Origin of the sequence: Thioalkalivibrio sp. ARh3 (assembly GCF_000377265.1) — a bacterium.
GTDB lineage: Bacteria > Pseudomonadota > Gammaproteobacteria > Ectothiorhodospirales > Ectothiorhodospiraceae > Thioalkalivibrio > Thioalkalivibrio thiocyanoxidans.
Map to the genome: position 1 here is coordinate 57,672 of NZ_KB897948.1, position 115,343 is coordinate 173,014.

107 protein-coding genes, 1 tRNA gene and 4 pseudogenes (2 of these 112 cut by a window edge) are annotated in these 115,343 nt (G+C 64.4%); 50 read left to right on the plus strand and 62 right to left on the minus strand.

Translation table 11 applies throughout. The features are described 5' to 3' along the window. The 5 genes from C995_RS0105070 to C995_RS0105090 all read left to right on the plus strand — a co-directional run. On the plus strand, window positions 1-1,123 hold the 3' portion of the coding sequence (locus tag C995_RS0105070) for a diguanylate cyclase (protein ID WP_018863909.1). Its footprint begins 188 nt before the window's first position; only the last 1,123 of its 1,311 coding nucleotides appear in the window; its start codon lies beyond the left edge, outside the window; the stop codon is at window positions 1,121-1,123. Between the two features lie 143 nt (window positions 1,124-1,266). Next, window positions 1,267-2,016 carry a bifunctional 2-polyprenyl-6-hydroxyphenol methylase/3-demethylubiquinol 3-O-methyltransferase UbiG gene (locus C995_RS0105075; protein WP_026278956.1) on the plus strand — a complete coding sequence of 250 codons (750 nt, stop codon included), beginning with the start codon at window positions 1,267-1,269 and terminating at the stop codon, window positions 2,014-2,016. A 92-nt stretch (window positions 2,017-2,108) separates the two neighbouring features. Then, window positions 2,109-2,426 (plus strand): hypothetical protein, encoded by a 318-nt coding sequence (locus C995_RS0105080; RefSeq protein WP_018863911.1) that lies wholly within the window; start codon window positions 2,109-2,111, stop codon window positions 2,424-2,426. Between the two features lie 25 nt (window positions 2,427-2,451). Next, entirely contained in the window at window positions 2,452-3,711 is a 1,260-nt protein-coding gene (locus C995_RS0105085) for a GspE/PulE family protein (protein ID WP_018863912.1), read from the plus strand. Window positions 3,712-3,747: 36 nt separating this feature from the next. Beyond that, on the plus strand, window positions 3,748-4,755 hold the full coding sequence (locus C995_RS0105090) for an MDR family oxidoreductase (RefSeq protein WP_018863913.1): 1,008 nt from the start codon (window positions 3,748-3,750) through the stop codon (window positions 4,753-4,755). A gap of 9 nt (window positions 4,756-4,764) precedes the next feature. Here the strand turns inward: C995_RS0105090 and thiI are convergent, their stop codons facing one another. After that, window positions 4,765-6,246 (minus strand): tRNA uracil 4-sulfurtransferase ThiI, encoded by a 1,482-nt coding sequence (gene thiI / locus C995_RS0105095; protein WP_018863914.1) that lies wholly within the window; start codon window positions 6,244-6,246, stop codon window positions 4,765-4,767. After that, the gene (locus C995_RS0105100; RefSeq protein WP_018863915.1) at window positions 6,239-7,177 is read right to left on the minus strand and encodes a DUF523 and DUF1722 domain-containing protein; all 939 of its coding nucleotides are present in this window, start codon (window positions 7,175-7,177) and stop codon (window positions 6,239-6,241) included. The genes thiI and C995_RS0105100 overlap by 8 nt, the downstream gene beginning before the upstream one ends. A 97-nt stretch (window positions 7,178-7,274) precedes the next feature. Here C995_RS0105100 and C995_RS0105105 point away from each other — a divergent pair, with 97 nt between their 5' ends. From C995_RS0105105 to C995_RS0105115, 3 genes are all read left to right on the plus strand, one after another. Next, window positions 7,275-8,264: a patatin-like phospholipase family protein gene (locus tag C995_RS0105105; protein WP_018863916.1), complete on the plus strand. Its 990-nt coding sequence runs from the start codon at window positions 7,275-7,277 to the stop codon at window positions 8,262-8,264. Then, window positions 8,261-9,244 carry a pentapeptide repeat-containing protein gene (locus tag C995_RS0105110; protein ID WP_018863917.1) on the plus strand — a complete coding sequence of 328 codons (984 nt, stop codon included), beginning with the start codon at window positions 8,261-8,263 and terminating at the stop codon, window positions 9,242-9,244. Before C995_RS0105105 ends, C995_RS0105110 begins: the two co-directional genes overlap by 4 nt. Before the next feature lie 203 nt (window positions 9,245-9,447). After that, window positions 9,448-9,849 carry a hypothetical protein gene (locus C995_RS0105115; protein WP_018863918.1) on the plus strand — a complete coding sequence of 134 codons (402 nt, stop codon included), beginning with the start codon at window positions 9,448-9,450 and terminating at the stop codon, window positions 9,847-9,849. Here C995_RS0105115 and C995_RS14385 read toward each other — a convergent pair. Continuing rightward, the gene (locus tag C995_RS14385) at window positions 9,846-10,040 is read right to left on the minus strand and encodes a hypothetical protein (RefSeq protein ID WP_018863919.1); all 195 of its coding nucleotides are present in this window, start codon (window positions 10,038-10,040) and stop codon (window positions 9,846-9,848) included. The two genes, C995_RS0105115 and C995_RS14385, sit on opposite strands and share 4 nt — an antisense overlap. Before the next feature lie 120 nt (window positions 10,041-10,160). On the opposite strand from C995_RS14385, the gene C995_RS0105125 reads away from it, so the two are divergent. Both C995_RS0105125 and C995_RS0105130 read left to right on the plus strand, forming a co-directional pair. Beyond that, window positions 10,161-11,729 (plus strand): EAL domain-containing protein, encoded by a 1,569-nt coding sequence (locus tag C995_RS0105125; RefSeq protein WP_018863920.1) that lies wholly within the window; start codon window positions 10,161-10,163, stop codon window positions 11,727-11,729. Continuing rightward, window positions 11,726-12,445, plus strand: a complete 720-nt coding sequence (locus C995_RS0105130; RefSeq protein ID WP_018863921.1) for an OmpA family protein — start codon at window positions 11,726-11,728, stop codon at window positions 12,443-12,445. Before C995_RS0105125 ends, C995_RS0105130 begins: the two co-directional genes overlap by 4 nt. Before the next feature lies 1 nt (window position 12,446). On the opposite strand, the gene C995_RS0105135 is transcribed toward C995_RS0105130, so the two are convergent. Beyond that, window positions 12,447-13,148: a GGDEF domain-containing protein gene (locus tag C995_RS0105135; RefSeq protein ID WP_018863922.1), complete on the minus strand. Its 702-nt coding sequence runs from the start codon at window positions 13,146-13,148 to the stop codon at window positions 12,447-12,449. A gap of 629 nt (window positions 13,149-13,777) precedes the next feature. Between C995_RS0105135 and C995_RS0105140 the strand changes: the two genes are divergently transcribed. Further along, window positions 13,778-14,224, plus strand: coding sequence for a PRC-barrel domain-containing protein (locus C995_RS0105140; RefSeq protein WP_018863923.1), 447 nt, complete (start codon window positions 13,778-13,780; stop codon window positions 14,222-14,224). A gap of 183 nt (window positions 14,225-14,407) precedes the next feature. Next, complete coding sequence (locus tag C995_RS0105145; RefSeq protein WP_018863924.1) at window positions 14,408-15,217, plus strand: helix-turn-helix domain-containing protein; 810 nt, start codon at window positions 14,408-14,410, stop codon at window positions 15,215-15,217. A gap of 35 nt (window positions 15,218-15,252) precedes the next feature. Here the strand turns inward: C995_RS0105145 and C995_RS0105150 are convergent, their stop codons facing one another. Continuing rightward, a complete protein-coding gene (locus tag C995_RS0105150) occupies window positions 15,253-15,465 on the minus strand; it encodes a CsbD family protein (RefSeq protein WP_018863925.1) in 213 nt (70 codons plus the stop codon). Between the two features lie 370 nt (window positions 15,466-15,835). On the opposite strand from C995_RS0105150, the gene C995_RS0105155 reads away from it, so the two are divergent. Beyond that, complete coding sequence (locus tag C995_RS0105155; RefSeq protein ID WP_018861525.1) at window positions 15,836-16,384, plus strand: hypothetical protein; 549 nt, start codon at window positions 15,836-15,838, stop codon at window positions 16,382-16,384. A 35-nt stretch (window positions 16,385-16,419) separates the two neighbouring features. On the opposite strand, the gene C995_RS0105160 is transcribed toward C995_RS0105155, so the two are convergent. Next, complete coding sequence (locus tag C995_RS0105160; RefSeq protein WP_018863926.1) at window positions 16,420-17,955, minus strand: L-lactate permease; 1,536 nt, start codon at window positions 17,953-17,955, stop codon at window positions 16,420-16,422. A 72-nt stretch (window positions 17,956-18,027) separates the two neighbouring features. After that, window positions 18,028-18,651 (minus strand): hypothetical protein, encoded by a 624-nt coding sequence (locus tag C995_RS0105165; protein ID WP_018863927.1) that lies wholly within the window; start codon window positions 18,649-18,651, stop codon window positions 18,028-18,030. Between the two features lie 131 nt (window positions 18,652-18,782). Between C995_RS0105165 and C995_RS0105170 the strand changes: the two genes are divergently transcribed. Next, on the plus strand, window positions 18,783-19,169 hold the full coding sequence (locus tag C995_RS0105170) for an MliC family protein (RefSeq protein WP_026278958.1): 387 nt from the start codon (window positions 18,783-18,785) through the stop codon (window positions 19,167-19,169). Here C995_RS0105170 and C995_RS0105175 read toward each other — a convergent pair. Then, on the minus strand, window positions 19,102-19,788 hold the full coding sequence (locus C995_RS0105175) for a hypothetical protein (RefSeq protein ID WP_018863928.1): 687 nt from the start codon (window positions 19,786-19,788) through the stop codon (window positions 19,102-19,104). The genes C995_RS0105170 and C995_RS0105175 overlap by 68 nt on opposite strands. 123 nt (window positions 19,789-19,911) lie before the next feature. On the opposite strand from C995_RS0105175, the pseudogene C995_RS14190 reads away from it, so the two are divergent. Further along, window positions 19,912-20,572, plus strand: a pseudogene (locus C995_RS14190) (flagellin); the annotation flags it as partial. A gap of 20 nt (window positions 20,573-20,592) precedes the next feature. Here C995_RS14190 and C995_RS0105190 read toward each other — a convergent pair. Further along, a complete protein-coding gene (locus C995_RS0105190; protein WP_026278959.1) occupies window positions 20,593-21,351 on the minus strand; it encodes a hypothetical protein in 759 nt (252 codons plus the stop codon). Window positions 21,352-21,691: 340 nt separating this feature from the next. Here C995_RS0105190 and C995_RS0105195 point away from each other — a divergent pair, with 340 nt between their 5' ends. From C995_RS0105195 to C995_RS0105205, 3 genes are all read left to right on the plus strand, one after another. Continuing rightward, window positions 21,692-22,009, plus strand: a complete 318-nt coding sequence (locus C995_RS0105195; protein ID WP_018863932.1) for a hypothetical protein — start codon at window positions 21,692-21,694, stop codon at window positions 22,007-22,009. 185 nt (window positions 22,010-22,194) lie between these two features. Then, the gene (locus tag C995_RS0105200; RefSeq protein WP_018863933.1) at window positions 22,195-22,872 is read left to right on the plus strand and encodes a DUF3047 domain-containing protein; all 678 of its coding nucleotides are present in this window, start codon (window positions 22,195-22,197) and stop codon (window positions 22,870-22,872) included. Between the two features lie 278 nt (window positions 22,873-23,150). Further along, window positions 23,151-24,434 carry an EAL domain-containing protein gene (locus C995_RS0105205; protein ID WP_018863934.1) on the plus strand — a complete coding sequence of 428 codons (1,284 nt, stop codon included), beginning with the start codon at window positions 23,151-23,153 and terminating at the stop codon, window positions 24,432-24,434. A 21-nt stretch (window positions 24,435-24,455) separates the two neighbouring features. Here the strand turns inward: C995_RS0105205 and C995_RS0105210 are convergent, their stop codons facing one another. After that, window positions 24,456-24,851 carry a DUF4168 domain-containing protein gene (locus tag C995_RS0105210; RefSeq protein WP_018863935.1) on the minus strand — a complete coding sequence of 132 codons (396 nt, stop codon included), beginning with the start codon at window positions 24,849-24,851 and terminating at the stop codon, window positions 24,456-24,458. A 286-nt stretch (window positions 24,852-25,137) separates the two neighbouring features. Further along, entirely contained in the window at window positions 25,138-25,839 is a 702-nt protein-coding gene (locus C995_RS0105215; protein ID WP_018863936.1) for a DUF4197 domain-containing protein, read from the minus strand. Window positions 25,840-25,947: 108 nt separating this feature from the next. On the opposite strand from C995_RS0105215, the gene C995_RS0105220 reads away from it, so the two are divergent. Further along, window positions 25,948-27,141, plus strand: a complete 1,194-nt coding sequence (locus tag C995_RS0105220) for an alpha/beta fold hydrolase (RefSeq protein ID WP_018863937.1) — start codon at window positions 25,948-25,950, stop codon at window positions 27,139-27,141. Here the strand turns inward: C995_RS0105220 and C995_RS13885 are convergent. Then, on the minus strand, window positions 27,055-27,753 hold the full coding sequence (locus tag C995_RS13885; RefSeq protein WP_196800150.1) for an ABC transporter substrate-binding protein: 699 nt from the start codon (window positions 27,751-27,753) through the stop codon (window positions 27,055-27,057). The genes C995_RS0105220 and C995_RS13885 overlap by 87 nt on opposite strands. A 104-nt stretch (window positions 27,754-27,857) precedes the next feature. Continuing rightward, complete coding sequence (locus C995_RS0105230) at window positions 27,858-29,381, minus strand: NAD(P)H-dependent oxidoreductase (RefSeq protein ID WP_018863939.1); 1,524 nt, start codon at window positions 29,379-29,381, stop codon at window positions 27,858-27,860. Window positions 29,382-29,495: 114 nt separating this feature from the next. Here C995_RS0105230 and C995_RS0105235 point away from each other — a divergent pair, with 114 nt between their 5' ends. Next, window positions 29,496-29,987: an SRPBCC family protein gene (locus C995_RS0105235; protein ID WP_018863940.1), complete on the plus strand. Its 492-nt coding sequence runs from the start codon at window positions 29,496-29,498 to the stop codon at window positions 29,985-29,987. On the opposite strand, the gene C995_RS0105240 is transcribed toward C995_RS0105235, so the two are convergent. Beyond that, complete coding sequence (locus C995_RS0105240) at window positions 29,954-30,502, minus strand: cyclin-dependent kinase inhibitor 3 family protein (RefSeq protein ID WP_018863941.1); 549 nt, start codon at window positions 30,500-30,502, stop codon at window positions 29,954-29,956. The genes C995_RS0105235 and C995_RS0105240 overlap by 34 nt on opposite strands. 102 nt (window positions 30,503-30,604) lie before the next feature. Here C995_RS0105240 and C995_RS14320 point away from each other — a divergent pair, with 102 nt between their 5' ends. From C995_RS14320 to C995_RS0105260, 4 genes are all read left to right on the plus strand, one after another. Next, complete coding sequence (locus C995_RS14320) at window positions 30,605-30,748, plus strand: hypothetical protein (RefSeq protein ID WP_018863942.1); 144 nt, start codon at window positions 30,605-30,607, stop codon at window positions 30,746-30,748. Window positions 30,749-30,783: 35 nt separating this feature from the next. After that, window positions 30,784-31,404 (plus strand): phosphoribosyltransferase, encoded by a 621-nt coding sequence (locus tag C995_RS0105250; protein ID WP_018863943.1) that lies wholly within the window; start codon window positions 30,784-30,786, stop codon window positions 31,402-31,404. Between the two features lie 89 nt (window positions 31,405-31,493). Then, window positions 31,494-32,147: a phosphoribosyltransferase gene (locus C995_RS0105255; RefSeq protein WP_018863944.1), complete on the plus strand. Its 654-nt coding sequence runs from the start codon at window positions 31,494-31,496 to the stop codon at window positions 32,145-32,147. Then, window positions 32,134-32,781 carry a dienelactone hydrolase family protein gene (locus C995_RS0105260; protein ID WP_026278960.1) on the plus strand — a complete coding sequence of 216 codons (648 nt, stop codon included), beginning with the start codon at window positions 32,134-32,136 and terminating at the stop codon, window positions 32,779-32,781. Before C995_RS0105255 ends, C995_RS0105260 begins: the two co-directional genes overlap by 14 nt. 36 nt (window positions 32,782-32,817) lie before the next feature. Here C995_RS0105260 and C995_RS0105265 read toward each other — a convergent pair whose 3' ends face one another. Continuing rightward, window positions 32,818-33,006: a hypothetical protein gene (locus C995_RS0105265; RefSeq protein ID WP_018863946.1), complete on the minus strand. Its 189-nt coding sequence runs from the start codon at window positions 33,004-33,006 to the stop codon at window positions 32,818-32,820. Window positions 33,007-33,055: 49 nt separating this feature from the next. Next, complete coding sequence (locus C995_RS0105270; protein ID WP_018863947.1) at window positions 33,056-35,113, minus strand: sodium-translocating pyrophosphatase; 2,058 nt, start codon at window positions 35,111-35,113, stop codon at window positions 33,056-33,058. A gap of 492 nt (window positions 35,114-35,605) precedes the next feature. Between C995_RS0105270 and C995_RS0105275 the strand changes: the two genes are divergently transcribed. Further along, window positions 35,606-36,151: an HIT family protein gene (locus tag C995_RS0105275; protein WP_018863948.1), complete on the plus strand. Its 546-nt coding sequence runs from the start codon at window positions 35,606-35,608 to the stop codon at window positions 36,149-36,151. 122 nt (window positions 36,152-36,273) lie between these two features. Beyond that, window positions 36,274-36,942, plus strand: a complete 669-nt coding sequence (locus tag C995_RS0105280; protein ID WP_026278961.1) for a c-type cytochrome — start codon at window positions 36,274-36,276, stop codon at window positions 36,940-36,942. A gap of 251 nt (window positions 36,943-37,193) precedes the next feature. Here C995_RS0105280 and C995_RS0105285 read toward each other — a convergent pair whose 3' ends face one another. From C995_RS0105285 to C995_RS0105320, 8 genes are all read right to left on the minus strand, one after another. Continuing rightward, window positions 37,194-38,099 carry a sulfite exporter TauE/SafE family protein gene (locus tag C995_RS0105285; RefSeq protein ID WP_018863950.1) on the minus strand — a complete coding sequence of 302 codons (906 nt, stop codon included), beginning with the start codon at window positions 38,097-38,099 and terminating at the stop codon, window positions 37,194-37,196. 188 nt (window positions 38,100-38,287) lie between these two features. Continuing rightward, on the minus strand, window positions 38,288-39,787 hold the full coding sequence (locus tag C995_RS0105290; protein ID WP_018863951.1) for an SLC13 family permease: 1,500 nt from the start codon (window positions 39,785-39,787) through the stop codon (window positions 38,288-38,290). Then, the gene (locus tag C995_RS0105295; RefSeq protein ID WP_018863952.1) at window positions 39,771-40,340 is read right to left on the minus strand and encodes a CBS domain-containing protein; all 570 of its coding nucleotides are present in this window, start codon (window positions 40,338-40,340) and stop codon (window positions 39,771-39,773) included. The genes C995_RS0105290 and C995_RS0105295 overlap by 17 nt, the downstream gene beginning before the upstream one ends. A 253-nt stretch (window positions 40,341-40,593) precedes the next feature. Continuing rightward, window positions 40,594-41,379 carry a molecular chaperone gene (locus C995_RS0105300; RefSeq protein ID WP_018863953.1) on the minus strand — a complete coding sequence of 262 codons (786 nt, stop codon included), beginning with the start codon at window positions 41,377-41,379 and terminating at the stop codon, window positions 40,594-40,596. A 4-nt stretch (window positions 41,380-41,383) separates the two neighbouring features. Continuing rightward, window positions 41,384-42,223, minus strand: a complete 840-nt coding sequence (locus tag C995_RS0105305) for an ethylbenzene dehydrogenase-related protein (protein WP_018863954.1) — start codon at window positions 42,221-42,223, stop codon at window positions 41,384-41,386. A 14-nt stretch (window positions 42,224-42,237) separates the two neighbouring features. Continuing rightward, the gene (locus C995_RS0105310; protein WP_018863955.1) at window positions 42,238-43,365 is read right to left on the minus strand and encodes a 4Fe-4S dicluster domain-containing protein; all 1,128 of its coding nucleotides are present in this window, start codon (window positions 43,363-43,365) and stop codon (window positions 42,238-42,240) included. A gap of 19 nt (window positions 43,366-43,384) precedes the next feature. Next, complete coding sequence (locus C995_RS0105315; RefSeq protein WP_018863956.1) at window positions 43,385-46,867, minus strand: molybdopterin-dependent oxidoreductase; 3,483 nt, start codon at window positions 46,865-46,867, stop codon at window positions 43,385-43,387. A 153-nt stretch (window positions 46,868-47,020) separates the two neighbouring features. After that, complete coding sequence (locus C995_RS0105320) at window positions 47,021-47,797, minus strand: hypothetical protein (RefSeq protein WP_369771647.1); 777 nt, start codon at window positions 47,795-47,797, stop codon at window positions 47,021-47,023. Between the two features lie 203 nt (window positions 47,798-48,000). Between C995_RS0105320 and C995_RS0105325 the strand changes: the two genes are divergently transcribed. Next, on the plus strand, window positions 48,001-49,269 hold the full coding sequence (locus C995_RS0105325; protein ID WP_018863958.1) for a hypothetical protein: 1,269 nt from the start codon (window positions 48,001-48,003) through the stop codon (window positions 49,267-49,269). Between the two features lie 77 nt (window positions 49,270-49,346). On the opposite strand, the gene C995_RS0105330 is transcribed toward C995_RS0105325, so the two are convergent. Next, complete coding sequence (locus C995_RS0105330; RefSeq protein WP_018863959.1) at window positions 49,347-49,766, minus strand: CBS domain-containing protein; 420 nt, start codon at window positions 49,764-49,766, stop codon at window positions 49,347-49,349. Window positions 49,767-50,211: 445 nt separating this feature from the next. Between C995_RS0105330 and C995_RS0105335 the strand changes: the two genes are divergently transcribed. After that, on the plus strand, window positions 50,212-51,450 hold the full coding sequence (locus C995_RS0105335; protein ID WP_018863960.1) for an MFS transporter: 1,239 nt from the start codon (window positions 50,212-50,214) through the stop codon (window positions 51,448-51,450). Window positions 51,451-51,633: 183 nt separating this feature from the next. Then, a complete protein-coding gene (locus C995_RS0105340) occupies window positions 51,634-52,572 on the plus strand; it encodes a hypothetical protein (protein ID WP_026278962.1) in 939 nt (312 codons plus the stop codon). Window positions 52,573-52,626: 54 nt separating this feature from the next. Here C995_RS0105340 and C995_RS0105345 read toward each other — a convergent pair whose 3' ends face one another. Beyond that, window positions 52,627-53,751, minus strand: coding sequence for a site-2 protease family protein (locus C995_RS0105345; protein WP_018863962.1), 1,125 nt, complete (start codon window positions 53,749-53,751; stop codon window positions 52,627-52,629). A 224-nt stretch (window positions 53,752-53,975) separates the two neighbouring features. After that, complete coding sequence (locus C995_RS0105350; RefSeq protein WP_018863963.1) at window positions 53,976-55,508, minus strand: AAA family ATPase; 1,533 nt, start codon at window positions 55,506-55,508, stop codon at window positions 53,976-53,978. Between the two features lie 228 nt (window positions 55,509-55,736). On the opposite strand from C995_RS0105350, the gene C995_RS0105355 reads away from it, so the two are divergent. Further along, on the plus strand, window positions 55,737-57,179 hold the full coding sequence (locus C995_RS0105355; protein ID WP_018863964.1) for a diguanylate cyclase: 1,443 nt from the start codon (window positions 55,737-55,739) through the stop codon (window positions 57,177-57,179). 105 nt (window positions 57,180-57,284) lie between these two features. On the opposite strand, the gene C995_RS0105360 is transcribed toward C995_RS0105355, so the two are convergent. From C995_RS0105360 to C995_RS0105375, 4 genes are all read right to left on the minus strand, one after another. Then, window positions 57,285-59,957: an AMP-binding protein gene (locus tag C995_RS0105360; RefSeq protein WP_018863965.1), complete on the minus strand. Its 2,673-nt coding sequence runs from the start codon at window positions 59,955-59,957 to the stop codon at window positions 57,285-57,287. 342 nt (window positions 59,958-60,299) lie between these two features. Next, window positions 60,300-60,632, minus strand: coding sequence for an antibiotic biosynthesis monooxygenase (locus tag C995_RS0105365; RefSeq protein WP_018863966.1), 333 nt, complete (start codon window positions 60,630-60,632; stop codon window positions 60,300-60,302). 56 nt (window positions 60,633-60,688) lie between these two features. After that, window positions 60,689-61,009: a hypothetical protein gene (locus C995_RS0105370; RefSeq protein ID WP_018863967.1), complete on the minus strand. Its 321-nt coding sequence runs from the start codon at window positions 61,007-61,009 to the stop codon at window positions 60,689-60,691. 233 nt (window positions 61,010-61,242) lie between these two features. Beyond that, a complete protein-coding gene (locus tag C995_RS0105375) occupies window positions 61,243-62,022 on the minus strand; it encodes an NERD domain-containing protein (protein WP_018863968.1) in 780 nt (259 codons plus the stop codon). A gap of 151 nt (window positions 62,023-62,173) precedes the next feature. Between C995_RS0105375 and C995_RS0105380 the strand changes: the two genes are divergently transcribed. Further along, entirely contained in the window at window positions 62,174-63,301 is a 1,128-nt protein-coding gene (locus tag C995_RS0105380; RefSeq protein ID WP_018863969.1) for a hypothetical protein, read from the plus strand. Between the two features lie 47 nt (window positions 63,302-63,348). Here the strand turns inward: C995_RS0105380 and ftsH are convergent, their stop codons facing one another. Then, a complete protein-coding gene (ftsH, locus tag C995_RS0105385; protein WP_026278963.1) occupies window positions 63,349-65,472 on the minus strand; it encodes an ATP-dependent zinc metalloprotease FtsH in 2,124 nt (707 codons plus the stop codon). Between the two features lie 55 nt (window positions 65,473-65,527). Beyond that, on the minus strand, window positions 65,528-67,264 hold the full coding sequence (locus C995_RS0105390; protein ID WP_018863971.1) for an HAD hydrolase family protein: 1,737 nt from the start codon (window positions 67,262-67,264) through the stop codon (window positions 65,528-65,530). Between the two features lie 626 nt (window positions 67,265-67,890). Between C995_RS0105390 and C995_RS0105395 the strand changes: the two genes are divergently transcribed. Beyond that, a complete protein-coding gene (locus tag C995_RS0105395; protein ID WP_018863972.1) occupies window positions 67,891-68,097 on the plus strand; it encodes a cold-shock protein in 207 nt (68 codons plus the stop codon). A 316-nt stretch (window positions 68,098-68,413) separates the two neighbouring features. Here the strand turns inward: C995_RS0105395 and C995_RS0105400 are convergent, their stop codons facing one another. Beyond that, on the minus strand, window positions 68,414-69,130 hold the full coding sequence (locus C995_RS0105400) for a nuclease-related domain-containing protein (RefSeq protein ID WP_018863973.1): 717 nt from the start codon (window positions 69,128-69,130) through the stop codon (window positions 68,414-68,416). Window positions 69,131-69,154: 24 nt separating this feature from the next. Further along, window positions 69,155-69,238, minus strand: a pseudogene (locus tag C995_RS14200) (DUF2442 domain-containing protein); the annotation flags it as partial. A 50-nt stretch (window positions 69,239-69,288) separates the two neighbouring features. On the opposite strand from C995_RS14200, the gene C995_RS0105405 reads away from it, so the two are divergent. Then, window positions 69,289-70,158, plus strand: a complete 870-nt coding sequence (locus tag C995_RS0105405) for an NAD(P)/FAD-dependent oxidoreductase (protein WP_018863974.1) — start codon at window positions 69,289-69,291, stop codon at window positions 70,156-70,158. A 429-nt stretch (window positions 70,159-70,587) separates the two neighbouring features. On the opposite strand, the pseudogene C995_RS14390 reads toward C995_RS0105405, so the two are convergent. The 3 genes and pseudogenes from C995_RS14390 to C995_RS0105425 form a co-directional block, all read right to left on the minus strand. Continuing rightward, window positions 70,588-70,725, minus strand: a pseudogene (locus C995_RS14390) (PilZ domain-containing protein); the annotation flags it as partial. 490 nt (window positions 70,726-71,215) lie between these two features. Then, window positions 71,216-71,386, minus strand: coding sequence for a hypothetical protein (locus C995_RS14325; RefSeq protein ID WP_018863976.1), 171 nt, complete (start codon window positions 71,384-71,386; stop codon window positions 71,216-71,218). Between the two features lie 41 nt (window positions 71,387-71,427). Then, the gene (locus C995_RS0105425; RefSeq protein ID WP_018863977.1) at window positions 71,428-72,579 is read right to left on the minus strand and encodes a serine hydrolase; all 1,152 of its coding nucleotides are present in this window, start codon (window positions 72,577-72,579) and stop codon (window positions 71,428-71,430) included. Between the two features lie 311 nt (window positions 72,580-72,890). Between C995_RS0105425 and C995_RS0105430 the strand changes: the two genes are divergently transcribed. After that, window positions 72,891-74,183, plus strand: a complete 1,293-nt coding sequence (locus C995_RS0105430; RefSeq protein WP_018863978.1) for an MFS transporter — start codon at window positions 72,891-72,893, stop codon at window positions 74,181-74,183. Between the two features lie 127 nt (window positions 74,184-74,310). On the opposite strand, the gene C995_RS0105435 is transcribed toward C995_RS0105430, so the two are convergent. From C995_RS0105435 to C995_RS0105505, 17 genes and pseudogenes are all read right to left on the minus strand, one after another. Continuing rightward, window positions 74,311-75,081: a CPBP family intramembrane glutamic endopeptidase gene (locus C995_RS0105435; protein ID WP_196800070.1), complete on the minus strand. Its 771-nt coding sequence runs from the start codon at window positions 75,079-75,081 to the stop codon at window positions 74,311-74,313. Between the two features lie 104 nt (window positions 75,082-75,185). After that, window positions 75,186-76,064: a phosphatase PAP2 family protein gene (locus C995_RS0105440; RefSeq protein ID WP_018863980.1), complete on the minus strand. Its 879-nt coding sequence runs from the start codon at window positions 76,062-76,064 to the stop codon at window positions 75,186-75,188. Between the two features lie 270 nt (window positions 76,065-76,334). Then, window positions 76,335-77,021 (minus strand): BON domain-containing protein, encoded by a 687-nt coding sequence (locus C995_RS0105445; RefSeq protein WP_231362407.1) that lies wholly within the window; start codon window positions 77,019-77,021, stop codon window positions 76,335-76,337. A gap of 574 nt (window positions 77,022-77,595) precedes the next feature. Continuing rightward, a complete protein-coding gene (locus tag C995_RS0105450) occupies window positions 77,596-78,225 on the minus strand; it encodes a hypothetical protein (RefSeq protein WP_026278966.1) in 630 nt (209 codons plus the stop codon). Between the two features lie 93 nt (window positions 78,226-78,318). Next, window positions 78,319-78,594, minus strand: coding sequence for a BrnA antitoxin family protein (locus C995_RS0105455; protein ID WP_018863983.1), 276 nt, complete (start codon window positions 78,592-78,594; stop codon window positions 78,319-78,321). 7 nt (window positions 78,595-78,601) lie between these two features. Then, entirely contained in the window at window positions 78,602-78,859 is a 258-nt protein-coding gene (locus tag C995_RS0105460) for a DUF2442 domain-containing protein (RefSeq protein ID WP_018863984.1), read from the minus strand. Continuing rightward, window positions 78,831-79,004 carry a DUF4160 domain-containing protein gene (locus C995_RS14395; protein ID WP_369771644.1) on the minus strand — a complete coding sequence of 58 codons (174 nt, stop codon included), beginning with the start codon at window positions 79,002-79,004 and terminating at the stop codon, window positions 78,831-78,833. The genes C995_RS0105460 and C995_RS14395 overlap by 29 nt, the downstream gene beginning before the upstream one ends. Before the next feature lie 99 nt (window positions 79,005-79,103). Next, a complete protein-coding gene (locus C995_RS0105465) occupies window positions 79,104-80,129 on the minus strand; it encodes a transposase (RefSeq protein ID WP_018863985.1) in 1,026 nt (341 codons plus the stop codon). Window positions 80,130-80,243: 114 nt separating this feature from the next. Continuing rightward, a complete protein-coding gene (locus C995_RS0105470; protein WP_018863986.1) occupies window positions 80,244-80,567 on the minus strand; it encodes a transposase in 324 nt (107 codons plus the stop codon). Window positions 80,568-80,619: 52 nt separating this feature from the next. Further along, window positions 80,620-80,928 carry a transposase gene (locus C995_RS0105475; protein ID WP_018863987.1) on the minus strand — a complete coding sequence of 103 codons (309 nt, stop codon included), beginning with the start codon at window positions 80,926-80,928 and terminating at the stop codon, window positions 80,620-80,622. Then, complete coding sequence (locus tag C995_RS0105480; protein WP_018863988.1) at window positions 80,928-81,218, minus strand: IS3 family transposase; 291 nt, start codon at window positions 81,216-81,218, stop codon at window positions 80,928-80,930. Before C995_RS0105480 ends, C995_RS0105475 begins: the two co-directional genes overlap by 1 nt. 102 nt (window positions 81,219-81,320) lie before the next feature. After that, entirely contained in the window at window positions 81,321-81,869 is a 549-nt protein-coding gene (locus C995_RS13670) for a hypothetical protein (RefSeq protein WP_018863989.1), read from the minus strand. Between the two features lie 524 nt (window positions 81,870-82,393). After that, a pseudogene (locus tag C995_RS14480) lies at window positions 82,394-82,489 on the minus strand (transposase); the annotation flags it as partial. A 68-nt stretch (window positions 82,490-82,557) separates the two neighbouring features. Next, window positions 82,558-83,133 (minus strand): hypothetical protein, encoded by a 576-nt coding sequence (locus C995_RS14210; RefSeq protein WP_156015479.1) that lies wholly within the window; start codon window positions 83,131-83,133, stop codon window positions 82,558-82,560. A 153-nt stretch (window positions 83,134-83,286) separates the two neighbouring features. Next, on the minus strand, window positions 83,287-83,964 hold the full coding sequence (locus C995_RS0105490) for a hypothetical protein (RefSeq protein ID WP_018863990.1): 678 nt from the start codon (window positions 83,962-83,964) through the stop codon (window positions 83,287-83,289). 1,210 nt (window positions 83,965-85,174) lie between these two features. Then, window positions 85,175-86,413, minus strand: a complete 1,239-nt coding sequence (locus C995_RS0105500) for a ribonucleotide-diphosphate reductase subunit beta (RefSeq protein WP_018863993.1) — start codon at window positions 86,411-86,413, stop codon at window positions 85,175-85,177. Window positions 86,414-86,521: 108 nt separating this feature from the next. After that, window positions 86,522-89,416 carry a ribonucleoside-diphosphate reductase subunit alpha gene (locus C995_RS0105505; RefSeq protein ID WP_018863994.1) on the minus strand — a complete coding sequence of 965 codons (2,895 nt, stop codon included), beginning with the start codon at window positions 89,414-89,416 and terminating at the stop codon, window positions 86,522-86,524. Between the two features lie 439 nt (window positions 89,417-89,855). Here C995_RS0105505 and trxB point away from each other — a divergent pair, with 439 nt between their 5' ends. From trxB to C995_RS0105535, 6 genes are all read left to right on the plus strand, one after another. After that, window positions 89,856-90,971 (plus strand): thioredoxin-disulfide reductase, encoded by a 1,116-nt coding sequence (trxB, locus tag C995_RS0105510; RefSeq protein ID WP_018863995.1) that lies wholly within the window; start codon window positions 89,856-89,858, stop codon window positions 90,969-90,971. Between the two features lie 3 nt (window positions 90,972-90,974). Further along, complete coding sequence (locus C995_RS0105515; RefSeq protein ID WP_018863996.1) at window positions 90,975-92,198, plus strand: GNAT family N-acetyltransferase; 1,224 nt, start codon at window positions 90,975-90,977, stop codon at window positions 92,196-92,198. A 135-nt stretch (window positions 92,199-92,333) separates the two neighbouring features. Next, complete coding sequence (aat, locus tag C995_RS0105520) at window positions 92,334-93,089, plus strand: leucyl/phenylalanyl-tRNA--protein transferase (RefSeq protein WP_018863997.1); 756 nt, start codon at window positions 92,334-92,336, stop codon at window positions 93,087-93,089. A gap of 240 nt (window positions 93,090-93,329) precedes the next feature. Continuing rightward, entirely contained in the window at window positions 93,330-94,004 is a 675-nt protein-coding gene (locus C995_RS0105525; protein WP_018863998.1) for a hypothetical protein, read from the plus strand. 228 nt (window positions 94,005-94,232) lie between these two features. Continuing rightward, entirely contained in the window at window positions 94,233-94,733 is a 501-nt protein-coding gene (gene gloA / locus C995_RS0105530) for a lactoylglutathione lyase (protein ID WP_018863999.1), read from the plus strand. Between the two features lie 162 nt (window positions 94,734-94,895). Further along, window positions 94,896-96,779, plus strand: coding sequence for a DEAD/DEAH box helicase (locus C995_RS0105535; protein ID WP_018864000.1), 1,884 nt, complete (start codon window positions 94,896-94,898; stop codon window positions 96,777-96,779). A 49-nt stretch (window positions 96,780-96,828) separates the two neighbouring features. Here the strand turns inward: C995_RS0105535 and C995_RS0105540 are convergent, their stop codons facing one another. Both C995_RS0105540 and C995_RS0105545 read right to left on the minus strand, forming a co-directional pair. Further along, window positions 96,829-97,590, minus strand: a complete 762-nt coding sequence (locus tag C995_RS0105540) for a TIGR01458 family HAD-type hydrolase (RefSeq protein ID WP_018864001.1) — start codon at window positions 97,588-97,590, stop codon at window positions 96,829-96,831. A 114-nt stretch (window positions 97,591-97,704) separates the two neighbouring features. Further along, complete coding sequence (locus tag C995_RS0105545; RefSeq protein WP_018864002.1) at window positions 97,705-98,325, minus strand: methyltransferase domain-containing protein; 621 nt, start codon at window positions 98,323-98,325, stop codon at window positions 97,705-97,707. Between the two features lie 345 nt (window positions 98,326-98,670). Here C995_RS0105545 and C995_RS0105550 point away from each other — a divergent pair, with 345 nt between their 5' ends. Together C995_RS0105550 and C995_RS0105555 are read left to right on the plus strand one after the other, a co-directional pair. Beyond that, window positions 98,671-99,378 carry an MBL fold metallo-hydrolase gene (locus C995_RS0105550; RefSeq protein ID WP_026278967.1) on the plus strand — a complete coding sequence of 236 codons (708 nt, stop codon included), beginning with the start codon at window positions 98,671-98,673 and terminating at the stop codon, window positions 99,376-99,378. Window positions 99,379-99,443: 65 nt separating this feature from the next. After that, window positions 99,444-99,520: transfer RNA gene (locus C995_RS0105555), tRNA-Arg, on the plus strand. A gap of 211 nt (window positions 99,521-99,731) precedes the next feature. Here C995_RS0105555 and C995_RS0105560 read toward each other — a convergent pair. Further along, complete coding sequence (locus C995_RS0105560) at window positions 99,732-99,977, minus strand: helix-turn-helix transcriptional regulator (RefSeq protein WP_018649427.1); 246 nt, start codon at window positions 99,975-99,977, stop codon at window positions 99,732-99,734. A 119-nt stretch (window positions 99,978-100,096) separates the two neighbouring features. On the opposite strand from C995_RS0105560, the gene C995_RS0105565 reads away from it, so the two are divergent. From C995_RS0105565 to C995_RS0105575, 3 genes are read left to right on the plus strand one after another with little or no spacing between them, the layout of a single operon-like run. Then, on the plus strand, window positions 100,097-100,330 hold the full coding sequence (locus C995_RS0105565) for a hypothetical protein (RefSeq protein ID WP_018174062.1): 234 nt from the start codon (window positions 100,097-100,099) through the stop codon (window positions 100,328-100,330). Then, window positions 100,323-101,540 carry a site-specific integrase gene (locus C995_RS0105570; protein WP_018649426.1) on the plus strand — a complete coding sequence of 406 codons (1,218 nt, stop codon included), beginning with the start codon at window positions 100,323-100,325 and terminating at the stop codon, window positions 101,538-101,540. Before C995_RS0105565 ends, C995_RS0105570 begins: the two co-directional genes overlap by 8 nt. After that, window positions 101,530-102,507 carry a TraI domain-containing protein gene (locus C995_RS0105575; RefSeq protein ID WP_018864004.1) on the plus strand — a complete coding sequence of 326 codons (978 nt, stop codon included), beginning with the start codon at window positions 101,530-101,532 and terminating at the stop codon, window positions 102,505-102,507. Before C995_RS0105570 ends, C995_RS0105575 begins: the two co-directional genes overlap by 11 nt. A 580-nt stretch (window positions 102,508-103,087) precedes the next feature. On the opposite strand, the gene C995_RS0105580 is transcribed toward C995_RS0105575, so the two are convergent. Further along, window positions 103,088-104,038, minus strand: coding sequence for a LysR family transcriptional regulator (locus C995_RS0105580; RefSeq protein WP_018862965.1), 951 nt, complete (start codon window positions 104,036-104,038; stop codon window positions 103,088-103,090). Window positions 104,039-105,024: 986 nt separating this feature from the next. On the opposite strand from C995_RS0105580, the gene C995_RS0105590 reads away from it, so the two are divergent. From C995_RS0105590 to C995_RS0105605, 4 genes are all read left to right on the plus strand, one after another. Beyond that, window positions 105,025-105,492 carry a DoxX family protein gene (locus C995_RS0105590; protein ID WP_018649422.1) on the plus strand — a complete coding sequence of 156 codons (468 nt, stop codon included), beginning with the start codon at window positions 105,025-105,027 and terminating at the stop codon, window positions 105,490-105,492. 109 nt (window positions 105,493-105,601) lie between these two features. Further along, window positions 105,602-106,381, plus strand: a complete 780-nt coding sequence (locus tag C995_RS0105595; RefSeq protein WP_018864005.1) for an acetoin reductase — start codon at window positions 105,602-105,604, stop codon at window positions 106,379-106,381. Window positions 106,382-106,488: 107 nt separating this feature from the next. Continuing rightward, window positions 106,489-107,079: an NADPH-dependent FMN reductase gene (locus C995_RS0105600; protein ID WP_018649420.1), complete on the plus strand. Its 591-nt coding sequence runs from the start codon at window positions 106,489-106,491 to the stop codon at window positions 107,077-107,079. Then, window positions 107,061-107,576, plus strand: coding sequence for a VOC family protein (locus tag C995_RS0105605; RefSeq protein WP_018649419.1), 516 nt, complete (start codon window positions 107,061-107,063; stop codon window positions 107,574-107,576). The genes C995_RS0105600 and C995_RS0105605 overlap by 19 nt, the downstream gene beginning before the upstream one ends. A gap of 514 nt (window positions 107,577-108,090) precedes the next feature. Here C995_RS0105605 and C995_RS13560 read toward each other — a convergent pair. After that, on the minus strand, window positions 108,091-109,299 hold the full coding sequence (locus C995_RS13560; protein ID WP_231362409.1) for a hypothetical protein: 1,209 nt from the start codon (window positions 109,297-109,299) through the stop codon (window positions 108,091-108,093). A 1,392-nt stretch (window positions 109,300-110,691) separates the two neighbouring features. Here C995_RS13560 and C995_RS13910 point away from each other — a divergent pair. Beyond that, complete coding sequence (locus tag C995_RS13910) at window positions 110,692-111,189, plus strand: cytochrome c (RefSeq protein WP_231362410.1); 498 nt, start codon at window positions 110,692-110,694, stop codon at window positions 111,187-111,189. 45 nt (window positions 111,190-111,234) lie between these two features. Here the strand turns inward: C995_RS13910 and C995_RS0105625 are convergent, their stop codons facing one another. Further along, window positions 111,235-112,635 (minus strand): sigma-54 dependent transcriptional regulator, encoded by a 1,401-nt coding sequence (locus C995_RS0105625; RefSeq protein WP_018864007.1) that lies wholly within the window; start codon window positions 112,633-112,635, stop codon window positions 111,235-111,237. Next, on the minus strand, window positions 112,625-115,343 hold the 3' portion of the coding sequence (locus C995_RS0105630) for an ATP-binding protein (RefSeq protein WP_231362411.1). Its footprint extends 338 nt past the window's final position; 2,719 of the gene's 3,057 nt are visible here — the last part of the coding sequence; its start codon lies off the right edge, out of view; it ends in the stop codon at window positions 112,625-112,627. Before C995_RS0105630 ends, C995_RS0105625 begins: the two co-directional genes overlap by 11 nt.

Genomic DNA, 115,343 nt, shown 5'->3' on the forward strand with positions numbered 1-115,343 from the left:
CCGCGAGGCGCGCAAGAAGCGCTACGGCCAGGGTCTCCCCCTGATCATCCTCACGTCCAACCCGGACAGACGTATTCGTGAACGCGCTTTCGCCGTGGGGGCGACCGACGTCCACGACCGGACCAACATTGGCGACCTCTTCCAGCAGGCCGAACGCTACGCGCAGCCTCTGGAACACCTCCACAGCGCCCGCATTCTGTACGTGGAGGACAGCCCTACCGCCGCGCGTTATCTGCACCGCGCACTGGAGCCCATGGGGCTCGATATCGTCCACTACACCAGCGCCGCCGCGGCCCTCGCGGCATTCGAGCCGTCGCAGTTCGACCTGGTCCTGACCGATATCCTGGTCGAGGGCGACCTGAGCGGGATGGGGCTCGTGGGGCACATTCGTCAGCAATGCCCGGACATGACCGCCATGCCGATCGTCGCCATGTCCGGGCTGGATGACCAGCATCGTCGCGCGGAGCTGTTTCGCCTGGGGGTGAATGACTTCATCACCAAGCCTTTCCAGGGGGATGAACTTCGAGCGCGCCTGTGCAACCTGCTAAACAACAAGCGCCTGGTGGAAGAGGTACGCCTCCAGCGCCAGAAACACTACGAACTGGCCATGGTCGACCCGCTGACCGGCCTCAGCAATCGCAATGCCCTGACCGACTTCGCCAGCCGTTATGTCGACGATCCGTGCAGCCGCGAGCAACCACTGGCCCTGATCCTGATGGACCTCGACCACTTCAAGGCCATCAACGACCGTCACGGTCATCTGATCGGCGACGAGGTCCTCGCAGCCATTGGCGAGCTCCTGCGGGCGGTCGCCGCCCCCGGCGAGGTCCCCATCCGCTTTGGCGGCGAGGAGCTGCTGATGCTGATGCCGGGCAGCGACCTGTTCGATGCCCATACCCGTGCCGAGGACCTGCGCCAGCGGATCCAGGATCTGCGCCCGGCGGGCCTGCCGCTCACCGCATCCTTCGGCGTCACCAGCCGAGAGCCCGGCAGCAATGCCGAACTCAATGACCTGTTCCGTGCGGCCGACGAGGCCGTCTACAACGCCAAGGCCCGGGGACGAAACTGCGTGGTCTCGGTCCCCGCACAGCCAGATGAGTCTGCGGAACAGCAGTTCGGCTGACTGGCATCTCTCCAGACCAGCGCGCCCTCCCGGGGCCGGAACCCGGAACCTCTTCACAGCTTCCCGCATGCGTCCCCCGGTATCCGCCATGGGGCTGTGCAGAATGCCTATACTCATCACACATTCGCTTCCCGGAAGTCTGCGTGCCTGAGCCCGCCTCCCCGCACATGGCCGACCACGATCGGCTCCTCGACACCAACCGTCGTTTCTACAATGACTTGTGGAAGGACTCGCAGCTGGTGTCGCCCGATCAGTTCAATACCTGGCCCCTGGTCTGCCGACTCAATCGGGAAGGCTGCGAGCGCCTCGAAGTCGGGCCCGGCATGCGTCCACGGCTGCCCCTGGCCGGCACTCACTTCGCCGACATCAGCGACCCCGCCCTGCGCACGCTGCGAGCCGAGGGCGGGCATGCGGAGTCCGCGGTCATCGGCGACCTCCCCTACGAAGACGGGCGCTTCGACCTGATCTGTGCGCTCGATATCATCGAGCACGTGGAGGATGACGAGCAGGCCCTGCGCGAACTGACGCGAGTCGCGGCACCGGGCGCGCGCATCCTGCTGTCGACGCCACTCCATCCGCAGTACTGGACCCGCTTCGACGAAATCGTGGGGCACTATCGGCGCTACACACCCAACAGGCTGTTCGCCTTGCTGGAACGTCATGGTCTGGTCATCGACCAAAGCGCTGTCTTCGGCATGAAGCCCCGCTCGTCGCTGCTCACCCGGCTGGGTATGTGGTTCCTGCAGCATCATCGCGATACGGCCATGCATTACTACAACCGTTACTTCATGCCGATGGCCCTGAAGCGGCAAAAGACGCTGCAGCTCTATCCGGGCATGATCCCGACGGAGGATGTTGGGGAGGTCTTTCTGGTCTGCCGCCGGGTTGCCTGAGACAGACACTCGCCAGGCAATCGTGGTTGCTTGAATGAACCCGCTCCCGCGGGTATTGTCCATGGATCAAGACTCTGACTCAGGCTGCATCGATGTTCGATACGCGTCCCCTGCATACGGCCCAACAACAGCACCCGTTCATCCTGTCGCTGCTCGTGCTGGCGACCGGCTTCGTGCTGACGATGCAGAATCCGCAGGCCCAGGACGCCACCGCCGAGTTGGTGTCCAAAGTCGAGCTGCCCACCCTCGCCCAGGTCATGGAGATGCGTCCTCAAAGCCCGCCACCCGGGGTTGAAGGCGACCAGCTGATGAGCGAGGAGGCCGAGGAAACTCAGGCCCTGCTCATGCTGGACCGCGAGGCACAGGTCACGCGCTCCGCGAGCGAGCTGCGCGAACGCCCGCAACGGTAAGTCCTGTCGTTCGACCGGGGGCTGAATGCCGGAACCCCTCCGCCAGACGCCCGGTGACGGACGCGCGCTGAAACCCCACCTTGTCCCCGGCCTGCGCGAATACCTCGACGAGGACGAACACGCGCAGGGCCGGCTCGAGGCCCATGCCCTGATCGAGGACGCCGTGGCCGTACGCGCCTCGGATATCCACCTCGACCCGGAACCCCACGGCTATCGTATTCGCCTGCGCATCGACGGCCTGATGGTAGATGCCATCACCCTCGAGCCCGGGCTGGGCGAGCTCTTGGCCAACCAGCTCAAGACACTGGCCGGACTGGACCCCATGCCAACCCTGAACTCCGCCGAAGGCAGCTTCGCTTGGCGCGGTGAAGACACGGGGCGCCTGGATCTTCGTGTCACCACCGTGCCCTGCGTCAACGGCGACAAGCTCTCCGTGCGCATCCTGGCCGAGCCGGACGCCTTTCAGGACCTGGGGGACCTGGGCCTGCCGGGGCGCGAGGTCGACGCGATCCGCCAATGGACACAAACGGCCGGCGGTGTGCTGCTGGTCACCGGCCCCACCGGCAGCGGCAAGACGACGACGCTCTACGCCCTGCTGCACGAGATTGGTCGGACGCCGCAGCAGATCATTACCCTCGAGGACCCGGTGGAGTACGCCATCCCCGGGATCAACCAGATCCAGATCAACAGCGAACAGGGGCTCGATTTCGAACAGGGTACCCAGACACTGCTCCGACTCGATCCGGACTACGTGCTCGTGGGCGAGGTCCGCGATGGCGGTTCTGCGCGGGGGGCGATCAACATCGCCACCAGCGGGCGCTCCCTGATGGCCACCCTCCACAGTCGCGATGCGGTCGGTACTGTCGCCTCCCTGCGCAATATGGGCCTGGAGGACTTCGAGATTGCACCGACGCTCGAACTGGTGATCGCGCAGCGCCTCGTCCGACGTCTGTGCCCCCATTGCCACGAACGCCGGGCACCGGACGACAGGGAGCGACAGTGGCTCGGTATCGGTGGGCGCGAAGCCCCCGAGACGATCTGGACCGCGCGCGGCTGCTCCGCATGCAACAATCTCGGCTACCATGGCCGAATCGGCATCTTCGAGGTCTGGCACCTGGACGACGATGACGCCGCGGCGATCCTCGATCACCGCGACGACCGCGGACTGCGCCAGCGCCTGTCCGACAAGGGCCGGCGCATGCTCCTCGATGACGGCATGGACAAGGCCGAACAAGGCCTGACGACCTACGACGAACTCTTTCGCGCCGGCCTGCTGTCCCCGTAGCGGGCCATGCGGCCCATACCCGAATACAGACCCGCCATGACCTCGACAGACACTTTCAGCGCACTGCGGCTGCAGACCGGCGAGCCGCGACCGATCCCCGAGGTATGCACCCTGAACCGGAGCGACCTCCCCGCCGGCGAGGTGCTGGTCGCCGTTGAACACTCCGGGCTGAACTACAAGGATGCGATGATCATCAACGGTCTCGGCCGCCTGGTGCGGGAATACCCCCATGTGCCGGGGATCGACCTGGCCGGCACGGTGCGAGAGTCCACCGATGACCGCTACCGGCCGGGGGATCGCGTCCTGCTGACGGGCTGGCATGTCGGCGAGCGCCACTGGGGCGGCTTTTCACAGTACGCCCGCGTCCAGGGCGACTGGCTGACCCCGATCCCGGACACGCTGGATGCGCGTAGCGCGATGATCGTGGGCACGGCCGGGTTTACCGCCATGCTGGCGGTCGAGGCGCTGGAACAGGGCGGTATCACCCCCGAGAGCGGCGAGATCCTGGTCACGGGCGCCTCCGGCGGCGTGGGCAACCTGGCGATCGCACTCCTTGCTGCGTTGGGCTATCGCGTCGCGGCCGCCACTGGACGGCCGGAGAACACCGCCCATCTGGAGGCCCTGGGCGCCTGCTCGATCGTGCCCCGAACCGAGCTTGCCGAGCGACCCGACCGCCCGCTGCTGTCCGAACGCTGGGCGGGCGTGATCGACAGCGTAGGTGGCGATACCCTCGCCCACGCCCTCGCCGAGACGCAGGCGCGCGGCGTGGTGGCGGCCTGCGGGCTCGCGGGCGGTGCGGAGCTGACCACCACGGTCATCCCGTTTCTGCTGCGCGGCATTCGCCTGCAGGGCATCGACTCGGTTCAATATCCGGCGAACGACCGCGAACGGGTCTGGCAACGCATCGGCGAACTCCTGTCAGCGCAGACGCTGGAGCGTTGCCTGGCGGAAGAGACCGGTCTGTCCCGGCTTCCACAGCGTGCCGACGCGTTGCTGGCCGGCCAGATCTGCGGACGCGTACTGGTCACCCCCGGGAGCCCCTGACGGGGAATGTCACACACCCGCATCGGCAGTCGGGCGTCCTTCCCATTGCCGGCGCAGTTTCGCCACGTTGCCCGCGAAGGCCCGCGCATCATAGCCCGCGGCCCGCATGCGTTCGGCCAGCACCGCGGACTGCGTCCCGCGAAAGCAGTAAAGAACATACGAGCGGTCACGCGGCAGTCGCTCGAAGCTCGCGGCCAGTTCATCCGCCGGGTGGTTCACCGCGCCTGGAACATGCCAGTCGCGGTACAGATCCGGCGGCTGACAGTCGATTATCTCCGCCCTGTCGGGAATCCGGTCCACCAGTAGCGACCCCGTACGCTCGGTCGTTGCCGGCACCGCGCCCAGATCATGCATCCGGGCCTCGGCGACGGCGTGCTCCAGACAAGCGTCACTGAGTGCCGCTTCCAGCCGTTCGATCTGCGCACGCTCGCTTGTGACCATCGGCCGCTGGTCCGCGATCGCGCAGAACTCGGGGACCTTTTCGCACAGCTCGAATGTGCCGATGGCCCGGGCACGGTTCATGATCTCGGCCTTGTCGAATCCGATCAGCGGTCTCAGTACGGGAAGGCCGGCCACCGCATCGATTGTTTCCAGGTTCGACAGCGTCTGCGAAGAGACCTGACTGAGCGCCTCGCCGGTGACCAGCGCCTCCGCGCCCCGCTTGCGCGCGATCGGCTCGGCCGCCCGATACATCAGCCGTTTCAGCACGATCTGCCAGGCATCGCCGGGCACCTTCTCCCGCAGATCCTCGACCACGCCGGAAAAGTCGACGCTGAACATCCTGGGCCGGATGCCGGCGCCCCAGTCGCTGACCAGGCGGCGACAGACTGCGAGCACCATCTCCTCGTGCACGGAACCACCGAGGTTGCAGAAGACGAAGTCCACGGCCGTCCCACGGCGCATGATGTACCAGGCGGCGACCGCGGAATCGAACCCGCCCGAGATCAGCACCATGGCGCGCCCCTGCACACCCAGTGGCAATCCCCCTCCCCCCTGCTCGCGTCTGGAATAGATCCAGGCCTGCTCGCGATCCAGATCGATGCGGACGACCACTTCCGGGTTGTCCAGGTCGACGCGACCGGGCCCGTCCAGCACCGCGCCTACCCGCCGCTCGACCTCGGTCGCCGAGAGATCCTTGCGGCCATGGCGCTTGCAGCGAACGGCATACCGGCGCCCGCGCACCGCCTCCGTGAAATGCGCGCCCACGACCTCGCAAAGGCGTTTTACCGAGACCTCCTTGAGCACCACCTCGACCGGCGAAAAGGTACTGACCCCGAAGGCCTTGCGCAGGACCGACTGTGCCGCCTCCGGCTTCGGTGTATAGAGCACCAGCCGGCCCTGCTGGGTGCGCAGCTCATGCGGGATGCCGGTCAGCCCCCGCTTGAGGTTCCGCCGCAGGACCCGCGTGAAGTGCCTCCGGGTGCTGGGCGACTTCAGGTGAATCTCCGGGGCCAGGCGTACGATGATCGGTGTGGCGGCGACGTCAGTCATGAGTCTCTTCGGTCAGGAGTTCCTGGGGAAACGGGGTCAGGATGCTTTGCTCGCGCACCCACTGGATATCCAGCCCTTCTGCCAGGGCACGGATTTGCGCGTAGACATGCGGTCGCGGGCACTCGTCCCGGCGACAGGCGTCGATCGCACGATGCAGGTCCGCGAGGCGGGAGCGGTCGAGGTAATCGCGAAAGTGCCCCGCCAAATGCTGTAGCACGTTCACATGCTGGCCGACCGAAGCGGGCTTTGCCAGCACCCGCATAAACCGCTGCGTGTATCCCCGCGTGACCTCGTCGCGAGGTCGCGCGGATGCCTGTGCGACCAGGCGCCCCAGCTGGTCATAACCGACACGGTCATGGGCAAGCAGAAGCATCTTCTCGCGCGTATGGAAACGCACCAGGTCTTGCGGGGTCCAGCGCGCGGCGAACAACCCTCGGATCCGCGCATGGGCAAAAACGCGCTCGAGAAAGGCCTCGCGGGTATCCCGACCGACGAGCCCGGCCTCCTCGATCACGGGAAGATCGGGTAGCGCATCGGTCAGTGCGGCGGCGAACAAGCCCCCAGAGGGCTCGGCCTCGTTCGCCACACGAACCTGCAGCCCGCAACTGGGCGATCGTGCCTTGAATACATAGCCATCCAGGCCGGCATCCGCGAGGGCCGGCACGCGCGCTTGAACAAAGCCCTGCACGGGCCCCGTGCAGTCCCCACCCGACTCGTTCCCGCGCAGCGCCAGGCGTGCCCCTTCCCGCACCAGATGCATCGGCTCGCGCGGCGTGCCCAGCACCGCCTCCGGACAAACGGGTACCCACGCGACATGGCGTGCCAGCCGGTCGACCAGAAAGGCATCCCGCCGGTGACCACCGTCATAGCGCACCGGCTCGCCCAGCAGGCACTGCGACACGCCCAGGTTGGGGGTTGCTTGCGGATTCATCTGTGATGCGGATCGGTATGCAGGGGATTCAGGGTAGCAAGCCACGCCAAGCCAGACCGACCGCTATACTGCGGACAGTACCTGCCGGAGCATCCACGTGTTCGCGATCAAGCCCCTCCAGCGCCAAACCTCGACGGCCCGTCCCGGGGCGGGGCTGCTGATCGCCGTGCTCCTGGCATTCCTGGCGATGCCCGCGACCGGCGACGATGCGGAACCGGCCACCGATCGGGGCCCGACGATTGGCCTGGCCCTGGGCTCCGGTGGCGCGGGTGGTCTGGCGCACATCGCGATACTGCAGGCCTTCGACGACCTCGGTCTGCAGCCGGACCATATCGCAGGCACCAGCATCGGCGCGATAATCGGCGGCCTGTATGCCGCCGGGCTCAGCGCGGAGGAAATCCTCGACATCTTCGACGATTTCGCCGGCTCGGAGATGGACGCCCTGTCCCGCCTGGCGCGTTCGGATCTCGAACTGTTCGAGCTGATACCCCTGCGCCTGGGCCGCAACGCCCTGCTGGATGCGGACACCTTTCTGCGGTTTCTGGCCGCGCACACCCCTGCCCGCAGCTTCGACGAGCTGCGCATCCCGCTGACCGTGGTAGCAACCGACTACTGGACCAGCCAGACGGTCGCCCTCCAGGAGGGCGAGCTCTTTCCGGCGATCGCGGCAAGCATGGCGGTCCCTGGTCTGTTCGAACCCGTGCCTGCCGATGACGGACGCCTGCTGATCGACGGCGGAGCCTCCAATCCGCTGCCCTACGACCTGCTGCAGGACAAGGCAGACATCGTCATCGCCGTCGACGTATCGGGTGCCTGGAATGCCAGCGACCGGCCGCAGCCCGGACTCACCGATCTGCTGTTCAAGACCTTCAGCATCATGCAGAAATCGCTGATCCGGGAGATGATCAAACGTGAACGTCCGGATCTCTACCTGACACCGGACACGGGAGGCGCACAACTATTACATTTCAACCGCATACACCTGATTCTGGATGCGGCCCAGCCAAGCGCCGACGAGCTGCGCCACTACCTGAAGGACCGGCGACCGGACCATTCCGGCACGAGTGAACAAGGGGCGAGTCGGTGACCACACGACCGTCCGATCCATCCGACTCGACCGACGAGGTGGTGGCCCCATCGCCCTCTTCGTCGGAGGCCGTACGACATGAGCGCTGGTTCCTGCGGCGGCCGGACGGGGTCTGCGGGCCCTACCCCGCGCGCCAGATCGGCCGTTTCCTGATCCTGGGGCGCCTGACCGAACAGGACGAGGTCAGCCAGGACCGACAGTTCTGGGTTCGCATCGCCGAGCGCCCTCACCTGATCCCCGAGGAGGTCCGCCTGGCCGACACCCCCGGAGGCCGGGAACGTCTGGAACGCGCCCGGCTGCGCGAGGACGAACGCCTGCGGGAACGCCGTTCCCAAGCTTCGGAACCGATCTACCGCGAACAGCGCAAGGGGGACCGCCGCTGTCCCGAGAATCTGGAGACCTTGAGCCATCGCCAGCTATGGGCGGATCTCCTCGATCGCACGCCCTTTCCGTGGCGCCGATGGGTGCAGGGCCCGCGTCCCTGGGTCATATCCGGGGTTGCGCTGTTTCTGGTCGCCGGCCTGCTCGCCTGGTTCGCGCTGCATCAGGAGGCCACACCCACACCGGATTGCGATGCGCCCCCCGGGCCCTCGGTGAACTGGAACTACTGCAACAAGGCCGGGGCCGCGCTGCGAGGGGCCGACCTGACCGGGGCCAGCCTGTATGACGCCCGCCTGAGCAACGCGCGGCTGGAGCGCGCGCAGCTCATGGATGCCGATCTGCGCTACACAGACCTCGACGGGGCCCGCCTGGAAGGCGCTGATCTCTCGGACGCGCTGCTGACCGGCGCGAACCTGCGCGGAACCCGACTCCGCGGCGCCCGGCTCATGGGCGCGGACCTGCGCCACGCCGACCTCACCGGTGCAGACGTGGCCGGGGTACAACTCGAGGGGGTCCGTCTGGACCGCGCCATCTGGATCGACGGGCGCATCTGTGCAGCCGACTCCATCGGCCATTGCGCCTCCAGCACGGCCGACTGAACCCGCCAAGCCATAGTTTGATCGCAGTCCGGTTCCTGGCTCCCCCCAGGTGAAGCTGTTCGCACCTTTCCTGCGGCACCCTTTCGTTCGCCTGGCAGCGCACGCTAGACGTGTACACGCAGACCGGCACAAGCCGATGCCCGGCCGGTCGGTCATGACGCACGGAAGTAACGTTCACGAATCCGAAGCAGGAGGTTGTACTGATGTTTAGCTATCGCAAGACTGCAATTGCCTTTGCCCTCGCCTCGATGTTTGCGCTGGGTGGTCTCGCCACCGCACAGGCGCAAAACCTGGGCGCGGCCGCCGAAGGTGCCGCCGAGACCGGTGCCGAAGCCAGCGGCGGTTCCGAAATGGGTGGCGAAGCCAGCGGCGGGACGGCCGGTGGCGCGGCGGCCGAAGGCCAGGCCCCGGGTGCCGAAGGCGGTGCTGGCGCCAGCGGCGATGCCGGAGCCAGCGGTGATGTCCGTCAGGACGACGATGCCCGTGGCGGCGCTGGCGCCGACGCAGGTGCCGGCGCTGGCGCTGGCGGTGAAGCCGGTGGTAGCGGTGCCGAAGCCGGTGCCGAAGGCGAAGGCGAGGCCGAGGGCTCCGTCGAGGTTGACTAACCTAGTTCCGGCCGGGTGGCCTGTGCCGCCCGGTCCGGTTTCTCGGACTCCGGATCGATCCCCATCTCTGCGGCAACACCCCACCAGTAAGGCTCCGCCTCGCACGAACAGCAGTCACACGCCACCGATACCCCATCATGCTGGCTCAGCGACTGCGGCGACTTCTCCTGAAGCTCCCGCCTGGTATCCATCGTCTCACTCCCGATGTGCAGCACAACTATACGTTCGGACCAGAATGCATGGGACCGCAATAACCCCGTGCTACACTCCTGAAATCTTCCCTATCGGATCCCTTCGGAGGGCTGCCCGCGATGGCCTCCCGGCGCGACAAAGTGCTGTTTGCCGTCTTCGGCGTAACGGTCCTGGGCTTGCTGTTCCCGCTGTTTTTGCTGGGCTGGTACCTGTGGCAGGGGTCAGTGGTCGCCGAGGAACAGCGCCTGGATGAACTGGCGCAGCGCCTTGGCAAGCAGACCGAATGGGCCATCATCGACGCACGCGACCTTCTGGACGAATTGAATGCGCTCGACGCAACACCCTGCTCCACGGAACACCTGAACAAACTCCAGGACGCTGCGATGTCGCGACCCTATATTCGCGCCGTCGGCTACTGGCGGGCCGTCGAGCGCGTGTGTGGCGCCGGCTTCGTGCAGGGCGACGCCCTGACGCCACCCAAGGCCAGCCGGATCTACGACAGTGGTCTGGTTGCATGGTGGCCGAGCCCCAGCACGGCCGTGGGCGGCGTGGAGCTGTTCCTGATGCGCTATGGTCAGCACGATATCGCGATCGACCCCCGCCTGCTGGTCACGCCAGGCTTGCTGGAGGACCAGAAAGTGGGGCTGTGGGTCGAATCCATGCCCATGGTCACGCATCCCCCCGCGGCGATCCTGCCCGATCTCCACTCCTTCGAACCTGGCCTGACCGTAGACCGTGACGCACAGCGGATGGTGAGTCGCTCGTCACTGGGCACGATCTTTCCAATTGACATCATCGCCGTGCAACCGATGGCGCAGTTCTGGCAACGCTATCTCCCGACACTGGCTGGTGCCGGGGCCTTGGGGCTGCTACTGATCGGTATGTGGCTGTTCCTGATTCTGCGCTATTTCCGCCACCATCTGAGCCTGGCTTCGGAACTGCGCGAGGCTATCGCGCATGACCAGTTGCAGGTGGTCTTCCAGCCCATCGTTGATCTGGAAACGGGCACCTGTCAGGGTGCCGAGGCTCTGGCGCGCTGGCGCCGGGAGAACCAGGAGACCATCGGCCCGGATGTCTTCGTGCCACTGGCCGAGGACACGGGACAGGGCACGAACCTGACGCTCGCCGTCCTGCGTTGCGTTCTCCGTGAACTGGGGCCGCAACTCCGTGCCCGGCCGGATTGCCCGATCAATCTGAACATCACCGGCCAGGACCTCGCCTCCACCCACTTCAGCGAGGCGCTGGAGCGCGAGCTGGAGAAAGCCAGGGTCCCGGCCCGCGCCATCAAGCTCGAGATCACAGAGCGCTCGCTGCTCAACACGGATGACGTTCGCGCACGCATCACGGCCCTTCGCGCGCGCGGCCACCGTATCGCCATTGACGACTTTGGTACCGGCTACTCCAGCCTGGCGTATCTCGAGAGCTTCGAACTGGATACACTCAAGATCGACAAGACGTTCGCCGACGCCATCGGCCATGAAGCGGTGACCAGTAACATCATCAGCCATATCATCATCATGGCGCGCTCGCTGAAACTGGATGTCGTGGCCGAAGGCATCGAGTCCCGACATCAGGTGGAATGGCTGCGCCAGCAAGGGGTCAGGTTTGGGCAGGGGTACCATTTCAGTCGCCCGATCACTGGGCCCGCGTTTCGCGACTGGTGCCATGACTCCGAGGAATCGAAGTGAGTACGATCTTTCGCCGCAATAGCCTTGCCGTGATCGTCGCGACGCTGCTACTGACCGGCTGCGAGCTCATGCCCACCCGCGATGCCGACACCGCCAGCGAGCCATCGGCAGAGCCGAGTCGGGAACGGGCTGCCGACAGCGATGATGGGGCCTCGCAGGATCAGTCTTACGGATACACCCGTAACGGACTCTATCTGGCGCGCAATGACCAGGACATCTCGGAACGCCGCCAGCGCTTGCTGGACGAGGGCCACGAATCCGTGGCCACGGACCGTGTGGGCTTCTATATGGACGTTCTGACCGCCCGATTGCGTCAGGATCTGGCCAACCAGGGCGTGGAGCTCTCCCGCGAGGACCGCACGATCACCCTGACTTTCGCGGGTGACCTCGCCTTCGAGACCAACAGTGCAACGATTCACCCGGACATGGTGCCGATCCTCGACGCGCTGGGACAGGTCCTGGAGGAGTATCACGCGAGCATCATCACGGTTGCCGGCCACACGGACTCCGCCGGCGCGCGCCAATTCAATCAACACCTGTCGGAGCAACGGGCCCTGTCCGTCGCACAGCACCTCCATGCCAAAGGCATCGGGGACGCCCGCATCATGGCCATCGGTCATGGACCGGACCGCCCGATTGCGGACAATGACCACGGACAGGGGCGGGCCCTGAACCGGCGTGTCGAACTGCGAATCGAGCCGCTGACCGCCTCCTGACTCAAGGCAGGCCAGACTGGTCGCCGGGATGGTAAACCTCCACGCGGTTCCGGCCGCGGGACTTGGCCCGGTACAGCGCCACGTCGGCCTTGCGCACAAGATCCTCCAGGGTGTCCCCGCTTTCGCGGGACACGACCCCAAGGCTAACGGACATGGGCTGTCCATGGGCGGCCGGGACATCGGCCACAGCGTGGCGCAGCTTCTCCGCCAGCAGCGTCGCACGGTCCAGATCCGCGTGGGGCACCAGAATCAGGAATTCCTCGCCGCCCCAGCGGCACAGATGGTCCGAGTCCCGCAGGCTGTCCTTTACCCGTTCGCACATCTCGCGCAGGATGGCATCCCCCATCGCGTGCCCATAGCGGTCATTGACCTCCTTGAAGTGGTCAAGGTCCAGAAAGATCAGCGAAAGGGACAGATCGTAACGTTCGGCCCGGGCAACCTCGTGCTTGGCCTCGCCCTCGAACTTCAAGCGATTCCAGACCCCGGTCAACGGGTCCGTGTTGGCCAGGCGCACAAGCTCGTCCTGCTGCTTGCGCAACACCGTCTCGACCTCCTGGTGCAGCCTGGCCTCGTGCCGCAGCCGACGGTTGAGCCAAATGTAGTGAGCCAGAAGCAGGCTGACCAGCAGCAACGTACCCACCGCAATCATCGCAATGAGGTACCACCAGGTCTGGTCCGGTTCTCCGCGTCCTTCGTAGACCATGGCTTGAGCTCCGTGAGCGACCTCTCGGCTCAATCCGCAATGCACAACGTTCTCGCCCATGCACAGGCGACGGGACAACCCATTCGACGGTCCGAGCGAAGGGGATTCCTGGACAGACCCGTCTTTCCGCTCCTGTGATCCAGAATCCCGTCGGATCGTCTGCATGCCATGCACGATCCCGTCCTGGCTCAGGGCGGCTACGTCCTGCTGATCCAGTGTCGAGAAGACGGGCCCCGGAAAAAACAGAAACAACAGCGCCACCAGGCCAAGCCGAGGGCATTGGCTGACTACGCCCCTGAACTGGACAAACGTCATCGGCGCCCCTTGCATCACCAGGCAATTGAGTGCCGGTCTTCGTCCTGAGACTAGCACTGCATTGCGAAAAAGATGTGAACAGGGATCGATCCTGTGGGAAAGGGTCGCGGAACACGCGCCCAGGTGGTCTCCACAGCGACACATAGGGGTCCTCGCACCACGCGTGCGAGCGTTTGTGGTTCAGCGTACAGACGCCGGTTGTCGGTGCACCCAGGATCAGCGATACGACTGCATCGTGCGGTATGCGCGCCCGTGCGATCAGCGTGACCTGTCGACCGCCGGCCCCAGGCCGGACACTTTTAAGGAGACAAGCCATGAACAGATTCACTTCACTGAAACTCGCCGCGGCCATGATCCCCGTGCTCGCCTTTGGCATCGGCGGCGCAATGGCGGACGAGCACGAGATGGACACCAATGACGGCAATGCGATGGAGGAACAGGATGCCAATGACCGTGACGATGCACCCCATATCGACCGGATGCCTGCGCAGGGACTGCATGCCTCCGACCTGATGGACAAGAAGGTCCATAGTCGAGACAGCGATGAAGAAGTCGGGGAGATCAGCGACCTGGTCATCGACCAGGACGGCCGTATTATCGCGGTTGTGATCGGCACCGGAGGCGTCCTCGGCATGGGCGAGAAGGACGTGGCCATCGCCTGGGACCGGATCGACCGCTCCACCGAGAACGAGGAGGTCAAGCTCTACATTGACATGGATGAAGACACGCTCAAGGAGGCGCCGGAATACGAACGCGACTAGGCAGGACCCTGCGTCCAGTCCCGAGGGGGCTTTCTCCCCTCGGGATTGCTTCCCACTCCGCATCGGGGCACGCCGGTTGCCACGACCGGACGCGGCTGAGCCAATCGGCTTAACAGAACAATGGTGCCGGCGTCTGGAAGATTTCAGTCGCCACCGCGGGGGTTTGGCATTGCTCGAGCGGGTATGCTGAAGCCATGCATCATCCGAAGCTTTCGGATCTTCGACTTCCCCGGAAACCAAACGGACCTGCCGGTGCCCTTGCCCCAATCGATCGGCCTGTCGCCCCGCGACAATGGATTGCTCGCGGCCTTGCCCGACAGCGAATACGACTACCTGCGCCCTCACCTCAAAGCAATCCTGCTACAGCAAGGGACCAGCCTCTACGAATCCCCCACGGAAACCCATTACGTCTATTTCCCCACCGAGGCCATTGTCGCTCTGATGTGCGTAATGGAAGACGGAAAGTGTGGCGAGATTGCGGTGGCCGGCCGTGAGGGGGTCGTCGGAATTTCCTTGCTGATGGGCGGCTATACGACCCCCACCCGGGCCACGGTGCGCATGCCGGGCCATGCCTACCGCATTCGCAGCGCCATCGTAAAAGAGGCATTTTCGCACGCTGGCGAACTGCAACGCCTGACATTGCACTACACACAGGCGCTGCTCACACAAATGGCGCAGACCTCCGCCTGCAACCGCCATCATTCGGTAGAGCGACAGCTTTGCCGATGGCTGTTGCTAAGTGATGACCGCGCGCCGCATCGCGAGCTCAGCATGACTCACGAACTCATCGCGAACATGCTGGGGGTTCGGCGCGAAGGCGTCACCGAGGCCGCGGGCAGACTGCAAAAGGCCGGCTTGATCACCTACCATCGTGGGCGCCTGATCATCCTGGATCGTCCGGGACTCGAGGCGCGCAGCTGCGAGTGCTATCGGGTGATTGCCCGCGAGTACAGCCGCCTCCTGGGTGAACCCGCGACTACGCAACCTTACTGAACCGGGAGGGCGCGTTGCCCGCGCACTCTGGCTGTTCAGTGCTTCTCCCGATCCACCTTCTTCTCGAACTCCTTGATCTGCTTTTCTGCCTCGTCCTTGGTGACACCGTATTGTTCCTGGATTCGTCCTGACAGTTCATCGCGTTTGCCCGCCACAGATTCGAGCTCGTCATCGGTAAACCTGCCCCAACGGGCCTTGACCTTGCCCTTGAACTGCTTCCAGTTGCCTTGAACCCTGTTCCAGTCCATGTCCTGCCCTCCCAAGTGGATAATCGGCGGGATTGCCGGTCGTATTTCGAGTATAGGCATTCGCTACCGATGCAGTCGCACTCGCCCCTCCCTGAGTAGCGCCCCGGCCTCCATTCCCGGAATCAGGCCCTTTCTGATGTTGAACAACATCATCTGGCTCGTCGGTTTTAGTCTGATTGCGCGGGGCATACGGACCTTCTTCGGTTTGGGGCAAGCACTGGGGCGCGTTCTGTGTACGCCACCGTACAGAACCGCCCTCCCCCGCACTTGCAATCTGGCCTCAGGAGCTGGAGTCGGCATAGCCGAGCCTGGTCCTGGAACATGACCCCGATCCATCCTGGACCCGGGTCTAACAAAGAGGCCCTGCAACATGAAAAAACTACTGGCGCTGACACTTTGTCTGGCCGGAGCCCTTCCCCTGGCCGCACAGGCTCAGCAAGGGTCCGCAGCCAATTTCGGTCCTTCCCAGGGCGACCGCGAATTCTCGCTGTCCGGCACCGGCAGCAGTGACCGAAAGTTCGACAATACGAGCTTTGGCATCTCCGGCGAGATGGGATGGTATCTGCGTGACCACTTCATTCTGGGGATTCGCCAAAGCGTCAACTACGCCAACATCGAGGGCGAGAGGCTGCGCGATGACTTCTGGAACGGATCGACCCGCGGTTATGCCAACCTGCAAACGCGGGACGGACGGCTGCGCCCGTTCGGTGGCGGCAGCCTGGGCGTCATCTACGGCGATGGCGTTCGTGACAGCGGCTTTGCCGGTCTGGAGGGTGGCCTGAAGTACTACGTTCTGGAAAACACCTACGTACTGGGCCGGGTGGAGTATCAGTGGTTCTTCCGGCGTTCGAGCGACGCGGAAGAAGCCTTCCGCGATGGCGCCTTTGCCTACACCGTGGGGCTTGGCTACAACTTCTAGCCACAATCGGGCAAATGATGTTCGGGGCCGGGTTCCTACCAGACGAACGCCAGCAGGCCGGCCCCGAGACACACTACAACGACCGGCACGATCGTCTCCCGCACCACCTGGCCTTCACGTGCCTTCAGGCCGCAGGCCGCGGCCGCCATGGCAATGTTGTGCAGCGAGATCATGTTGCCCACGCCTGATCCGATCAGCTGCAGGGCGAGAATCGACGGCAGCGACAATGCCACCGCCTCCGCGGTATCGGCCTGCAGGCGGGCAAAGAGGAGATTGGAGACCGTGGCGCTTCCGGTCATGAACGACCCCAGCGCGCCCAGGAATCCGCTGAACAGCACGAACGTACCGCCCAGCCAGTCGGCCAGCCCCTGCCCCAGCACCTGCGGCATCGAGGGCAGCCCCGCCGCGTTCAGCTCGGACATCAGCAGGATCTGGGTGAGCGCGATGATGAAGATCAGCACAATCGCGGCCACGCGCAGCTTGCGTCCGGTGGCCACCACGGCCTCGCCGAGCGTGGTGCGCCCCACGCGAAACAGGATCAGCGCGGTCACCAGCGCCAGGGCGAAATAGAAATACGGCGTGTACAGCGGGGCCAGGCTCTGCCCCAGTTCCACCCCCCGGAACTCCCCCGGCGACCAGCGAACCGACTGCAGGGCCTCGCGCAGGGGCATCACCGTGCGCGAGGCAATCAAGGCCAAAGACATCACGGCGAACGGCATGAAGGCGATCAGCACGCGCCTGATCGGGGCCGATTCGGTCTCGGTGTTGCGCAGGCTCGCCGGAAGCAGAAAACCCTTGTGCGCAGCCAGCGCGATGACCACCATCGCGACGACGCCGCCGACGATCGAGGGCAGTTCCGGCCCGATCAGCCACGCGACCAGCGCATACGGAATACCGAACGCGAGTGCGGAGAGCACCGCGAACGGCACAAACTCGCGAAAGCGCCCCTTCTCTTCCCCCAGGGTCGCGACCCAGGTCATGAATATGGTGATAAACACGGCCAGCAGCGCGAGGATGAACGCCGTGCGTACCACCGCCTCCTGTACCACCGCATCGTCCAGCCCCAGCCCCGCGAAGCCGATCACCACAGGGGTGCCCGCCGCACCAAACGGGACGGCCGTGCTGTTGCCGATCAGGGCAATCGCCACGGCCTTGAGCGGCTTCATGCCGAAGTAGACGAGCAGCGGCGCCGCCAGCACGGCCGGGGTCCCGAACCCGGCGATGCCCTCCACGAACCCGACCAGGCCCCACCCCAGCAGCATCGCCAGCACGCGCTGGTCGCGCGACACGCTCGCGATCACCGACTGAATCGCATCCATGTGACCGGTCGCGATCATCACGTTCAGCACCAGCAGCGCGACGGCCACAATCAACATGACCTCGACAAACACCACGCCCGCATCCAGCAGACTCGCGCCCAGCACGGCCCCCGGCATCTGCCAGACCCAAAGGGCAATGATCAGTGTTGCCAGATAGGCCAGTGGCGCCGCCTCGTAGGCCGGCCGACGCAGTGGAACCAGCCAGACAAACAGCACCACGAACGGCACCAGGGCCACCCAGAAAAGCGTCATGCGCGCGCGCTCCTCGAAAAAGCGTTCCCGGGAGAGTATCGCCTGTCCCGGGCCGGGGCCCACTGCGTCAGATCAACCGCGCTCGCCTTCCCGGCGCGGATGAACGTGCCCGAAGCGACCCATGCCCCACCACAGCATGCGATGACTCAGCCACCAGACCAGGGCACAGCCGGCCATCAGGGCTGCGAGCCACACATAGGGATGCACCAGCTCCTGAGGGCGCGCCAACGGCCCCAGCACCCAGTTCACGTTCGCCTCGGGTGTCGACAGCACATACGACAACAAGAGCACGGCCCAGCCCGCCAGCACCCACAAGCGGCCCGCCAGAGGGTCGTATCCCAGGCGCCAGACCATCCACAACAGCACAAACGGTAGCGGCAGGTGGTAGAGGGAGAACAGCCGCAGGTAGAGCGGGAGCTCCGGATCGAACATGTAGGCGACAAAGCCGAATGGCGGATTGCCCAGCAGCATCAGGCCCAGCAGGAAGTCGATCACCCACCCCATTTCCAGCAGGACCACGCCCACAGCCAGCATGCTGGCCAGGCGCCGGCTCTCCAGCCAGGCCGCCGCACACCCGGCGATCAGCGCAAGATTGGACAGCCAGAGGAAGTTGAGCCAGCCGTAATGGACCGCATAGACCGGTACCAGGACGCAGACAAACAGCAGGTAAGCAACCAGAAACCACCGCGGAAACAAAACGTAATCGCCTTTCGTGTCTTGGCTCCCACTATAACGGCTCGAACCCCAGGTCACAGGGCTGCCTTCACGTGCAACACCCGGCTACGCGTATCATGGATGGTCCACTTGAACCGCAGGAGAACCGGCGCGTGCGGACCTGGACTGTCATCGGCGCAACACTGGCCCTCGCCGCCTGCGGCACCCTGCCCCCGACCGCCGAGCAGGCACGCGATGTGCCCTACAACTGTGATCGCGGCCCGAACCTGATGGCAAGCTTCAGTGGCAACGAGGCCGAACTGCGCTTTGGGCGCTCCAGGGCCGTCTTGCAGGCGACCGACGTCGCCTCCGGGGCCCGCTACGCCAACCCCGACGAGCAGATCGTCTTCTGGACCAAGGGCGACGCCGCCATGCTCGAATTCCACGGCATCTACTGGACCTGCCGGGTGCGCCCGTCCAATGCCGATGCGGCTACTCCGGTTCCACCAGCTCGACCGGTGCCACGGCACTGGAGTGCCTCGGCTGGTGTTCCTGAATAAATGCCTCCAGGCGGCCCAGCACCTCCCCGGCACTGGAAAAGCCTTCCAGATCACACTCGACCGAGCTATCCAGATACGGTCGCATGCCCTCGCTGATACTCGGCGTGTAGCCCACGCCCGTGGTCGCCAGCAATTCGGGGTCCAGTCGCCCGTCGGCACGAATGCGCTGGATCTGCAGGACCGCGATCTCTTCCGGGGTCAGTCGGTCCTTACGCACCAGTAGCGTCTCGCCGTTGTCGCATTCGATTATCTGCCGGGCCCCTTCCCGTGCCGTTTGTGCCATCTGGTGTTCATAGCTCCGTGCCTCGGGATCCTGCAGCATCACGCGAACACCCTCGAAGACCAGCGCCACCAGCAGCAACAGCCCGGCCAGCCCGAACAACGCAGCCGCCAGCCGCGCCCGCCCCAGCGCAAACCCGACGGCCCCGCCGAGCAGCAGGAGCGGCGTGCCCCACTCGAAGGTCCGGGCCAGCGGCACGGGCATGAAATCGATCCCGCCTCCAAGCCCGAGCAGGGCGGTCACATAAAGCCAGACGATCCCCAGCCCGACCCCTAGCAGGATCGCGATCACTATGCGCCAGAACCGCGAATACCGGTGTCCGGGTTGCGTATCGGCCATGGCCCCCTCCCAATCCAGTCCAATTGGCGCAGCCTAAGGAAACATGCGCCGATGTGCACGCCTGCGCATCACCCCCTGCCCTGTGATCAGTATTCCCACGGGCCTCAAGTTCGCCCAACAGTGGCCGCGCAGACTCTCGCCATCGAGCTCGGCAACAGCCTTCGCAACCGCTTCGTGGGTGCCATTGCCAGCGCCTCTTCCGGCGAACTGGAGCCCCACTTCGAGGCCGAGCCGCTGGAGGTGGAGCAGGATTTCTTCATCCGTGTGGGCGAGCGCGAGCCGGTGGAGGTCCCTGCAGGCCGCTATCGCACGCCGCAGGAGCTGGCGACCGCGATCGACCGCGCCCTGGGATCAACCGGGCGCGCTCCTGACCGACGACGGCCGGCTGAACCTGATCGCCCGCGAGACCCTGACGATCTTGGGTGAGACCGCCATCGACACACTCGGGCTGCCGGCCACCACCCAGCCCGGGGGGAGCCTGAACGATGTCGACCTGACCTCGCGCCAGGGGGCCAGCGACGCCCTTTGACGGCTGGATGCCGCGCTGGATGCGGTCAACGCGCGGCGCAGCCAGTTCGGGGCCATCCAGAACCGCTTCGAGTCGACCATTGCCCACCTGGGCATTACCAGCGACAACCTGGCAGCGGCCCGCAGCCGCATCCTGGACACCGATTACGCGGCCGAGGTCACCCGCCTGGTGCGCGCCCGGATCCTGCAACAGGCCGGAGTCGCCGTACTCGTTCAGGCCAACGCGCTACCACAGACCTTCCTGCGGCTGCTCCAGTGGTCAAGCAAGCGTCGCGCCTATTCTCCGGCCGGCCGCGCGGCCGCCCCGGTGAACTCCGGCCCCCGGACATCGTCGTCGGTCCAGCCACGATCCTGGTCACGACCGGTCACCCACCACTCGTGCACGAACAGGCGGATCGGCCCGAGCACGCGCTCCTCGAAGCGCGAAGGAAGCGTGTACGGGCCGACGTCCTCGTAATCCAGGAAGGTTGTGTCGACGTGCGCATTCCGGGTCGGTTCGAAGCCTGTCAGGGTGATGTGCACCCGGTAGAGCCGATCGGTTTCGGGGTGGATCCACATCACCACCTGATCTTCGTCCGCCTTGCCGAAGCCGGGCTGGATCGTCGCCAGCACACGACGATAGTCCACGCCATCCTCGCGGCGATCTTCCAGCCGCGTCATTGATGTCGCGCGGTGCTTCACGAAGGACGGTCCGTAGTGGAACAGCTTGCCGGCATCGGTGGTCATCGCAGTTGCGCGGATCCGATCCTCGTCATCGCTGCGCTCGCCGTTGTAGTACACGCGAATGTCGTCGCGCTGGCGGACTACCGTCTTGGTGCCCTCCGGACCCGTGTAATGGACCGCATAGAGCCCGTCCGCGGGGCGGTAGCGCTCCTCGCCCTGGCCGCGGTATCCACCATCCGCCACCAGTGGCTGCACCCGCTGCACCATCCGTCCCCACTCGCCATCAGTGGACTGGTTCAGGTCACCGTCGTACTCGCGAAGATCCCCTCCATGGGCTGCCATGGCCCGGGCAAAGAGCTCCTCCGCTGTCAGCCCGTCAGCAAACTGCTTGGCGGGATCCGGGTCCGGGAAGGGCGTTGCACAACCCGCCAGCAGCGCAAGCGATGCCGCCAGGAACCACGGCCCCCGGCAGCAGATCCCGAACACCCGGAAAATCCGGTTGCTGGACGTTTTCATGGTTCGGTCCTCGCGACTTCTGCATATCCTTTCTTATAGGGTGTCTGCATGGCGCATTCAACGCAGTCCGCATTGGCAATCCCTGGCGTGCACGTATTTGACGCGCCCCGGGGCAAGTTTCCTAGCCTGGGTGTGTAGTGGTCAGGGAAGAAGCTGCACTTCCGAATCCACAGGGAAGGCAACAGGAGCACGCCCAATGCACCATTACGACAACGTCCCCACAGTGAACTGGGATGACGGACAGCACGCGATGCAGGCCAAAATGCAGGTCCTGAAAAAAGAACCCGTGGTACTCAATATGCCCGATGGCATGGACTGGACCGTCGACGACACCGCGTTCCATTGCCGCCAGGACGGCGAGGTGCTGGTCGACTGCCAGGGCAGCGAACTGCTGCGCCACCTTGCCCGGCGGAATGACCTGCCCGGACTGGAGCAGGTTGCGGAAGCCTGCGCCGAATCCAGGTCCCGCGTGGACCTGCACCCCACCCGCCAACGCATCGTGGTTCACGAGTAATCCCTTTCGCGCCCGAGGCCGTCACCGCGCTTCGGGCGCTTCCACACCACCTGCTCGGACGGCCTCCATGCCTCCCTTGAACGTGTCAGCGTGCTGGCCGGGCGGCCCCGCCCCCGCGCTCGGGCTTCCCGTCGGGTCAGCCGTCACCTATGCTTGAAGATTCATGAGGCAGGAAAGGGTGGGCCATGGCCATCAGCAACCCGTTCCGCTACCCGCCAACCGACAACCGGCTTCCACGGCTCCTGCTTGCCGTTATTCTCGCCTGCCCCCCTGGGCTTGCCCTTGCCTCGGAACCGCGATTCACCCCCACCGACATCCTGAATTGGGAGAAAGAGGTGTTCGAGGGCGAGACGCAGTACGAGCCCGTCGAGATCGACGGGCGCGAGGCGCTCCACGCGAGTTGCGACAACAGTGCGTCCGGGCTGTACCTGAAGAAGACGATCGACCTCGAACGCACCCCTATCCTCGAGTGGAGCTGGCGCGTGGACGAGACATTCAGTGGCATTGACGAGACCACACGTGCCGGTGACGACTACCCGGCGCGCGTATACGTCGTGAAGGATGGCGGCCTCCTGCGCTGGCGCACCCGCGCGATCAACTACGTGTGGGCCAGCGAGAAACCGGAGGGTGCCGACTGGCCGAATGCCTACGCGAGCCAGGCCCGCATGCTCGCCGTGCGTTCCGGCGCGCCCGACGAAACCGGGCAATGGGTCACCGAGCGGCGCAATGTGCGCGAGGATTTCCGGCAGTTGCACGACCGCGAGATCGACACCATCGATGCCGTCGCGATCATGACCGACTGCGACGACACCGAACGCACCATCGAGGCCTGGTACGGCAAGATTCGCTTCCTCCCGGAATAGCCTCGCCCGCGATGGCGCCGGCCCAGCAGATCGCCCGCATCCTGCAGACTCCGCGCCCCTGCCACGCCCACGTTCACAGCTCGGGACAGGCACGTCCCCACCACGTGATTAACAGGGCCCACCCGGCACAGGAACGCATGGCTCGCACTTGCTGTGGGCTGTACTAAACTCCAGACAACTCCGAGCGCGACATTATTTCATAACCTCTGACTTCCCGAAGCCGCCGAGGCGGGCACCGCACCATGGATGGGCCGGCGGCAACCAGCAAGGAGCTCCCGATGTCCAGGTCCGACTCGGCACCTCTCCAGGCAAACGGGTCCTGGTATTCCGAATACCTGGCGCGCACCACGCTCCGCTCCTGGGTCGAGATGTCCTTTGTCTCCGCGACGCTCATTATTGTCGGGGGCCTCCTGCTTTCCTGGCTGATCCCCTACCTGGCGGGCGGTGCCGACCGCATCGTGCCGCACCTCTACTACGTGCCGATCCTGTTTGCCGCCGCGCGCTTTGGCCCAGGCGCCGCCCTGATCGTTGCGCTGGTGGCCGGTGTGCTGGCCGGCCCCCTGACCTACGTGGATGTCGCAACGGCCACCGCCCAGGAGACCGAACGCTGGCTGACGCGCACGGCATTCTTCGTTGGGATCGGGCAATTGATGGCCTGGCTGGTCATTCCCGCGCTGCGCCCGGTCACCGAGGAGCTGCGGCGCATGCGCCAGGAGTTCGACATTCGGCGAGGTCTGAAGCACAACGAGTTCTTTCTGCGCTACCAGCCGATCTACTCGATCCGCCAGCGCCGTTTTGTCGGAGTCGAGGCACTGATCCGCTGGCAACACCCGGTACACGGGGAGCTCACCCCGGCGGACTTCCTCGACGTGGCTGAGGATTCTTCTCTGATACACGATATCGGGGAGTTGGTAGTCGCCGAGGCCTGTCGACAGACCGAAGAGTGGAAGAACCACGCTCAGGCGCAGGGCCGCGAGCCCTGGTATACCGCGATCAATCTCTCCGCCCGGGACCTGATCCGCCCCGAACTCGCATACGATGTCGCTCGCGCGCTCAAGCGACACCACTTGCCGCCCGACCTCCTGACCATCGAACTCACCGAGACCGTGCTCGTGCTCGAGGACGCCAAACCCGCCCTCTCGGCCCTGAAGCATCTGGGAGTGCATCTCGCCATCGACGACTTCGGCACCGGGTATTCATCCCTCGCCTACCTCAACCGGTTTCCGATCGACACGCTCAAGCTCGACCGTCAGCTTGTTTCCAACCTTGGCCACGATCCCTCGGCCGCTGATCTCGCGCGAGGCATCGCACTGCTGGCCGGCTCACTTGGCCTGACGACCGTGGCCGAGGGCATCGAGACACGGCACCAGATCGAACTGAGCCGGGAACTCGGGTTCGACCGCATCCAGGGGTTTTACTTCGCCCGACCCCTGCAAGCGGACGAGGTCCCATCCCTGCTGCTGCTCGAGGCGGTTGACCCTGATAACCCCCCGACGCCGCGCAGCAGCCCTCACACAATGAACCCCAGCGGGCAAAGCCTCCGCCGGGGTCCTGGGAGATAGCAGGCGTAGTGCTTGTGCAGGTTACGAACCCTTCGCAATCTCGGCGAATTGCTCCCCGAGATCGCTGTCGTTGTCGATCAGGTAGGCAATATCCTGGTATTCCTCGACCGTCAGGTCCTCATCCTCAATCGCTGCCACCATTTCGTCGTTGGCTTCGTCACGCAGTTCCTGGGCGTCCTCGCCCTCCGCCTCCGCGATGTCGTCCGCGTATTCAGCGCGGATGTCCTGAGCGGCATGCGCCGCAGCCAGGAAGCTCTCCAGATCGCTTTCACTGACATCGTCGGCGGACATTTCGGGATCATCCGTCCATTCCTGCTCGAACACCGTCGGGTCCTCTGCGGCCGCCGTGCTCGCACCGCCCAGGGCAAGGCCCAGGGCCAGCGCGATCGAATATGCGGTACCGGTCTTGTGTCCCATCGTGCGCCTCCTGCTGCTTCAGATCGGTTGGCTTTTGATGGCCCGTCGCGATTGCTCGGGCCTTGGTCCAAAGCAAAGCAGGCTCCGTGCCAAAACGACCTGATCTCGGAAACTCGCGCCAGCAGGCGCTTTCAGCCTTAGGGCACCGCGGGCAAGTTGAACACCATCACACTTGCAGATGCGTCATTTCGACACATGCATCGCCTCGACCCGTGTCGCCACGACCCAGACACGAGGCGCTTTCGATACCGGTCTCATGGCGTCACAAACGCCGGTCATGCACGTGTCATGAGCCGAAATAGTCCCGCAGGAGTTGCGTCGTACGTGCAGCCGGGTCCTCGCGGACGCGGCGTTCTTCGTCCGCCAGGATGGTAAACAGGCCATCCAGCGCGTGATCCGTCACATAGCGGTCGAGATCCACATCCAGATCGGCCAGGCCGGGGATACGGCTGGCTGCATCGCGCAGCGGCTGGTACACCCGGTACACCCCGGCACCTTCCATGTGCTCGCGCACCACGGGCGCATAGCGCTCGCGCAGATCCGACTCGGACGCACCGCGCAGGTACTGGGTCGCGGCATCGTCATCACCGCGCAGAACCGCGTGAACGTCGGACGGGTGCATGTCGCGAATCGCATTCACGAACACCGGAGTCGCCTCGCGTGCGGCGGCCTCTGCGGCCCGGTTCATGCGCCGTTCGAGATCATCGACCTGGTTGCCCAGTCCGGCGCTGCGCAGCACATCCCCTGCCTGCCGCAACTCCTGCGGCAGACCGATCCGTATGGCCTGGTTGCCCCAATAGCCGTCCTCCCGCCCCGTGCGTTCCACGGTTCGTTCGGTGCCGACTCGAAGGGCCTCGCGGATCGCCTCTTCCGCCCGGTCTCCTCCACTCCCCTCGCCATTCAAGCCGAAGTCGCGGACATCCAGGCCTGCGCAGGCCGAGAGGAGAAACGGCAGGCACAGCAACAACAAGAGCGGCGAATGACGCATGCGGAAGCTCCGGGAAAAGGGTACGGACATGATACACCTCGCCCCACGCACACTCCGTGGCCGGTCCACCACATCCGGCACCGGGCGGCCCTTGCGATCCGCGCGCGCATGCCCAATCGTTACAATATGACCCGCCAATCGCGCCGCCGAACACGCTCCCGCAAGCGGCTGTACGCAGCCGCCCTGGTGATCGGCTTGCCGGTACTCGCGTTCCTCGCCTGGGTCACCTGGACCGAACAGCATCCGGAACAGGAGCGCGAACTGCGCCTGGAGGTCCAGGACCGCCTGCATGAATGGTTTCCGGAGATCATGGCGCTGCCCGATGACCTCCGCGGCTTTGTCCCGCGATCCTCGGTCTTCGATGATGACGTCCACCCCGAGGTCGTCATGCTGCACGGCCTCGACGAGCCCGGGGATATCTGGGACACGCTTGCACCTGCCCTCGACACGGCCGGCATCAATGGCTGGGAGTTTCGGTATCCGAACGATCAGGCGATTGATCGCAGTGCCGACCTCCTGGCCGAATACTGGGACACGCTGGATACCAACCAGCCGGTCATTCTGGTGGGGCACAGCATGGGCGGCCTGGTGATCCGCGACTTTGTCACCCGCTGGAGACACCCGGTCGACGAAGCCCCACGTGTCGAAGGACCGCCCATTGCGGGCGTGATCCTGGTCGCCACACCCAACCAGGGCTCTGACTGGGCACGCCTGCGGGTCTGGCTCGAGGTCCGCGAATGGCTCGCCGACATACGTGAGCAGCGCTTTTCGCTTTTCGCCGGGCTGCGCGACGGCACGGGAGCGGCCAAGATCGATCTGCGGCCCGACAGCGAATTTCTGGCGGATCTGAATCGGCGCCCCTGGCCGGAGGGTATCCCGGTACAGATCATCGGCGGCCTCGTGCCGGAACCGACACCGGCGATGGAGGCCAGCCTGCAGGCCCTGAGCGAGCAGTTCGGCATCGAAGACCTGCCCGAACGCATCGAAGACTGGTGGGAAGACACCAGCGAAGGCCTGGGCGACGGGGTCGTGCCGATCGAGTCCCTGTCACTGGAGGGCCACCCCGAACCCCTGATCCTGGAGGCCTCGCACCGCGGCCTGCTGGTGCCCGGTCCGCTGACGGAATACCCCCCGGCGATCGAACCGATCCTGCATATCCTGTTCGACTGGCGGGGCGAAGAACCGCCAGTCGCACCCGTCTTCCCTGAGCGGACGTCAGATGCCCAGCTCCCGCAGGACCTGGTCGATCCGCGGCACCAGATGCACATGCGGCGAGTCCTTGCGCACCAGAAGATGCATTGATGTCACATCCAGCACGTTCGACGAGGCCACCAGTCGCTCCAGCGAATCCGCCTCGTGGGGATAGGCCCGCTTCAGTTCCCGGATGGTGTGCTCGGTCACCTCGCTCATGTTGATCAGCACGTCGCCTTCGCCGGCCGCCAGACGCCGCAGGGTTTCCGAAAGCGTACCTTCGCGCTGCACGTCCAGGCCCTCCAGGTTGGCCTTGCCCCAGCCGTTGCCGGCGTAGTCCAGCACGCGGTATCCGGCAAAGTCCTCCAGGCGTTCCTTGGCCAGCAACGCATCGCGCTCGGGATGGTCCTCACGCACGAAGGCCACCCATTCCGGCTCGGCCAGCGCAACCTCGCTCGCCACCAGATACTCCTCGCGCTCCGGCGTCATGGTGGTGATGATCGCGTCGGCCTTGCCCTCCTTCACCAGACGCTGCGCCTCTTCCCATTCGTGGGGCTCGTGGCGCAGCGGAACCCATAGATGGGCAAAGGCCTCCTGCATCAACTGGACATAGTGCCCGACGAAGCGTCCGTCGCGGTCAATCCAGCTATACGGCGCCTCATCCCGATCGCCTGCGATATAAAACGCCTCACGGTCTTCCGCCAGGGCCGGCGTCGCCAACATCCCCAGCAGAACGAAACTCGACATCAGCCTTCCAAACATCTTCCGTCCCTCCCCAGCACGAACACCCGTCTGCGCATCGGCCATGGCGCCGGCCTTCTGCTCAATCAACCCGCCGCGAGATTCACCAGCGGCACCAGGCCAAACCACAGCACATAGGCTAGCGATACCGCCATCAGTCCGTCGATGCGTCCGTCGGGCGCACCGCGCTGCCGCTCGCGCCACAGGAGCCACATCAGCCACGCCGCATGCGGAACCACGAAATAGGCAATGCCTTCATAGGCCCCCTGAGCCCAACCGGTCAGGTGGAATGTCGTTCCCGCAACCGCCGCCAGAACGGTGAACCCCATTGCCACACCGAGGGCACCACCATTCCCCAGCCGCACCGCCAGGGTACGTTTGGCCACGGCCGCGTCCGCCTCGCGATCGGGAATACCGGAAAGCGTAATCGACGGGATGATCGCCAGAAACAGCGGCAGACTCAGCCACCAGGGCAGGGGGTCCGTCCAGTCACCGCCCAGGAATACATAGCCACACAGCAGCACACCCAGGCTGTGGGTCAGCGCGACATCCATCTCCCCAAGCCCGCGGTAACTGAGCTTCAGGGGCGGCGCCGTGTAGCCGATCGCGAGCACCGCCAGCACGCCGGCCACCCACAGCATGGGACCGGCATCGCCGGGCGCCACCGCGAGCAGCGCGGCAAACGCTGCCGCGAAGCCCCCCAGCGCCACCACCGTACCGGTATTGATCTCGCGCAGGGACAGCCGACCCTCCACCAGCACCCGCGAGCCGCCGGTAAACGGACTGTAGAACCGGTTCTGGCGATCGGAGCCGTAATCCACTCGCTCATTGACCAGGACCGTCGCCACCTCGAGCAGGAACAGGCACAGATAGCCAAGCCAGAACACCGGGTTGCGCAGTACACCGTCGTCCGGGGCCGCTGCCAGGGCCCCTGCGGTGTAGGCGACGAAGGTCATCGGATAGAACTGCAGACGCAGCGCCTGCAGCCAGCCCCCCAGCTTGAAGCCGGCCCGTTCGCGCAGACTCTCGCGCCCATGCTGCAGGCGCAGCCCTTCCTCGCGTGCGCGTTCGAGCCATACCTCGCGCTTTCGGTCGTCGGCCTCGCGCACCGAACCCAGCATCAACGACCGCACCGGGCGGATGCCGCAAAAACCCAGGGTCGCCCGCGCCATCGCGTTGATCCCCGGCTGGCGATACAGCAGCCGATGGATCAGTACCGGGGTATCCATCGTGGTGATCAGTTGTGCGGAGCGGCCCTGCAGCAGCCCCTCGTATCCGGTGCCGCCCTCACAACTGCGAAAGGCGAACTCGGGCGTCATCACCCGATCGAGAAAACCCTTGAGCAGCGCCGGCATGGTGCCCCACCAGGTGGGAAAGACGAATACGAGGTGATCGGCCCAGGCGACCAGTTCGCGCGCCGCGTCCAGGTCGTGTTCCAGCGCCTGCTGATTCGGCGAAGGCGTATGGACGTGGGGGTCGAATTCCAGGTGTGCCAGCTCCAGGGAGCGCACTTCCGCCCCGGCGGACCGGGCCCCGTCACGGTAGGCCTCGGCCAGCGCGCCGCACAGGCTGTCGGTACGCGGGTGACCCAGGATCACGAGCACCTTCATCCACCGTCGCTCCCGTAAAGGGTGACGCGGCCGCTACATCCCGGAGCGGGGGGTGTGATGCACACCGGGTTGCCTCCCTGCATACTCGAAGTCCTCCGAACCGCGTCGCTGAACATGCCCACGATCGAACACCAGGCCCACATCCGCGCGGCCCGAGCCGATGTATTCGCCCTGATCACGCGCGTCGAGGATTTCGTCCATTACAGCGAGGCCATCGAAACGATAACGCGCGTCGGGGAGGCCCGCTACCGATGGGTCGTCCGCATCGCCGGCATACCGCTGAATTTCGATGTCGAGATCACAGAATCGGACCCACCGGAGCGCTTTTCCTGGCAATCGCTGGCCGGCGTGCAGAATCATGGCACCTACCACCTGACACCCGTGAAAGACGGCACGACGATCCACCTGCGTCTAGAGTACGAGCTCGACAATCCTGTGCTTGAAGAGACCGTCCGCCAGGCGGCCAAACCGCTGATCCAGACCCTGAGCCGGGAGATCATCGGCAACGTGGAGGCGGAGCTGCAGAAGGCGCCGGGAGAAGGCGCAGACCACGAGGCTCCGGACCCGGATGCTCAGGCGCCGTTTACGGACAGGCCCAACAAGTAGCGCTGCTGATCCGGGCTCTCGATCGCGCCGGGGCGCGCCTTGCGCACCGTTGCGATGGCCTCCTCCGGGGCGAGGCCCCGTTCGATCAGCGTCAGGGCCGCAATCGTCCCCGCACGGCCAAACCCGCCACCGCAATGAAAAATCACCCCTTCGCCCGCACGCAGCCGCCGGTGCACCTCGGGGCGGACTTCGCGCCATCGCGACTCCCATGGGCGATCCGGTGCCGCCATGTCACCGATCGGCAGGTGCAGCCACGCCAGCCCCGCCGCACGCACGGCCTCGCCCAGCTCGGGCACACCGAGCGCGTCCAGTTCATGCCCCTGGTTCAGCGTGACCACGGCCGTCGCCCCCCAGCCCCGGACCGCAGCCAGATCCGCCGCCAGGTCCCGCTGACCACCGGGCACACCCGGCTCGCACTTGCCGGGGCAAAGCGTCATCCCGATGGCTCCGCCCTCGGGCAGGCGCACCGTGCCGATCTCCAGGGGGCAGGCCGGAATGTCGTTATTCTGCGTCATCAAGCCTCTCCCCATCGACGGGCGCGACGCCCCATCGTTCCGATCCCGGGTCCACAAAGGCCCGGTCTGCGAACCAACGGCGCATCCCCCAATCCTACCGGTATGGACATCCCGCTACTCATCCTCGGCCTGCTGCTGGTCGCCAGCCTGGCCGCATTCTTCACCGGCGTACTGCCCTATCCCATCGGATGGATCATCCTGACCATCGCCTTCATCGCACGCTTGCTCTTTCTGGCCGGCCGATAACATCCTTGATGCAGTAGCGATGGAGAGCGCCAGCGATGTCTGAAGCCCACAAGATGCCGGTACAGCTAATCAGTGTGAACGAGGTGGTCGACGCCTCAGACACCCTTGCCCGCCAGATTTTGGACAGCGACTTCCGGCCCGACACGATCGTCGCCATTGCCCGTGGCGGCTTCATGCCGGCGCGATTCCTGTGCGACTTCCTGCAGGTGCACAAGCTGCTGAGCGTCAAAGTGGAGCACTACACCTCCGGCGCGCGCGAGAAACAGTCCGCGGCCGTGACGGTTCCCCTGAGTGGCGAGGTCCGCGGTGAGCGTGTGCTGGTGGTGGACGATGTCAACGACAGCGGCGATACCCTGGCCGCGGCACGCCCGCATCTGGAGACCTTGTCGCCCGAGGCGGTGCGTACCGCCGTTCTGCACGAAAAGACCACGACCACCTGTCCGGCGGACTTCCGCAGCCATACCGTTCGCGAATGGCGCTGGCTGCTCTACCCCTGGGCGGTCGTCGAGGACGTCGGCCAGTTCATCCAGCAGATGGACCCGTGCCCCCATCACCGTGCGGACCTGATCGAACGCCTGCGCCTGGATTACAGCCTGGAGCTGCACCCCGGCGAGCTCGACCGCGTGATCCGCTACCACAATCTCGAGATCCGCTAACTCCGATTTTGCCCAGCCCTTCGGTGTTTTCCGCTCCATACGGGCCTACACTCCAGGTCAGTTCAACTGCGTATCGCTCGGAGAGCCCCATGCGTTTCCAGGACCGCACCGACGCCGGCCGACGACTCGCGCAAGCGCTGGACCGCTTCCGTGGCCAGCCCGGCGTGGTGTATGCCCTGCCGCGCGGCGGCGTCCCGCTCGGGGCCGTGGTCGCACGTCACCTGGATATGCCGCTGGATTTGCTGATCCCCCGCAAGATTGGCCACCCGTTTCACCCCGAATACGCGATCTGCGCGGTCCCGGAACAGGGCGAGCGCGTTTGCAACCCCCGCGAGGAAGAACGCGTCGACCCCGAATGGCTGGAACAGGCCGAGGCACGCGAACGCGCCGAGGCCCGTCGGCGGCGCGACTTGTACTGCACCACGCCCGCCCCGGACGTCGCCGGCAAACTGGCCATCATCGTCGATGACGGCATTGCCACCGGCCTGACCATGCGCGCCGCCATCCGCGACGCCCGTCAACGCCGCCCCAGCCAGATCATCGTCGCGATCCCCGTGGCCCCGGCCGAAACGGCGGAACTGCTCGAGGCCGAGGTCGACCAGGTGGTGACCCTGGACAGCCCGGTGTACTACCTGGGTTCGGTCGGGTCCTACTACGAATCATTCGAGCAGACCTCCGACGACGAGGTGATCCACCTGCTGGCGAGCGCCCATCATTCGTCCAAACCCGATGTCTCGCGCTGAACAACAGGATGTGACCCTCGCCCTGGACGGGCACCCCCATCAGGGGATACTCGGCCTGCCGGAAGTGCCCGCCGGTCTGGTCGTGTTCGCACATGGAAGCGGCAGCAGCCGCCTCAGCCCGCGCAACCACCAGGTGGCCCACGTGCTGCAGGCCGCCGGTCTCGCCACGCTGATGTTCGACCTCCTGACCGAGACGGAGGATCGCACCTACGAGAACCGGTTCGACATCCCGCTACTGGCCCGGCGGCTCGTACAGGCCTGCGAATGGGCCGCCTCCGAACGACGGCTCGACAGGTTGCCGATAGGCCTGTTTGGCGCCAGCACTGGAGCCGCAGCCGCATTACAGGCGGCAGCGGCGGCTCCCGATACCATCCGCGCCGTCGTCTCTCGCGGCGGCCGCCCCGATCTGGCGGGCGAGGCCCTGCCCCGGGTCGAATCGCCTACCCTGCTAATTGTCGGGGGCAACGACACCATGGTGATCCAGCTCAACCGCGAAGCGCAGGCCCGCATGCGTGCCACCTGCAAGCTCGCTATCGTGCCGGGCGCCACTCACCTGTTCGATGAACCGGGCACCCTGGAGCAGGCGGCCGATCTGGCAACGGACTGGTTTACGCGCTGGCTATGCTCGGCATAGTGCTCGCACGGGCCATGCCCCGTGTTATCCGCCCCGTTAGCGCGGCTTGCAGGCCAGGCCGAACTCGAAGGTGTGAATCTTGAAGCCCTCGGGGAACGCGGCCTTCAGTCGGCGCTCGAATTCGGCGTAGATCTCGGCCTTGTGCTGCTGGACGTCCCAGTCGCGGCTGTCGCAATCAACCCCCTCGACCTCCAGCTCCATGTTCAGCTCCAGATCCGGGGCCATTTGCAGTCGGATTGTCGGCATGTCGGTTCTCCTTCCGTTTCGCTGGGCCCTAAAGGACGGGCACCAGCAGCAGCGCCATGATGTTGATGACCTTGATCAGCGGGTTGATCGCGGGGCCCGAGGTGTCCTTGTACGGGTCGCCCACCGTGTCGCCGGTGACGGCCGCGTGATGGGCCTCGGAGCCCTTCCCGCCGTGGTGTCCGTCTTCAATGTACTTCTTCGCGTTATCCCACGCCCCGCCACCGGCGGTCTGGGAGATCGCCACGAACAGGCCGGTCACGATCGTCCCGATCAGCAGGCCGCCCAGCGCCTCGGTGCCGAGGAACACGCCGACCAGCACCGGCACCAGCACCGGCAGCAACGAGGGCAGGATCATCTCGCGGATCGCCGAGCCGGTGAGCATGTCCACGGCTCGGGTGTAGTCCGGCTTGGTGGTGCCCTCCATGATCCCGCTGATCTCGCGGAACTGGCGCCGCACCTCGTTCACGATGCCCGAGGCCGCGCGGCCGACCGATTCCATTGTCATCGCGGCGAACAGGAATGGGACCAGGCCCCCGATAAACAGCCCGACAATCACGTTCGGATTGCTCAGTTCGAAGTTGTGGGTGGCATCGGAGTGACGCATCAGCTCGTGGGTGTAGTCGGCGAACAGCACCAGGGCCGCGAGCCCGGCCGAGCCGATCGCATAACCCTTGGTGACCGCCTTGGTCGTATTGCCCACCGCGTCCAGGGCATCGGTGGTGTCGCGCACCTCGGAGGGCAGATCGGCCATCTCCGCGATGCCGCCGGCGTTGTCCGTGATCGGCCCGTAGGCGTCCATGGCCACGATGATCCCGGTCATCGACAGCATCGTGGTCGCGCCGATGGCAATGCCGTACAGGCCGCCGAAGGCATAGGCGACCAGAATCGCCGCACAGACCGCCAGCACTGGCGCGGCGGTCGCCTTCATCGACAGCGCCAGGCCGGCGATGATGTTGGTCGCGTGCCCGGTGGTCGAGGCCTGTGCCAGATGGCGGACCGGGCGGAACACCGTGGAGGTGTAATAGTCCGTGGCGACCATGATCACCCCGGTCAGCACCAGGCCCACCAGCGCCGCTCCATACAGACGCAGGGCCGCGCCACTCTCGATGCCCATGCTGGTGGCCAGCGCGTTGTCCGGCACCAGCACCAGCGTAATCGGCAGGAAGGCCACCGCGGCAAGCCCGCCGGACACCATCAGGCCCTTGTAGAGCCCCTTGATGATCTCCGAGCCATCGCGCGCCTTGACCGCGAAGGTGCCCACGATGGAGGCGAGGATCGCCCCGCCCCCCAGCACCAGCGGATACACCGAGGCCATCAGCCCCAGCTCGGGGATCAGCAACGTCCCCAGGATCATCGTCGCGATGATGGTCACCGCGTAGGTCTCGAACAGGTCCGCGGCCATGCCGGCACAGTCCCCGACGTTGTCGCCCACGTTGTCGGCGATCACGGCCGGGTTGCGGGGGTCATCCTCGGGGATGCCCGCCTCGACCTTGCCCACCAGGTCCGCCCCGACATCTGCGCCCTTGGTGAAGATGCCACCGCCGACACGCGCGAAAATCGAGATCAGCGAGCCGCCCAGTGCCAGCCCCACCAGCGGAGAAAGCCCGACCTCGCCACCCTCGGGTGTGAGCCACCAGAGCACGGCAAAATAGCCTGCCACTCCCAGCAGCCCGAGCCCGACCACCAGCAGGCCGGTCACCGCGCCCCCGCGGAAGGCCACGTCCATCGCCGCTTCCAGCCCCGACTTGGCCGCCGCCGCGGTTCGCACGTTGGCCCGCACCGCCACATGCATGCCAATAAACCCCGCCGCACCCGAAAGCACTGCACCGATCAGAAACCCGATCGCGGAGCCCACGCCGATCACCAGCCAAAGCCCGACGAACAGCACCACCCCGACCACTGCAATGGTCGTGTACTGCCGCTTCATGTAGGCCGATGCACCTTCCTGCACAGCACGGGCAATGCGCTGCATCTCCTGGCTCCCCTCTGACTTCGAGAGCACCCAGCGGATGGAAAACAGACCATAGGCCAGCGCGGCAGCACCGCACAGCAGCGCAAACACGAGGCCGTAAAATGGCATGGACATGGACTCCCCCTTCGATACGTCGTGACACAAAACATCCGGGGCGTCGGGCACCCGCGGCGGCCGACAGGCAGGCTGTCGACACGACACGGCCGCCCGGCGCGAATCCGGGCATCCGGTTTGTGCTTCAGTCGCGCATCGGCGCAACAGTCGAGGCGCGCGGCCACCGCGGACGCGGGGCGTACAGCCTCGATCAACGTATCGGGGGATGGTGGGTCTGGCCGCAAAACGGCTCGAAGGAAGGACCGCAAAAACCCCTTGCAATGATGGGGAACTTACGTGTTGACCCGCGGGGCGTCAAGCGCGACTTGCGACACCACAAGCGAAGGGGTGGTCGAATCTTGCTGGCTTTCGCCCGGCAGGGCCCACGCACGCCCACGAGATCGGGCGTACGGTCACACGAACTTCACCCGCCACTGCCCCACGAAGGGTTGAAGATCCAGTAGAATTGCCGGTTTAGGTTCCGCAACCAATCGATCACCACCAGGCATTTCGATGACCCGTGCCACAGCCAGCAAGGATTGTTACTTCTGCCGCGTCGCGGTCGGACTGGCCGATCCCCTCATCTACGAAAACCGTTCGTTCGTCGCCCTGTTCGACACCAACCCGGTCAATCCGGGGCATGCCCTCGTGATCCCGCGGCGGCACGTGGTTTCCCTGTTCGAGCTCGACGAAACCGAGCACGCCGACTACTTCGACGCCATTCATGGCGTGCGGCGGGTGATCGAAACGACCGACCGTGCCAGCCTGTACCGCAAGATGCTGCAGCGCGAGGATCTGCGCGAACGCCCCAAGGACCACATCGAAGCCGTACTGGAACTCCCCTTCCTGGACAGTCCGCCGGACGCCTATACCATTGGCAACAACGACGGCCGGGCCGCGGGACGAAGCATCGACCATCTGCACGTGATCCTGCTGCCCCGCTATCAGGGGGACGTCGAGGATCCGCGAGGCGGCATCCGCAACGTCATCCCGGACCGCGCGAAATACCACAGGCCCCCGCACGCTCGCACTGGCGCCGACCGCGTGGAATCACAATAAATTCACCGGCGTACTGGCGAGACCTGCCGCACATCCCTCGGGCCTTCAGCACTCCAGCTTCCTCCCACAGCGGCCCCATCCCGCTACAATGGGAGGTATCCCTTCCGCAAGCGGGGCTCTCGATGACTGCAGCACGCACGCCCAGCCAGGCCGCTTTACGGTTGCTGATCCTGATTGCCCCGCTATGGCTCGCAGGTGGAGCGGCCAGCGCCGAGGAAGACCCCGGTGCACGCATTGCGCAAGAGGGCAATGACCGCGGTGCGACCGCCTGTATCCAGTGTCATGGCGAACAGGGCCAGGGCCAGTCGCAGCCCCCATTCCCGCGCCTGGCGGGACTGCCGGAGCAATACCTGATCGAACAGATGGAGGCCTACCGCGAAGGCCTGCGTCCGAACGCCACCATGGCGCAGATCGCGCAGAATCTGGACGACGACGAGATCGAAGCAATCAGCCGCTATTACGCCGAAATGAAACCGGCGGGCGGCCCGCACGACGTGCCGGACGATCTGGTCAACAGAGGGCGCGAGATCGCCCTTGAGGGGCTGCCAGAACGCAACATCCAGTCCTGCGCCTCCTGTCATGGCGACGAAGGGCGCGAGCGCAATCCCAGCCTGCCGCCGCTGGCCGGCCATCCCCCCCGCTATCTCATGGCACAACTCCAGGCCTATGCCCACGGCGCCCGCGAAACCTCGCTCGCCGGACTGATGGAGGGCATTGCCAGCGAGCTGGAAGAAGAAGAAATGGCGGCCCTGGCGGCCTACTACGCCTCCCTGCCGGCCAGCGAAGAATAACCGGGGCTCGCCGGGCCCGGTCCATTCAGCCGACCCTAATCCGGTCCCACCGCCCGCGTGGCTGGCTCAGACATCGCGGTCGGACCTTGATATATCCCATTCAGTGGAGGCGCGGTTTACCGCTCAAGCGGCCTGCCATCACGCTTATTCAAAGCGTTTCAGGCCGGAAATCGCTATTCGTGTGACACGCCCCCAAGCTGTACTGCCGGACCACCCCACCTTTCCACGCCCCATATTCTGGTCCGACCTGCCTAGGTTATCAGTGCCGACAGGTAATAGATCGCCAGCACCAGAATCACGACACCCAGCAGCAGTGCCAGTGCCGCGCGAGGAACGTAGCGCTGCAGCCGCGCGCCGACATACATGCCCAGGGCGCCTCCGATGCCGAACAGCACACCCAGCTCCCAGTCCGGCCGCGAAGCGACGCCGGGTGGCGCGGGCAACAGGCTGTACATCAAGACGCCCGCAATCGACGTGATGAACGTGGCCGCCAGCGCCGCGCCTGCCACCGTGTAGACCGGCAAGCGGAAGATCGCGACACAAATCGGTGCCATGAGTGCACCGCCCCCGATGCCATAGATCCCGCCGATGATGCCGACGGCGAATGCGAGCAACGCCATCGCCGGGAGGCTGAACGAGTGTGTGTCTGCCCCGAAGGTGAAGGTAACCCTGAAGGGGTCGACCGTCCGGGTGCGTGCGACTGAACCCGTCGCCATCCCCGAGGTGCCCCGACCGGCCCCTCGCCGCCAGGGCGCGAAGTCGGCCAGCAAGCGCAGGGCGAGATACATGAGCACCATGCCGACGAAGACCTTGAAAAGCGCCGGCTCGTACAGGTGATAGACCCGCACGTAATAGCCGACGCCAACACCGGGCAAGGTTCCCGCGACGATCACCCAGTTGAGCGACCACAGCATTCGCCCTTCGCGGAAAAAACGGTAGACGCCCGAGGGTATGGCAACAAGATTGAAGACCAGGTTGGTCGCGCTCACCGATGGAGCCGTGTAGTTCAGTACACTCATCTGAAACGGCAACAGCAGGAATGCCCCGGAGACACCCACCATCGCCGTCACCAGCGAGATCAGAAACGCAATCAGCGGTGGCAGCCACAGGCTGGTTTCCACGCCCGATCGTGCAAACTCGTACTGGAGGAATTCCAAGGCGCGCCCCCTCGACCTGACACAGGTTCAGCGAGGGGAGACGAACCCCTGCCGGCGCCAGGTCACGTTCGTCGCGATCCTCTGCCATCATGCCCAGGCGGCATCCACCACAGCCGCCGGCTTCGCCCCCCTCAGCCACCCACTACCGCTCGTTCATCACGGCCCCGGCACTGCCGGACTTCAGGCGCTCAGCCAGCAAGGATGGGCATACCCAGCACCGGCCAGATCACCAGCACCGAGAAGCCAATCACAACCGTAAGCACAATGCTGGCGGGAACACCGGTACGGAAGAACTCCCAGGTGGAGAACTGACCGGACTGGTAGGCGATGGCATTGGGCGCCGCACCCACCAGAAACAGGAAAGGCATGCCGGTGGCCACCAGCGCCACGAACAGCACGACATGCGGACTCACGCCCATATAGCCGGCCATGACCAGCGCAACCGGCAGCACAATGGCAATGGCGGCGACATTCATGATGACGTTGGTCATCACCACGAAGAACAGGCCCAGCCCCAGGACGAACAGCAGCCAGTGGGCCCCCTCGAACATCCCGAGCCAGGTAATCGCCAGCCATTCGGCGGCCCCGGTCTGCCACAGGCAGAATCCGATGCTCATCGCACCGCCAAACAGCAGGATGATGTTCCAGGGGATCTCCTCGAGTTCCTTCAGCGTGAGCACGCCCAGCGCGAAGAACAACAGCGTCGTGACCAGCAGGATCGCCGGGCGGGACACGGGCTCCAGCGCCGGGACCATGGCCTGCAACGCCAGCACCAGAACGGCGCCCACCACGATCAGGATCGTGAGCCACTCGTCCCGCTTCATCGCGCCGAGTTCCCGGTAGCGGCGCTCGGCCACCTCCGTCAGCCCCTCGATGCGCTTTTTCTCCGGGGGGAAGAAGATCAGCATCATCCACCATATGAGTACCGTCATCAGCAGCCCCACCGGCGCCAGATAATAAGTGACCTCGAAAAAGCCGACGTCGATATCGGCCACGTCCCGCGCAAAGGAGATCCCCACGATCCCGCGCGCCGACCCTAGCAACGTGATGATCGAACCGGCCCCTGCCGCGAAGGCCATGCCGATGAACAGGCCCTTGCCGAATCGTGTCGGGCGTTCGCCCGCGTCGTACAACGAATAGATCGCCAGCAGCACCGGGAAGATGGTCGCCGCCACCGCGGTGTGGGCCATGACCAGGGTGAGCGCGACCGTCACCAGGAACGTGCCCAGATAGATGGTGCTAGTGCGTTCCCCTACCGTCATCAGCATGCGGTAGGCCAGCCGCTGGGTGAGCCCCGACTTGGTGAACGCGATGCCGATCACCAGCGAGGCGAAAATGAACCACACGGCCGGATCCATGAAATTCCCGAATGCCACCTCGGGCGGGCGAATCAGGAACAGGGCCTGGAAGACACCGATGGCAATCGCGGTGACACCGATCGGTATGGGGGTAAACACCCACCAGATGGCCGCCAGCAGGAACAGGCCCAGTGCGGCCTTGCCGGCATCGCTCAGCGGGAATTCCTCGCCGGCCGGGTCGACCGCCGGGGCCGGGGCGTCCATGAACCAGAAGAGGAAGAAGACCGCCAGTCCGGCGGCCAGGATCGACCAGCGCCGCCAGTCCAGCGTGTTCGGTGCTGCGCTGTCTCCCGGGTCGTCTTTCGACTCCGATCTAGGCTCCTCGCTCATGGACTTCTCCCAGTACGTGCTTGACTACCAGGTCGAAGATATCGGCCAGCCGCAACGCCCCGACCACCTTGTCGTCCTTGACGACCGGAAGCACGAAGGCACCGCACGCGACCATTTCCTCAAGCCCGTGCGCCAGCATGTCGTCGCGGGAGAGCACTTTCCTCACTGGTTCCGCCAGGTCGCCCGCGGTGCGCGAAGCCAGATCGAGCCTGGTCTCCAGCCGGTCCGCCAGCAACCGCTCCCAGAAGACCTGCATGGCCACGTTCTCGCCGGAATCGGCCCGACCCCAGTACCCCTGGGCGGCACCACGGGCTTCCCGCTTGAGCAGCGAGGGCTCGATCGCCTTGAGCAGTGTGTGGATCGACAGGATCCCTTCCAGGCCGCCATCCTCCTTCAGGACCAGAAGGTGGCGGAAATAGGGAGTCCCGTCCTTGCAGGGCTGGTGCCCCAGGGCCGTCAATGCATCTTGTATGGTCGCGGTGGAAGGCAGGTGTGGATAGAGTTCGAGGGGAATCATGAACTCCCCGATCAGGAGTCGGTTCGGATCGGCCATCCCCTGCCCCCTTTAAGTAAGGCGTTCGCGCCGAATACCGAGCGGTCGGCGCTCCGTCTCTCAACTCAACACACTGTGTTGAACAATAGACCGTAGACAAGCATGTAGCCAGCAGAGGGGCAACGGGCCAAGGATGGCCCGGCAATTGTTGGCGGTCAGTACGTGGCGTGGTGCCTCACACTGACCGCAACCTGGCGTGCAGTCCCTGTCGTGCCCCCAGGCCCCCTGTTGCCTTGACCCGTATGGTGCATGCTCAGTGCTGAGCGCCCTCCCGGTGCTCGAAGTGAACCGGCTGCTCGGCAGGTACCCTGGCGCTTCCGCCCGCACCGTGCGGACAGATGAACTCGTCGGCCTGGAGGGGGTCTTCGAGCGGGCGCTTGAAGGGCGTTGGGTCAACGCCCAGCCGGGCGCACTCGTCGGCGAGTCCCTCGTCCAGCCATGCCGCGGTCTCCGGATAGGGGGAGGCGGCATTCTGCTCCCGCAGCCGCGGCAGCAAGACGCCCTGCCATCCCCCCAGATGGTCCGTCAGGAATCGGGCCACAGCCTTATGGGTAACCTCCGCGTGTCCGCCCCACCCCTCGGAAATGGCGTAGGCCTCCTTGACCAGCAGGATCCCGTAGAACCCCAGCTGAACGGCCAGGTGATCGGGTCGCTCGGCGTCCTCATCCGACGTGTCGAGGCCAAAGGCCTGGTAGAAGCCGCTGATATCCGCCAGCAGCGGACCCGGCCCGGCCAGTTGGGTACTGCCGGCATAGGTGGCCGCGTGGAGAGAACAGGGCGTGCGGCCCATGAACAAGCGCGTGTATTCCGCCCTGAGGGTTTCGTCGTCGACCGCCGCCCAGGCCTCCAGCACCGCGGACCCCGACGGGAGCGCGGCGAGGGTTTGGGGACAAACGGCCGCTTCCAGGGCCTGGTGGATCCTCGCGCCGTCCCCGAGTCCGGGATAGGCGAAGCAGGTGCCCAGGATCCGAAAACGGTAGGCCCGGGCGAGGCGATCGGAGATCTGCAGCTCCGGTGACTGGGTTTGCGCGGTGCTCATGGGCTTACTCCTCGACTTTGAGGTCGATCCAGCCGGACCAGGACTTGCGGCCACCCACTTCCCGGTTGCCCCCGTCCCAGACGGCAAAAGCGGCCTGGGTTTCGGTTCCCCGAGAGAGGTCGGGATCGCCCGGCATGATCTGATTGGCGGGACGCGTGATGGCCACGCGCCAGGTCCCGTCCTCCCAGACACCCCAGCCGTCGGCATGTTGCATCGGCTTGACAGTGAGGCTGCCCCACCCCTCCGCCATCTGCTCCAGCACGGGGCTTTCGAATGGGCGGGCCACCGGGTTGTCCACCCCCATGGCCCCGGCAAAGGCCCGGGCGTCGGTGACCCTCAGGACCTCGTCCGGATAAACGTCGACCAGGGCATAGGGATAGAGATCCCGAATGTCCGGCTCTCCAGCGACCAGATCGCGCTGAAAAGCGGCCCGCCACTGGAGGATGTTCACCTTGCCCCCGGGGTTCCCCATCATCGGACTGGCGGGCCCCTCCACGGGGAACTGGACCGCCACCTGATCGCCGAACGCGTCCGTCACAAACCAGTCGTCACGGGTGTCGTCGTCCCATTCGATCAGGATCCCGACCCAGTTCCCGTTGTTGACAGCCCGGACCGTCAGCTCGGTCACCGCAATGTCCGCGTGATGGGGCCGCGTGACCTGCTGGGGATTCAGGCTCACGGTCACGGCTGGCGCCTGATCCCACACCTCCGACTCCGGATCATTGAAGGGCCCGGTGGCATCCACCGGGACGGCGCGCAGCGTATCGGCCGCGGCCACGGGTGCCGCGGCCATGCCCACCACCAGGGCGGCGGCAACGCTGCAGTGCAATGCGGTCTTGTTCATGACGGGCCCTCCTGTCAGGTGACGTTGGTCCGGTGCACGTCCAGATCCGAGTCGTATTCGACCCGCATGTAGATGGGCTCGCGCATCGGCACCCGCACCACCTCGGCACGCTTGTCGTCGTAGCCGATCACGTTCCTTCCCTCGACCTTGAAGTGGTGGATGATCTCGGGGGTGGCGCCGAACAGGAGCATCGCACCCAGCAGCTGGGGGTCTTCACTCGCACGCTTGTAGGTGTCGATGGCGTCCTCGACGCCCCAGCCGAACATCTGCCGCAGGTACTGCGGCGGGACGTGGATCGGCGGGATATAGAAGGTGTTCGGCTCCAGGCCAAACTGGGGGTAGAGCGGCTTGCCGATCTTGGCCACATGGATCAGGTAATCCATGGGGTTGTCCTCGCGGATCTCGTCGGGCCGGGAAATGAAGCCCTGGAGCCGGATCTTGCCGATGCAGGTGATGGTGCACTGGGTCTGCCGGTTGTTCTCGATGGCCGGGTAGCAGCCGATGCACTTCTCCGACACACGCGTGACCGGGTTGAACATCACCTTCTTGTAGGGACATCCCTTGACGCATTCCCGATAGCCCCGGCAGCGCTGCTGGTCCAGGAGAACGATCCCGTCTTCCGGCCGCTTGTAGATGGACTGCCGGGGGCAGGCGGACAGGCAGGCGGGATAGGTGCAGTGATTGCAGATGCGGGGCAGGTAGTACATCCACTGCATATGGGGCATGGTCAGTAGCGCCCCCTGCTCCATGGAGCCCGTGCAGTCGTCTTCCCCGATATTGGGATAGGCCCAGTCCTCGTCATCGGGCGTGTAGCCCAGGACGATCTCGCCATCGGGGGCTGCCTCGAACAGGGTCTTGCCCTGGTATTCGGGGCCATCCATCTCCTGCACCCCGTGCTTGTCCAGGATGTTCACATCCCAGCCCAGCGGGTAGTAGCCGTAGGGCTTGGTTTCGACGTTGTTCCAGAGCATCTGCTCCTGGCCACGACCCGAGGTCCACGTCGTCTTGCAGGCCACCGTGCAGGTCTGGCAGGCGATGCACTTGTTGGTATCGAAGATCATGGCGAATTGTTTCTCGGGCCGGACCCCCTCGAAGGGGTAGTCCATCTCGCGACCGAGTTGCCAGTTGTAGACGCGGGACATGGCGAGTCTCCTTGAGCCGTTATTCGTCGGTATCGCGGATGAAGTCGCCCGCGAGATAGCGTTTCATGGCGTCGCTTTCGGACGTGGGCCGCAGCCCCAGGGTCACGGGGCGCCAGGCACCCTCGCCCCCGATGCCGCCCGGCTCCGCCTTGGTGATCTTCGCCATGGCCTCGCGGGGCGCGCCCGTCACGCAGTGGACGTCCGCGGCGAAACCGCGGCCCTGGACATGGCTGAACAGGCTCCTCCAGACCAGACTGTTGGTCTGATGGGTGGGCTTGAGCCAGGAGCGGGTCAGGCTCTGGTGGCCGCCGTAGCGGAACATGGACTGGTAGTTGGTCTCGGGATTCTTGGCGAGACCGTCCTCCCGCTCCTCGTGCCCCTTCACCGAGCCCGGGGTGGCCATGTAGCCGTTGAACCACATCCGTGTGACCCCTGGCGGCGTGCCGGGGTAGTACCGCGCCCGGGCCATGAGGCGGGCCACCTTGTAGGCCTCCTCCTTGCCTTCTTCCTGCCACCCGCGGAACGGCAGCTCCTTGGGGTCCCCGTCGATCCAGACATAGTCCCCGTCCTCGACACCCAGCTCGCGGGCATCGTCGGGGTGGATGTCCACATACAGTTCGCTGGAGCCGGGTATCCGCTTGTCACGCCGATAGATGTCGCCGAAGGGCCCGAACAGCACCATCATGTAGTCGGTGTCGATGGGCGTCGTGTGGGCGCCATGCCGGTACTTCGGCGTATGGAAGATGTACCGGTAGCCGTCCCCCAGCAGCGGGTGCGTGCTTTCCAGGATCTCTTCCCCGGTGCGTACCACGTTTCGCATCTGGCGGGGCTGGTGGCCCAGATCATCCGGGTCCATGCCCCAGTCCTCCGGCACTTTGGGGCGGATCGCCGGATGGTCCTTGGCCAGGATCACGCAGGGCTCGTGGAAGGTGGAGTCCGAGGGCTCGCGATAGACGACCAGGTTCTCGCCCGCCTCGATGAACTCCTGCTCCGGACGGTAGAACTCCAGTCGCCCGGTCCTGGTGTACCAGGGCTTGGACTCGTGCACCTGCTCGTAGCTGAAGATCCGCGGGTAGGTCCGGGTATTCATCAGGGCGGGTACGCCCCGGCGGGCCAGCCCGTTGATGGTCTCGAACCGGTAGCCGCGCGTGGCCGCCGAGTAATCCAGAATCCGCTGCAGGTAGATGTCCACCCTGTTGTCGGCGACGAACTTCCAGTAATCCTCGAACCGCTGATCCCCCGTCTCCTCGGCCAGGGCCCGGGACACCAGGAGATAGGTCTCCATGTCGTGGATGGTGCCGTAGGTGCGCCGCAGCGGCGTGGAGGGGAAGACCTGGAGGAACGGGTTGGTGTTCGAGGCGGTCATGTCCGGGTACTTGAACTCCATCCAGGAGTCCACCCCGTAGACGATGTCGCTGTACTCGCAGGACCCGGTCCACCACCAGTCGTTGTAGACCACCAGTTCCGTGTTGGGCAGCGTGTTGTTGACCACGTCGTAGTGGCCCTTGGTGTTGCCCAGGCTGGAGTTGGAGTTGGCCTGCCAGATCACCTTGGTGGGCGTGGGCACATGGTTCCCGGTGGTGATCACCTTGTCGCCGGCCTGCATGATCCGTTCGCCGTTCGACCAGTAGTGCATGGACTCGTAGCGGATGGTGGAACGCCGCTTCACCTCCCCGTTCGGGTCCAGCTGGATGTCGAACGGATCCTCGGAAGTCCACTCACCGGCACCGGAGAACAGCGTCACGCGGTAGTTTCCGGCGTAGCTGCCGATATTGCCCCCGTGGCGACCCACGCTGCCGGTCAGCGCCACCAGCATGAAGATCGCGCGGTCCTTGTTGTCGTTGTTCCAGAACTGGTTCGGGCCCATGCCGCAGGCGATCAGCGTCTTGCCCGGGTGATCGGCAATATCGTTGGCCAGTCGGGTCACGGCCTCGGCGGGTGCCCAGGTGATCTTGCTGACCTGCTCGGGCTGGAGGTTCTCGTCGATGTACTGCCGGGTCAGGTCGAAGACCGGCCGCACCTGGACGGTCTCGCCGTTGGCCAGCGGCACCTCGAACTCGCCCTCCAGGGCCGGGTCCACCCCCAGCTTGTCGAAGTGGTCACCCACCTGGTCGGTGGCCACGGCGGCCGGCTTGTCCGCGTTCCGATCCCAGACCACGTAGTCCGCGAAATCACCTTTCAGGTGCGCCGGGATGTAGCGGCCTTCCTGCTGGTGGGTGAGCGGGGCCTCTTCCCCTTCCGCCAGCACATGGGTCCAGTTGTCGGGCTCGGCGTCCTGATGGTCGGGAAACACATCGGTGGCCTTCAGACGCTCCAGGGTGTCCATCCTGACCAGTGCCGGAAGATCGGTGTACCGCTTGACGAAGGACTCGTCATAACGGCCCTCCCGCATGATCACGCCGGCCGCACCCAGCGCCAGGGCCGGGTCGGTGCCGGGACGGATCACGATCACGTCATCGCACTTGTTGGCGGTGGCCGAGTACTCGACGGTAACGCCGATGGTCTTGGCCCCCTTCAGCCGCGCCTCGGTCAGCCAATGGCTGTCGGGCATCTTGGTGCAGATCCAGTTCATGCCCCAGGCAATGACCACCTCGGCGTTCTCGCAGTCATGAAACTCGAAGTCGTTGGTCTGGTCGCCGCACACCATGGTGTGCCCCGGGGGCAGGTCGGTATGCCAGGAGTACGAGTCCCAGGCACCGCTGCCCTTCGCCTCGTCGGGGTCCACGCCGCGGACGTGGTGGTCCAGCAGCGCCATGGAGTTGCCCATCCGGAAGTTGCCCAGAATACGGGTAGCGCCAAGCTTGGCCATGCCGCCCCGGTACTTCATGGTCCGGGTGCCGGCACCCTCCATCGCATCAATCATGGAGGGGTCGTATCCCTGCGCCTCGAGATACTGGCGCCCCCGGTCCCCGGAGTAGGTTTCCGCGATGTTCTTCAGCGCCCTGGCGTGATACTGGGCCGCCTCCTCGAAGTCGACCTTGATCCAGCCGTCCCATCCCCGGTTCAGCAACTCGCCGGGCGGCTTCCCGGTCTCCGCATCACGCGGAAAGCCCTGGTCCACCCAGTCCTTGAAGCCCTTGCGCAGAAACGCGCCCTTCACCCGCCGGTCGCCATACAGGCGCCGGGTCAGCACCAGGCCCTTCTGGCAGCAGCGGGGATCCCAGCGGTGGGAGGCCTGGTTGCCGTACAGGTCCGTGGCCTTGCCGTAGCCATAGGTCGGCTCGATCCGCACCAGGACCTTGTTCTTGTAATAGGCCCGGAGCAGACAGTTGTGGGTATCGTTAGGCGCGCAGGTGAAGACAAAGGAGCCGTCGGTCCGATACAGATCCCGGTACATCTGCTCCCAGTCGCGATCCGGATAATCGGCAAGCGGGTTCTCGACGCTGACCGGCGAGAGGAACCGGAACTGCGCCAGCAGCGCACCCGGGTAAGTGGCGGCACCGAAGCCGGCCAAACCGGCCAGTTGCAGAAAGCGCCGACGAGAGAGGGGGATGTCTGCCATGGTCTCACCTCCGGTCCCAAATCCGAGCCTGGTGACAACCACGATCCTCCTCGACCGCAAAACTTTTATTGATCTATCTCAAATAAAGCTTTAAATCCTTACGCGGGTCGTGGAGTAAGCGGCAAGCGCCGGGTGGCCTGAAGCAGCCGGGTATTATTCCGACTTCACCTCCCTGCTGGCCGGATCAAACACCCCCTGCTCCCCTCCAACGCGGAACAACAGCCTTCCATTGGCCCAGCCCAGCGCCTCGTAGCGCTGGGCCTGCGGATCCAGGTCTCCGTGAGAATCGCCCCGCACCGGAATCGCACTCGCTTCTACGGATGCTCCCAGCGCATCTCGATCCACGACGGTCAGCGTACGGTTCCCGGCAGGCCCTTCCTGAGCGAACACCACATAGCGCCCGTCTGCACTCCAGGGGCCGATCGTGACGCTGCCCCCGTATTGAAACGCGGCCGGACTTGCCTTGCTGCCGTCCGCCCGCACCAGCCAGCCGGCGCTGTGGGCCGCGCCGGTGGTGACGACGGCCACCCAGGCATCGTCCGGGGATACCTTCGCCTCCCGGAAACGTGCCGTCGCACCGAAGGCGTTCTGCTCGTCCACCTGGATGTCGCGAGGCAGGTCATCGATGCGGAGTAAGCTGGTGCCATCCGCTTTCCGGATATGCTCGTCGCCAGTCTCCAGCGAAGCCACCGTCGCAATATTGCCTCTCTTCGACGCCTGGGACGGCTCACCCTCTTCCCACGGCGCACAGCCAGCGGCAGCCGCGGTCGTGATCACAATGGCGCTGGCAACCAGCCGCACCCCCCATTGCGACCGGCGGCCCCCGCTGTACTCTCCCCCAACGGGCGCGGGCGACCCGGCTCCCGCACTGCCCCCTTTTCCACTTCTCGATCGGACCGTCATCGCCCCACCCTCGGCGCACGCCTCCACCGCAGTCAACTCGCGCGCTTTCTGCACGCTGCCCCCGACCCATGGGCCCGCCGGGTCCTTTGCAGGCTCCGTTGGCGCTCATGGTCTCCTTCCAGGGTGCGGAAATCGCTGGACCCGGCTATCTTGTAGCGGTGGGACAGGAGCGTCCCGCCATCCGGACCCTGCAGCGCACGATCCGGATGGGCCGAAAAAAGGGAGGAAACATGCCAGGGAAATGGATCGCGGGCGGCCTTGCCGTGGTTGCCGCGGGTATCGGCTACTACCACTACGAGATTCGCCAGGTCGAGCAGAGGCTCGACGATATGGTGGCAATGCTGGAGCCGGTCGGGACACTGCACTACAGCGGGGTCCATGTCGGCCTGCGCGGGGAGCTGCACGTGAACGGTCTGCTGTTCGAACCGCGCAACACCGCCATCGGGCGCACACGGGCCGACCGCGTCACGCTGGAAGCCGGCAGCCTGTGGCGGCTCGCCCGCCTGCGGCACACACTGGATGCCCGTCGCGTGCCCCACCAGATGGGCTTTTCGATCGATGGCCTGACCCTGCCGCCCGGCCTCGCCACTGGCGCGCAGAGCGACATCCCGGCCCTATGGCTCGACACCGCCGGCTGCGGCCCCTACCAGGGTGCTGCGCCGGACGCCCTGCTGTCCGCGCTCGGCTATCGCGACATCCCGCTGGACATGAGCATCCGCTACCGCCTCGAGGAGGATCGCAACCGCTTCACCGTGCACAGCAGCCTCGGCATGGGTCCGCTGGGGCTGGGCACGTCCACCGGACACTTCGAGGTCCAGGCCGCCTCGAACCGGACGCGCGATCTCGCGCCTGCCCTGATGACCGCCTCGCTCCAGTCGCTAACCGTGGATTACGAGGACCGCGGGTACTATCCGGCCCTGATGGACCTCTGTGCGGCCGAGATGGACATGGAGCGCGAGGACTATCTGGAGCACCACAAGGCCGCCTGGGTCGAGGCCTGGCGTCCGTTCGGTGTGCAGCCGGGTCCCGGCATGGTCGAGGCCTATGGCCACTTCATCCAGGAACCGCGGGGCTACTCCCTGCACATCGGCCCGATCGACAACCCCGCCCTGCTCTGGGCCAGCCTCGATTCCCCAAACCAGCTGCTGCGACGGATCGAGTCCAGCCTGAGCGTGGGGGAACGGCACTTCGGCCCGCTGGATCTCCGCCCGGTCGCGCCGCGTCCAGCCGGATCGCCCGCGGTGCCCGACAGGCACACGCCACGAATCGACTCGGCCGGGGCCGCCGAGCCTTCGCTGGCCTCGACCATCGCGCTAAACGCGCTGGGCGACCACGTCGGCCGGAATCTCCGCATCACCCTCGCCGACGGGCGTGCCCGCAATGGCGAACTGCTCGCCGTCGAGAACGCTCACATTCGCATACGCAGACGCTTCGGCAGCGGCTACATGGTGGTGCCGATCGCGCTGTCCGACATCGCGGAGGTACGCCCGTTGCCCTAAAGCCTCGGGCGCAGACCCGCGCAAGCCCGGGTGGAAGCTGAAACGCCACGGTGATTCTTGACGTCCCGGCACCGGGGTCATCCAGTAGATGTGCCCCCGCCGCGGACGATCTCGATCAGCGCATTCAGGGCGTCGCTGGCTGTGAAGATCCCCAGAAACCGACCGTCTTCATCATTGACGATGACACTGCCAATCTTCTTGTCGGACATGGCGTATGCGACCTCGTCCAGGGGAGTAGACGCCACCACCGTCAGCGGATCGTCCGCCATGATGTCGGACACCCTGACCTGGTTGATTTCCGTGACCGGCAAACCCAGCACAATGCGGACATCCCGGTCACTGACTACCCCCACTACCGCATCGCCACGCACGACCGGAAGATGCCGGACGCCATGCTGTTCCATCAACGCCCGAAGATCGCCGATGGTCATGTCTTCGTTCGCGGTGATCGGGTCGGGGGTGGTGAACTCCTCCACCGGTACACTCGTCGGCACCATCTTCAGGTCTCCTGTAATCATCGGCGGGCAACGGGTCCGGCCAGCCTTCGAACCCAATCTACCAGATACCGGCGAGGCCATCGGAACAGGCCCCACCGAGGTTGTTACACAGCACCCTGCAACGTCCCGGTGCACCGACGCCGCAACCCAGTGCACATCCCGGACCGCTGGGCGGCAACACGGGCTGCTGGACTGGCCAGATCCCCGCACTTGAAGGGACAGACGCCCGATCCACATGCACCGGCTGTGCCGGGGAACCCTGTACCGATTCTTCACTGTGCCAGCAGAGCAGCTTGTGCAGCCCGATGCCGCCTCTCGCAGCCCCCCGCAGCCCTGCCACTCCGGCAGGCCCGCCGCCTGCCCCGTATCCAGCCGATTTGACTAGCGCCCTGTCCCGCGCCAACCCTTGTCTGAGTGCTTCCGGAAAACTTGCCAGGCGGCCCCCATGACCGAGACCTCAGACATACGCAGAAAGGGCTTCATCGCCCACATGGCGACCGTCTTCATCAATGCCCTCAACGACAACTTCTTCCGGCTGGTGGTCATTTTCATCGCCATCCGCCAGTTCGTCGCCGAGGGGGAAGGCACCTTCTACTACAGTCTGGTCGGTTTCGTCTTCCTGCTCCCCTTCGTGGTGTTCTCGCCCTGGGCAGGCTATATCTCGGACCGCTACAGCAAGAAAGTCGTGATCGTCACCACGCGTCTGGCCGAGGCCGCGGTACTACTGGCCGCCGCGCTGATGCTGATCACCGAAAACTTCATCGGCTTGTTGGTGACCACGTTCCTGATGGGCCTGCAGAGCACGTTCTTCAGCCCGTCCAAATTCGGCATCCTGCCGGAGATCGTGCGCTACCAGCAGCTCTCGCGCGCCAACGGGCACATACAGTTGTGGACGTTCCTGGCCATCATCCTCGGGACAGCACTGGCCGGCTTCGTGATGGAGTTCGCTGGCGAGGACCTGTGGATACCGGCTGCACTCATCGTGGCACTGTCCCTCACTGGCCTGGTGACGAGTTTCTTCATCACCCCGACCGGGGCCACCGACAACCCCGCACCGTTCCGAATCAACCCGCTTGCGACGATCGTGCAGTCCATCAACGAGATTCGCCCGCATCGAGTCCTGTTCCTGGTGATTCTCGGCATCGCGTGGTTCTGGACGCTGGGCACGCTGTACCAGCTGAACGTCCCCCTGTTCGCAGAAATCCACCTGGAGCTCGGCGAGCTTGCAACCGGCATCATCCTGACCACGCTGGCGCTCGGCATCGGTGCCGGCAGCATCCTGGCCGGCTATCTCTCGCGCGGGACCATCGCCATGCACCATGCCCCGGCCGGAATGATCGCCGCAGCCCTGTTCAGCGCACTGCTGTACTTCGCCGCCGACAGTTACCAGGCAACCCTGGTGCTCATGGCCCTGCTGGGTGTCGCCTCCGGATTTTTCATCGTGCCGATCACGGCCTACCTGCAGGGCCACAGCCCCGCCGAGCGACGCGGCCGCTTCATCGCCGCCAGCAATTTCCTGGCGTTCGCCGCGATGCTGGTGGCCCCGGTACTGTTCTGGCTGCTCACCGGCCCGGCAGGCATTACACCGGCACTGGTCTTCGTGACCGGCGGGCTGGCTTCGCTACTCGTCGGACTGGCGTCCTGGCGGCTGTATCGCCGGCACCACGCAGAAGCGAATGCCTGACACCGCCGGACATCGGCAACGTACTTCGAATCCGGGCCGCTCGAGCGAACTTCGAACCTCTCGCCCTGCCGGTTCTTCCAGTCAGCGTGACCGGACCTCGTTCGTGCTTACCGCGTCGCACAGCAGGTACTGGCACTTTCCGCCGGCCTTGACCAATCTCACCGTATGGACACGGAACAACCCTTGTGCCTCCACCTGCCGCCGGGACGGTCACCCCCGCGGCGTAGCCGCCTGATTTCGGCCGTGCTGGCCCTGGCGGTATTGGGCGGCGCGTGGGTCCCGGCGTCTGCCCTCGAGTACGGACCACTCCCGGAGCGAATCGAAGACGCAACCGCAGGCATCGAGCGCACGCCTCTGGATGCCGAACCCATACGGCTGGACTCCGATCAGGATAACGACACCGTCATGGTCCGGGTGGACGCCATCCTCGAGCATCCCTTCCATCAGGTGTCCCAGGAATTCCGGTCCGCGGCCGTATGGTGCGAATCCCTCTTCCTGCATATCAATGTGAAGGCCTGCGTCCACCACGGGGACGGCGAGCGGTCCGGCATCGAACTCTACATCAGCAGAAAGCGCTTCCAGCGCCCGGAAAACGCCTATCGGATGGACCTGGACTTCCGGGTCCAGATCGCCGAGGAGGACTATCTGGCCGTGAAACTCGCAGGGGACCGGGGGCCCTACGGCACCCGGGACTACCGCATGACCCTGGAGGCCGTGCCTCTGGATGCCGAGCGGACCCTGATCCACGTTCGGCATGCCGTTGATTACGGAGCCCTGGCCCGGGGTTTCCTGAACCTCTATCTCCGCTTCGGCGGCGGGGATCGGGTCGGCTTCACCGTGGTGGGGGAGGATGACGCCGGGAGGCCGATTTACGTCGACGGTCTGCAAGGTGTCATCGAGCGCAACGTGATGCGCTTCTACCTGGCATTCCAGGCCTATCTGGAGACCCTTGAGTTCGCGGAAGAGGACCGTCTGGCGTTCCGCATGGCGCGCTGGTTCGAACTGACCGAGCGCTATCCCGAACAGCTGCGGGAGCTGGACGAGAACACCTACCTCCGGCAGAAGGAGATGGAATGGCGCGAACAGCAAAGCCTGCAAGTACAGCGCGACGACCGCAATTGATCCTCTATCCGCCTCCTCGGTCTCTCCGAGGGAAACCTCAAACCAACGGCCTCCCTAGCGGTGGAGCTCCATGTGCATCTCGATACTGCGCAGGAGCTGCTGGCGATCGATCCAGCCGATGGCCCGGCCGGATTCCTCCATCACCGGGATCTGGTTGAGATTGCGTTCGCTCATAACCTGCAGGACTTCCTCAGCCTTCGCATCCGGCGCAACACGGCGCAGTGAATCCTCCGGAGTCATGATCTCGGTGACCCGGGTATCCGCCCATCGGTCCCGCGGCACCTTGCGGCTGTCGCTCAGGGTCACCAGCCCCAGGACCCGCTCCGGCCTGCCGACCAGAAACGAGCGGCGGCCGCCCGGGAGGACGAACCGGTTGATCCACTCCTCAATGGACGCATCCGGGTTCACGAAAGGCGGCTCCGGATTGGCCAGATCCCGCGCCCGCACATCCGCCAGTCGCTCTCGCATGTCATACATCCGGCCCTGCGCCTCGGCCATGTTCAGCAGGAACCAGGCAATCAGCATGATCCAGAGGCCTCCGATCAGGTTGCCGATCACGACGAGATTCCAGAAGGCGAAGGCAAACAGGAGAAATGCCACCATCCGCCCACCCCAGACCGCAGCCTCTATGGCTCTACGCGCATCACCGGTGAGCTTCCATATCACCGCCCGGAACACCCGCCCCCCGTCGAGCGGGAACCCGGGTATCAGATTGAACACCGCCACGATCATGTTGATCAGCGCGAGCCAGCCCAGCGCCACCGGCACCGGTTCGTACCAGTCAGCAGTCGCCGATGCGAGGGCCCAGAAGGCCACTGCCAGGGCGGCACTCACCGCCGGGCCGGCAATAGCAATCCAGAACTCGTCTTCTGCCCGCTCGGTATCCCGCGTCATCTGGGCCAGGCCGCCGAAGATGAACAGGGTTATGGATTCCACCGGTACGCCCCGACGGAGGGCCACCACGCTGTGTCCCAGCTCATGGGCAAGGATCGATGCAAAGAACATCAGGGCCGTTACCACTGCAGTGCCGATCACCATCGACAGGGTCCACTCTGGATAGTGGTAGTGGAAGCCCGTGCTCATGGTCACCAGCAGCAGGATCAGGATAAATACCCAGCTGATGTGGATCTGGATGCGGATGCCGCTAATGTGGCCAAGAACCAGGACCGCTTTGAACATTCTTCCGCTCCTTGGGAAACACTGATCAATGTACACGCTCGCGCTCGAGTCGCTTTTGCGTGCGAACAAGGCGCGGTGACTGCCGTGCAGTCATTCTGCACGAGGGAGCCAGACTACACGGCCCGCCACCCGCCAGACGGCGCCTTACCTGACCTCTCCCACCAATCGGCCTGGGCCGAGACTCCACCCCGAGTTCCGGTTTCGGCGGGCCAGTGGTTCGGTTCCTAGTCGGGCCCCTTCGGCGACCCGCTTGCGGTACTCCCCGCCGCCTCTGGCCTGGAGGCATTGATCGCTCGCTGGAACACCCAGCTCTTGATCTCGCGGATCTGCTCCACCATGGTCCGCGACAGCGGCACTGTGTTGATCACGTTGCGGATTACGTCGCGCTGATTGAACAGCCGCCCTTCCCGGTAGGCATCGATGCGCGCCGACTTTACCGCCTGTTCAATCTCTGCCCCGCTCCAGTCCTCGGTACTGGCCGCCATGTAATTCAGGTTGAAGTCCTCGATGTTTCCGCCATAGCGCTCGACGTGGATGCGCAGGATCTCCTTGCGCTCCTCCGCCTGTGGCAGGTCGAGGAAGAACAGCTGGTCGAACCGACCCTTGCGCATCAGCTCGGCCGGGAGCTGCTGGATGCGGTTCGCGGTCGCCGCCACGAACACCCGGGGCGGCTTCTCCTGCAGCCAGGTCAGAAAACTGGAGAAGATGTTCACATTGCCGGCGCTGCCCGGTGCCTGGCTGTCGAACCCAAAGGCGTTCTCCAGCTCGTCCACCCACAGCACCATCGGCGCGATCTCCTCCGCGATCCGCGTGGCCCGTGCAAAGGCATATTCCGGCGTGCCGAAACTGCCCGACAGCACCAGACTCATGTCCAGCCGCACCAGCGGCAGTCCCCAGGCGGTCGCGATCGCCTTGGCCGCCATGCTCTTGCCGCAGCCGCTCACCCCCATAAACAGCACACCGGCCGGAAGCGGCACGTCGTCGCGCCAGGCCTTCTCGGTAAACAGATCCGCACGGGTGCGCACCCAATCCTTCAGGTTCTCCAGGCCACCAATATCGTCCAGCGAACGCTGCGGCGGGTAGAACTGCAGGCAGCTCTCCTTGCGCAGTATCTGGCCCTTCTCCTCCTGGATCTCCGCCAGCATCTCGGCCTCGGGCATGGGCTTGCCGCGGAACAGCCGTGCACTGAGGTGCCCGACCTCGTTCAGCGACAGCCCGCGCATGCCCGCCGCCAGGCGGAACAACTGCTCGCGCGAAACCTCGGAGGCGCCAGTCACGGCCTCCAGCTGTTCCAGGACCTCTTCCTCCGACGGCAGATCCACCTCGATCAGGAAGACCTCCTTCTTCAGGATCTCCGGCAGCTTCAGCAAAGGACAGCTGAGAAACACCACATCCCGGCTGTTTTTCAGTCGGTAGTACAGGTCACGCACCCCGCGTACCAGCGCCGGATTGCCCTCGAACCAGGTGGGCAGGTCCTTCAGCAACACCATCCGCGGGCCCTCGGCACGCCCCGTTGCGGCGCGGGCAACCGCCTGCAGCGGATCGGTCGTCGGCGCATCCGGGGCGTCGCCATCAAATCCGGTACTCGCCGACCAGACCTCGAGGTGTCCCTCCTCGCCGTAATACGAGCGTGCAACCGCCCCCAGCAGCCGCTCCATGCGGTCCTCGTCCCAGCCCTGGAGGTAGAACACCGGGTAGCGCGACTTGAGTCCGCGCAGGATCTTGCGCACCGTGCGATCTTGAAGCGCTGTTGCCATTCACTTCCCCCGTTACGGCACCCGCTTGTGCCGGCTGCATGTGTGACAGACCCGTGATGGCCTTGGTGTCGCCCTCCCCGCATCAGGTCCGCGGAAATGTGCCTCGCCTGTGCTATTACTTATACAAGTAGCACCCAGCGATTGTCGCATCTCATGCTTGCCCCGACCGGGGGTTCAGGCATGCTGGAAAAAACGGGCGCGGTTGTTCGCCCGACCAGGGGGGTATAGATGGCGTTGGAAGACCAGGACCACTTCAACGCATTGATCGTCGACAATGCAGCGGTCTGGATCAATTCTCTGGATGTAGAGGGTCGTATCACCTTCTGGAACCGTGCGGCTGAGCGCATCAGTGGCTATTCCCGCGAAGAGGTCCTCGGGCACGCCATGATCTGGGAGTGGCTGTACCCGGACCCCTACTACCGCGAGGCGGTGTTTGCCCGCGCCCGCCAGATGATGCAGCAGGGCGAAGGCCTGCAGGGATTCGAGACCACCATCCGCACGCGCTCGGGCGACGAGCGTACGCTGGAGTGGCACTCCGAACAGCTGTTCGACGCGAACGGACGGTTGCTCGGGGCCAGCTCTGTGGCGCACGACATCACTGCTCGTCGGCGTCTGGAGGCCGCGCATGACCGGCAGCATCGCTTGCAGCGCCTGATCGCCGAGATTTCCGCCGAACTGATCAACATCACGGCCGACCGGATCGACACCGTTGTCGAAGAAAGTCTCGCCCGGCTGGGCATGTTCTTCGCCCTTGGGCGAGCTTACGTGTTTCGCTTCGATGTCCGCGCCGGGCAGATGAGTCTGGTGAGCGAATGGTGCGCGGATGACGTCCAGGCCTACCGGGACCACCTTCAGGCGATTCCGCTGGAGACACACAGCTGGGTCACCTCGCAGGTGCTCGCAGGAAAGGTGGTCCACATACCCGACGTCGACCAATTGCCGCCAGAGGCCAAAGCAGAGCAGGCCGAATTCCGTCGCGAGCACATCCGGTCTCTCCTGCTGATCCCGCTGATCAGTGACCAGAAGGCCTTCGGAATGGTCGGGTACGATGCTGTGGAACAGCCTTATCGCTGGACCGAGGAGCAGATTACCGCGCTGCGGCTCGTCGCGGACATGATCGCCGGCACCCTGGCGCGCAAGCAGGTGGAACAGGAACTGGCCCGTCAGGCACGAATCGACGGGCTCACTGGCCTGGCCAATCGGCGCGAGCTTGATGACCTGCTGGAGCGCGAGTGCGCGGCACGGCGCGAACGCTCCCTCTCGCTGCTGATGATCGATATCGACCATTTCAAGCCGTACAACGACGCCTTCGGGCACCAGGCGGGGGATGACTGCCTGCGCGCGGTTGCGGACGCCATTCGCTCCGTACTGAACCGCCCCTCGGATCTGGGCGCCCGCTACGGCGGCGAGGAATTCGCCTGCGTGCTCGCCGATACCGACCCCGAAGGCGGGCTGCAGGTAGCCGAACGCATCCGCGAGGCAGTCTCCGCGCTCGAGCTGAAACACCCGGAGAGCGCCGAACCACACGTCACGATCAGTATCGGCATATGCAGCGTGCACACCCGCTGGCCGATCGAACCCAGGGCCCTGATCCGCCAGGCGGACGAAGCGCTGTACCACGCGAAACGGGCCGGCCGAAATCGAGTCGAGGCGCAGACACTACGACGCTAGATGTGATCTCTCAATAGGTTATCCACGGGGCGCCTCCGATGAACGGCCCGCAAGCGCGTGTGGCCCGATATGCCCCCATGGCGCCGCCTCGCCTCGTATGAGCCACTACCGCTCGTCTTCGGCCGCGGGTTCCCCTCCCAGGTCCCCGAGTGCGGCCTGAAGGGTCTGCACGATCTCGCGCTCATCCTGGCCGCAGGCATCGACCGAAATCGGCTCGCCAATGATCACGCGCACCTTCTTGCCAGGCTGCGGGAAGATCCGACCCGGGGCCATCACCTCGCGTGTACCCTCGATCCATATCGGCACCACCGGCACGGGCTGCGCTGCGAGCACCAGTCCGATGCCGGGCCGCAGGCGCTGGAGACTGCCGTCCGGGGAACGCTGCCCTTCCGGAAACCAGACCAGGCTATGGCCACGCTGCACCGTAGCGGCAGCCTGCAGGAGACTGCGCCGCGGTGCCGCGGCTGGATCCACCGGCAGAATGCGCGCGATGCGGCTGAACGCGCGGGAGAACCGGTTGGAAAACAGATAGGCCTCCAGACCCGCCCAGTACAGCGCCTCCAGCTGCCGCGTGCTGAACGCCGGCAGCAACGCCAGCGGGTCCACGAAGCTCAGGTGGCGCGGCGCGAGGATATGGGGACCCGCGTCCGGATCGGGGAGACGGCCCTGCACCTCCACCCGCATCAACAATCGGGCCAGCAGCCGCGCACCCCCGAGGAGCAGACGCCCGGCCACCCGGCCGGCCGTCCCTGGTGGCTCCAGAGCACGCTGCTGGGCGGAGTCGAGGGAAGCCTCGGGATCCTGAAGCTGCTGCTTGAGCTCCCCTCGCCCTTCCTTCGCCTCCGCGGCTCCGGCCGCCTCCTTCAGCAGGTCACGCACCGTTTCCACGCGCTCGATCGCCGAATCGTCGAGGTCGATGGCGGCGCGATCCTCCAGCGCAAGCGTCAGATCCACCCAGTTGAGCGAATCGATCCCGAGTTCGTCTGCCAGCATGCTGTCCGGCGTCAGACGCAGGTCATGAAACCGTTCGGCGAGATAGGTCCATGTCTGTTCCGCTGCGGGATCCGACAGCAGCTGCTGGTCTTCCGGCGCCCAGGATTCCGGCGAAACCGGCTCCGGCCGCGCCTCGGAGACGGTGTCCTCCCGGCCCAGCTCCTCGAACAGCTCTTCCAGCTTGTGCCGACGCAACTTGCCCAGGCGCGTGCGCGGCAACGGGTCGAGCGCAACGCGCACCGTGCCCGGGCGATGATGGCTTGGCAGTTCCTTCGCCGCCCGGTTCACCGCCTCCTTCAGGCGCTTCTCGAGATCGTCGCCGGTCACCTCGCGCAGCAGACCCGATTCGGGCACAACGACAGCGGCCAGGCGATCTTCGTGCGCCAGAACCCCGGCCTCGCGTACGTCGTCGATCGTCTTCAACGTATCTTCCACCCGTTCCGGATCAACGTTCTCGCCGCCCGAGAGGACGATCATCGAAGATTCCCGCCCGTGCAGGTGCAGATAACCGTCATCGTCGATCTCGCCGGTATCGCCGGTGCGGTACCAGCCGTCTTCGTCCAGGGCTTCCTTGGACTTGTCCGGCAGGTTCAGGTAGCCGGAGAACACGTTCGGCCCGCGCGCCATCACCTCGCCACGCCCGTCGCCAGACTGCGAATCGTCGATCTTGAGCTCGACTCCGGGCAACGGCAGACCGGCGGCCTCGATCTTGAGCCGATCCGGCGGGTTGTAGGTCAGGATCGGGGAGGTCTCGCTGAGGCCGTAGCCGGTCGCCACGTCCCAGCCCAGCGCCTGCAGGTTGCGCGCCAGCTCCGGATCGAGCGCCGACCCGCCAGCGACGACCAGCCGCAGGCGCGGGGCCAGGCGACTGTGCAGGCCCTTCAGCAGCCTCCGGCCGAGGTTGAGACCGAGCCGGCGGCGCGCCAGCCTGGAGACACCGATGATCCGCCGGAACACGAACGCCGCCAGCCCGCCGCGCCCCGCGACCCGATCTTCCAGGGCCTGCCACACAGCCTCGTACAACCGCGGCACCCCAAGCATCACCGTGGCCTCGCCCTCGCGAAGCGCGCGCACGATCTGCGGACCCACCAGCGAGAACGGCACGATGATCGTCGCGCCCAGGGTCAGCGGAATCAGGATGCCCACGGTAAACGGATACACATGGTGAAACGGCAGGGGCACCAGCACCCGATCGCGATCGTCCGCGAGCTCCTGGTCGCACAACGCCTCCACATTGCTGCTCAGGTTGGCATGCGTCAACGGGACCCCCTTCGGCGGCCCCGTGGTGCCGGAGGTATAGAAGATCGCCGCGATATCATCCGGGCCCGCAACCGGGTCTGCCGGCTCCTTCGCGAGAAGCCCCTCCCAGGCATCCGCAGCATCGGCGTCCGCATCGAACAGGTAGGTGCGTACCTCGCCAAGTGCCTCGGGGAGCCGGTCCCTGAGCTTCGTGGTGGTGAAGATGAACCGCGGTGCGGAATCCGAAATCGCGTGGTCCAGGTCCTCGCGCGGCATCTGGGTATCCAGGGGCACCAGGACCGCACCGGCATTCATCACGCCCAGGGCCGACACCACCCACTCGGCGCTGTTGGGAGCCAGGATCAGGACCCGGTCGCCCTGCTCGACTCCGGCCTGCTGCAGCCCGGCCGCCAGGCGCCCCGCCCGTTCGAGCAGTTCCCCCCGCGAGAGGGCATCGGAGCCATCGCGGCTCATGGAGACGACCGCGTCCTGGTCCTCGCGAACGGAACGGGAAGACAGCAGTTCCCCGATGGTTTGCGCGCTCATCCTGAAATCTCCCGTACCAGAGCCTGCTCGCCCCGTCAGGCCGTGAGGCGGCGGCACAGCAGATTCGCCAGCAGCGCCTCGCGGCGTTCAGCACTGTATCGAGGAATGATTCGCCGTCTCTGTCATCCCCTCGAGTCTGGGAGCATAGAACACAGAGGAGGATCTCGAGTTTCACAATCCCCGTTCTGGCCGGACTGGCGAGGGCGCCAGGCCCTCAAAGCCCCGCGCCTTGAGGGCCTGACAGAACAAGAAATCACGGGTGTCCTCTTCCCCTCGGGGTTAGCGGGCATCCCGACCGATCTCCATCGGGCCCAGACCTCAGGCTTCCCCACGACCGAAGCGTCAGGGAATACTTGTGTCGTCCGTTCCGGGTGGGTCGACGCGCCATTCGGCGTCCGCGAATTCGCCAATGACCCGCACGTCCACGCACGCCGCCTGCTCTGCGATGATGCGGCGCACATTCTCCGGCTGGTCCGCCTCCATCGCATCGCGCTGATCCTTCGATTCCCAGTGCGCGATGGCCAGAAGTACATGCGGGTCGCCAATCTTCCGGTGCAGCCGGGTGCCACGGGCGCCGGGGGCCTGCTGGATGATGCGGCTGGCCCGCACCCAGGCATCGGCGTACTGCTCGGCGGAACAGCCCGGCCGGAGGTGGATCTCGAACACGAAGATCATCCGCTTCCCTTCACTGCGGCGGGCCCTGCCGGTACCCGCCCTGCGCCCTGCAGCGCTCAGTCGTGGAAGATGATGCGGGCGCCGGAGGGGTCAATATCAATACGAGAGCTGGAATACTCGCAGGCGTCCGCGATGTCCTTCAGCTTTGGCATGTCGTTGAGCTCGGCCAGTTTCCGCAGCAGGCCACCACCTTCGCAGTTACGCTGCATCCCGCTGTCCGGCTCAGCCGTGCACCCGAACTCGCTTCCATCCACCGACCAGTCCATACCCGATGGCATCATCAAAACCACCGGCTCCTCGTGCATCACCTGGAATTTCACTCGTCCCGCGTTTCGTCCGTCCTGCCAGTCCACGGTCGGGATGTTATCGCTGGCCATGAGGTCACTCCTTCCCGGTATCCCGGGCAGTCTCACGAGGCCGTTATGGATCGCGTGTGACATTCCCCGGTCTTCCCTCTGACGCTAGACCGCCTTCCGACAGTCCACAAGCAGCGCCACCCCGTTGTCGGGCCTCGCGAGCTCATATTGAGATGTAGTCATGGCTGCGCTCTTCTCTGATATATCGCCATCCGGCCAATCCGCACCGATCACCTGACCGCCCCCGCTCGGCTCTACGGCAGGGCCTTAGTCTCGCGACACGCGGGGTACTGCGAGCAGCCCCAGAACTCCTGGCCCGCCCTGGCACCCTTACGCGCCTTCCGCCTCACCATGGCACTGCCGCATTTCGGACAGTCCGGCGTGGACGGCGCCGCATGCCGCTCGCGCAAACCCTCCACGTGCGCCCTGCGGGTCTGGCGCGAACGCTCGAGGGCGCAATTCTGCAACGTTGCGAGTATGGCGTGGACCTCGTCTTCGCTCCACGCCTCATCCCGGAATGAGCGGATGTAACTCACCAGCCCCAGGCCACGGACCACGTTGTCCGGCATCGGCGTCTTGAACGCGCTGCCACCGACGAAAACCACCACCGAGTGAATCTGCCCCGGGTCCACCCCCAGCACCTCGGCCACCGCCCGTTCATGGCGATAGTTCTGACGCAACGGGTTCTGGAAACGGAACGATCGCCGGTAGAGCTTCTGCGTCCACTGAGCCTGGCGCTCACTCCCGAAGATCCAGCCCCGCATATTCTTCGTCTCGATGACGAAGACCCCGAATCGCGACACCAGCACATGATCGATTTGCGTGGTCCCGTCCGCGGTCTGGAGCATAACGTCGTGAACCACGCGGCCCGACTGGCCGCCCAGGCCAAAAGACAGAATCAGGCGCACCCACAGCTCGCCAAGCCAGCCCTTTACCTTCGGAAACCGAGCGACTGCAACCAGCGCCCCAAGTATCCAGGCCCACCAGAACTGCAGGGCCGCGTTCACGAAGGCTGCGCCCAGATCGATATCCATCTCGCCCTCCTTTCCGTTCCCGGGAGTCCGACGCAATCCCGGGTGTCCGCTTCCAGCGTTTCGGTCCTTCATGATGTTACCGAAGCCCCACCCCGTTATAGCCTTGATAGGATCGACGGGACGGGTACAGCCCATCGGACAGGAGAAGCGCATGCTTCGCATCGCGGCTGTGTTGTTGCTGGGCCTCGTGCTGATTGCCGGCTACATCGGCATCCAAGGCTGGGAGGCAACGCGCGTGCTCCAGGACATCGAGGCTGGCGCGGGGCCGAGCGCGCTGAAGGACCGCACGCCCGAACCCACACGCGAAGCGCTTACGCTCGCGACCGACGAAGGGGACATCGCAGCCGACCTCTATCATCCCCGGCAGGAGGTGGGGGCCCGCATTGTCCTCGTGCCGGGCTTCACGCCGCAGGGCAAGGACGACCGCCGACTGGTGCAACTCGCCCATACGCTGGCGCGGGCGCGCTTCCTGGTGCTGGTGCCCGACCTGCAAGGCACGAAAGACCTCCGCGTGCGGACCGAGGATGCCGCTGCCATCGGTGATGCCGCGGCCCTCCTGTCCCGACTGGAGGTGGACGGCGCACCGGATCAACAGGACGTAGGGGTCGCGGCGATCTCCTATGCCGTGGGCCTGGCGGTGCTCGCGACACTGACACCGGAGGGCGAACAAGCCATCGACTTCCTGGTCGGGATTGGCGGCTATTACGACACGGAAAACGTCATTACCTTCGCTACCACCGGGGCCTTCCAGGACCCCGCAACGGGCCGCTGGAAGACGCGGACACCCGACCCGCAGGCAAAGTGGTTCTTCCTGCACGGCAATCTGCACATGCTCGACAGGCGCGAAGACCGCGCCATACTCGAAGAGATCGCCCGCCGGCGCATCACCGACCCGGAGGCCCCCATCGACGACCTGGCTGACGCACTCGGGGACGAGGGGCGAAGCCTGCTGGCGCTCATCCAGAACGACGACCGCGAACGCGTGCCGGAGCTCCTGGGCGATCTGCCGGCCAGCGCGCGGCAGGCCATCGACACCCTGTCCCTCGCCGGCCGCGACCTCTCGCATCTTTCCGACCACGTCCTGCTGATCCACGGCCGGAATGACACCATGATCCCGCACACCGAAAGCGCCCGCCTCGCCCGGGCCATCGGCGAAACCGACCTGCACCGGATCGACGGGTTCTCCCACATCGACCCGCACGGCGTGGGATTCATCGGCCAGTGGCAGCTTGTGCGCGCGATGATGGACCTGCTGGCGCGGCGTCAGAACGGATCTTGAACCGTCAAGGAATCATGTGTGTCCTCTTCTTCGCGGGTTTCTTCGCTTTAGGGGGTGCCAGAGGCTCCGGTGTTGCCGGACTTTTCGGCTGCGGGCCGCCCCGGCCCGTACTGGTCGACGATCGCCTCGATCTCCTCGCGGGTCAGGGTCTCGCGCTCTTCCAGCGCGCGGGCAAGGGCATCCAGGGCGTCGCGGTGATGTTCCAGCGTGGCGCGGGCGTTGCCCTCAATCTCCTCCAGCAGGTCGCGCACCTCTTCGTCAATCAACGCCGCGGTGGTCTCGCTGTGTTCGCGCGGGCGCGCGATCTCACGCCCGAGGAACACATGCTCCTCGCTCTGCGGCAGCGACACCGGCCCGACGCGCTTGCTCATGCCCCAGTGCGCCACCATCCGCCGCGCCAGCTGGGTCGCCTGGCGCAGGTCGTTCTCCGCCCCGCTGCTGACCTCGCCGAACACTAGCGACTCCGCCAGCCGCCCGCCGAACATCACGCCGATCCTGTCGCGCAGGTAGGACTCGTTGTAGGTGTGGCGTTCCTCGTCCGGCACCTGCGAGGTCACGCCCAGGGCGAACCCGCGCGGGATTACCGTGACCTTCTCCAGGGTGTCGGCATGCGGTAGCAGATACGCCAGCAGCGCATGCCCGGATTCGTGATAGGCGATTACGTGGCGCTCGCGCTCGGACATCTTGTCCTCGCGCTTCTCGCCGAGCATGATGCGGTCGCGAGCATCGAAGAAACAGGCGCGATCCACCTGCTTCAGCCGGCGCCGCCCCGCTAACAGCGCCGCCTCGTTCACCAGGTTGGCAAGCTCCGCGCCGGAAAAGCCGATGGTCGAGGCAGCAACCTGGTCGAGATCGACGTCGTCCGCCAGCGGCACCTTCCGGGTATGCACGCCGAGAATCGACCGGCGCGCCTCGCGGTGCGGGTTTTCCAGGGTGATCTTGCGGTCGAAACGCCCGGGGCGCAGCAACGCGGCATCAAGCACGTCCGGGCGGTTGGTGGCGGCCAGCACCACCACCGACTCCTCGTGCTCGAAGCCGTCCATCTCCGACAGGATCTGGTTCAGGGTCTGCTCGCGCTCGTCGTGTCCGCCGCCGACGCCGGCCCCGCGCGAGCGGCCGATCGCATCCAGCTCGTCGATGAAGATCACTGACGGCGCGTTCTCCTTGGCCTGGCGGAACAGATCGCGCACGCGCGAGGCGCCGACGCCGACGAACATCTCGATGAACTCCGACCCGGTCACGGTGAAGAACGGCACCCCGGCCTCCCCGGCCACCGCGCGCGCCATCAGCGTCTTGCCGGTGCCCGGGGGCCCCATCATCAGGATGCCGCGCGGGATGGTCGCCCCCAGGTCCTTGAAGCGGTCCGGCTCCTTGAGGAAGTCGATCACCTCCTGCACCTCGCGCTTGGCGTTGTCGCAGCCGGCCACGTCGTCCATGCGCACGCGACTCTTCTGCGGCTCCACCCGCCGCGCGATGGACTTGCCGAACTGCAGCGGGCCGCCACCCACACCTGACATCGCCCGTTGTTGCATGCGAAACCAGAACCACACCAGCAGTCCAAGCAACAGCAGCAAAGGGAGAAAACCCACCAGCAGTGCCTGCCACCATGGCGGGTCCGCGGCCTCAGCCGAGATCTCCACCCCGCGGTCTTCCAGCTTGCGCAGCAGCTCCTCGCCGGTCAGCTCCGGGGTGAAGGTACGGAAGTGCCCGGGATCGTCGATGCCCAGGTCCTGGCGCCCGACCACAGTCAGCGTGCCCTGCACCTCGTGGCCGCGCATCTTCACCTCGTGCACCTGACCCTGGTCCACCGCGCGCACGAACTCGCTGTAGGTGAGTTCCGCTCGGTCCGGCTCCTGCACCAGCGTCAGGAGCTGGAACAGCACCAGTACGCTGATCGCGATCCACAGCACGAACAGCCACTGTGGCCGCCCACCCTTGTCGCCCGGCCCGTCCGGTTCGCGCCCACCCGGGCCGGGACCGAGGTCGGGGCCGCGACGCGGTGGCATGCCGCCAGGCGAGTCGCCGGGTCGCTCCCCGCGCGGCGGCTCGGGCGAGCCTCGGTCTTCCCGGTCGCGGTCTTCCGAGTCGCGATCGTCCCCGCCGGGGTGTCCCGGGTCCCGGTCCTCCTGGTCCTCCCGGTCACGATCTCCGTTGGAACGATGGTCAGTCATCTCGCCCCTAGGGGTCGGACCCGCGAGAACGTCGGAGAGGATCATCAGTGTTTCCTTAAGCCTCATGGCTGAATGCATAGCGCGACTGGACGGCCTCGATGATGGCTTGATTGATGTCGGCTATGCGTCCCGCCCGATAGGCGCCCTCCAGCTGGCGGATTCGGGCAGCCAGAGTCCGATCTCCGAACACCCCCTCGATCCAGTTCGAAAAGTCACGGTGCTGCAGGTGGCCATGGAACCGCTTGGGTTCCATCCACGCCAGCGTGTCCACAAACTCCTTGAGCGTATGGGCGCGCTGGCCCAAAGGGTGGCCGTCTTTCGAAAACACAAACGCGTGATGCTCGGCCACCGGGACATCGATGTACTTCATGCGATGGCGGACGTGGGGTGTCAGGCGCTCGGCCAGACGCATGATCCGCAGCCGGCCTTCGGCCTCCTCTGGCCCCGGCAAGAGGGCGACCTCATTGACCGCCAATCCCGCCAGAAGGCTCTTCCATTCCTCCAGATCCACCGATACCCGGGCGGCCCTTGCCAGGGCGGCCACTTCCTCAGGATCGGTCGCCCTCGAGACCAGCATGACGTCGGCCACCTGCAGGACATCGGGGTGCAGCTGTGATGCCCGATAGGTCACCATCGTGCAGCCTCCCGCGCCCACGTCCAGCAGCGACATGGCATGCGGATCGCAAAGGAAATAATGCGCCTCGTCGACCAGTACCCGATGCGGCAGCCCCGTATTGTGGCGGACCACGGTGATCTCCGGAAGAATGTCTCTGAGGTAATCGAGCTTTTCCAGATGAGAAAGCTGCGACAGGTTAAGGATGACGCTGCGGTCCGGATACCGCAGCAACCGCGTCAGCTCATGCGGCTTGGGCGGCGGATCATCGCCGCCGGTCATCAGCACCCGGGGCAGTCCCTCCAGGCCGGCATAATCGCCTTCAGGGTCAACGATGCACAGACTGTAGCCATGCAGGATCAACTGCTCACACACCAGACCGGCCACCCATGACTTTCCGGATCTCGGATCTCCGCTGATGACCACGTTGCGACCCGACACCGCCAGCGACACGTCATTGCCGCCACGCGTCGTCCCCAACACCAGCCTTCGACGGGGATAGCCCGAGCGCAGCGTGTCCGGCCCCTCCAGAATTGCATCGATGTAGTCGGCCACCGCGGCCGGCCCTTTGCCCGGCAACACCTCGTCGGCGGTCGACTGGAGCCCGGCACTGCCCCACTCGACCGCCACTCCGACCTCGGCGCTGCGAAGCAACTCATGATCGTTCTCCGCGTCGCCGATCGCCAGGACGTTATGAGGAGAGAGGCGAAAGGCCTCAAGGGCGACCGCAAATCCCGTGGCCTTGCTGATCGCCTGGGGCAGGATCATCATGCGCCCGCGATTGAACAGGATCGCCAGCGGTAGCTCGAGCCGCCGGATCAGCTCCAGGGCCTCGGGGGCAGCCGACGCGTCGGCCTCCACCACCACCTCGCCGCACTTGAACTCGACGCCGCGCTCGCTCAATCCATCGAGAAACGCCGGCGGCGGCGGTTCGTGCAAGGCCGTCGAGCGCCCGCTCCGGGGAAAGGTGATTACTGCGCCGTTCTCACCGACGACCGCTTCGGCGAAGGTCAGATCGCCAGCTAAATGCCGCAGCTCACCAATAATCCGCCCCGTAACGATCAACACCACCAGGCCAGCCGAACGCGCGCGCTCCAGCGCCCCGCGCACGGCAGGGTTCAACCGTCCGTCCTCGGCGATCGTCCCATCGTAATCCAGGGCCAGGGCTTTGAGCTTCATGGGATTGCGGCACCATAGACCGCATCCGAGGGAACACCCGCCTGACAGACGCATGCAAACGAGAACGGAGAGATCAGAAACGACCCAATCATCTCTTTATCCCTCGGTACCCCGAACACATGGGAGGGAGGCATTCGTGCCTCGTCATCATGTTTCCAATGTAGACGATGGCGCGCTTCAGTGCCGGTCCGGGCGAGTGTGATCCTGCCCCCCATGTTCACTGCCTGGGACAGACCAGGGAGAGGGTCGTCGATGTCCTCTTCTTGTCTCGATCGATCCCTTGCGCCCGGCCGAGCACGGCCCGGCGGACATCGGGAACAGCACCGTGCCGCGCAGCGGAAACGAAACAAATCATGGGTGTCCTCTTTTCCTTTTTATTCGCCTGCGCAGGCGTTCCGAATCCAGGCGTAATCGCCCCGATTCCCGAGCGAACTGCTATAAAACAAGCAAGGGCGACATCGCGCCCGATGCCCCGCGCCAGCAGTCGCGCTGACTGGCAGGCCCTCGCCCTATTCTCGCGACACAGGGACTGCCGCCAGACACTGCAGCGCATCGCAGCAGCCTGTCGACGGACTCGGCCGGAAGGGCCTGTCCGCATCGACGCCAATCGCAAGGAGCAGGACAGAATGGCTACCGGTACCGTGAAATGGTTCAGTGACGACAAGGGCTTCGGTTTCATTACCCCCTCGGATGGCTCCAAGGACGTATTCGTGCACCACAGCAATATCCAGGGCAGTGGATTCAAGACCCTCGCCGAGGGACAGAAAGTCTCCTACGAGGTAGAACAAGGCCCAAAGGGCCCGAGCGCGACCAACGTGATGCCCGAAACGTAGGCACCAGTTTCTCCAAACGCCTGGAAAACACGGCGTAAAGGCCCGCCCCTCCCGCACGTGGAGGCAATCGGGCCTGGCCCCGAACGGGACAGCCCCGGGAGGATGCATCAGCAGGTCATCGGGGTCCGGGCCGTGCCCTGAGCAAGCAGCGGCTACCTGAAAACCATGGGTGTCCCCTTCTTAATAGCGGGCTACCAGAACCGGCAGCGAGAACAGCCAAGAAATCATGGGTGTCCTCTTCTTCCTCAGCACTCTTCCTCCTTCTTCTTTTCCTCGCGCGGGACCGGCCGGCCCTGTCCGGGGCACGCCCCCGCCTTCAGCCCTTCAGCGCCGCGATGGCCCGAACCGTGTTCTCCTTCACCGGGCGCGGGCGCTCGGGGCGGAAGCGGCGGATATACTCCACCAGCTCCGGCCCCGTCAGCACCGGCACCGACAGCTCGCCCGCACGCCCCAGCGACACCTCCGGGTGCGTGAATAGCACGATCGGCTGGATCCAGCGCTTGGCCTTGCGGCCCTTCAGGTACTCGCTCAGCAGCCACACCTGCTTCTTCACCTGCCGCACCGGGTTGCGCATCTGCTTGGTGTAGCGGCTGCCGCGCCGCCCGGTCTTGCTCACCGTCCATTGCGAAGCCTGCTCGTCGCAGTCGATGGCCCCGCTGTTGTGCTTCACCTCGATCACGAACAGCGCCTCCGGCCCCGCCACCACCAGATCCGCCTCCGCCACACCGGTACGCGAGCGTTCATCCGGCAAAGCCACCTGGTTGAAGACCGTGAACGAGTCGGGAAGCTCCGCCAGGTACTCCAGCGCCGCATCTTCGCCCCGCGCACCCGCCTCGATGACCGCGCTGCCGCCCACCAGGCCCACCAGCGCGACCACCCCCGCCAGCGTGATCAGCCCCACCAGCGGATGCACGAAGAACCCACCGAGCGCCACCGGCAGCCCCAGGAGCAGCACCAGGTTGCGCCCGCGCCTCTGGATCGCCTTCGACTCCTCGGTCAGACGGTTTGCGGTGACGTAGCGAGTGTCTGCCATTAGCGCTGGGGTGTTGAGGACTTAAGGTTCGGGCGTTCGACGGCCATCCATCAGACCATGCTCGGTGAGATCCATCGACGCAACACGCTCATCCGCGTTCGTGGCCAAAGAACCTCATTCCAAGCCTCCAACAGCCCCGTCTGGGGTCGGAACACAGGGTGACCGTTGTCAACGCGACGGACTACTTTCAGTTTGTTCCATCGAACCCGTGGCTGGCGGTCGGCTGGCGCGACCGGGCCGCGATCACCCTGCCGATCGCGCCGTACCTGGAGCGCAAGGGCATCGGCTTCATTGCCTCCGGAGTCGAGCAGATCCGGCCGGATGTCAGCCAGCTGCAGCTGGAGAACGGCGAGACACTGGACTACGACTACCTGATCCTTGCCACCGGGCCGAAGCTGATGTTCTCCGAGGTGGAGGGCGCGGGTCCGGAAGGCGGTTTTACCCATTCCGTGTGCACCGTGGACCACGCCGAGCGGGCGCACGAGGACTTCGAGCGCCTGCTGGAGAACCCCGGGCCGGTGGTCATTGGCGCGTTCCAGGGAGCCAGTTGTTTCGGCCCCGCCTACGAGTACGCCTTCATCCTCGACAAGGCGCTGCGCAAGCGCAAGCTGCGCAGCAAGGTGCCGATCACCTTCGTCAACATCTTTGCCGCCGGGGTCTGTGTCGCGATTCCGCCGGTGGAGGCGACGCCGGTGCCGACCGGTGCGCCGAAGACGGGCTACATGATCGAATCCATGGTTACCGCGATCGTGCACAACATCGCGGCCGAGCTCGAAGGGAAGGAGGCCAACTACAAGGGCTCGTGGCACGCGATCTGTCTGGCCGACATGGGCGACCGTGGCGCGGCCTTCGTGGCGCTGCCGCAGATGCCCCCGCGCGACGTGAACTGGTTTGCCGCCGGCAGGTGGGTCCACCTGGCCAAGATCGCCTTCGAGAAGTACTTCATCCGCAAGATGAAGAAGGGGACCTCGGAGCCGGTGTACGAGAAGTACATGATGCGTGCCCTCGGCATCCGCCGGCTGGAGTGACCGCCCGCGAGGTCCTGGCGCGGGCGGGGGTGGGGCCCCGGGACGCTAGCCCGCGACCGCGTCCAGAAATCATGCGTGTCCTATTCTTCCTCGACCCGCCTGGCGCTGCGTCGCTCCTGCATCCTCCGCCGAACGAAGATGCGCCTTTAGGGAGGCCTTGAGCACCTGTGCGTGTTCGCGGACCGCGCCCTCGATGGCCCGCAGCGCATCCTCCTCCCCCAGGAGGTTGACCAGGAACCGGGCCTGAGCCACCGGCTCGGCGTTCTCGCCCGGGGCCTGCATCCCTTCGAGTGCCTCTTCACCGATCGAGGCGGTCAGGGATCGGTACAACGGCCGCAGCACCAGCGACCCGTGCTGGATGGCCAGAAACTCGCACTGCTGCGCCCACGACCCCTGCGCCTCCGGGGTCGGATGATTCGTGTATTCCATATCCGTCAGTTCCAGATACAACCCGCTAAGGCTGACATCGCGGACCCGGCCGCTTGCTCTGCACTCAGAGTCGCCGGCCAACGTCTGCACCTCGGCTTCCATACGCACGGCCCTGCGACGCCCCTCTCGAAGATCCATTATCTAACTCCCGTCTTGGCCCCACCGGGCACCGGATTGTCATTTCGCGGCCCCAGACTCTAATGCATGCGGATGGCTCGGTTAACGGTACCGGGCAGTCCGTGAGCCAGGACTCAGGACGCGACCGGACCTCGATACCCCATTGCTTTTACGCGCGTTTGTACTGCGCAGTCGCACTATCGTGGTCCTCGAATTCGCGTTCGGGTCCAGACATTCCCCTCCGGGTACCAGGCTCGGCATGCCCCCCGCGAGTGGAAAAAAACATGCCCAGCTTTCCGTTGGCAGGCCACGTCTCCCATCCAGTCCGCACGCGGCGCCAGCGGGTAGGTCCACGGGCCACACGGAGCCTGGTTCACTTCAGCCCGGTCTCGTCCCTCCGCCCCGACAGACCCTTTCTAGGCCTGCCACGAGTAAACATACAAGCCTGTTTGCAGGCGAAGCTCCGGCCAATGCCGGACACGGGCAGGGGGCTTCGCGTGCAAGCACGCTCCTACAATTTGTGCCCACCCCCTCGTCCTCCGACCGCAGCGCAAGAAATCATGGATGTCCCGTTCTTCGCGCAGATAGCCTTGCCCCCGTGCCAGAGCCCGGCAGCCACGCCCGGAATGCCGAAATCGTCGGCGACTTCACCGATCAACCCCTGCAGCTCGTCGTGATCCATCCGCCCGAACCTCCCTGCCCGCGAACCCTGCGCTCATGAATTCAGAGAACAGACGAAATCTTCTGGACCAGCCGCGGGACTTGCTTGAATGGCACGGCTGGAGCCTTCAACTGATCGACTGTACCCGTAATGTAGAGATCCGGCTCCGGGGCGTAGAAAAGCCAGGAGCCGGAGGCCCCTGAATGGCCAATGAGTGTCGGAACGGAAAAAAACGGCCGCAGAAGGCGCGGGGTCCGAAAACGCATCATGGCCAGCCCGTACTCGATGGGCCAGCCCGGGGCCACGGGGATCAGCGTGAAGCCCAGAGGGTTCCAGTGCCCCCACATCGACTGCGCGGTAGCCGGATCATCGAACAGCTGTCCGGTGATCAGGGCGCGCAGGAATCGGAGCGTTTCCTCCGCGGTACTGAACAGATCCCGAAAAGAAGCCAGCGCCAGCGGCCGGTCGAGCGGCTGGTCGCCGGCCCACAGCGTGGCTGCGGCGGGCATGGACACCTCGGGTGGCGTGCCGGGGTGCCACGTCCGGGTCAATCCCAGCGGCTCGTAGATCAGGCTGGCGAACGCTTCGTGGACCGGCTGGCGAGTGACCGCCTCGATCACCGCCATGAGGAGCTGGAAGTTCGTATCCGAGTAGCGCACGGTATACCGGCCACCGTCGAACGCTCGTGGAGCGAAGTGTGCCCCGCGCGCGGCCCGAACCCAGTCCATCACGTCCGACAGAGTCCAGCTCAGATCGCCCTCGACGACCCGGTCCAGCAGCGCCTGCTGCCCCCGCGGCGCCTCGACCAGATACTCGGGCAACCCGGAGGCATGGCCCAAGAGGTGACGCAGGGTCAGCTCGGCCGTCCTGTCCACGCCACGGCGCCGATGGAGTCCGGCGACCCGACCGTCGGGCAGGTGATCGGTCAGGGGATCGTCGATGGCCAGCCGACCCTGTTCCTGGAGGCGCAGGACCGCGGCCCCGATGTAGAGCTTCGTCACGCTGGCCAGGCAATAGGGCGTTCCCGGCGTCATCGGCGCACCCGAAGGATCCGCGATACCGGCGGCGCCAACCCAGCGGTACGAACCATCCCCCGGCTCAACCCCGAGAACGGCGTGTCGCACCCCCCGCAGCCCGACCAGGTCCCGCAGCGCGTGTTCGAGGATGCGCTCAATGACTGGGGGAACGTTGCCGTGGCGAATTGCATCGACCATTCTCCGGCCCCTCCCGGGCGGGATCCAGCGGAGGGCAAAGAGCCGGCTGACACCAGCACGCCCCTTTCGTCGAACGTCACGAGGTCGCACGCGCAGACAAAGCTGGGTGTCCAGTTATCTACACTCTTCCGCCCGAATCTACCGTGCCTGCCGACAGGCCGCCCAGCCTGAAGATAGCTCAGACGTGGGTTGTTCACCTGCCCGGCGGTCATCCCTCTGGTTTGCGTCGCCCTTGGACACAACGCCACTTGTCGGTCGGCACGCCGCTGGCACAAACTGCCGGTATCGCCCGTCCGCCGAGACCCGACGCGTTGGCCCGCCTGCTCATCCCCATCGTCGCCCTGCTCGCCTCCGTCACCATCCTGGTGATGGGCAGCGGACTGATGGGGACGCTGGTCAGCACGCGCCTCAGCCTCGAGGCCATCGACCCCCAGCTCAAGGGGCTCATCATGTCCGCCTACTACATCGGGCTGGTCATCGGAGCCCAGCAAGGCGACTGGGTAATACGGCGCACCGGCCACATCCGCGCCTTCGCGATCTTCGCGGCTATCGCCACCGTCGCGATCCTCCTCGTGGGCCTCCATGTTGACGTCTGGGCCTGGTTCGCCCTGCGTGTGGTGATCGGGTTCTGTATCGCAGGCGCCTACCTGGTAGTCGAGAGCTGGCTCCATGCCCGCACGGAGAACCGGACGCGCGGTCGAGTCTTTTCGGTCTACCAGTTTGTCGCCTACCTGGGGCTGGCCGCGGGCCAGCCCCTGCTCAACCTCTACGAACCCGTCAGCACCGAACTCTTCATGGTCGTTGCAGTACTGTTTGCCCTCTGCCTGGTGCCAGTGGCTCTGACACGCACAGGGATGCCCCAGGACACCCCCGCCCACAAACGCATGAAATTGCGCCAGGTCGTGACCGCCTCGCCCCTGGCGGCAATGGTCTGCGTCGCCGCCGGACTGGTCAGCGGCGCCGCCTTCACGCTGACGCCAGTCTTCGCCCTGCGCATGGGCCTCGACATCGCCGGGGTATCGCTGGTCATGACCACCCTGATTCTCGGTGGAGTGGCGCTCCAGTGGCCGATCGGCTACTTCTCGGATCGCTTCGGCCGCCGGACGCTGATGATTGTGGTCGGTGGGGGCGTGGCACTGGTATCGCTCACGCTCGTCGCCACCATCGGCGCGGTCCCGCTCTGGGCCGTACTCACGCTTGCAGCGGTGTTCGGCGGGCTCGCGTTCACCCTTTACCCGCTGGCCGTCTCCCACGCCAACGATGTCCTCGAGCCCAACGACTTCGTGGCCGTGACCGCGGCCCTGCTCTTCCTCTGGGGCCTGGGGGCCGTCACGGGCCCAATCCTCGGCGGGTGGGCCATCGCCTGGCTGGGCGGGCCCGGGCTGCTGGCCTACATGGCCACCATCGGCGCGCTGGTCGCACTGATCGCATTGCTGCTCAGGCGCGACACGGCCGAGGCCCGAGAGCCCTTCCGCACTCTCACCCGCACCACCCCGGTGATCCACCATCTCGACCCGCGGTCGCTGCCCCAGAACGAAGGCGAGGAGGGAACGCCGGCTCAAGACACAAACGACCCGCCACCGAAGTCTCCCCACGGTGACTGAGCTTCGGCCCAAAGTTATGCCGGGGAGTAACCGGCTCTTGCGTACGCCCGTGGCCAGACCCTGCCATTGGCTCCGCGCGACCTCGAAGGCGACAGGCACGCCGACTCCAGCCGCCCAAACCTTGCTGCTAGGTCACGATCCCATCAGCGGACCAGGCCACCGCGTGGGTAAGGGCGTGCGCAATCATTGCCGCTTCCAGACCGTATCGCCAGAACAGATAACCGAACAGAACGCCGAAGACACCATTCGCCCCCATCACGAACAGCACGACCTCAGGTGTCCAGGTATCGAGATGCACCGCAACGGCGGGAAGGTGCCCTGCCCCGAACAGCAGTGCGCTCGCAACGATGGCGAGCCACACATATCCCGCGCGAGGTGCATCCTGCCGCCGTTGCAGAAATCGCCACGCCAGCCAGACGAGCAGGGTCATGGCACCCCATCGCAAGAGCAACTCTTCCGTAATCCCCCCGTAGAGCACGCGTGCGAGCAGTGGCACAGTGAACTGAGGCTCGACCCCGGCAAGAGCCACCGGCGAGGCGTAACCGCCGATCGCAAACAAGCCGATACCCGCCACCCCGCCGGCCATGAGTCCGGGCAGGAGCTGGGGCCGCAGAGCCGCCAGAACCGACCGATTCAATGCCACCGCCTCGAACCCCGGGGCATGCAGGCCCACCTGCGGACCGAGCAAAAGGCCCAACCACACCGCGAACGCAACAACGGCCGCGCCCTGCACAACACCAGCCAGCAACACGACCCACAAAGGGGGAACGGCCCCATTCCCGTCCATCAGCTGCGGCACCACCGTGACCCCGAGGGCCACCACGCCGACCATCCCTGCTAGGAACAGCAGCAATCCAAGCCACAGCCGGGGATATCGCCTTGGTGCACTCGTTTCCATGGGTCCGTCCCGCGTCGGAAAGCTCAGCGTACCCGAAAATCCCCGGAGCCCCTTGAGCCTTCGTCACGCACCTGCTTGCGGCATCTCACCACTTGCCTCCTCGCTCATGCATGCCCGTTCCCCGTGTGCTGGCGCAGGCGCAGCTGCTCGGCCATCGCAAAACCGACCAGCAACCAGAACGCACCCACCACAAAACCCGCGACGACATCACTGAGGTAATGGAGAGTCAGCAGCATGCGGCTGAACCCGATCATGGCCACAAGCACCACCGTCCAGTAGACCAGCTCGAAACGCTGACGCGCCGTCACCAGGTGGCGCGCGACGATATAGGCCACAAATCCGTAAACCGCCATCGCCCCGGCCGCATGCCCGCTGGGGAACGACGGTGACGTCGCGGCGATATCGAACAGAAATTCGGGGCGTTCGCGGTCCAGCACCAACTTCATCAAATAAATGGTGATCTGGGATCCGATCAGCGTCGTCCACAACCCCGGGATCATGTAGGCGTGCCGAAGGCCCCAGACGAGTGCCGTCGTCACCACTACAACCGCCGTCAGCGCGACCGATCCACCCAGCCCCGTAAGCCAGGCGAACGCAGCCACGGTGGCGTCCGTACGAAGCGGCGCCAGCATCGCATTCACGGCCGTATCCAGACGCACCAGCTCATCGGCCTCGACCAGTTCCTCGATCAGTCCGGCGAACAGTCCCAGCAGATACACCGCCGAAATCACGACCAGCGTCAACGGCAGACCGGGAAAACGGCGCGGGGTGAGCCGGGCCTCCACCCAGTACGTCAAACCCGGAAGCCGCGATCGCGCAGCGGCCACCACAGACCGCACGCGTTCATCCTGCGCAGTCTGTCCCGCCCGCTCGTACAGCCGGATACTCAAGCCCCAGCCAAACCGGGCCACCCACAAGGCCAGCCACCGCACGCCCAGCACCCCAGCCAGCAGCCCCAGCAGAAGTAACCCGTCCCAGAGCATCCACTTTCCCCTGCGGTGCACGACCTCGAATTAACCAAGAAACGTGGGTGCCCCCTTCGCGCCTGTCTTCGTCGCCTCGCGGATTCATGGGCACGCTCACGCGTGAAGATTCACCCACCGTGATCGAGAAAACCCGGAGTCGGACCACGCTGACGGACTGACGCGACGCCGTCATGCCGCACCCATCCGGCCGGCAGGACGCTGCTCGCCCCGCTGTCCTCGCCCAGACCGTCGTGCACCCACCCGGTCGAGGGCCCAGCAGGCCGTGAATTACGGGCGCACCTCGATCCGGCTCGTGACGTCGCGTACGCCGTCGATGCACCAGGCATCCAGAACGGCCGCCTTCTTCTCGGAGGCCGTCGTCACGAGCCCGTCCAGCGTCACGACCCCGCCGGCCGTGGACAATCGCAGCTGTTCCGTGTGCACGGCCGGATCCTCTTCCAGTGCAATGCGCAGGGCATCCGTGATCTCGTCGTCGGAATCCCCCTGTGGGGGCAGCACTTCCAGCTGGTTATCCACTGCCTCGCAACCGTGCACTCTCCAGGCCAGGCATTCCGCCAGCCGTCGATGCGACAGACTCTCGACCACCCCGTTCAGGGTCACGACGCCCTCCTCCGTATAGACCTCGATCTGATAGCTGTCGGGTCCTGCGTCCTGCACCGTGTCGAATTTTGTACCCGTGTGGGTCCGAAGCGAGTACCGAGCAAATACCGAATCCGCCGCCAGGCGCCTCACCAGTTCGTCGCGCAACTGCCGATCCCCCATCCGTTCCCCGACGTCACGGCGCAGCCGATCCTCGATCCGGGCGGAATCGCCGACGACTTCACGTGCCAGAACCCCGGCCCGGCGCTTCGCGGCGACATCCGCGACCGTCCCTTCCAGCACAAGGCGGTCATCGCGCACGCGCACCTTGATCGGATACTTGTGCAGATCAATCCACCGATCGCGTTCAAACACGGCCGACACCTTCGTAACCCATTCATTTCGCAGTTCCGAACCCGTTTCGCTCATCGTCTGACCCTCTTCGTTTGCCGGACATGACCGGCGTACCGCTCCCGCTTCATCCATAGATCAGAGTCTCGACCCAGGCAAGGCCGGAGACCGGGCCGCGCCACCTCTAGGGTTCGGCATCGGCCCGGCGGCATGGAGGCCGACCCGCTGAGCCGCAGCGACCGCTGCGACCCCAGCGTCGGTTCTTTGACCAATGACCCGCGACAGCCTGTGGCCGCCGGGCCTGTCGCCTATATTCGTGGGAAGAGGGTTGACCCGCACAACCGGGCGGGAGGGACGCCCCGAAGGACACTCCGGGGCCACGGGACAAGGAGGACGGGCATGCAAGTGGCCGAAGTCTGCAACCGCGAGGTGATCATCATTACGGGTGACGAATCCGTAAAGACGGCCGCAGACCTGATGCGAAACCACCACGTGGGGGGGCGTGGTCCTGGTGTAGGAACAGAAAGGCCGTCGGGTCCCGACAGGCCTTGGAAACCATGGGTGTCCCCTTCTTATCTCTTTCTGCTTTCGCAGCGAATCAGAGGCGTGGATTCCGGCGGCCCAGGCTCCCCGACTCTCGTGCCTTGGAGGACGGGCCGAACATCGTGGCGAGAATCATCCGCGTGGAGATCGCGATCAGCACCACCCCCAGTAGCAGCATGCCATCGACCACCCAGCCGTTCTCGAACCACGGCAGGAGCGGATCCGAGTTTCCGAGTCGTTCCGCCAGGCCGAGTCCCAGCAACACCGCACCAGGCGTATGCACCATGAAGGCAAGCCGTATCGCCCGCGACCGATCTTCCTGTCCCGGGGCCACATCGTTTCCATACCGCGAATCGGACCCCTGACCCGCAACGTCGGTCACCAGAGGGTTCCGCCCCGGGGTCACATTCGTCTCCTGCGTTGGCGATACGGACGGGTATCGCCGCACGAACATCCGGCCGAGACCGGCCGGAACGACCAGAAAGCTCAGCAACACGGCCACCAGCGCCGTACCCAACGACGGGTCGCCACCCGCGATGGCCCAAGTGCCAAAGAGAACCACGACAGGGAGAATCAGTGTGGCAAGGGCATACCCCAGCCGAGGCCCCAGTGCGGCCCGCCTGGCCATAAACAGGATTCCCAGTGCGACCAGCACTGCGGGAATATATAGAATCAGTAAAACCATGCGCGCCTCCATGCGTCGCTTATCACTACTATTGGCCCGAGTCCGATCAGGCTTACCCATCCACGTACAGAACTCAGCCCCTCAACCCAACCGCTAGCCTTTCTTGCGAGCTCGCTTTACATCGTCCGCAAGCCACGCCTTGATCAGGGACTGATACGGCATATCGCGCTTGTTGGCCTCGATCTTGATGTGGTCAAGAAGCGACTCCGGCAAGCGCAGCGAGATCGTCTTGATGGACGGCTTGAGGTTCGGGAGCTCGACGGCCTTGGCTCGGCCCCAATCGACATAGTCGCTGGAATCATGGCTTTCCCAGAACGTCCGTTCTTCCGCCTCGTCCAGGAATCTGGGGATCTTCGAGGTGTTGCTCATAAGTACTCTACCGAGCAGGCGCAGGTGCGCCTCGCAACAGCCCTTCGGTGCTCAGGTCTTCGTCGATCTCTGGCCAGTGAATCCCATAGCCTCCGGCGGAGTTCTCCCAGATACGCAACTGCGCGGGCGTTGCGTGCGCGAGGCGTGGGTACCACTCCAGCGGAACCGAGATTCGGCGGCCATCCATCAGGCCGACCACCAGGTCATGCTCGGTGAAATCCACCGACGCAACACGCTCATCCGCGTTCGTGGCCAAAGAACTCATGCCAAGCCTCCAACCGCTCCGGCTGCCGACCCTCGACAACCTCCCGAATCCGCCGCAATTCGTGCGCCGGAAACCCCATACTCCGCGCCAGTGCCACACGGCGCAACCAGGACTTGGCCGAGCACTTTCCGCGGTCCACATGCACATACGGCGGCTCGTCCGGCTAATGGCTGAACCAGTAGAAGCGGTAGGGTCCATCCCTGAACACCGTCGGCATCCGCGCCTCCCCTGAGGCCGAAATGGTTCAGCGACAACTGGCTGGCGCCAAAAACATCCGAGCCGATATGCCCACACCCTTGATGCTGCGACGCCCGAGCTGCTTCACCGCCTCGCGAAAGCGCTCCACGTGCCCCAGGGCCGCTACATGGTGCGACCTCTGCCCCCTTCCAACATGCCGCAGGAAATGCACCGGCTCGATCCGCAGACGTTCCAGGATCGGCGGAATGGATTCCGGGATGGCCCCGCGCTTGTCCTCGCGGATCGCCCGACCGGTCCAGTCCACCAGCTCCAGGTAGTCCTCCGTGGTAAAGGCCACCGCATTCGCATGCGGATCATCGCCTTCCCGGCCCAATACGGTCAGGCGAGGCTCGTCGCCCTCACACGCTGGACCTTCTTGCTCCTGGCCCTCCCGAGCCAACGCCCGGATACGCTGCTGGATCGAGGTGAATTCGGAGTCCTCGGGCGTATCCGCCATCCCGGCGCGCACCGGGTTCAGATCCACGTAACTCATGCAGGTCAGCACCGCCGCGTCGTCCAGCAGCGCCTGGCTCTTGTAGCGGCCCTCCCAGAAGCGACCCTTGCAGCCATCCTCCGCATTCGCCCGCCGCGCCAGCTGTTCGTTCAGGCTGCGCATGAACCAGGACAGATCCTGCAGCCGATCCCGCCACTCGGCAATCTGCACCTGCGCCCGCTCGCGCTCCGCGACCGTCTTCGTCTGCCCCGCCCGATAGCGGGCTACCAGCACCGGCAGCGAAAACAGCCGCTCCCAGCGCTCCATCACCTCGTCTTCGCTCCATGCGGCCGCCCGATCCGAGTCCAGTCGCACCACCAGGTGATAGTGGTTCGACATCACCGCGTACGCGCACACGTCCACCGCGAACACGCCCTGCAGCTCACGCAGGCGTTCCAGCACCCAGCCGCGCCGATGCTCGTAGTTCTTGCCCGAATAGGAATCCTCGCCGCACAGGAGCGCGCGGCGAACACAGCGACAAATACAGTGGTAATACGGCGTCGTCTCGACCGAGACGAGCTCCTTCCTGGCTCGCGTCATCTCCGGACCCTCCCTGGTCCATGCACTCCCCCACAAACCTAGACAGCCCGCCTCAGACCGTCAAGAAATCATGGGTGTCCTCTTCTTCCGCCGGACCTTCGCTCGAGACGAAAATCATGGCTGTCCTCTTAATTGGAGCGAGAACAGACGCTCCCAGCGCTCCATCACCTCGCCTTCGCTCCATGCCGCCGCGCGATCCGCATCCAGCCGCACCACCAGGTGATAGTGGTTCGACATCACCGCATACGCACACACGTCCACCGCGAACACGCCCTGCAGCTCGCGCAGGCGCTCCAGCACCCAACCGCGACGGTGCTCATAGTTCTTGCCCGAATAGGAATCCTCGCCGCACAGGAACGCGCGGCGAACACAACGACAAATGCAGTGGTAATACGGCGTCGTCTCGACCGAGACGAGCTCCTTCCTGGCTCGCGTCATCTCCGGACCCTCCCTGGTCCATGCACTCCCCCTGAAACCTAGACAGCCCGCCTCAGACCGTCAAGAAATCATGGGTGTCCTCTTCTTCGGGCCGCAGCCCCTGCTCCCGCATCAGACGGCGGACCCGGTAGCGGCCGACCTCAACACCATCGGAGCACAGCGCCGCTTGCACACGGCGGCTGCCGTAGGTCCACTCCGACTGCTCGAACGCCTCCTTGACCCGCTGTCCCAGCGCACAAGGCCGGCGCGGTCGCCGGCCACGCTGTCGCGCCGCGTAGTAGCCCGACCGGTTCACCTCCAGCAAATCGCAGACCCGCTGCACCGAAGCCTTCTCCGTCAGGGTCGTGATGCAGCGATGCATCACTTCAGTTCCCGGGCGAAGAAGGCCGAGGCCTTTTTTAGGATGGCCTTGTCCTCCCGCAGCCGGCGGTTCTCTTCCTCCAGTTCCCGGATCCGGCGTTGCTCCGGTGTCAGGGGCCGTCCATCGCCGGCTTCCCCAGCACGATCCGCCTTGAGCTGCTCGACCCAGCGCCGAACGGCCGTCTCGCCAACCCCGGTGTCTCGCACCACTTGCGACACACCCTGGCCCTCGTCCACCACCATCCGGGCCACCCGAAGCTTGTACTCCGGATCAAAGCTCCTGCGTCCCATATCCTCTCCTCGATCAGATCCCAATCATTCCACCGATCGAGGTGTCCACGGAAATTAGACCAGCACATCCACACGCAGGAAATCATGGGTGTCCCCTTGCTCTTACACTTTACTCAAGCGTTCGACTAGGCGGGCACACATATCTGCGTAGTTCACCGCCCCCTCTGCATTGAGGTCACCATGGTCGTAATCGTGGATCGCGTGACTGCGGAGCGCGAAAAGATTCCGGAACATATTCTGCGTGCCATCGTCTACGAGCCCTGCCCTATACAGCGCACCTATGACCGCCATCGGTGAAGACTTCTGCCGCGCCTCAAGTTCGACGCCTCGCCGCTCAGCAGCTTCGAGGGCAGTAAACTCGACATCTAGCCACGCCTCTAGAACCGCAGCGCGCGGCGACACCTCCGCTAGCTTCACTACTTTTGGCGACACCTTCAATGGTGCATGCGCTGGGCCGAGGCTCTCTTCGGCCTCCTCTTTAAGAGCCGCAACCTCTTGTCCGAAGCTGACTTCAAGATCTTTGAACTTAACCCGCTGCATTAATGGGATTAGGGATGTAAGGGGCGCCTTGAGAAGGTACACGGCGAAGACGAAAGCCAGCGGCCAAGCAATAGCCTTAATGAACTCTGCTATAAACGTAAGTACGTCCACCTAGCCCTCCTCTTCGGCACCTAACGCCGTGTTAAGCCGCCGCCGCGCGGCCGGGCTTGGTTGAAATGAAGACCGAGTAAGGCGGTCGGCTTGAACACGTAGTTAGGTCTCAGTCCGAGTACCGCATCTGTGGTGTCACAAGTGCATGCCATCTCGCGTGACAAGCCTGACACAAGTACGACGTTGGCCAAGACTCCGACTCACCGCCGAAGATAGCTGCTGGAGCCCAATGATGGCGTTCGGCACCGACATTACCGCACACCTCGCACGTTGGGAGTCTGCTCGTAGCGGTAATGGGGTCCGCATGCATCCCAGCTGCCTTCACAGCCTTTACCGACACAAAATGCTGAGTCCGATGCTCGCAATGTCCGCAGACAAACAGACAGGTTCTCTGCCCTCCGGCGTTTACGCAACTTCGAACCAGCCACTGTTTTTCCAGGCCACACTTTGGGCAGGGATAGTCCGGCCATTCAAAAGCTTTCACGTGCCTCCCACAACAAATGATGGGTGTCCTTTTCTTCGTGCTCGCCACACAGGAACGCGCGGCGCACACAGCGACAGATGCAGTGGTAATACGGCGTCGTCTCGACCGAGACGAGCTCCTTCCTGGCTCGCGTCATCTACGGAACCTCCCTGGTCCATGCACTCCCCCTAAAACCTAGACAGCCCGCCTCAGACCGTCAACAAATCATGGGTGTCCTCTTCTTTCTGTGGGCTGAACCGGCACCGTCAACCCAACTAAGGTTCCCAAAAGAGGCGCCAGATACCAGCCTTGAAGCTCCGTGCCCGCCCATTCAATAGATGCCCATCCACCAAGCCAACTCGCACCAAGTAGACTCACCGCAGAAATCGACCCCAGAACCAGTTGCGAACCAGAGCCAATTATCCCTTCCACTCTATACCTTAAGGCCCGACCCGCGCCCGACGCTAACGCAACGCCCGCAAAAAACCCAAAGGCCGCCATGAACGACGAATCGAACGCCACATTCACTGCCAGCAACATAGTGACAGCCACCAATGCCATAAAACTGGGAGTCGACAGACGCCCTGGCGCTGAAACAGTGTTCACGTCATGCTCCTCACCAACGCGTGCTCGATAGCGGTTATAAACAAAGACAGCACCTACGACCGGGACGAGATACGAAACCCACCCACCCTCGAAATTGAACCCGATATAATCAATTATTGGCAGCAACTCCGCTTGGGGCCAAAAACCTATCAAAATAATCGAGAACAAAAATATCATCATAATGATATCCGCCACCAAGCGAACACCGCGCCACACCGATACTAGAAAACCAGACGACCCTTCCAAGTGTTACCCCCAAAAACCCAAGCTCAATCTTTCCCACAAACCCTAACCAAACGATGCACTCTCAAGCAGCAATACATCATGGGTGTCCTCTTCTGCGCTCTTTTATTGCGCTAAGTTGGCGCCGTGTTTCCGCACATACTCAAGTTGCGTGGGGTCCTCCACCTCCAGGACTCCATCGAACAGATACTCCCAGTTCTGGCCATCAGGCTTCTCTTGGCCCTGCCAGTACCGCCGGACGTCCTCGATATCGTTCGAATCAAAAAAGCCATCAAACCACGCTGCGTCAACCCTCGTGAGTCTCAGAGTGAGCGTAGGGCGTACCCGGAGAACGTAGACATTTGGTCCAAGCATGGCGCGCAACATCGCCTCTCCCTGCTCTGAACGCTCAGCCAGGTAGAGGCACGAGAAACGGCTGACGGCCCTAGGTGCGATCTCACGTCGAATTCGCTCGAAGGTAAGTTCGACGTCGGAGCTTCGAAGCGCATCCTGCTTTGTTCCCTCCGACATTAACTCCACCTCGTTGGGACCGTTTGCGATCTTCATCCCTTGCCTTAAGATGCCAGCCCGAACGATTTCTCCTGCGGCTCTAGGGGTTACGATGCTTGGCGGATGGACGCCCTTCGCAAGAACTTCCAGTGGCACATCGTCGATGAACTCGTGAACTTCCCCGATACCCTTGTCTACAAACGCCAGCGCGTTCGGAGACACGAGGCGTCCACTCAACGCCAAGTTGTGGCAAGGGTACCAATTGTCTAGATCGATGGCGTGGATGAAATCCATACAACGAGTTCTAACGCATGGGTTTAGGTACCGCTCGAGAAATCACGCGTGCCCCCGTTTTACTCATTTTTCTTTTCTTATAGATATCCACTTATTCGTGTCAGAATTAGACCATCACGCTGCTTTGTACGCTAATCGGATGTTCATCTGAGTTCTCGATCCTCGCGATCTTGCTCCCTGTTATTCATCAGAACCATGACGGATGCGACAAATGACAGCATCAGAAACATCCCGACACCCAGCCAAAGAAACGCTAGCTCGACATAGCCAAGGAAGAATAAAGCCGGGCAACCCAAAACCACAGCCACGACTAGAAATCCGAACCCGCCAGACCCATTTCCGTCTACCACGGCATCTACCCCTCAGTCATGACACCACCTGCCACATTAAGAATAATGGGTGCCTTATCCTTGCCCCCCCGCAAACCTAGACAGCCCGACTCAGACGGCCAAGAACTAATGGGTGCCCTCTTCCTTCGGCACAAAAGGGCGATCCAGATACGGCAAGACACGAGAAGCCCAAAAGAGCGAGCGTGTTTCCAACTCTATTTATCTTTTGGCGCCGGATGTACTCTCTGCATTCTAGGAGGGTTGGCGCTATTCTTTTCTAAACCAGATTGCGATGGGGTGCGCTGCATCCGAGGAGCTGAAGCGCTATCACGCACGCTTTGGGAAGATTTCGAATTAGACGGTTTCGGCATCATCGGTTACCTCAATACATTTGCCAGAAAAAAAGCGACAATCATGAACATAGCTGAGACAAATATCACACCCGAAGCAATGTTGCTGATCTTGTTCAACTGATCATAGATATTGGGGCTATTAAAGGCGTCTAGGTCATTCTCCAAGTAGTAGCTCTCCGCATCCCCAAGGTATCGATCTAAGGCTTTATTGCTAACCCAGAAAGCGAGTAGAGATATTGTGACACTGAGACAAAGAAAGAATAGTCCGAATATTAGGAAAGCGGAAAATACCGGGCCTTCCGATGGTATAAAAAATCCGGATGCGGTTATTGAGAAGCCCAGGGCAGCCGATGAAAGAGTTAGGATCGCTTTATCGTAACTCTCGGTATTCGATAACTCGCGTTTCAATATCTCGCGTCTATAGTCTTCTAATAGTCGGTGCGCGGTAGCCTCCTCTGCCTGGGCTCTACTCGATGGCGTTGTAGTGTTCGCAGATTCCATAGGGTTGGCCAACTCGAAATTCGAGCCTCAATCCCAGCTCAACGCCCCACCCGTCTGATACTCCGTAACCCGCGTCTCAAAGAAGTTCTTCTCCTTCTTCAGATCGAGCACCTCGCTCATCCACGGGAATGGGTTGTCGGCCCCCGGATACAGTTCGGCCAGGCCGATCTGCGCACAGCGGCGGTTGGCGATGAAGTGCAGGTATTCCTCGAACATCTGGGCGTTCATGCCCAGCACCCCACGGGGCATGGTGTCGCGCGCGTACTGCGCCTCCAGCTCGACGGCGTCCGAGATCAGGGTGCGCATCTCGTTCTTGAAGTCTTCGGTCCACAGGTGCGGGTTCTCGAGCTTGATCTGGTTGATCACGTCGATGCCGAAGTTCATGTGCATGGATTCATCGCGCAGGATGTACTGGAACTGCTCGGCCACGCCCGTCATCTTGTTGCGCCGGCCCATGGAGAGGATCTGCACGAAGCCGACGTAGAAGAAGATGCCCTCGAACACGACGTAGAAGGCGATCAGTTCGCGCAGCAGCTTCTGGTCGGCCTCCGGGGTGCCGGTGCGGAAGTTCGGGTCCGCCAGGTGCTTGGTGAACGGCAGCGCCCACTCGGCCTTGGTGGCCACGGAGGGCACCTCGCGGTACATGTTGAAGATCTCGCCTTCGTCCAGGCCGAGGGATTCCACGCAGTACTGGTAGGCGTGGGTGTGCAGCGCCTCCTCGAAGGCCTGGCGCAGCAGGTACTGGCGGCACTCGGGGTTGGTGATGTGGCGGTACACGGCCAGCACCAGGTTGTTCGCCACCAGCGAGTCGGCGGTGGAGAAGAAGCCCAGGTTGCGCTTGACGATGGTGCGCTCGTCCTCGGTCAGCCCGTTCGGGTCCTTCCACAGGGCGATGTCCGCGTTCATGTTGATTTCCTGCGGCATCCAGTGGTTGGCGCAGCCGTCCAGGTACTTCTGCCAGGCCCACTTGTACTTGAAGGGCACGAGCTGGTTGAGGTCCGCGTGGCAGTTGATGATCTTCTTGTCATCCACCCGGATGCGCTCGGCACCCATCTCGATGTCTTCCAGACCGGTGCCGGTCAGGGCGTCTTCGTTCGGCTCGGCCAGCGGCTGGCCGGCGTTTTCCGGCTCCGGCGAGACGCTGGGCGCGGCGCCGGCGGTACTCATCAGGGCTTCGTTCTCCTGAAAGCCCATGCCGGGGCGGACGGCGGGTTCTTTCTGGCCTTCGCCTTTGATGGCTGCGATCGGATCGTCCCAGGAAAGCATAGTGTCCCCTCTTCTTTCGGTGGCGGCCCGGCTCGGTGGCCGGGCCTTTTCTTCAGTGCGTCGCGTTCAGTGTGTGGTGCGTATTCGGTGCCCGTGGGCGGGCCCGCCTTACTGGCAGGCCTCGCAGTCCGGGTCGAGGATGGAACAGGCCTTGGGCGCCTCCGGCTCGGCCGCCTGCTGGCCGCCGGAGACGGCGTTCAGCTTGTTGGCGCGCGAGGAGTCGGCCACGGTGCTCTTTTCCACGTGGGTCGCGCCCATGGAGCGCAGGTAGTAGGTCGTCTTCAGGCCGCGCACCCAGGCCAGCTTGTACAGGGCGTCCAGCTTGGGCCCGGAGGGCTCGGCCATGTAGAGGTTCAGGCTCTGCGCCTGGTCGATCCACTTCTGCCGGCGCGAGGCGGCCTCGACCAGCCAGCGGGTGTCCAGCTCGAACGCGGTGGCGTACAGGGCCTTGATGTCCTCCGGCACGCGGTCCAGCGGCTGCACGGAGCCGTCGTAGTACTTGAGGTCATTGACCATCACCTCGTCCCACAGCTCGCGGTCTTTCAGGTCGCGCACCAGATACGGGTTGATCACGGTGAACTCGCCGGACAGGTTCGATTTGACGAACAGGTTCTGGTAGGTCGGCTCGATCGACTGGCTGACCCCGCAGATGTTGGAGATGGTCGCGGTCGGCGCGATCGCCATGGTGTTGGAGTTGCGCATGCCGACCTTCTTCACCCGCTTGCGCAGCTTGTCCCACTCCAGGCGCTGGGTGGTGTCCATCTGCAGGTAGTCGCCGCGGGTCTCGGCCAGCCTGTCGATCGAGTCGATCGGCAGGATGCCCTGGCTCCACAGGCTGCCGGGGAAGCTCTCGTAGCGCCCACGTTCCTCGGCCAGGTCGGTCGAGGCCTTGATGGCGTAGTAGGAGACCGCCTCCATGGAGGTGTCGGCAAACTCCACCGCGGCCTCGGAGGCATACGGCACGCGCAGCTTGTACAGCGCGTCCTGGAAGCCCATGACCCCCAGCCCCACCGGACGGTGGCGCAGGTTGGAGCGCCGCGCCTGCGGCACGGAGTAGTAGTTGTAGTCGATTACGTTGTCGAGCATGCGCATGGCGGTGTTCACGGTCTGCTCGAGCTTGGGCAGGTCCAGCTCGCCGGCCTCGTTCACATGCGCGGCCAGGTTGATCGAGCCCAGGTTGCACACCGCGATCTCGTCATCCGAGGTGTTCAGGGTGATCTCGGTGCACAGGTTGGAGCTGTGGACCACGCCGGTGTGGCTTTGCGGGCTGCGCAGGTTGCACGGGTCCTTGAAGGTCATCCACGGATGGCCGGTCTCGAACAGCATGCCGAGCATCTTCCGCCACAGGTCCACGGCCTTCATGGTCTTGTGCACGCGCAGCTCGCCGCGCGCGGCCTTCTCTTCGTATTCGCAGTAGCGCTTCTCGAACTCGGCGCCGACCAGGTCGTGCAGGTCCGGGGTCTCGTTCGGGGAGAACAGGGTCCAGTCGCCGTCCTCGGCCACGCGCTTCATGAACAGGTCCGGGATCCAGTTGGCGCTGTTCATGTCGTGGGTGCGGCGGCGGTCGTCGCCGGTGTTCTTGCGCAGCTCGATGAACTCCTCGACATCGATGTGCCAGGTCTCGAGGTAGGCGCACACGGCACCCTTGCGCTTGCCGCCCTGGTTCACGGCCACGGCGGTATCGTTGGCGACCTTCAGGAACGGGACCACGCCCTGGGATTTGCCGTTGGTGCCCTTGATGTGGGCGCCCATGCCGCGCACGCGGGTCCAGTCGTTGCCCAGCCCGCCGGCAAACTTGGACAGCAGCGCGTTGTCACGGATCGCGCTGTAGATGCCGTCCAGGTCGTCCGGCACGCTGGTCAGGTAGCAGCTGGAGAGCTGCGGGCGCAGGGTGCCGGAGTTGAACAGCGTCGGCGTGGAGCTCATGAAGTCGAACGAGCTCAGCAGGTTGTAGAACTCGATCGCGCGTGCCTCGCGGTCGATCTCGTTGATCGCCAGGCCCATCGCCACACGCATGAAGAACGCCTGTGGCAGCTCGAAGCGGGTGCCATCGCTATGGATGAAGTAGCGGTCGTACAGGGTCTGCAGGCCCAGATAGGTGAACTGCAGGTCGCGCTCCGGCTTGATCGCCGCGCCCAGCTTGTCGAGGTCGTAGCGGGTCAGCTCGCTGTCGACCAGCTCCAGATCGGCGGCGCGGCGGATGTAGGCGCCGAAGTACTCGGCGTAGCGTTCGGCCAGCTGCGCCTGGGTGGCCTCTTCCGGGCGGCCGTGCACGAAGCTCAGGGCCTCGCGGCGCAGCGCGTCCAGCAGCAGGCGCGCGGTGACCTCGGAGTAGTTGGGCTCCTGCTCGATCATCACGCGGGCCGCCATCACCAGCGCGGTGGCCACGTCCTTCTCGGCCACGCCGTCGAACAGGTTGCGCCGCGCCTCGGTCAGGATCTTCTGGCCATCGACGTGCTCGATGCCGGCACAGGCCTCGTCCACCACCGCCTGCAGGCGCTCCTCGTCCAGCGGGGACTGGGTGCCGTCGGCGCGGGTCACGTTCAGGGTCGGGGCTTCCTCCTGCTCGTCCACGCCCTGCTCCGCGGCCTCGGCGGCGCGCTTTTGCGCCTGCTGTTCGCGGTAGATCACGTAGGCCCGCGCGACCTTGTGGTGGCCGCCGCGCATCAGGGCCAGCTCCACCTGGTCCTGGATATCCTCGATATGCACCGTCATGCCCTGGGTGCCGGCACGGCGGAACAGGCTGTCGACCACCTGGCCGGCGACCTCCTTGGAGATGTCGTGGATGCGGCGGCTGGCCGCGGCATTGCCGCCCTCCACCGCGAGGAAGGCCTTGGTCACCGCGACCTCGATCTTCGAGGCGTCGAATCCGGTGACCTTGCCGTTGCGGCGGATCACCTGGTGCTGGCCCGGGCTGGTCGCCAGGACCTCGGCCGACGGTTCGGCTTGCGGCGGGTACTGGATGCCCTCTTGGGCTTCGGCGGTCTGGGTGTCGCTGTGCATGGTGGCGGCCTCACGCGTAACTGTGGGTAATGACGTGGAGTACTATAGATCGGGGATCGAGAAGTGCCTAGACACAATATCTTGTATCTGGGGCCCGAATAACCCGGCGGACAACCCGTGGGCAAGCTGTGGATAAGAACCCCAAGTCCGCATCCCGCCGCCATTCCCCGCGAGTTCACTCCATGGTGGATAACTCGGCACCCTTGTGATCCACCGGCGCCAGCATTAGCGAAGGCGAACATGAAAATGTTTTATGGCCCGCGATTACCGAATCGGTATCCGTCGACGGGATCCATCGGGCGGACCCTCGCGCGCGGTGGCGGTGTTGGACAAAGCCCCGCCGGGTACCAATAATCCCCGCCTTATCGAACCCGTCTTGCGCGCCGTCGGCCCGGCCGGCAGCGCCAGCCGTATTCATCGAATCGACAGGGAGTACCGCATGAGCGACGCCAAGGACCCATCCGACAAGAAGGACAAGAAGGCCGGGAAGAAGGACGCGCCCAAGGTCGCCGTCGCCACCGGGGCCGTCCAGGCCGCCACGGGGGCCGTCTCGCTCTCCGGTGGCGGCGAGACCGCGCCCAAGGGCAAGAAAGGCGGCGACGAGAAGCACCCGCGCCACTGCCCGCTGCTGATCCTGGGCTCCGGCCCCGCCGGCTGGACCGCCGCCGTCTATGCCGCGCGCGCCAACCTGAACCCGGTACTGATCACCGGCCTGGAACAGGGCGGCCAGCTGATGACCACCACCGACGTGGACAACTGGCCGGGCGACAATGACGGCGTGCAGGGCCCGGAGCTCATGGAACGCATGAAAAAACATGCCGAGCGCTTTGAAACGGAGGTGATTTTCGATCACATCCATACGGTGCATCTGAAGGACAAGCCCTATCGCCTGGTCGGCGATGCCGGCGAGTACACCTGCGACGCGCTGATCATCTGCACCGGGGCCTCCGCGCAGTATCTGGGGCTGGAATCGGAACAGGCGTTCATGGGCAAGGGCGTGTCCGCCTGTGCCACCTGCGACGGCTTCTTCTATCGCGGCCAGAAGGTCGCGGTGATCGGCGGCGGCAACACTGCGGTCGAGGAGGCCCTGTATCTGTCCAACATCGCCTCCGAGGTCGTCCTGGTGCACCGTCGCGACGCGCTGCGTGCGGAGAAGATCCTGCAGGACAAGCTGTTTGAGAGGGAAAAGAACGGCAACGTCACCATCGAGTGGAATCACACCCTGGACGAGATCCTGGGCGACGACTCGGGCGTGACCGGCATGCGCATCAAGCATGCACAAAGCGGCGAGACGAAGGACGTCGAGCTGATGGGCGTGTTCATCGCGATCGGCCACAAGCCGAACACCGACATCTTCGAAGGCCAGCTGGACATGGAAGGGGGCTACATCCAGGTGCAAAGCGGGCTGAAAGGCAATGCCACCGCGACCTCCGTACCGGGCGTGTTCGCCGCCGGCGACGTGATGGACCATGTCTACCGCCAGGCGGTCACCTCCGCCGGGACCGGCTGCATGGCCGCACTGGACGCGGAGAAGTACCTCGAAGAGAACGGCTGAGTCGTGAGCGCCGAGGGCGATACCCGGACGACCCCGCCGGAAGAGCCGGCCGAACGCATCGAGCTGCGCGACGGCCTGGCCGATGTGGACCCGGCCGCCTGGGACGCCCTGACCGGCGGCACCGAGCCGTTTCTGCGCCATGCCTTCCTGGAGGGCCTGGAGCGCCACGGTTGCCTGGGGCGGCAGTTTGGCTGGTTCCCGCAGCATGTGCTGATCTTCCGCGACGAGCAGCTGGTCGCGGCCGCGCCCGCCTACGCCAAGACCAACAACTACGGCGAGTTCGTGTTCGACTTCGCCTGGGAGAGCGCGTGGAACCGCCACGGGCTCAACTACTATCCCAAGCTGGTCGTCTCCGTACCCTACACGCCGGCCACCGGGCCACGCCTGCTGGTGCACCCGGAGGCGCCGGACTTCGATCACCTGCGCACCCTGCTGGTGCGCGCACTGGTCACCCGCGGGCGCGAGCTGAATGCCTCGGGCGTGAACATCCTGTTCCCGAACGCGGACGACCTCGACGTGACCCGCGAGATGGGGCTGGCCGAGCGCATGGGCTGCCAGTACCACTGGAGCAACGCCGACTACGCCAGCTTCGACGACTTCCTGGCCGCGCTCAGCTCGAAAAAGCGCAAGAACATCAAGCGCGAACGCCGCCGCGTCACCGAGGCCGGCATCGAGTTCCGCACGCTGACCGGGGCCACCGGATCGCCCGAGGACTGGGCGCGCTTCCACCGCTTCTACGTCGACACCTTCGAGAAGCACATGGGCATCCCGACGCTGTCGGAGGCCTTTTTCGTGGAGACGGCGGCGGCACTGGGCGATCAGGTCGTGCTGTTCGAGGCAAGACGCCCAGGCGAGGCCGGGGACGACGAGACCATCGCCGCGGCCCTTTGCTATCGCAGCCACGACACCCTGTACGGGCGCTTCTGGGGCTGCACCGAGGAGATGGCCGACCTGCACTTCGAGACCTGCTACTACCAGGGCATCGAGTTCTGCATCCGCGAGGGCCTGGCCCGCTTCGAGCCCGGCGCCCAGGGCGAGCACAAGATCCCGCGCGGCTTCCTGCCCACGCCCACCTACTCCGCCCACATGATCCTGACCGAGGGCTTCGACCAACCCGTGCGCGACTTCTGCGAACGCGAGGCCCAGCTGATGCGCACCCAGTGCGAACGCCTGCACGAACACTCGCCCTACCGGCAGGTCCAACCCGACGATGCACCCCAGAGCTGACCAACGCCCCCCTGTGGGAGCGGGCTCGCCCGCGAAGCCCCTGCCCGCGCTGGAGCCCGCCACAGACCTTTCGCCTGCAAGCAGGCTCCCACGGAACACAGGTCTCCCATCTCCTGCGCCAACAGGAGCCACCCCATGACCGGCGGCCCGCAGATCACCCTGCCCTGGCTGGACCCGGAGCACCCGGAGGCGCCGTTCCCGGACCCGGCGCATGCCCTGCGCGATCCGAATGGCCTGCTCGCGGCCGGCGGCGATCTTTCCGTGCCGCGGCTGCTGAATGCCTATCGCTCCGGCGTATTCCCCTGGTTCGAGGCCGGGCAGCCGATCCTGTGGTGGAGCCCGGACCCGCGCGCGGTGCTGGAGCCGGGCCAGTTCCGGATGCACCGCAGTCTGAAAAAGGCGATCCGCAATCGCGGCTATACGGTCAGCTTCGATCGCGCCTTCGAGGCCGTGATCCAGGGCTGCGCCGGGCCCCGCGAGTATGCCGAGGGGACCTGGATCACCGCGAGCATGCAGCAGGCCTACATCGCCATGCACCGCACGGGCCACGCGCATTCGGTGGAGGTCTGGGACGGCCCGCGCCTGATCGGCGGGCTCTATGGCGTGACCGTGGGCCGCCTGTTCTGCGGCGAGTCGATGTTCTCGCGCGAGCGCGACGCCTCCAAGATCGCGCTGGCCTGGCTGTGCCGCCACCTCGTCGCCTGGGGCTGGCCCCTGGTGGACGTGCAGATGGAGACCGAGCACCTGCGCAACCTCGGCGCCATCAACCTCCCCCGGCGCGAGTTCATCGCACGCATCCGCGAGATCGCGCACGCGCCCGAGGCACCGGGGCCCTGGCGCGTCGATCCCGGCCTGAGCCCGCTCGACCCTGACTGGAACACCGCCCCGTAGCACGGGCGTCGCAAGTGCGCCTTGTGGGAGCGGCCTGTGGGAGCGGGCTTGCCCGCGAATGGCTTTTACCCAGTTCCGACGCGGGCAGGGGCTTCGCGGGCAAGCCCGCTCCCACAGACCTCTCCCACAAGGAAACCCACTCCCAGAGCCCTGCCACACAGCCCCCTCACCACCCGCCCTTTGCAGCGACCGGGGGTGCTTTATACTCCCGGCCACTGGGGAACCGAACGGGAGATTCGGGTGGGCAAGGCAGATCAGGGGGAATGGCGGGCCATGGCGCTCAACGGGCTACGAGCGGGCCTGCTGCTGGCACTGGCCGCGATCACGGCGGGGTGTGCGACGCTGGCGCCATCGCCGCCGTCGGACCAGAGCAATATCTGCGAGATCTTCCGCGAGCAGCCGCGCTGGTACGACTACGCCCGCGACTCCGAACGCGAATGGGGCACCCCCATCGCCACCCAGATGTCGTTCATCCAGCAGGAGTCCTCGTTCCGCAGCCATGTGCGCCCGGACCGCGAGCGGTTGCTCGGGGTCATCCCGTGGCGCCGGCCCTCCTCTGCCTATGGCTATGCGCAGGCGCAGGACCCGGTCTGGGGCGAATACCGCGAGGATGCCGGCAGCATGATGGCGCGACGCACGCACATGAAGCACGCGACCGACTTTATCGGCTGGTACAACGTCCGCACGCAGCGCATTACCGGCGTCTCGTTGCACAACCCCGAGCACCTGTATCTGGCCTACCACGAGGGCCAGGGCGGCTATAACCGCGGCAGTTACCGCAGCAAGCCGCAGGTCCAGGCAGCCGCGCGTCAGGTCGCGCAACGGGCCAGCCGCTACGAATCCCAGCTGCAGGGCTGCGAGTCCGAGTTCCGCTGCCGCCGCTTCTACCAGTTCGGGCCGTTCTGCCGACAGTAGCCGTAGCCGAACGGAACGCGCTCAACCCCCGTCATCGCGAGCCAAGCCAAGCGATCTCCCAACGCAGGAACCGATGCTGGGGCTGACTCGGCAGACTGCCGCGTCGGCTGCGCCTCCTCGCAGTGACGGGGGATCGCGGACGACGCGATGGTGGTACTTGAGGGAACCTTGGCCCCTGTGTTCCAGTCTTCCGGGACAGCCCCCCTTTTGCCGAGACAAGGACGCACCATGAGCGACAATCCCACCGCAGGCTTTCGCTTGAACCACACCATGCTGCGCGTGAAGGATCCGCAGAAGGCGCTGGACTTCTACCAGCGGGTGTTCGGCATGCAGCTGGTCAAGACACTGGACTTCCCGGAGTTCGAGTTCACGCTCTACTTCCTGGCGCAGCTCGGCGAGGACGAACCGCACCCGCCCAAGGACGGCGGCGAGGCCACCCGCTGGATGTTCAGCCAGCGCGGCATCCTGGAGCTGACCTACAACTACGGCACCGAGAAGGACGCCGACTTCCACTACCACGACGGCAACGAGGAGCCGCAGGGCTTCGGCCATATCTGCTTCTCGGTACCCGATCTGGACGCGGCCGTGCGCTGGTTGGACGAGAATAACGTCGAGTTCGTGAAGCGCCCGGACGAGGGCGGGCTGAAGGACATCGCCTTCGTGAAGGACGTGGACGGCTACTGGATCGAGATCCTGGAGCCGGCGCGGCTGACCGGGCTGGGGCGATAGCAGGCCCAAACCTGCCGCGACACACTCGTTTGCGCGCGGGCGCTATTTTTTGTTGCGTAGGCGCAGACATATTTCGTGCCGCAATTCGTGTATGATGCGCGCTGAGTAGATTCATCCGATTTTCGCCGGGCCTTTGTTCCGGCCCGCCCGAGTACCTCCAGCATGTCCGAATCCCCCTCCTTCGCCGAACTCGGTCTGTCCGAGTCGTTGGCCCGTGCCCTGTTGCAACTGGGCTTTACCACCCCGACCCCGGTCCAGGCCGCGTGTATCCCCGCCCTGCTGGCCGGCGACGACGTGCTGGGCGAGGCCCAGACCGGCACCGGCAAGACCGGCGCCTTCGGCCTGCCGCTGATCGACTCGGTCGATCCGGCGCAACGTCGCGTGCAGGCGCTGATCCTGGCGCCGACCCGCGAGTTGGCCGGCCAGGTCGCCACCGCCCTGGAGGGCTTCGCGGCCAGTATCGACGGGCTCGAGATCCTGCCGGTCTACGGCGGCCAGCCGATGGGCGTGCAGATCCGCGGCCTGCGCGATGGTGCACAGGTCGTGGTCGGCACGCCCGGCCGTGTGGTCGACCACATCAAGCGCGGCACGCTGACACTGGATGCGTTGCGCATGGTGGTGCTGGACGAGGCCGACGAGATGCTGCGCATGGGCTTTGTCGAGGAGATCGAGTGGATCCTCGAACAGACCCCGGCCGAGCGCCAGACCACGCTGTTCTCCGCGACCATGCCGGCGCCGATTCGCCGTATCGCGCACCGCCACATGCGCGAGCCGCAGGAGATCCGCATTGGCGCGGGCAACGAGGCCGGCACCGACATCGACCAGAGCTACTGCCTGGTCGACCAGCGCCACAAGACCGAGGCCCTGGGCCGGATGATCGAGGTGGAGCCGGAACTGGACGCGGCGATCGTTTTTGCCCGTACCAAGGCCGCGACCGCCGAGATCGCCGAGGCCCTGAACGCCCAGGGCGTGCAGTCCTCCCCGCTCAATGGCGACATGGAACAGGGCGAGCGCGAGCGCGTGGTCGCCGATCTGCGTGATGGGCGTCTGGACGTGATCGTGGCCACCGACGTGGCCGCCCGCGGCATCGATGTCCCGCGCATCACCCATGTCTTCAACTACGACGCCCCGGGCGATGCCGAGGTGTACGTGCACCGCATCGGCCGTACCGGCCGCGCAGGGCGCAAGGGCCGCGCGATCCTGTTCCTGGAGCCGCGCAAGCGGCGCATGCTGCGCGATATCGAGCGCCTGACCGGCAAGCCCGTGCGCGAGCAGAAGGTCCCGGATCGCGCCGCCGTGATCGCCCGCCGCGAGGAGCGCCTGGCCGAGCGTCTGCAGGCCGAGCTGACCGGCGAAGCATCGCCGCAGCTCGACGCCCTGCTGGACCGGCTGCTGGCCAACGGCCAGATGGGCGAACGCGATCTCGCCCGCGCGCTGCTCGCCCTGGCGACCCAGGGCACGCCGCTGGATGGCACGCCCAATGCGCACGATCCCGTGACGGCGGCCGCCAGCCGTCCCGAGCGTGACAGTCATCGTGCGGATCGCAACCGTGACCGCGCCCCCCGCCCCAGCCGCGGCAAGGACCGCGGGCCGGAAGCGGACATGGTGCGCTACTACATGCCGGTCGGGCGTAACCACGGCATCGCCCCCGGCGCGATTGTCGGGGCCCTGGCCAACGAGGGTGGCCTGAACGGCCGCGACATCGGCCGGATCGGCCTGCAGGACGACCACAGCCACGTGGACCTTCCGGCCGCGCTGGACGAGGCCGCGGTGCGCCGCCTGGGCAATATCCATGTCGCCAACCGGCGCCTGGAGATGGGTCGCTCCGTCCCGACTCGCGACTCGCGTGCGACCGAGCGCCACGCCCCGGCTGCGCGCAAGCCCCACGGCCCCGGCAAGCCGGCCGCCAAGCGGCGTGGCCCGGCCCCGGCCAACGGCAAGCGCCCGGCCTATGCGGCCGCCGGAAAGCCGCGCAAGGCGCCGGGCCGCAAGGCCGCCGCCAGCCGCGGTGACGGCACCCTGTCGGTCAAGCGCCGCTCGGCCTGATCCCCGCCAGGACCCGTGCGCCGGTCAACAACGGCCGGCGCGCGATTGCTTAACTCAGTAGCGCATCCACGATGTCGGCCAGGCTATCCGCCAGACCGGCACCGGGGTGTTGTGCCCGCTGTTCGTCGCCGTCCTGATACTTGCCGGTGCGCACCAGACAGGCCGCCAGACCCGCGGCGCGCGCGCCGTCCACGTCCCCCGATACGTCGTCGCCCACCATCAGCACCTGCTCCGGTGGCAGATCCAGGTCCGCGATCGCCGCGTGGAACAGCCGGGCGTCCGGCTTGCCGAAGTTCTCGGCCTCCAGATCGGCCGCGTACTCCAGTGCGCGTACGAACGGGCCGATATCCAGCGACAGGCCATCCGCCTCGCGAAAATAGCGGTTGGTCCCCATCACCCACAGCGGTGCGCCCTCCATCAGCACGCGAAACGCACGGTTGAGCACCGCGTAGTCGAACGCGGCGCCCATATCCCCCAGCACGACCACATCCGGCTCACCCGTGGGCACGCCCTCGAACTCGGCTTCCAGCGCCGGGTGTACCAGCAGCAGCGGCGCGCGTGACTCGGCCTCGAGCCGCTCGCGGATGGCGGAGGGGGCCGTCGTCAGCTGCGCGGACTCGAACGCGAAACCGAGGCCGGCCAGCTTGTCGATAATGGCCGCGCGCGGCTCGCGTGTGGTGTTGGTGATCAGCCGGATCGGGAGCTCGGCGGCCTGTGCCCGCTGCACCGCCTCGATGGCGCCGGGGAGGGCCTCGTCACCCACGTACAGCACACCGGAGAGATCCAGCAACAGCGCGCGGACCTGCTCCATTCCCTCCGGCATAGAGTTAAGCATGAGTATCCCCCTTGCCGCGGTACGTCACGCGGTATCCGGCCGGAATCCGTGTGCCCCGGCCCGGGGCACGGGTGCGCCCCTTCACCCGATTCAACGCCGAATCAGGCGATGAAGCAACTCGAACTTGCCGTTGGTGTGTTCGGTCCGCCCGGCGTCGTTGCGCCACTCCCAGCGACTGCCCGGGAACAGCGCCCGCATATCGGCCATCTCGCAGTGAAACGGCGGCCCGCCCTCGCGCCCGGTCTGCATGAAGCACGCGAACAGCTCGCCGCCCGGACGCAGCCAGGCATGCAGCTGCTGCTCGTAGGCCGGCCACTGCTCGGGCGGGATCGCGCACAGGGAGGTCTGCTCGTAGACGCCATCCACCGGTGTCTCCGGCTGCCATGCCAGCATGTCGGCCTGGACGACCTCGGCCGCGAGTCCTTCGCGCTCCAGCTGTTCGCGCAGCTGGCGCACCGGTGTGGGCGCGACATCCAGACCGATCGCGTAATACCCGAGGCGCGCCAGGGCCGGGACCTCGTGCCCGAAGCCGCAGCCCGGCACCACGATCCGCGCGCCTTTCGCCAGGTCGGAGATCGCCAGCCAGGCCTCCAGCGACGGGCTGGGGCCACCGCGATCCCAACGCGTGGAGCCCTCCTGATAGCGGGATTCCCAGTCGGCCTCCGCATCCAGGACAGCGTTAACGGCGGACGACTCTTCGGAATTTTGCATCTCTCTCCTTCCCTGCGGACGATGGAACCTCTATGGGAGGCGCTGATCCAATCGCACCTTCGCGTTGGTACCCAGGTTTTCCCAGACCAGAGGCGTCGTACAGCGTTAGAGATTCTACCGCGCACGCGGCCCAACGCAGGATCAGGGAACCTGGGCACCAACCCCGCGGGGCTCGGCCGCCTTTGCGCGCGCACGGCGTTGCGGCTCCCTTGTGCAGAATGACTGCACGGCAGTCACCGCGCCTTGTTCGCACGCAAAAGCGACTCGAGCGCGAAGGCGCGATTGGACCAGCGCCTCCCAGGTGATCGACCCTACCAACATGAAAACGACTCAATGGAGACGCCGATGGACCGCAACGACCTGCCCTACCGCATCCACCGCCAGGAACTCGGGCCAATGGAGAACTTTGTCTACCTGATCGAGGACCTGGCCAGCCGCCGCGCGGCCGTGGTGGACCCGGCCTGGGAGCCGGACGCGATCCTCGGCCAGGCGCGCGAACAGGATGTGACCATCTCCGACATCCTGCTGACCCACAGCCACCACGACCACATCAACGGCGTCGAGGCGATCCTGGAGCAGTACCCGAATGCCCGATTGCATATCCTCAAGCCCGAGGCCGAGTTCTGGGGCAAGGAGCTGGAACGCCCGGAACTCCACCACGGCGGCGACACGATGAAGCTGGGCGATACCGAAATCCGCTTCCTGCACACGCCCGGCCACACCCCGGGCTCCGCCTGCTTCCACATGCCGGCCGGCGACGACCTGATCACCGGGGACACGCTGTTCGTGTTCGGCTGCGGCCGCTGCGACCTCTCCGGGGGCGACCCGGAGCAGATGTTCCATACCCTGAACGGGCTGCGCGAGGGACTGCCGCCGCATACCTGCATCCACCCGGGGCACAACTACGCGGAGGAGGCCGAATCCACCCTGGCGGAACAGGATGAGGGCAACCCGTTCCTGCACTTCCACGACAAGGACGAATTCGTCCACTACCGCATGCACGAACACGACCGGGTGCGCTCCACGCCCTACCATCCCATCCCGCGCGGCTGAGGCAAATGCCTCATGGCGCTTGCATCCCTCGGGGCCAATCGCGATAATGCGCGCCTTCAGTCGATGCGCCCGTAGCTCAGCTGGATAGAGTACCTGGCTACGAACCAGGTGGTCGGAGGTTCGAATCCTTCCGGGCGCGCCATATTCCAGAGAAAGGGATCAGTGACTTACAGTCGCTGGTCCTTTTTTCGTTTTGGGGCAGGTCGCGTCCCGTGACACTCTCGTGCCACTTCTGTGACAAACCCGTAATACGCAGTTTGGCTACTCGTGCCCTACGAGTACCTAGCTTCGTGACTCATTCCGTACCTTGTGGCTCGTAAGAAGCCCTCCGAGCGCATCCCAGCGGCCTGTCCTCAGGAGCGGTGCGACGCATCTCCTTCGTCAACAAACTCAACCAGTTCTTCGATGCGGCATCTGAAGTACTTGCACAGGCGGTCCAGTGTATCCGTACCGACGTTATAGCCTTTGTTGTTGGCGATCTTCGAAAGCGTAACGCGGTGGACCCCTGCCTCCTCAGCAATTTCCTTGAAGGTCACCACCCGTCCCTCTTGATACTCCTTCTCCGCTACGAGCTCTTTCAGCTTGATGCGTATAGCCATGACGCCCGAGCACTCCATTTGTAGTTGACACGCTACATCGATTGTGTACGATCGACATTGTGTGAAGCGCACACGCTACACACGAAACGAATGGACTTCATCGATAAGAGGGACGATACATGAGCTACACGTACCTGACCACAGAAGGTCTCGCCGAACGGATCCACTACGACACGCGCACGATCCGTGAACGCCTCAAGGACAGCGTCCTCATTGAGGGAATTCACTACTTCCGGCCATTCGGCGGTCGCAAGATCCTTTTCATCTGGGAAACGATCGAACGCGACATGATGGATACGGACGGCGGGGTGCCCGCCATCCCCATGGCCAGCGGGGGAGCGTGTCATGGCTAGAGTGCGAGCCAGAAAAGACACCGGGAAGCTCTACTTCGACTTCTTCTACAAGCACGTCCGGTGCCGCGAGTGCACAACACTAGATGACACCGCAGCCAACCGGCGAAACATGGAGAAAGTCGCGAAGAAGATCGAAGCCGAGATCACTCTTGGCACCTTCGAGTACAGCCGGTACTTCCCGAACAGTAGCCGAGCAGCCAAGTTCGCTACGGAGGCAGCAGCACCCACTGCCACCGACGTAATCGACCAACCAGGGAGCACTCCACTGTTCCGTGATTTCGCCGAACAGTGGCTGCAAGAAAACGAGGTCGCCTGGCGCTTCAAGACGCTGGAGACCAACCGCGGCTCCCTGCGACGGCACCTGTTGCCCTACTTCGGTGATCAAAGGGTCAGCGACATCAGCAAAGCGGACATCCTTGCCTTCCGGTCCGAGCTCGCCAAAGTTCCAGGCCGGAAAGGCAACGCGACCCTGTCCCCAAAGACCATCAATCACACCCTCGGGGTGCTCTCGATGGTCCTGGCCGAAGCCGCTGACCGCTTCCAGTTTACGTTCCCGATGAGCAATCTAAAACGGCTCAAGCAACCTCGGAAGGAGATCATGCCATTCACGTGGGAGGAAACGCAGCAGATCATCAATACGGTCCGAGACGACTACCGCGACTACTTCATCGTGCGACTTTTCACCGGACTGAGAACCGGGGAAGTGCACGGCTTGAAGTGGAAGTACGTGGACTTCGAGAAGGGCCAGATTCTGATTCGCGAGACTTACAACCAGGGACGCACGGAATACACCAAGAACGACGGCTCACAGCGTGAGGTGGCCATGTCTTCCGTGGTCGCTGATGCCCTGCAGCGACAGTTCCGAGCCACTGGCAAACAGGAATACGTCTTCGTCACGAAGGCCGGCCGGCCACTGGACACGAAAAACGTCACTCAGCGCGTCTGGTACCCCTTACTACGCCATCTCGGGCTTGAGCCTCGCCAGCCCTACCAGTGCCGGCATACCGCCGCCACGCTTTGGTTGGCGTCTGGAGAGAACCCGGAGTGGATCGCCAGGCAACTGGGCCATACCACGACCGAGATGTTGTTCCGCGTGTATTCGCGCTACGTCCCAAACCTGACACGCCAGGATGGTTCCGCCATGGATCGTCTCCTGCGTTCTCTTCAAGGCAACGCCGAAGAGCACACGGAGGTGCGCAATGAAGGCTAACGACGTTCAAGAACTGCAGCGACTGGTCGGGATGGATGACATCGCACGCCATGAGCCTGTCATCTTCGCCGCACGGGTCGAGATCCAGTGCGAAGGCCGCGCGCCTAGCGGAGAACCCTACTACCGACTTCGGATCTACGATTCGACCGGTTATTTCACGGCCTTCGCGAGGATTCGAGACTGGGAGGGCCATCCCTTGGGAGGAGGTCAATTTCGATCCCTGGCCCTCCACACCATCGAAACAGAGCGCGGACATCGGCACGTTGTGGCTTATCCAGAGGTCGGGTCGGCACTGCCCGACAAGGGGCCACTGGATCTTCTCCCTGTCCACCACGCACCCGAGTCCGGCAGCCTGCAGCGCCTGGTCAATGTGGTCGAGAACCTTTCTATCGAGTCCTACCGAGAATTTGTCCGTGAGGCACTCTCGGATCAGGAATTCGCTATCCAGTACCTCACGCTCCCGGCATCCAAGCGATGCCACCATGCCAAGACGGGCGGGCTGATCGCCCACAGCCTCGAGCTGGCCGAAGCGGTAAATGCGGTGGGTCGGGCCATGGCATTGCCGACGCTTCAGACGGAAGCCGGCATACTCCTGGCCCTGATGCATGACATTGGCAAGATCGTCCTTGCTTCGGAAGTCGCCGAACGGGTACCCACTCGCTCTCATGAAGAGCTCATCGAATATGCTCTTCAGGAACCGCTGCTTTCCTCAAAGCAAATGGACGCAGACGCCTATCACACGCTGTGGGCACTCATCGTCGCCTACCGCAACGGCGACAGCTATTCAGCACCAATGGCAACGGTTGTGCGAGGCCTGGATGGCTGCAGCGCACAAACGGATGCGACCGTGCATGGCTCATCTCAGGCGCGGGTCCATCGGTATTGGCAATCTCCCTGCGGCGGTCGCAAAGTCTGGGTTCCGCCCCTCTTCAACCACGACACCCGTCGCCGCGCCGAATCACGTTAACAACTGGACCCCAGATACCCCTACTCCATCCATGCGGGGATCTGGGGCCTCTCCTGGCCTCCATCGACTTGGTTGGCCAATCCACCGCTAAGCCGCTACCAGGTCTTCGCGGACTGCACGGCGCAGCCAATGTGGGCAACGGCATCGGAAACCGCGCCGGTTCAACCTGCTCGCATGCAATACGGGAAGGTCACCCCAACATAACGACCCATTAATAAACATTTCGGCGTCTCGACGCGGATCCCGGGGAGCCTAGGGAGCCGCAGAAAAAGCCAGTGATTCCGCGGCGCAGGGTTGTGCTACCCATGGATCGATCGCGCCAGTGACTAATCCATGGAGCATGCCGCGGACATGCGCCTCGGCGCAGCGCCCTGAAACGTGCGATTCACTTTTTCGAAGTAAGCCGGTACTCGTGTTTTGCCTTCTCGCCCCCGGGCGCAATAAGCAAGAATTGCCCTGATCGTTTTTCTTTTCGGAGGGGGTCATACGCGCACGGCCTAGTATTGGCTGTTGTGACAAGATCAGACTTCTTCCTCACAATCTTTCGGGTAGAACAAGGCTGTGACAAAAATTCGATCCGTCAAGCGCCGCGGCCGCCAAGGCGGTTCAACTCCTCGTGTACGAACTCCTTGAACACACGCACACGGGCCGGTGCATGACGGCCCGCAACGGTGATGGCGTAAAGCTGGGCACTGGCCACCGTCCAGTCCGGTAGCACCGCCTGTAGCCGATTGTCTTCCAGTGCGGGAGTGGCCACCAGGCCGGGCATTGGCCCGATGCCGCCGCCGGCGAGCACCACGCGAGAAGCGCTGGCCAGCTCGCTGGTCTGGACGGCGGGCCTGAGCGCGACGCGCTCGACCCGGCCGCGCCGGGTCAGCGTCATGGCAGCCGTACTCATCAGGTCCCGGGCGACGACCAGATCATGGGACGACAGATCCCCGGGCACTTGGGGTTCGCCACGCTCGCCGAGATACGCCGGGGTGGCATACAGGCGCACGTCCAGGTTCACCAGTGGAATCGCGCGATACTCCATGTCCGGGAGATCGCTGCTCGCTCGCAGGGCGATATCGATCCGGTGCGAGGTGAGATCCAGGGCGCTGCTGGTCAGGAGCAGCTCCACCGTGATCTGCGGGTATTGCCTGCGGAAGCCGGTGATGATTGGCGGCAGGAGATCCACACCCAGGTCCGCCGGCGCGGTCACCCGCAGATGACCCTGTGGCAGTGAGCGTGCCTCGCTGGCCGCCTCCGCGGCATCGCCCAGTAGAGATAGGGCGTCCCGCGCCTTGGCGTGAAAGGCGAGCCCTTCCTCCGTGGCGCTCACCGCCCTGGGGCGGCGGGCCAACAATGTGGTGGAGAGCCGCCCCTCGAGGCGGGTAACGCGCCGGCTGATCGCGCCCTTGGTCTCGCCCAGCCTGCCGGCGGCGGCCGAGATGCTGCCGAGTTCCACGACGGTGCAAAACGCGCGGATGTCGTCGAGCGAGCCGCCAAGCTCCTGCGGATCTGCTACGCCCGCCCGCTTTTGCGTTTCCATTTTGTCAACCATAAGTTCCGAGTTTACAGACTTACAACTATTCGACAACCAAGGCAGGATGGTCCCCGTGGTCGCAACAGAAACGACCGGTTGAACGACAGGAGGCCCCCATGGCAACGACAACTTCCGCTCACTCACTGACCCGGACGCTACAGGACCCCGTGGCCTTGGACCGTTTGGAGCCGCTGGCTATTGAACGCAATTCTACGGCACTAGACGGCCAGGCTCAGGGGCAGGAGCGATACTCGAATTCGGCGCACGGGGGTTTTAAGGAGACCGGTGTGCCCCCTGAGTTGGGAACGACCGCCAGTGTTTTGTGCACCGCGCAGGAGGCCGAAATAGTCCGGGAAAACAACAGAGTGGATGAGATCGAACGGAGAAGGCGCGAGCTTGATGAGGAATTGGATCGACAGCTGCGCGACACCTTCCCCGCCAGCGATCCCCCGAGCATAGCGCGCACTCCCATCGCCGCGAGCAAACATTGTCGGAGAACGACAGAGCAGACCAGTTGATGGCCTTGCTGTGGCGTCGATCCGCTTCAACAGGCTGGCCAGACGCGGTAACAAGCCATGTTCACGTTGGTTGAAGCGAGTCACCACCTCACGGCAATAGCGGCGGAGGTAGTGCTTCGGTACGCCACAATGTGGATACAGTCAGTTTCTCGCCTAGCTCCAACATCTCCACCGCTAGTGTGACGGGCCCCTTGGGTGGGCCATTGCCTTGTGAATCAGATGTGCTCGCCCTACAGGGCCGCGAAGCATAGGCGTATTCCACTCGTCAGTGCAGTACACGGCCCCCAGAGGTATTGGACAAGGCCATCATTCTCAGCCCGTCCGGGCGGTGGCAGGCCCGAGCCCGACCTCTTGGTTGCCATAACGTCGACCATTAGTTCCAGTTTTGCACACTTACGACAAAATGACAACTAAGCCAGGATGGCTCCCGTGGTCGCAACGGAAACGACCGGTTCAACAACAGGAGACATTCCCATGGCAACGACAACTTCCAATCCATCACTTTTCCGGGCGCTGCAGGGGCCCGCGGCCCTGGACAGCCTGGCGCCGCTGGCCTGGCCGCTGGTGCGTATCACCGCCGGGCTGCTGCTCATCCCCCACGGCGCCCAGAAGCTGTTTGGCTGGTTCGGAGGCCACGGCCTCACGGGAACGGCTGAATACTTCGGCGGCACCCTGGGCTTTGAGCCGGGGCTGCTGTTTGCGCTGGCGGCCGGGATTATCGAGGTCTTCGGCGGGCTATTGCTGGCCCTTGGGCTGCTCACTCGGCCGGTGGCGCTGGTGGTCGCGGCATTCCTGGCGGTGACGATAACCGTGCACTGGTCCAGCGGGTTCTTCTGGACCGAGGGCGGCTTCGAGTTTCCCCTGATGTGGACCTTGGTGGCGCTGGCGATCTTCTTCCGCGGCGGCGGCCGGTGGTCGCTGGATGCGGCGCTGCGGCGGTAAATCCCGGGCCCGTGTGGCAACCGCGATCAGCCGGCGCCCACATCCAACGGTAATCAGTAGCCGAAAGTTTCACTGCAATAGAGCATTCAATTTGAAGAGGAACATGGACATGAGCATCAACGACAAAGTCGCTTTGATAACGGGCGCGGGACAGGGTATCGGCCGGGCAATCGCGCTGCGCCTGGCCAACGACGGTGCGGATATCGCCATCGTGGATATGAATGAGGAAAAGATGCAGGCCGTTGCGGAAGTGGCGCGGGCGCTTGGTCGTAACGCCACGACCTTCAAGGCGGATGTGTCAAAGCGCGACGAGGTTTACGCGGCAGTCGATCACGCCGAAAAGGCGCTCGGCGGCTTCGATGTGATCGTCAACAATGCCGGGATCGCAAGCATCCAGGCAATCGCTGATCTTACGCCCGAGGAAGCCGAGAAAGTCTTCAAGGTGAACGTCGAGGGTGTCTTGTGGGGCATTCAGGCTGCCGCCGCGAAGTTCAAGCAGCGTGGCCGGAAGGGCAAGATCATCAGCGCTTCGTCGATCGCCGGTCACGAAGGCTTTCCGCTACTGGGCGCCTATTCGGCAACGAAATTTGCCGTGCGTGCCCTGACGCAGGCCGCGGCCAAAGAGTTTGCCGGAGATGGTATCAACGTGAACGCATACTGCCCCGGCGTGGTGGGCACCGACATGTGGGTCGAGATTGACCGCCGCATGGCCGAAATCACGGGCGCGAAGATCGGTGAGAACTACGACAAGTTTGTCGGCGGCATTGCATTGGGCCGTGCGCAGACGCCTGAAGACGTGGCCGCCTTCGTCGCTTACCTCGCTGGGCCCGATTCTGACTACATGACCGGCCAGGCTCCCATCATCGACGGGGGCCTTGTCTACCGGTGAGCATGATCGTGCGCTCTTGAGCAGGGAGTTGGAAAAAGGCTATGCAGCACCCTGGGATGCGAGACCGCTCGTCATGATTTTTAACGAAATCAGTGAAGGAGAGAACAATGCCCAAGATTGCCATTGTAATTGGAAGCACCCGCCCGGGCCGCGCCGGCGAGTCCGTCGCGCACTGGGTCTACGATATCGCCACCCGGCGGACCGACGCGGAGTTCGCGCTCGTGGACATCGCGGATTTCAACTTGCCGATGCTCGATGAGCCGGTGCCGCCGTCGATGGGGCAGTACTCGCAGCCCCATACCAAGGCATGGGCGGACACGGTTGCGTCCTTCGACGGTTATGTCTTTGTGACGCCGGAGTACAACCATGGCCCTCCGGGCGCCCTCAAGAACGCGCTCGATTTCGTGTTTGGCGAGTGGAACAACAAGGCGGCGGGCTTCGTCGGATACGGCGCCGCGGGTGGCGTGCGGGCGGTGGAGCAACTGCGATTGGTGGCCAGCGCGCTGCACGTGGCGCACGTGCGGAATCAGGTCGAGTTATCGCTCTTCACCGATTTCGAGGATATGACTGTGTGCAAGCCGCATCCCAGGAACGAGGAATCGCTTAATGGGATGCTGGACCAGCTAGTGCCATGGAGCGTGGCCATGAAAGCGCTCCGGGAAGGCACGAAGGAGCAACGATGGGAACGCACAGCGTGAATTCACCGGATTTCGGTCCCATTGAGGCCGGGACGCGGATCGGCCACGTGCATCTTAAAGTGGCCGACCTGCAACGCGCGCTGGATTTCTACTGCGGCGTCCTCGGCTTCGAACTGACCCAGCGCTATGGCTCCCAGGCGGCCTTCATGGCAGCGGGCGACTATCACCACCATATTGCGCTGAATACATGGGAGAGCGCGGGAGGCTCCCCGCCACCGGCCGGGACGACCGGGCTTTATCACCTCGCCATCCTCTATCCGACGCGTGCGGCTCTTGCCAATGCCTTGCGGCGCGTGCGGGCCGCCGGGATACCACTGGACGGGGCCAGCGACCATGGCGTCAGCGAAGCCTTGTACCTGCGCGATCCCGACCAGAACGGGGTGGAACTTTACTGGGACCGTCCCCGCGAAGCGTGGCCCCGGAACCAGGAGGGCGACCTGGCCATGGTCACCCGGCGGCTCGATGTGGAAGGCCTGCTTAGCGAACCGGGACTGTAATTGTCGAGCAGTTGCTGACCGCGGTGGACGGTCGACACTGGCGACCAGCGTCCCCGTTCGTATTTTCCTTTGCTTCGGCGTCGGCGATCGCGCCGCTTAGTCGTTTGGCGGAGTACACCGACTCCCGCGGAGGACAGAATCACGATTGTCGAGGGGTCTGACTCCCATGACTCTCTGTCAGTTGCGGATTTCGGGAGGTCCGGAACGAAGGTCGCCCGGGCGTGATCAGGCGAGGAAGGCAATGGATTTTACGAGGGCTTGGCCGTGAGCGCCGGGCTGGAGGCCCAGCCGGTCGGTAAATAGCTGCGTCAACTCCGCCATCAACGTCTGCCCGTCGTCCTGTCGGCAGACGGCAACGACGCACCAAGAAGGAGGGCGCCCTCTTCTTCCGATTCGATCCACGACCTGACCGAACCGGACGATGGGAGCGGCGAGAACGGTTTGCCTCACGCGGTCCACGGGTGAGCCGCATGGACGCGCCGCATTACACCGCCGTCGAGAGCTCGTGCCGCGGTCACGGCCAATTCGCCTCTATGGATTCGCACTGGGCGATGCCGCGCACTGACAGGGTCACGCGCCAGCGTTGTACCCTTAACAAGGGGTCGCCCGGAACCGTGCACACCGCGAGCAATGTATAGATGTGCTGCCGCTCGATATTATGCACCTGAACCCCGTCCTGCATCCCTTCATCGATCGTCTCGGAAAACAACTGGTTCTGCCCACCTTCGATCAGTTTGCACAGGGGTTCCAGGTCCAGCCCCAGCACCTCCTGGACATGTCCCTGCCCCAGCGCCTCCGGCTCCAGAATCAATCGTGTCCTGTAGAGGACCGTCTGCATATCTTCACCGAGCTGCCCCCTCCCCGCGTTGCGCTTGACATTGCTTGGGAGGCGCGCCGGAGGCAAGTAATCGAACCAGGTGAGTTGAGTACCCATCCCCTCGCCGGTAAGAGGTTTCAGAATTCGCGTCTTGGCGAGAGGTTTTCCCTTGCGAATCCATCCCGTGATCCGGTTGACCATTTCGTCATGAAGATAATCCCGTAGCGCGTGGACCAGAGCGATCATGATCAGTAGCGTGATGGTCAGCCTGTGTACGGCCCTTATCGTGTGGAATATGAGTACGGTGAAAAGGGTCATGATCACCATCGTATAGAGCGCCTTCACAGCCCTGTACGTGGCACGCCACAAGTCGGTGGTTCGGGTCTTTGCGACAACCGAGTATTGCAGCAACTTGTGGTACATCGCCATCCGGTTCCACACTTGCGTCGGCGAACCTCGGAAATCCGCCAAATACCCCTGCCGCGCTCTGTATTGGCGCTCCGCATCTAGATAGGCCCGGACCCGTTCGCGGTAGGGTTGACCGACATCGCCAACCTGCACCTTGCTCGCGCACTCCAGGAAGAACTGTTCCGCGTACCACGAGAAATAGATGTCCATTCTTCTGAAGTATGACAGCTGCGCCTTGCTCTCAGGGGGAGACTGTCGCAGTCTGCGCGCAAGGTTTTCGCTGAGCTTCAGTGCGCGCCTCACAATCTCCTCGGGATTGTCGCTGTTCTCGAATCGCTGACGAAGTTGATCCATGGACGCCTGGTAACGCGACAGCCAGGTGCCACATAGCATTTCGTAATACGGCGACAGCAGAGAAATTGATGCATCCTCTAGGCTCGCCTTGTCCTCGGCAGGCAGGCCTAGCAGTCGAAAACCGTGATGCCAGCGCTCCGGCAACGCTCTCGTCCCACCGAGGGCGCGTTCGAGAGACCCTTGGTCATGAGGCGTCAACAGGTAAAGCGTAACCTCATGCTCGCCCACCTTCTTCAGGGCTCGCTCAAGCTGGATGCCAAACTTTCCCTTACGTCTCAACGTGAACAACGAACAAGCCCTCGCGACGCCGGTGTGCCCCACGGTAGCGCAGCACCTACCCTTGAGCCATCCGTACAGCCCCCTAATCGGGGACTCGGATGTACGGCATGTCGTAGCGGCGCCCCGTTAACCGGGCCTCCACCGGTTCCGCAGCCCGCTTGCCCGCAAGGCCTCTTCCCAGCGGCGACGGCAATCTGGCAGTTGCGGCGCGAAGACCGTTGCCATCCGACTCTACGGAATCGGCCCGTGCCTCGCCGCCACTATCCAAGAATGGAAGGTTCACCCCACGACCCTTTGCCAACCCATCCTGCCCGGATGCTCCGGCGCCTCCTTCCTACAACGGATCAGGATCCATGACAGATCGAACAACCCTTCCCGCGAACGAGGACGCGCACAGACCTGTGTCTGTCACGGTCATCTTCCGGAAGTTCCTTGCATTTCCAAGTCGACATAGCCTAGCTCGCACACAACATGATCACTCCGACGGAGGCGTCGGCTTCCGCAGATCCGAAATGGCCATCATGCCGGACGCATGAACGCGTCCGGTTCACGTCGGGCAAATGGCGTCTTCGAGGACAGAATGAGAAAAGGACTTGCAAGGCATGTGTTACGCGTACCGGCCCAAGAAGGTTCGCGGGCGATGCGCAGGCGCCGAGTCGATTAACAGGCCATTACATCCAACCAGTCCAAGGTCCGCGAAACAAGAAGGTCACCACCTGTGCCTGCTCATCGGCCGCATACGACCCGGTCCAGATACGTAATCTGGCGGAGGCTGCCATATCAAAAACCCCACACCATGGCTATGCCGTTTGCACACCTAGATCAGCATGACCTGCCGCGTGCCCGTCCTTGGTCGGCCACTCGCCCCCGATCGGGATTCGCGGCGTCTGCATCTGCGTTGACCGAACAGGGAGGAGCGGTCTGCGCTGCCAGACCTATAAGGTTGAACACTCGCCTGCCCCCGGTACGTTCTGGCAGCCGTCGTTTCGAACTGAACCATCCCGTTCCAAATCCAACCGGCGTGAAACGTGGATGCCATGCACACTGCATCCGCAGGCAGGCAGCTATCAATTGCTTTAGAGCCGTTTGACGGTATTTGTAACGCCACTCCAATGACTTGGCCCCGCTCTTGCTTTGGCTCTATCGGGATAGCCAGATGGTGAACGTGACCTCCAGTCTCATTCTGCACCTGGCGTCCCTTGAGTTGCCTGCACTCGCTTTGTTGCGGGCACGCGAGAACGCCTTAGGAGGATTACGATGATTCGAAACCAATTGAAGTCGTGTGTCACCGCCACCACCCTCTCCGCCGCGCTCCTCATGGCTGGATCCGCAATCGCTCATCCGCCCCACGGTCATGGCAGTGGATGGGAGGTCCCGGAGTCGGAAATCCAGCGTGAAAACCCGATTCCACCCAACGAACATTCGATCGTTCGCGGTCAGTCGCTGTACACGGAACACTGCTTGCGTTGCCACGGCGCAAAACTCCTCGGCGATGGGCCCGACGGCACAGAACTTGATCCTCCCCCCGCGAATCTGATCGAACACGCGCCGCACCATACCGACGGTGACTTCGCATACCGCATCCGGAATGGACGTGGTCCAATGCCTGCCTTCTCAGAGGTCTTAGACGAGCAGGACATCTGGCACTTGGTGAACTTCTTGAAGGACGAGGCTCGCAACGCTTCCCTCGCCGGCTCGGGCGGTCATCCAAACCGTCACAACGAAGACTCGGCTCCGCATGGCGGCCCGCACTAGGTCACCATGTGCCACGCCCGCCGAGGCCGCGCCACGCCTACTCCATCAGCGTGAAGCTGGGTCACGCCCAATATTGTACTGGCGCATCTTGCGCCAGAGCGTGGTGCGGCCGATTCCGAGGGACTTGGCCGCAGCGGTGAGATTCCAGCGGCAGCGCTCGATGCTTTCCTCAATAATCTGACGCTCATGCCCTGCGAGACTGCCATCCGTCGGCACCGCCTTCTCGCGAACCACTGCTGTTTCCTCACCCTGCTCTAACGGTGTGCGAACAGACCGTTGTGGCTGTTGGAGCGCCTCGGGAAGATCAGCGACCGCAATTAGGTGCCCCCGACAGACCGCTGCTGCCCACTCCAAGGCGTTTTCCAATTCGCGCACATTACCTGGATACTCCGCATTGCACAGCACCGACATAGCCTCGTCGGTTACCGCAACACCGTGTGAACCATCCCCGGCAAGACGGGCCAGGATGCCTCGTGCCAGCACAGGAATATCCTCCCTTCGTTCACGCAAGGGCGGTACCTGTAGCCGGGCGACATTCAGCCGGTAAAACAGATCTTCCCGGAACACGTCACGTGCGACCTCTTCTTCGAGATCCGCGTTCGTCGCCGCAATCACGCGCACATCCACCGCCTGAGGAGTGTTGCTGCCCACACGGCGAATCTCACGATCCTGCAATGCACCGAGAAGCTTTGCCTGCATATTTGCCGGCAACGTTCCGATTTCATCAAGAAACAGCGTGCCGTTATGAGCCTCTTCGAACAGCCCCCTTCGCGCCTGAGTTGCTCCGGTGAACGCGCCTTTCGCATGCCCGAACAGCTCGCTTTCCAGCAGCGGCTCAGGCAAGGCCGCACAGTTGACGGACACGAACGGCCCTGCGGATAGCTGGCTGTGATGGTGGATGGCCCGCGCAATGCAACTCTTACCGGTTCCCGTCTCCCCAGTAATCAAAACCGTCAGGTTTGTAGGCGCCACCTTTCGAATCCGTTCCAGTACCTCACACATCGCGGGGCTCTCTGCCACCAGCGCGCCCAGCCCAGAATTACAGGTCTCCTCGTTGCCCGGTTCATGCGCCTCGCTAAGCGATCGGCCCTCGAGTATTTTGCGCACCTTCCAAAGGATCTCTTCGTTCCTCGCCGGCTTGGTGATGTAGTCCGTGGCACCAAGTTTCATCGCCTCGACCGCCGTGTCGATACTGCCGAACGCAGTCATCACGAGAACCTCCGCCCCTGGAGATCGCCGTTTAACCCCTCGCACCACGTCCAACCCGGACATGCCATCCATGCGCAGATCAGTAAGCACCAAGTCGACGGGGCGCTCCTCGAATCGATCCATTGCCTGCTCCCCACTCTCCGCGACGCTCACCTTAAAGCCCTCTTTGGAGAGCAAGAACTCCAGCGTCCGGCGAACGCCCCGCTCATCGTCCACGATCAGCACGCTACCCGTCATAGCTAACCTCCTTCGGCATTGCAGGGGAACGGGGCAGCGGCAGACAGAACGCTACCCGTGTCCCATTGCCGGGCTCACTCTCCAAGTCTACTGTACCGCCCCAGTTCGAAACGATCCGGTGCACGATCACCAGCCCCAACCCCACGCCATCCGGCTTGGTGGTCTCGAATGGCTCGAATACCCGGTTGCGCATCTCGTGCGGGATCCCCGGACCCGAGTCTAAAATCTCGAACCACACCTGCTCCGCTTCCAGCCTCACCCGCAACAACACTGCGCCCTTGCCCTGGGTCGCGGCCGCAGCATTGTCTAGTAGATTGGCCAGGACTTGCTGGATCTCGGCCGCTTCGCCGGTCAAATCTGGCAGGTCCTCCGGGAGCTCTTTTTCTACGACCAGATCGGGAAAGCGAACCGACGCCATCCTCACGATCTGGTCAATCAACGGGCCCAGTTCGAAACACTGCTCGCGGGCCCGCGCCGGGCGGGCGAAATCGAGCGTGTCGGACACTAGATGATTAAGGCGGTTCACTTCGGACTCCATCAATTCAAGCAATTCTCGCCGCTCGGAACCGTCCAGCTGCTCCGATTGCAGCAGCCCCACCGCGCTAGTGACGGTACCCAGGGGATTCCGAATCTCGTGCGAAAGCGAGGCCGCCATTTCACCCAGCGACGCAAGCCGCTCTGATTCCACCAGACTTTGCTGTGCGTTATCGAGCGCGACGAACGCCTGTTTCAGGTCCTTTATTAGTACTGCGGTTTCGATTGCCAATCCTGCCTGCTGCGCGAACAGCATCGTCCGCTCGACAAAGTCACGCTCCCCCCCATTCATCGACACCGGAAGCATCATGTATCCCAGCATGTGTCCGCGTACGTTGAAGGGAGCAATCAATATCGGCGCGTTGTTATCCAGTTCCTCCTCAATGCCATCGAGACCCAGATCTTCGAGGCTACCGGGTGTGAGGCACACGGGAGCGCCACTACCTGCGACTGCTTCGTGGGCACGACGACCGACCCGCAATGCACGCTCGAAGCGCCGCAGATCGTTCGGCCCTTCATGCCGCGCCACGCACCCATGGAGACACTCCGTATCGTCGTCGATGAGGCACACTAATGCAGGGGAACAGTTCAGTAGTTTGACTGCCCCACAACAGACCACATCAACCACCGCATCCAGATCCCGCGCAGCGATCATCGACATCATCGTTTCACCAAGCCCGGTTCGAAACTCTGCGGAGCACTGGCTTTCACGAAAGAGGCGCCCATGATGAATGGCAAACCCGGCCTGCCCTGCTAGCGCCCGTGCAAGCGCCAGCTCGTCCCTCCCCAACGGTGACCCCGCGTCAAGGAGGAGGCCAATACACCCGATCACTTGCCCATCGGCGATGAGCGGTATGTACAGCGCCTCGTTGATCTCTCCCTCATCGACCGCTGCCTGAATGGCGGTTTCCGGAAAGTGTTCGGGTCCGTCTTCCTGCAAAGCCAGATGGAACGAACGTCGCTCACGCACGCAAGTCATTAACATCGGATGGCTCGTTACCGAACAAGTGGCGCCACGAAACCTCGGTCGCTCATCGCGTGCATATTCAGCAACGACAGTCGCCCGACTCTCGTCTTCCGATAACAGATACGCCAGGGCGTACCGCGCTTCTAGCACTTCCGACTCATGCTGAAGCAAGCTGTCGAGGATCCGGTCGAGGTCGATGCTGGAGGTCACCGCGCGCAGCGTCTCGTACATCCCCTTCAGGTGACGATGGCGCTTAGCCAGCTCCTCATGCAGCCTTGCCCGCTCCATTGCGACTGCGGCCTGGTTAGCAAATACCTGAAGCCGCACCGAGTCTTCTTCCGTGGGGGTGTAGTCCGAATCGTAATCAACCTGAATGCTGCCAAGAACGCGCTCTCGGCCCACCAGTGGCTGTACCAGCCTCCGGCTCTGGTCAGTGAAGTTTGGCTCCGCACGCTGCGCATCATGCCCCAAGGATTGGCCCGGCATGCCACGCTCAGCGACGGGCAGGATCTCGACGTCGGCCACGCCCGGCAAACGCCGGGCCGCCCTTAAGATCGAGTGCAGCACGCTCTCGGTATCGAGAGACTGACTGATGTCTTGCAAAATAGCGGCGTGCGCCGCGAGCATCTGGTTGTCGTTCTGGATTCTGCGATTGCTGTCCTCAATCGACTGCATCGCACCGAGCAGGCGCTGATGGTAGATCTCCAACTGCCGAAAGCCCTTCACGAATTCAATCGCAAGCATCACGATCAGCACTGCCACTACGCCAACGCGCACTCCGTGCCAGATCCACCAGTTCACATCCCAAAGCATGGAGTAGGGAAACATGAACTCGCTTTGGGCAAGGAGCAGCGACACAACCGAGAACACAAGGAACAAAGTCTCGCGTGACCGCAAGAACTCAGCAAGAAAGGCGCCCCCCACGAGCACAAACAACACCCCGGCCGCGAGATTCATGGCCACTGCCGCCTGAGAAAATCCCCCGTTGACCAGCATCACGTGGAGGTACTCAGCGAACTGTATCGACAGGAACGCCACCAGCACCGTGCCTATGACCACCGCGGCAAGTGGAGTCGCCGACGCGGGACGGAACCACTCGATTCGCCCGACCAACAGGGACAATCCCAAGAGCAGTGCCCCGGACAGCGCCGACAAAGAGTGAAACCATACGAAGAGAACCGACCCCGGGGAGGCAACAGCGTGGGCC

Coding starts and splice junctions, on each gene's coding strand:
- C995_RS0105080 (WP_018863911.1), top strand. CDS start 2,109: ATGTTCGATACGCGTCCCCTGCATACGGCCCAACAACAGCACCCGTTC.
- C995_RS0105085 (WP_018863912.1), top strand. CDS start 2,452: ATGCCGGAACCCCTCCGCCAGACGCCCGGTGACGGACGCGCGCTGAAA.
- C995_RS0105090 (WP_018863913.1), top strand. CDS start 3,748: ATGACCTCGACAGACACTTTCAGCGCACTGCGGCTGCAGACCGGCGAG.
- thiI (WP_018863914.1), bottom strand. CDS start 6,246: ATGACTGACGTCGCCGCCACACCGATCATCGTACGCCTGGCCCCGGAG.
- C995_RS0105100 (WP_018863915.1), bottom strand. CDS start 7,177: ATGAATCCGCAAGCAACCCCCAACCTGGGCGTGTCGCAGTGCCTGCTG.
- C995_RS0105115 (WP_018863918.1), top strand. CDS start 9,448: ATGTTTAGCTATCGCAAGACTGCAATTGCCTTTGCCCTCGCCTCGATG.
- C995_RS14385 (WP_018863919.1), bottom strand. CDS start 10,040: ATGGATACCAGGCGGGAGCTTCAGGAGAAGTCGCCGCAGTCGCTGAGC.
- C995_RS0105125 (WP_018863920.1), top strand. CDS start 10,161: ATGGCCTCCCGGCGCGACAAAGTGCTGTTTGCCGTCTTCGGCGTAACG.
- C995_RS0105135 (WP_018863922.1), bottom strand. CDS start 13,148: ATGGTCTACGAAGGACGCGGAGAACCGGACCAGACCTGGTGGTACCTC.
- C995_RS0105140 (WP_018863923.1), top strand. CDS start 13,778: ATGAACAGATTCACTTCACTGAAACTCGCCGCGGCCATGATCCCCGTG.
- C995_RS0105145 (WP_018863924.1), top strand. CDS start 14,408: ATGCTGAAGCCATGCATCATCCGAAGCTTTCGGATCTTCGACTTCCCC.
- C995_RS0105150 (WP_018863925.1), bottom strand. CDS start 15,465: ATGGACTGGAACAGGGTTCAAGGCAACTGGAAGCAGTTCAAGGGCAAG.
- C995_RS0105155 (WP_018861525.1), top strand. CDS start 15,836: ATGAAAAAACTACTGGCGCTGACACTTTGTCTGGCCGGAGCCCTTCCC.
- C995_RS0105160 (WP_018863926.1), bottom strand. CDS start 17,955: ATGACGCTTTTCTGGGTGGCCCTGGTGCCGTTCGTGGTGCTGTTTGTC.
- C995_RS0105175 (WP_018863928.1), bottom strand. CDS start 19,788: ATGGCCGATACGCAACCCGGACACCGGTATTCGCGGTTCTGGCGCATA.
- C995_RS0105195 (WP_018863932.1), top strand. CDS start 21,692: ATGCACCATTACGACAACGTCCCCACAGTGAACTGGGATGACGGACAG.
- C995_RS0105200 (WP_018863933.1), top strand. CDS start 22,195: ATGGCCATCAGCAACCCGTTCCGCTACCCGCCAACCGACAACCGGCTT.
- C995_RS0105205 (WP_018863934.1), top strand. CDS start 23,151: ATGTCCAGGTCCGACTCGGCACCTCTCCAGGCAAACGGGTCCTGGTAT.
- C995_RS0105210 (WP_018863935.1), bottom strand. CDS start 24,851: ATGGGACACAAGACCGGTACCGCATATTCGATCGCGCTGGCCCTGGGC.
- C995_RS0105215 (WP_018863936.1), bottom strand. CDS start 25,839: ATGCGTCATTCGCCGCTCTTGTTGTTGCTGTGCCTGCCGTTTCTCCTC.
- C995_RS0105220 (WP_018863937.1), top strand. CDS start 25,948: ATGCCCAATCGTTACAATATGACCCGCCAATCGCGCCGCCGAACACGC.
- C995_RS13885 (WP_196800150.1), bottom strand. CDS start 27,753: ATGTTGGCGACGCCGGCCCTGGCGGAAGACCGTGAGGCGTTTTATATC.
- C995_RS0105230 (WP_018863939.1), bottom strand. CDS start 29,381: ATGAAGGTGCTCGTGATCCTGGGTCACCCGCGTACCGACAGCCTGTGC.
- C995_RS0105235 (WP_018863940.1), top strand. CDS start 29,496: ATGCCCACGATCGAACACCAGGCCCACATCCGCGCGGCCCGAGCCGAT.
- C995_RS0105240 (WP_018863941.1), bottom strand. CDS start 30,502: ATGACGCAGAATAACGACATTCCGGCCTGCCCCCTGGAGATCGGCACG.
- C995_RS14320 (WP_018863942.1), top strand. CDS start 30,605: ATGGACATCCCGCTACTCATCCTCGGCCTGCTGCTGGTCGCCAGCCTG.
- C995_RS0105250 (WP_018863943.1), top strand. CDS start 30,784: ATGTCTGAAGCCCACAAGATGCCGGTACAGCTAATCAGTGTGAACGAG.
- C995_RS0105255 (WP_018863944.1), top strand. CDS start 31,494: ATGCGTTTCCAGGACCGCACCGACGCCGGCCGACGACTCGCGCAAGCG.
- C995_RS0105260 (WP_026278960.1), top strand. CDS start 32,134: ATGTCTCGCGCTGAACAACAGGATGTGACCCTCGCCCTGGACGGGCAC.
- C995_RS0105265 (WP_018863946.1), bottom strand. CDS start 33,006: ATGGCCCCGGATCTGGAGCTGAACATGGAGCTGGAGGTCGAGGGGGTT.
- C995_RS0105270 (WP_018863947.1), bottom strand. CDS start 35,113: ATGTCCATGCCATTTTACGGCCTCGTGTTTGCGCTGCTGTGCGGTGCT.
- C995_RS0105275 (WP_018863948.1), top strand. CDS start 35,606: ATGACCCGTGCCACAGCCAGCAAGGATTGTTACTTCTGCCGCGTCGCG.
- C995_RS0105280 (WP_026278961.1), top strand. CDS start 36,274: ATGACTGCAGCACGCACGCCCAGCCAGGCCGCTTTACGGTTGCTGATC.
- C995_RS0105290 (WP_018863951.1), bottom strand. CDS start 39,787: ATGAGCGAGGAGCCTAGATCGGAGTCGAAAGACGACCCGGGAGACAGC.
- C995_RS0105295 (WP_018863952.1), bottom strand. CDS start 40,340: ATGGCCGATCCGAACCGACTCCTGATCGGGGAGTTCATGATTCCCCTC.
- C995_RS0105300 (WP_018863953.1), bottom strand. CDS start 41,379: ATGAGCACCGCGCAAACCCAGTCACCGGAGCTGCAGATCTCCGATCGC.
- C995_RS0105305 (WP_018863954.1), bottom strand. CDS start 42,223: ATGAACAAGACCGCATTGCACTGCAGCGTTGCCGCCGCCCTGGTGGTG.
- C995_RS0105310 (WP_018863955.1), bottom strand. CDS start 43,365: ATGTCCCGCGTCTACAACTGGCAACTCGGTCGCGAGATGGACTACCCC.
- C995_RS0105315 (WP_018863956.1), bottom strand. CDS start 46,867: ATGGCAGACATCCCCCTCTCTCGTCGGCGCTTTCTGCAACTGGCCGGT.
- C995_RS0105325 (WP_018863958.1), top strand. CDS start 48,001: ATGCCAGGGAAATGGATCGCGGGCGGCCTTGCCGTGGTTGCCGCGGGT.
- C995_RS0105330 (WP_018863959.1), bottom strand. CDS start 49,766: ATGGTGCCGACGAGTGTACCGGTGGAGGAGTTCACCACCCCCGACCCG.
- C995_RS0105335 (WP_018863960.1), top strand. CDS start 50,212: ATGACCGAGACCTCAGACATACGCAGAAAGGGCTTCATCGCCCACATG.
- C995_RS0105345 (WP_018863962.1), bottom strand. CDS start 53,751: ATGTTCAAAGCGGTCCTGGTTCTTGGCCACATTAGCGGCATCCGCATC.
- C995_RS0105350 (WP_018863963.1), bottom strand. CDS start 55,508: ATGGCAACAGCGCTTCAAGATCGCACGGTGCGCAAGATCCTGCGCGGA.
- C995_RS0105355 (WP_018863964.1), top strand. CDS start 55,737: ATGGCGTTGGAAGACCAGGACCACTTCAACGCATTGATCGTCGACAAT.
- C995_RS0105360 (WP_018863965.1), bottom strand. CDS start 59,957: ATGAGCGCGCAAACCATCGGGGAACTGCTGTCTTCCCGTTCCGTTCGC.
- C995_RS0105365 (WP_018863966.1), bottom strand. CDS start 60,632: ATGATCTTCGTGTTCGAGATCCACCTCCGGCCGGGCTGTTCCGCCGAG.
- C995_RS0105370 (WP_018863967.1), bottom strand. CDS start 61,009: ATGGCCAGCGATAACATCCCGACCGTGGACTGGCAGGACGGACGAAAC.
- C995_RS0105375 (WP_018863968.1), bottom strand. CDS start 62,022: ATGGATATCGATCTGGGCGCAGCCTTCGTGAACGCGGCCCTGCAGTTC.
- C995_RS0105380 (WP_018863969.1), top strand. CDS start 62,174: ATGCTTCGCATCGCGGCTGTGTTGTTGCTGGGCCTCGTGCTGATTGCC.
- ftsH (WP_026278963.1), bottom strand. CDS start 65,472: ATGACTGACCATCGTTCCAACGGAGATCGTGACCGGGAGGACCAGGAG.
- C995_RS0105390 (WP_018863971.1), bottom strand. CDS start 67,264: ATGAAGCTCAAAGCCCTGGCCCTGGATTACGATGGGACGATCGCCGAG.
- C995_RS0105395 (WP_018863972.1), top strand. CDS start 67,891: ATGGCTACCGGTACCGTGAAATGGTTCAGTGACGACAAGGGCTTCGGT.
- C995_RS0105400 (WP_018863973.1), bottom strand. CDS start 69,130: ATGGCAGACACTCGCTACGTCACCGCAAACCGTCTGACCGAGGAGTCG.
- C995_RS14325 (WP_018863976.1), bottom strand. CDS start 71,386: ATGGATCACGACGAGCTGCAGGGGTTGATCGGTGAAGTCGCCGACGAT.
- C995_RS0105425 (WP_018863977.1), bottom strand. CDS start 72,579: ATGGTCGATGCAATTCGCCACGGCAACGTTCCCCCAGTCATTGAGCGC.
- C995_RS0105435 (WP_196800070.1), bottom strand. CDS start 75,081: ATGGAAACGAGTGCACCAAGGCGATATCCCCGGCTGTGGCTTGGATTG.
- C995_RS0105440 (WP_018863980.1), bottom strand. CDS start 76,064: ATGCTCTGGGACGGGTTACTTCTGCTGGGGCTGCTGGCTGGGGTGCTG.
- C995_RS0105450 (WP_026278966.1), bottom strand. CDS start 78,225: ATGGTTTTACTGATTCTATATATTCCCGCAGTGCTGGTCGCACTGGGA.
- C995_RS0105455 (WP_018863983.1), bottom strand. CDS start 78,594: ATGAGCAACACCTCGAAGATCCCCAGATTCCTGGACGAGGCGGAAGAA.
- C995_RS0105460 (WP_018863984.1), bottom strand. CDS start 78,859: ATGAGTTCTTTGGCCACGAACGCGGATGAGCGTGTTGCGTCGGTGGAT.
- C995_RS0105465 (WP_018863985.1), bottom strand. CDS start 80,129: ATGACGCGAGCCAGGAAGGAGCTCGTCTCGGTCGAGACGACGCCGTAT.
- C995_RS0105470 (WP_018863986.1), bottom strand. CDS start 80,567: ATGACGCGAGCCAGGAAGGAGCTCGTCTCGGTCGAGACGACGCCGTAT.
- C995_RS0105475 (WP_018863987.1), bottom strand. CDS start 80,928: ATGCATCGCTGCATCACGACCCTGACGGAGAAGGCTTCGGTGCAGCGG.
- C995_RS0105480 (WP_018863988.1), bottom strand. CDS start 81,218: ATGGGACGCAGGAGCTTTGATCCGGAGTACAAGCTTCGGGTGGCCCGG.
- C995_RS0105490 (WP_018863990.1), bottom strand. CDS start 83,964: ATGGATTTCATCCACGCCATCGATCTAGACAATTGGTACCCTTGCCAC.
- C995_RS0105500 (WP_018863993.1), bottom strand. CDS start 86,413: ATGCTTTCCTGGGACGATCCGATCGCAGCCATCAAAGGCGAAGGCCAG.
- C995_RS0105505 (WP_018863994.1), bottom strand. CDS start 89,416: ATGCACAGCGACACCCAGACCGCCGAAGCCCAAGAGGGCATCCAGTAC.
- trxB (WP_018863995.1), top strand. CDS start 89,856: ATGAGCGACGCCAAGGACCCATCCGACAAGAAGGACAAGAAGGCCGGG.
- aat (WP_018863997.1), top strand. CDS start 92,334: ATGACCGGCGGCCCGCAGATCACCCTGCCCTGGCTGGACCCGGAGCAC.
- gloA (WP_018863999.1), top strand. CDS start 94,233: ATGAGCGACAATCCCACCGCAGGCTTTCGCTTGAACCACACCATGCTG.
- C995_RS0105535 (WP_018864000.1), top strand. CDS start 94,896: ATGTCCGAATCCCCCTCCTTCGCCGAACTCGGTCTGTCCGAGTCGTTG.
- C995_RS0105540 (WP_018864001.1), bottom strand. CDS start 97,590: ATGGAGCAGGTCCGCGCGCTGTTGCTGGATCTCTCCGGTGTGCTGTAC.
- C995_RS0105545 (WP_018864002.1), bottom strand. CDS start 98,325: ATGCAAAATTCCGAAGAGTCGTCCGCCGTTAACGCTGTCCTGGATGCG.
- C995_RS0105550 (WP_026278967.1), top strand. CDS start 98,671: ATGGACCGCAACGACCTGCCCTACCGCATCCACCGCCAGGAACTCGGG.
- C995_RS0105560 (WP_018649427.1), bottom strand. CDS start 99,977: ATGGCTATACGCATCAAGCTGAAAGAGCTCGTAGCGGAGAAGGAGTAT.
- C995_RS0105565 (WP_018174062.1), top strand. CDS start 100,097: ATGAGCTACACGTACCTGACCACAGAAGGTCTCGCCGAACGGATCCAC.
- C995_RS0105570 (WP_018649426.1), top strand. CDS start 100,323: ATGGCTAGAGTGCGAGCCAGAAAAGACACCGGGAAGCTCTACTTCGAC.
- C995_RS0105575 (WP_018864004.1), top strand. CDS start 101,530: ATGAAGGCTAACGACGTTCAAGAACTGCAGCGACTGGTCGGGATGGAT.
- C995_RS0105580 (WP_018862965.1), bottom strand. CDS start 104,038: ATGGAAACGCAAAAGCGGGCGGGCGTAGCAGATCCGCAGGAGCTTGGC.
- C995_RS0105590 (WP_018649422.1), top strand. CDS start 105,025: ATGGCAACGACAACTTCCAATCCATCACTTTTCCGGGCGCTGCAGGGG.
- C995_RS0105595 (WP_018864005.1), top strand. CDS start 105,602: ATGAGCATCAACGACAAAGTCGCTTTGATAACGGGCGCGGGACAGGGT.
- C995_RS0105600 (WP_018649420.1), top strand. CDS start 106,489: ATGCCCAAGATTGCCATTGTAATTGGAAGCACCCGCCCGGGCCGCGCC.
- C995_RS0105605 (WP_018649419.1), top strand. CDS start 107,061: ATGGGAACGCACAGCGTGAATTCACCGGATTTCGGTCCCATTGAGGCC.
- C995_RS13910 (WP_231362410.1), top strand. CDS start 110,692: ATGATTCGAAACCAATTGAAGTCGTGTGTCACCGCCACCACCCTCTCC.
- C995_RS0105625 (WP_018864007.1), bottom strand. CDS start 112,635: ATGACGGGTAGCGTGCTGATCGTGGACGATGAGCGGGGCGTTCGCCGG.